We start from the raw sequence: 112566 nt of genomic DNA on the forward strand, positions 1-112566 counted from the left end.
CCCGCGACCGCCTCGACATCGCCTTATTGTTGCCCTTGCTCGATCACGACTCGGCGGCCGACCCGTCGCTGCGCCGTGACTCGCTCGCGCTCGCGCGCGAAGTACCCGACCAGCGCGCCTTGGTCGCCTGGCTCGAAGCCATGACTTGCATCGACAGCAACGGATGCGACTCGCACGCGGCGCTGGCGCGGCTGCAGCAGGTCGAACCGGACAATGCCGCAGTCTGGCTGCTCACCCTGGAGCAGGAGGCGACCGCACAGAGCTCCCCACGCACCGACGAAACGCAATTGGAGCTGCTGAGCCGAGCGGCGCGGGCGAGCCGGTACGACGACCATCTGGCCGACACCAGCCGCGAGACCTTGCGCGCATTACAGCCGGTGCGTTGGCCCCCCCTCGATCGCGATAGCGAAGCGGCGTTGCGTAACATGCTGCACTTGTCCGACAGTGTGCCCGCATCGGCGCTGGGACCGGCGCTCATGGCCACCTATGCCACCGCGATGGAGATTCCGCCGTACAGCGCCACCGCCGGCGCCTGCGAGCCGGATACGGTCCTGCTACCGGGTTCGCATCGACTCGTGCCTTGCCGTACGGTCATGAGCCTTATGGCCGATGGCGACAGCCTGATCGCGCAGGCGCTGGGCACCACGCGCATGGTGCGCTTGTCCCAGGACGGCCCCGAGGCCATGCATTGGCGCGAACGCCTGCGCCAGTCACATTGGCTGCGCGCGCAATGGTCAAAGATCGGGTCGCCTGCGCTGAGCTACGCCATCCGCGAGCATGGCGAGGTCCCGGCCCTTCGCGCCGAACTGGCGCGGCGCGGGCTCGGCATGCCGCCGCCGGGCTGGCTACCCGAACAGCCGCGCGCCCGTTCGTTGATTCTGAGCGGCCGGCTGCCACCGGATTCCTGAGCGCCGTCTCCCAACCCCCACCCCGTGATGGCCCCGGCCACACCCCCGGTGTACGCTGCGGTTTCCATCCGGAGGGAGCTCGCATGAAGACCGTGCTGGTGGCCAGTTCGAAGGGCGGCGTCGGCAAGACCACGATCGCCACCCACCTTGCCGCCCAGGCGGCCCTCGATGGCCTGCGTACGGCCTTGATCGATGCCGATCCCCAGGGTTCCTCGACCCGCTGGGCGCAGCGCCGCTCGGTCCTGGAAAGCGCGGTCCTGCCGCTCGACGGCACCCGCCGCAAGGCCTGGCGCAAGAGCCTGCCCGACGACGCCCAGCGCACGGTGATCGACGCACCGGCCGGCGCGATGGCCGACGATCTGGAAAGTTTCCTGGAGATCGCCGACGCAGTGCTGGTGCCGATCCAGCCCTCGACCCTCGATATCGAAGCAACCGTGCCCTTCCTCGACACCCTGGCCCAGCACCCGCGGGTGCGCCGCGGCCAGCTCCGCGTCGGCCTGGTAGGCAACAAGCTCAAGCCCTGGACCAACGCCTCGCAGCAGGCCATCGAGCTGCTGCGCGAATGGCCCTACCCGGTGGTCGGGCAGATCCGCGACAGCCAGGCCTATGTGGTCATGACCGCGCTCGGCAAGAGCCTGTTCGACTACCACTCCGCACAGATCCGCGAACACCAGGCCGATTGGCAGCCGCTGCTGAAGTGGATTCGCAAGTAAGGCACGCCGCCTCGGCCGCGGTCGGCGCCGACGCTACCCTTATTCCGATCCGACAGGCATCCTCCTACCGTCGCTCTTCGCACGTCGCAACGATTCGTCCAGCCTTCGCGCGCCTGTCGTTTCCGACCCCGCTTTCACCTCCGCCGCCAGAACTGCCCACTCCATGCGCGAATTGATCCTGCTCCGCCACGCCCACGCCGAGCCGGCCGCCCAAGGCCAGGCCGACCTCGACCGCCCCCTGTCCGCCGAAGGCCTGGCCGAAGCCGAAGCCGCCGGCCGCTGGCTCGCCGAGAACAAGCTGGTCCCGGACTGCGTGCTGTGCTCGCCCTCGCGACGAACGCGCGAGACCCTGGAAGCCGTGCTCGGCGCGATCGGCTATGTCGAACAACGCATTGAGCCGTCGGTCTACGACGCGACGCCCGGTACGCTGATCGGCCTGGCCGACACCCACATCGAAGCCGAGCGGCTGATGCTGGTCGGCCACAACCCCGGCCTGGAGCGCCTCGCCGCGCTGCTGCACAGCGGCCAATCGGGCGATTACCGCGGCATGCCGCCGGGCGGGATCGCGGTATTGAGCGTGCCGGTCGGCACCGGACTGGAACCGGGAGTGGCCCAGCTCAGCGCTTTTTGGTGGCCGTGAACCCGGCGCGGCCGGCGCCGTCGCGCTGGCGGCGCCTTCGCAGTCGGGTCGCCGCCGGCGCCGCCTTCGCGGCCGCGTTCGCTTGCCCGGCCTGGGCGCAGTCGACGTTCCAGGTTTTCGACCCCGACCACACCCGTTTCAGCTTCGAGCTGCGCACGCGCTGGGGCCAGAAGGTCGCCGGCGTGTTTCCGCGTTACGACGGCGAGGTCACCACCCTGGCCGACGGCCGCCACCAGGTGCGGATCCGCCTGGCGACCGCCGCGGTGCAGTTGGGCGATTCCGAGCGCTACACCCGCCTCGCCCGCGGCGAGCGTTTCTTCAATGCCCCGCTGTATCCCTACATCGAGTTCCTGTCCGAACCGCACGCGCCCGATCTGGTGCGCACCGGCGGCGCCCTGCGCGGCAAGCTGACTCTGCACGGGGTCAGCCGCATGGAGACCTTCGTGCTCGGCGCGCCGGCCTGCGCCCGTCCCGGCGAGGACTGCGACGCCATCGCCCAGGGCAGCGTCAGCCGCTACGACTACCGCCTCGACGGTTGGCAGTTCGCACTCGGCGACCGGGTTCGTTTCACCATGCAGGTCCGGCTCAAGCCGGGCGTGTTCAAACATCCCGAATCCAAGCCCGCCGAGGCGCGCTCCGGCGAAAGCCACCCGGGCGACCCCGGCCGGGTTCCGGAACGAAAGGAGTCTTTCCGTTGAATGCGGTACCGCGCGGCCTGACGGCCCTGCTCGTCCTGACCTTGTCGGCCTGCGCCACGCTGAGCCCGGCGCAGCGCGACCGCGCCAGCCAGATCGCCGCGCAGGCGCGCTCGACCCAAATCGACTGCGACGCCGCCGACGCCTGCGCGCAGCCTTCGCCGCTGCGCGAGCTGGGCAGCAAAGCCCTGGCCGCGTCGACCCCGGAGCAGCCGCGCCACTACGCGGTGATCCTCGACCGCGGCCCCGATGCCCTGCTCGCACGCATCGACCTGATCCGCAGCACCACCCGCACCCTCGACCTGCAGACCTACATCTACGACGAGGACGACGCCGGCAAGCTGGTGCTCGACGAACTGCTCGCCGCCGCCCGCCGCGGCGTGCGCGTGCGCCTGCTGATGGACCAACTCGCGGCGCTGCGCCACATCGACACCCTGGCCGCGCTGTCCGGCGCCCACGTCAATCTGGAAGTGCGGCTCTACAACCCGGTGCTGCACCGTGCCCGCATCACCTACCCGCAGTACGTGCTGGCCGCGGCCTGCTGCTGGCGCCGGCTCAACCAGCGCATGCACACCAAGCTGCTGCTCGCCGACGGCCGCGTCGGCATCGCCGGCGGCCGCAACTACCAGGACGACTATTACGACTGGGACGACGAATACAACTTCCGCGACCGCGACGTGCTCGTCGCCGGCCCGGTCGCCGACGCGATGGGCACCGACTTCGAGTTGTTCTGGAACGACCGCCGCAGCGTCCCCGTCGAACGCCTCAGCGACGTCGGCCGGCGCCTGATCTCCGACGGCGTGCCGGCCCTGCCGAAGACCGAGTTCGAGCGCCCCAAGCGCGCCCAGGCCATGCTCGACGATGCCGCCAATGCCGAGACCGTGCGCGAGCGCGTCGCCGACCATGCCATCGAAGTCGGGCAGGTGCGCTACATCTCCGATACGCCCGACAAGCATCGCGAGAACAGCGACGCCAGCGCCCTGGCCTCCGACTCGCTGCGCGGCCTGATCGCGAACTCGCGCAAGGAAGTGATGCTGCAGACGCCGTACCTGGTGCTGTCGAAGGCCGCGCAGAAATTATTCAGCGACCTGCACGAACGCCCCGACGCGCCGCGCGTGATCGTCTCCACCAACAGCCTCGCCGCGACCGACGCCTTCATCGCCTACGCCCTGTCGTACAAGTACAAGCGCCGCTACCTGCGCGAGTTCGGCTTCAACATCTACGAATACAAACCGTTCCCGGCCGATGCGCCGATCGACATCGCCGCGACCGGCGCGACCCTGCCCGCGCTCGGTCTGCCGGGTCTGCCCGAACAGCCGCCGCCGGCGCGCTGGCGCCGCCAGGACCGCAGCAGCGTCGCCTACCCCTACCAGTACCGGCGGCCGCTCGAACGCGAATACGTCGCCACGCGCTATGCGCGCCGCCGCAGCAACGAACCGGTGCCGCTCAAGCGCGCCGGCGTACGCATCGGCATGCACGCCAAGTCGATGGTCATCGACGACCGCATCAGCGTGATCGGCACCCACAACTTCGACCCGCGCGGCGACCACTACAACACCGAGAGCGCGGTGGTGATCGAGGACGAAGCCTTCGCCCGCGCGCTCGGCGACAGCATCCGCCGCGACATCGCCCCGGCCAACTCCTGGGTGATCGCGCGCCGCGACAAACCGCCGGTGTTCTCGGGACTGGAGTATTCGATCGCGAAGATCTCCGAACACCTGCCGCTGTTCGACCTGTGGCCGGTGCGTTACGCGACCAGCTACGAATTCGTGCCCGGCCCGAACTGCCCGAGCCCGCTGTACCGCACCGACCCGGGCTTCCGCGCCTGCTACAAACCGGTCGGCGATTTCCCCGAGGTCAACCTCGGCGTGAAAAGCCTCACTACGCGCATGTTCACTGCGTTCGGCGCGGGGCTGGCTCCGATTCTTTGATCGCAACGCGGCAACGTTGCGCCGTAAGTCCTCATGCGTCCCTGCTCATGCAGGGAAGCTTCTTCGCCTTGCACTTCCTGTAACCGACGCAGGCGGAAACAGGAAGAGCGCCTGTCTCTGCGCCCTCTTCCGCTGCGCTCTAAACCTCGGAAAGAGGGTTGAGGTAGGGCGCACTCCCACGACCGATCCGCTCGAAGCCCCTCTCCCGCTTGCGGGAGAGGGGTTGGGGTGAGGGTATGCATGAGCGAAAAAGCTGGGATGGGGCCCGCGTCTTCGGAGAGAAACATCTCCCCTCCGGTTTCAGTCCCCTTCGGTCGGTCACATCCGTCGCCTGGCATAGGTCTTCAGTCATAGGTGCGCGATTGCAACCTCCGCGCCCCTCGCCACATCTCTATCAGCAATCCCGGCGCTTGCATCCAGCCGCCGGGGCCCGGAACCCCCACCGGGCGCCCCGAAACACCGGGGCATGACTTCCAGCACATAGCGAATATTGTTTAGGTGTTGTACTTTACCAACACACCGAGTCACTACAGCCCCCCACGACACAGGAAGCCCGCCATGAACGCCCAGACCGCCCGCACCGTTTCCCCGACCGCCACGACCGCTACGGCCACCGTCCAGACCGCCCCGACCGTCCGCCACCAGCACCGCCAGCGCGATTTCGGCGTCGGCTACGGCAACAGCAGCGGCTACGCCAGCAACCGCAGCTACGCCAGCAACTGGGTCCAGCCGCGCTTCCGCTTCGCCTGATCGCAGACGTTCGTCCATGGGCCGGCCGAACGCGGTGACCTCCCCCTCCTCTTTCCGACCCGGACCGGCGCGCACAGTCCCCACTGTTCAACGCGCGCCGTTCCGGGCTTTTTAGAGGACGCCGGGGCCACCCGACCGCCCCGAGCCAATCGCCCAAGCACTGCCCAAGCGCCGCTCCATCGCCTCACCGCAGCATCCGATGTACGCCCGCAACGCCTGCGAGCCGACGCTCGCGACTGGTCCGACCGCGGCATCGCCGCTATCGTGAGGCGATGAATGCCTCCGACACCGCTCCCTCCGCCGCGCGTTCCCCGTTCCGCGGCCACAACACCGTCGCCGACCTCAACCGGCTCTCTCGCAACACCGCGATGGAACCGCTCGGCATCGTCTTCACCGAAATCGGCCCGGACTACGTCCGCGGCACCATGCCGGTCGACGCCCGCACCCACCAGCCTTACGGCCTGCTCCACGGCGGCGCCTCGGTCCTGCTCGCCGAGACCCTGGGCAGCAGCGCGGCCAACCTGAGCGTGCCCGAAGGCAAGATGTGCGTCGGCATCGAGATCAACGCCAACCACGTCCGCGGCGTGCGCAGCGGCACCGTCACCGGCACCGCGCGTCCCGTGCACGTCGGCGCCAGCACCCAGGTCTGGGAAATCCGCATCGAGGACGAGGCCGGCAAGCTGGCCTGCATCTCGCGCCTGACCCTGGCCGTGGTACCCAAGCCCTGACCCGGCGAGTAGGCTAGGACCTCATCCGGCGCAGCAGCGCCGGTTTTGCGCTGACTCGCGAGAACCCCGTGCGCCGACCCACCATCAAAGACGTCGCCGAACTGGCCCAGGTCTCGCTGAAGACCGTCTCGCGCGTGATCAACGACGAATCCGGCGTCCGCGCCCGTACCCGCGCCCGCGTCCACGAAGCGATCGCCGAACTCGACTACCGCCCCGACCCGTCCGCGCGCAGCCTGCGCAGCGCGCAGCCGTATGCTCTCGGCGTGGTCTACGACAACCCGAACCCGTACTACATCATCAGCGTGCAGAACGGCGTCCTGGCCGCCTGCCGCGAAACCGGCTACGGCCTGCAGATCCATCCCTGCGATTCGTCCTCGCCGCTGCTCGCCGCCGACCTGATCGACCTGGTCCAGGGCGCGCGCCTGGCCGGCCTGGTGCTGGCGCCGCCGATGTCCGAGCGCATGGAATTGGTCAGCGAACTGGTCGCCCACGGCATCCGCCTGGTGCGCATCGTTTCGGCCGCCGAAGACCCGAAGGACGGTTCGCCCTGCGTCTGGGTCGACGACCGCGACGCCGCCTACGACATCACCGAACACCTGATCCAACTCGGCCACCAGCGCATCGGTTTCCTGTGGGGCGGCAAATCGCACCGTTCCAGTTGGGAGCGCTACAAGGGCTATGCCCAGGCGCTCAACGACTATGGCATCGCCGAAGACGAGAACCTGGTGCTGCCGGGCGATTACTCCTTCGACGACGGCTTCCGCGGCGCGCGGCGATTGTTCGCCCTGCCCGACCGCCCGACCGCGATCTTCGGCAGCAACGACGAAATCGCCGCCGGCGTGCTGGCCGCGGCAAAGTCGAGCGGCATGCACGTGCCCTACGACCTGTCGATCGCCGGCTTCGAAGACAGTCCGTTCTCGAAACAGTCGTGGCCTACCCTGACCACCGCGCGCCAGGCCACCGAAGAGATCGCCCGTCATGCGGCGTATCGCCTGATCGCCGAACTGCGCCGCGAAGTGGATCAGCCCCTGGAAGTCCCGCCTAACGAAGGCTTCAGCCCGATCCTGGTGGTGCGTGGTTCGACCGCCCCGCCGCGTCCGCTGCAGACGCCGTAAATCGCCGCACGACCACGACGACGCGCCTTCGCTCTTCCCCCTTTTGGAAAAGGGGGGGGTAGGGGGATTTGCCGTTGCCGTGATTTTGATCTGCTTTGCCGTTTTACCGGCCAAGTGGAGACCCGAAGGGCGGCGCACAGGACGTGCGCCGTTTTTCGATAGGACAAGGATGTCCTATCGAAAAATCCCGGCGACAGCATCGCACTCGTGGCCTGTGCCCTTGCAAGGAGAGCCCTTTTCTTTGGTTACCTTTCTTTTGGGCTTAGCAAAAGAAAGTAACCCGGCCGCTTTAGCGGACGGAAGCTTTGCACTTGCTTGAGGCTTCTAAGGGAACAAAATCAAACGCCAAAAGCTTCCGCCACTAAAGCGGCGGGTAACTTTCTTTTGTCTAAAGCAACAAAAGTCCGTCTGGATTCCCTTCGGTCAAAAGTAACCAAAGAAAAATGCTTTTGCTTTGAATCACAAGCCCGCACGATCGATGCAGACGCAGGGCTTTTTCATACGGGACATCCCTGTCCCGATGAAAAACGGCGCGCGTCCCTGCGCGCCGCCCTTCGGGTCTTCTATCGCCTTCGCGAGTGCGAGGCTGCGCACAGCAACAGCAACAGCAACAGCAACAGTAGAAACATCGCTATCGTCGCGAACCTGTCGCAGAGCGATCGTGGCTTGTAACCGAAGGAAATCCACTAGGACGCCGCTCCTACCCTCACGACGGCACGCCGCTTCGATGGATGACATCGGTGTTGCTGCGTCTGCGCATCCCAAGGTCGCGACTCACGTCGCTCCTACAGCGGAAGGCTTCTCAAGCGGCGGCAGAAAAGTAGCAACAGCAAAACCACGCTATCGCCGGACGATCAGCCGCGTAATGCCACAGCCTCACGCGCCAGCGCCTCCACCTTGCCCCAATCGCCGGCCTTCACCGCCGCCGCGGGCGCCACCCACGAACCGCCTACACAGGGCACGTTCTTCAACGCCAGGTACTCGTGCGCATTGTGCACGCCGATGCCGCCGGTCGCGCAGAACCGCAGTTCCGGCAGCGGGCCGCCGATGGCTTTCAACGCCGTGGCGCCGCCGATCGATTCGGCCGGGAAGAACTTGAGCTGGGTGTAGCCGTGCTCGAACAAGGCCATCGCTTCCGACGCGGTCGCCACGCCCGGCAGCCACGGCAGGTCGATGTCGCGCGCCGCGGCGATCAGGCCCGGCGCGCTGCCCGGCGACACCGCAAAGGTCGCGCCGGCCTTGAGCGCATCGCTGAAGTCGGACGGCTTGCGCACGCTGCCGACACCAACCGCGGCGCCTTCGACTTCGGCGGCGATCGCGCGTACCGCGTCGAGCGCCACCGCGGTGCGCAGGGTCACTTCGATCGCCGGCAAACCACCGGCGACCAGCGCGCGCGCCAACGGCACGGCGTCCTTCAGGTCGTCGATCACCAACACCGGCACCACCGGCGCAAGCGCCAACACGGCGGCGACGCGCGCTTGCAGATCCTGCATCGAACTCATTGCCTCACTCCTGTCGTTCGGCGCGTCGCGCTCAAGCGCGCGCAGCCACTTCGTCGATATGCCTGAGCAGGTCGGCCGGGTCTTCGTAAACACGGAAGGCGCCGGCGCGCTCGAGTTCTTCCTGGCCGTAGCCGCCCGAGAGCAGGCCCACGCCGAGCGAACGCGCGCGACGCGCGGCGAGCAGATCCCAGATGCTGTCGCCGACCACGATCGAATGTTCGATGTCGGCGCCGAGTTTGTCGGCGGCGGCCAGGAACAGATCGGGATCGGGCTTGGCGTGCTTGACCATGTCGCGGGTGATCACCGGGGTGATGTCGGGATCGACACCGAGTGCGACCAGATTATGGCGCGCGGTCTCCATGCGGCCGCTGGTGGCGATCGCCCAGGGAATCCGGTTCTCGGTCAGATAGGCGAGCAACTCGACCGCACCCGGCAGCGGACGGATCTGGGTCGCTTGCCGGCCATAGGCCTCGGCATGCAGACGGTGCAGACGCTCGATGCGTTCGGGGGTGATGTCGATGCCGGTCTCGCGCAGCAGGATGTTGGTGAACAAACCACCGCTCATGCCGATCTTGCGATGGATGCGCCACACCGACAGCGGAATGCCGTCGGCGTCGAGCGCCTGTTTCCAGGCGAGCACGTGCTGGTAAACGCTGTCGACCAGGGTGCCGTCGAGGTCGAACAAGAAGGTGGTGCGTGCGGGAGCGGGCATGAGGGTCCGAAGGTTGGGAATCAGGGATTCGGGTGGACGATCACAGCGGCAGCGCGCCGAACACGCCGGCGCCCCGGTCGGCGGGTGCGGCGTAGTCGCGGAACGCGGCGAACAGCTCGCGGCCAAGGCCGACGTGGTGCGAGGACAGGTCGACGATCGCGTTCTCGCGCTCGCTCCAGTCCACCGGCGCCAGCACACTGAGGGTTCCGGCGATCGCATCGACACGCAGCACGTCGCCGTCGCGCAGCTTCGCCAGCGGGCCGCCGCAAGCGGCTTCGGGGGTGACGTGGATCGCCGCCGGCACTTGGCCGGAGGCGCCCGACATGCGGCCGTCGGTGACCAGAGCGACGCGATGGCCGCGCTTTTGCAGCACGCTCAAGGTCGGGGTGAGCTGGTGCAATTCCGGCATGCCGTTGGCGCGCGGGCCCTGGAAACGTACGACCACGATCACGTCGCGGTCGAGTTCGCCCTGCTCGAAGGCCTGCTTGACCTGATGCTGCTCGGTGAACACGCGGCACGGCGCTTCGACCGTCCAGCGGTCTTCCGGCACCGCCGAGACCTTGATCGCGGCGGTGCCGAGATTGCCGTCGAGCACGCGCAAGCCGCCGTCGACTCGGAACGGTTCGCTGACGGGACGCAACACCGCGGTGTCGGCGCTGGTCGGCGCCGACGGCACGTGCATGACGTGGCCGGCCTCGTCGAGACGCGCCTCGATGCGGTAACGCGCCAGGCCCGGGCCGGCGACGGTTTCGACATCGCCGTGCAGCAGACCGTGGTCGAGCAGTTCGCCGATCAGATAGGCCAGGCCGCCGGCCGCGTGGAAGTGATTCACGTCGGCGCTGCCGTTCGGATAGACCCGCGCCAGCAGCGGGATCGCCGAAGACAATGCGTCGAAATCTTCCAGCCGCAGTTCGATGCCGGCCGCCGCCGCCATCGCGATCAAGTGCAGCAGGTGATTGGTCGAGCCGCCGGTGGCGTGCAGGCCGATCACGCCGTTGACGATCGCGCGTTCGTCGACGATGCGGCCGATCGGCCGGTAGTCGTCGCCGAGCGCGGTGATCTGCGCGGCGCGCTGCGCGGCCTGCGCGGTCAGCGCATCGCGCAACGGCGTGTTGGGATGGACGAAGCTCGAACCCGGCAGGTGCAGGCCCATGAGTTCCATCAGCATCTGGTTGGAATTGGCGGTGCCGTAGAAGGTGCAGGTGCCCGGGCCGTGGTAGCTGCGCGCCTCGGCTTCGAGCAATTCCTCGCGCGAGGCGTCGCCGGTGGCGTAACGCTGGCGCACTCGCGATTTTTCGTCGTTCGGCAGGCCCGAGGTCATCGGCCCGGCCGGCACGAAGATGCCCGGCAGGTGACCGAAGTGCAACGCGCCGATCAGCAGCCCGGGCACGATCTTGTCGCACACGCCCAGGTACAGGGCGGCGTCGAACATGTCGTGCGAGAGCGCGATCGCGGTCGACATGGCGATGACGTCGCGCGAGAACAGCGACAGCTCCATGCCTTCGCGGCCCTGGGTGACGCCGTCGCACATCGCCGGCACACCGCCGGCGACCTGCGCGGTCGCACCGGCCTCGCGCGCGGCAGCCTTGAGCAGATCGGGAAACCGCTCCAACGGCTGATGGGCCGACAGCATGTCGTTGAACGAGGTGACGATGCCCAGGTTGGGCGCATGGCCCGAGCGCAGCGCGCTCTTGTCGCCGGGCGCGCAGGCGGCGAAACCGTGGGCGAGATTGCCGCAGGACAGACGTCGGCGTTGCGGGCCGCTGCTCAAGGCCGCATCGATGCGGGCGAGATAGGCATTGCGGCGCGCGCGGCTGCGTTCCTGGATGCGGTGCGTGACTTGCGCGACAACGGGATGCATTGGGGTATTCACGGGTACTCGATTCGTTCGGGGCGCCTGCGATGGCGCCGGCCAGTGCCCCCCTTCGAAAAAGGGGGGTTAGGGGGATTGGCTCTACCTACACCTTCCGGAGAAGCCGAGGCAAAAGCAAATCCCCCCGCGCCCGCCAAGCGGACGCAGCCCCCTTTCGAGAAGGGGGCGACAGCAAAGGCCTGAGCTTGGGAGGGGAGGGAGCCTGGGCCTGGCTGTCTGCGGAGTCCAAGAGTGCTGCGGACTCCAAGGGTGGAGCGAGAGAGACGGAACGTGGGACGTAAATCGGGAATCGGGAATCGGGAATCGGGAATCGGGAAATCAAATGCCGGAAGCAAACGGCGCGCAACTGGATCAGGGGCTCCAGTACAAGGTCGGCACGACCGGCGCGCCGCTGAGCACCGAACGAATCGGCAACGTGCTGCGCGGATCGCGCTGGACGCCGTCGAGCACTGCGCGTTTTTTCTCGCCTTCGATGTGCAGGTACAAGGCCGGCGAGGTGAAGATCGCGCTGAGAGTCAACGTCATGCGCGGTTCCGGCATCGCCGCGGTGCGGATCGACATCACCGGTGCGCGGCCGCGCGGCTGCAGGCCGATTTCGCGCAAGGCCGGATTGTCGTAACCCAGGTCGGGGAACAACGAGGCCACGTGGCCGTCGTCGCCCATGCCGAGCACGGCGACGTCGAGCGGCAGACCTTCGTTGGCGATCTTGGTCAGCACCGGCATCAGCGCCGCTTCCGGGGTTTCGGTCGGGCGGTACAGCGGCAACAGGCGCGCGACGGCAGCGTTGTGCTGCAACAGGAATTCGCGCAGCAGGCGTTCGTTCGAACGCGGGTGCTCCGGCGGCAGCCAGCGCTCGTCGATCGGCAGCACGGTCACCCGCGCCCAGTCCAGGGTCTGGGTCGACAAGGCCTGGAAGAAGCGCTTCGGCGTATTGCCGCCGGACAACGCGATGCAGGCTTCGCCGTGGCGCGCGAGCGCGCCGCGCAGATCCGCCGCGACCTGTTTCGCCAAGGCTTGCGCGAGCTGCTCGCCGTCGTCGAACAGACGCTCGTGCAACGGCAGGGGCAAGGGTTCGATCACTTTCAGTCGCTCAGCCTGCATCTTCATGCCAGGTCCTCCCATCGCGTTCGATCAAGGCCACTGCGGCGCTCGGGCCCCAGCTGCCGGCGGTATACGGGCGCGGCGCGTCGGCGCTGGCGGCCCAGGCGGCGCGGATCGGGTCGATCCACTTCCAGGCCGCGTCGACTTCGTCGCGACGCATGAACAGCATCGGGTTGCCGCGCACCACGTCCATCAGCAGACGCTCGTAGGCATCGGCCTGACGCCCGCCGAACGCCGCGGCGAAACTCATGTCCAGCGGCACGTGGCGCAGGCGCAGGCCGCCGGGGCCGGGCACCTTGTTCATCAGCCACAGCTTCACGCCTTCGTCGGGCTGCAGGCGCAGCACCAGCTTGTTCGGCGCCAGCCGGCTGGAGGGGTCTTGTTCGGTGAGGTCTTCGAAGATCGAGTGCGGCACCTGGCGGAAGGTCACCACGATCTCGGACGAACGCTCGGCCAGGCGCTTGCCGGTGCGCAGGTAAAACGGCACGCCGGCCCAGCGCCAATTCTTCACTTCGGCCTTGATCGCCACGAAGGTTTCGGTGAGCGACTGCGCGCCGAGCTCCTGCGCATAGCCCGGCACCGCGCGGCCGTCGACCGCGCCGGCCTTGTACTGGCCGCGCACGGTGGATTGCGCGGCATTGCCGTTCTCGATCGGGCGCAAGGCGCGCAGCACTTTCAGTTTCTCGTCGCGGATCGCGTCGGCGGCCAGCGACGACGGCGGCTCCATCGCGACCAGGCACAGCAGCTGCAGCAGATGGTTCTGGACCATGTCGCGCAGCGCGCCGGACTTGTCGTAGTACGGCGCGCGCGATTCCACGCCGACGGTTTCGGCGACGGTGATCTGCACGTGGTCGATGTGTTCGGCCTTCCACAGCGGCTCGAACAAGGCGTTGCCGAAGCGCAACGCGGTCAGGTTCTGCACCGTTTCCTTACCGAGGTAATGGTCGATGCGGAAAATCTGGGTTTCGGCGAACACGCGGCCGAGTGCGTCGTTGATCGCGTCGGCGCTGGCGCCGTCCTTGCCGAGCGGCTTCTCGACCACGACGCGGGTCTTGGGCCCGACCAGGCCGTGCGAGTGCAGCCGGTCGCCGACCACGCCGAACAGGTCCGGGCCGACCGCGAGGTAGAACACGCGGACGCGTTCTTCGTCGGGGAACTCGGCGGCGAACTCGGGCCAGGCGGCGTCGGAGCTGAGGTCGAGGCGGCGGTAGTACAGCAGCGCCAGGAAGCCGTCGAGGGCGTCGCCGTCGCGCGCCTGCTCGCCGGCGAAATTCTGCAGCGCTTCGCGGATCTTGCCGCGGTAGTCCTCGTCGCTGCGCTCGTCGCGGGCGATCGCCACGATGCGGGTGCCGGCGACGATCTGGCCGTCGACATAGCGGTGGAACAAGGCGGGCAGAAGCTTGCGCAGGGCCAGGTCGCCGGTGCCGCCGAAAATCACCAGATCGAACGGGGCCAGCGGCGCCAGATGCGGGGCGTGGGAGGGGGTCGGCACGGAGTAGACACTCATGGGCGGGCTCGGACAGGTCTCGTTAGGAACCATACCAGTAAAGATACCAGTAAGATACCACTTCGACAAATTATCCATTTTTCAATCATTTACGCAGGCGAATCAGACACTTGTTGCTGCCAGTGGTCTGCGACTGGTATCTTTTTGCCATGCAGCCCTACTTGGTCAGCGAATTCCGCCGCCAGAGCGACGCCCGACGCGCGCCGGCTTATCAGCACCTGCGCCGGTCCTTGCAGCACGCGATCGAGAACGGCGAACTGACCGCCGGCCAGGCCCTGCCCGGCGAACGCGAGCTCGGCAAGCTGCTCGACCTGTCGCGGGTGACCGTGCGCAAGGCCATCGCCGGGTTGGTGGCCGATGGGCTGCTGGTGCAGCGCCAGGGTGCCGGCACCTTCGTCGCCGAGCGCATCGTCAAATCGTTCTCGCGCCTGACCAGCTTCACCGACGACCTGCGCGCGCGCGGGCTCGACCCGCGCTCGACCTTTCTCGAACGCGGCCTCGGCGAGGTCACCCCGGAAGAAGCGATGGCGCTGAACCTGTCGCCGGGCGCTGCGGTGATCCGCTATTACCGTCTGCGCACCGCTGACGGCGTGGCGCTCGCGCTCGAACGCACGGTGGTGCCGGCCTCGGTGATCGCCCATCCCGACTTCGTCGAGAACTCGCTCTACGAAGCCTTCGCCAAGCTCGGCATCCAGCCGGCCCGCGCCCTGCAGCGCCTGCGCGCGATCGCCTTCGACGCCGAACAGGCACGCTTGATGAATCTGCCCGAAGGCGCCCCCGGCTTGTTCATCGAGCGCCGTACCTTCCTCGACGACGGCCGCGTCGTCGAGTTCACCCGATCCTTCTATCGCGGCGACGCTTACGACTTCGTCGCCGAACTGCAGAGCGAACCCACGCCGTGACCACAGACACCCTGCTCGACGCCACCAGTACGCGCATGTACGCCGAGGCGCAGGAAGCCGGCGATGCCGTCGCCCGCCAATTCGCCGCCAACGCCGACATCGTCGACGACCTCGCCGAACGCCTGCACAAACACCCGCCGCGCTTCATCGTCACCTGCGCGCGCGGCAGCTCCGATCACGCCGCCACCTACGGCAAGTACTTGTTCGAAACCCAACTCGGCCTGGTCACCGCCTCGGCTTCGCCTTCGGTCGGTTCGGTGTATGCGATCCAGCCCAAGCTCGACGGCGCCCTGTTCGTGACCGTGTCGCAATCGGGCAAGAGCCCGGACCTGGTGCGCAACGCCGAGATCGCCAAGGCCGCCGGCGCCCATGTCGTCGCCCTGGTGAACGTTACCGACTCGCCGCTGGCGCAGATCGCCGACACCGTGCTCGGCCTGCACGCCGGTCCGGAAACCAGCGTCGCGGCGACCAAGAGTTATCTGTGCTCGCTGGCCGCGCTGCTGCAGCTGACCGCGCGCTGGAGCAACGACGCCGCCCTGTTCAACGCCGTGCATGCCCTGCCCGACGGCCTGCGCGAAGCTTGGCGTCAGGACTGGTCGCCGCTGGTCGACGGCCTGGTCGACGCGCACAACCTGTTCGTGGTCGGCCGCGGCCTCGGCCTCGGCGCGGCCCAGGAAGCTGCGCTCAAGTTCAAGGAAACCTGCGGCCTGCACGCCGAGGCCTTCAGCAGCGCGGAAGTGCGGCACGGCCCGATGGCGATCGTCGGCCCCGGCTTCCCGGTGCTCGCCTTCGCCCAGGACGACGGCACCGGCGACGGCACGGTCGCAGTCGCCCGCGAGTTCCGCTCGCGCGGCGCGCCGGTGTGGCTGGCCGCGCCGGGCGTGCCCGGCGGCGACGTGCTGCCGACCGCGCGCTCGGTGCATCCGGCCTTGACCCCACTGCTTACCGTGGCGAGCTTCTACAAGGCGGTCAACGCCTTGTCGGTGGCGCGCGGGCACAACCCGGACCTGCCGCCGCATCTCAATAAAGTCACCGAAACGGTCTGAGGCCCAGCATGTCCGCCACAGCCTTCGTCAACGGCCGCGTGCTCAGCGAGCGCGGTTTCGAGTCCGACCTCAGCGTCATCGTCGAGGGAGGCCACATCGTCGCGGTGGTGCCCGGCCCGGCGCCGAGCGGGGCGCAAACGGTGGACCTGCACGGCCAGTACCTCGTGCCGGGCTTCATCGACACCCAGGTCAACGGTGGCGGCGACGTGCTGCTCAACGATACGCCCACGGTCGACGGCATCCGCCGCATCGCCGAGGCCCATCGCCAGTACGGCACCACCGGCCTGCTGCCGACGCTGATCAGCGACGACGTCGAGGTGATGGTCGCGGCGATCGACGCCGTGCGCAAGGCGATCCAGCAGGGCGTGCCGGGCATCCTCGGTATCCATCTGGAAGGCCCCTACCTCGCCGCAGCGCGCAAGGGCGTGCACAACCCGGACAAATTCCATACTCCGGACGAGGCCGAACTCGACCGCATCGCCTCGCTCGGCATCGGCAAGACCATGCTCACGCTCGCGCCCGAGCGCTTCGCCAACGCCACCTTGCAGGCGTTGGCCGCGCGCGGCGTGCTGGTCTGCGCCGGCCACACCGCCGCCGACTACGAACGCCTGCGCGATGCTTTCGCCCACGGCGTGCGCGGCGTGACCCATCTGTTCAACGCGATGACTCCGCTCGGCAGCCGCGAACCCGGCGGCGTCGGCGCCTGCATCGAAGACCCGCACAGTTGGTGCGGCGTGATCGTCGACGGCGAACACGTCCACGACGCCTCGCTGCGCATCGCCATCGCCGCCAAACCGCGCGGCAAGATCATGCTGGTGACCGACGCGATGCCGCCGGTCGGCGGCACGCAGGAAGATTTCGTCCTCTACGGCGAAACCATGACCTGCCGCGACGGCAAGTGCACCACCGCCGCCGGCACCCTCGCCGGCTCGGCGCTGGACATGGCCAGCGCGGTGCGCAACACCGTGCAGCGCCTGGGCCTGCCGCTCGACGAAGCCTGCCGCATGGCCTCGACTTATCCTGCCGAATTCCTCGGCCTGGGCCACGAGCTGGGGCGCATCGCCCCGGGATATCGCGCCGATTTGGTCGTGTTGGACGACGGCTTGCGGGTGACGGGCAGTTGGATCGGCGGGTTGGCGTAATCCCTGCTCGCCGGCGTCGCCAGGACTGAACCCGGCCGCAGCGACGCCCCATGTCAGCGCCGTATGTAGGCGATGTACTCGACGACGATGACCTTCCTCAATCGCCCTGCTCGATCGGATCGGCGCGCGATGGCTCGGCGAGCGGGCTGCGCGTCGTCGCCAGGAACGAGCCCAGCAGCACCAGCACGAAGCCTGCGCACATGCCGTAAGTGAGCGGCTCGTGCAGCAAGGTCACGCCCAACAGCAAGGCCACCAGCGGATTGACGTAGGTGATGACGGTGGCCCGCGCCGGCCCCGCTTCGGCGATCAGTGCGAAGAACAGCAGGAACGCCAGCGCGGTGCAGACCACCCCCAGTATCGCCACGGCCCCGGCCGCCTCCACCGTGATCTGCGACGGCCATGCGCTGAGCACGAAGGGCACGTAGGCCGTCGCCGCCAGCGCCAGCGAAGCGGCGATGACGCCTAACGGCGGCACATCGGACAAGTAGCGGCTGATGATGATCGGGCCGAGCGCATAACCGAGCGCGGTCGCCAAGGCGGCGGCCATCGCCCAACCGTTGGACACGTCGATGTCCAGGCCGACCAAGGCACCCACGCCGGCCAAGCCGACGCAAAGGCCCAGCAGCCGGCGGCCGTCCAGCTTCTCGTGTCCGCTCAGGGCCATCAGGCCGGCGGTCATCACCGGCACCGTAGCGATCAACAAACCGGCGGTGGAACTGTTGATACGGGTCTCGGCATAGCCCAGCAACCACCACGGGATGCTGATCTCGACCACGGTGAATGCGAGCAACGGCCGCCAGTGAGACAACAGCGGCCGCAACGCGCCGCGTGCCGCTGCGATCGGCAGCAACAGCATCGCGCCGATGAGCGTGCGCCCGAACGCGACCGACACCGGCGAGATGTCGGCGACGGCGACCCGGATCAGCAGATAGGGCACGCCCCAGATCACGCCCAAGGCGAGGAACAGCCACCAGGCGCGCCGGTTCATCGCGTCCTCCGGGCGAGCACGTTGCGCCAGGGGGCTTCCCTGCCGTCGAAGCGCGACGCCCAGTCGACCTCGAAACCCGCAGCTCGCAGACGTTCGTCCAGCCCCGCATCCGACCACAGCACCACTCGGTAATCGCCCGAGTCCCCGTGCTCCCAGAACTCGCCCTCGCCGAGCGGGTACGACAGCAGCAAGGCTCCCTCCGGGACCAGGGCCTGGGCCAGCTTGCGCAACACGCCGTCCACGTCGCCGCGTTCGAAATGCTGCAGCACGCACAACATCAGGACGCCCGCATAACGGCCCTCGACCTCGTCCGCGAGCAGATCGAGCACCTCCGCCCGCCGACCGCGTTGGGCCTGTAATTCGCAGAAGGCCCGGGTCACGTCGGTGCGATGGACCGGCACGGCGAGGGTCTCGAGGAAATCCGCATCCCAACCGGGGCCCGACCCGATCTCGAGCACGCCATCGCCGGACGGCAGCGCATCGGCGAGCCGCCGCAGCGCCTCGGCCCCGGCGACCGACGGTTGCGACGATACCGAGGCCGCATAGTCGCGCGCGCATTTTTCGTAGGCGGCGACGGTACGGCGGTTGTTGGACTGCGGCGATGTCATCGGAATGTCCTCTTGCAGGGTGCACTGTCGTCGACACGCCATATAAACATAGGAGCGGGCGCGATTGATGCGGTCGCTACGGAAAGCCGGATTCGGCGCAAGACCGAAGCGGCGCGATCGCGGCTCGCGCCGCTCCTACCCAGGAGCCGAGCCTCCGACGGCGGCCTTTGCCGTTGCCTTTGCCGTTGCCGTTGCCGTTGCCGTTGCCGAGACTTTGATCTGCTTTGCCGCTTTGCCGGTCAAGTGGAGACCCGGAGGGCGCCGCACAGGACGTGCGGCGTTTTTCGATAGGACAAGGATGTCCTATCGAAAAATCCCGGCGCTAGCTACGAACTCGTGGCCTGTGCCCTTGCAAGGAGAGCCCTTTTCTTTGGTTACTTTTCTTTTGGGCTTAGCAAAAGAAAGTAACCCGGCCGCGTAGCGGGCGGAAGCTTTGCACTTGCTTGAAGGGGTTCGCTTGAGACGCCTGACGTGGTCGCGACTTACGTCGCTCCTACAGTGGTGGAAGCTTTGCACTTGCTTATGGCTTCTCAAGAAACAAGATCAAACGCCTAAAGCTTCCGCCACTAAAGCGGCGGGTTACTTTCTTTTGTCATAAGCAACAAAAGAAAGGTAACCAAAGAAAAATGCTTTTCTTTGAATCACAGGCCCGCACGAGCGGTGCCTCCGCAGGAATTTTTCATACGGGACATCCCTGTCCCGATGAAAAACGGCGCGCGTCCCTGCGCGCCGCCCTCCGGGTCTTCAATTGCATCGCAGGCCGAAGCTGCGCACGGCAACGGCAACGGCAATAGCCAAGGCCAAGGCCAAGGCCAAGGCCAAGGCCAAGCAGCGTAGCGAGACGGAGGCAACACTGGCGCGACTTGCGTCGCTCCTACCCTGGGGTCACATGGAGCGACGGTGCGAACATGAAAAGCGCGATCGCCCCCTACCCCGAAGCCGCCTTGCGACGCTGCGCCTGCCAATCGCTGCGCAACAGCGCATACAAGGCCGTATCCGAAAACACCCCCTGCACGATCCAGCGCTCGCGCAGATAGCCCTCGCGTACGAACCCCTGTCGCTCGATGCTCTTGGTCGAGGCGGTGTTGCGCGGGTCGATGTCGGCTTCGATGCGGTTGAGGTCCATCGCCTCGAAACCGAAATCGATCAGCGCCGGCAGGGCTTCGCGCATGTAGCCGCGCGACCAGGCCGATACGGCCAGGGCATAGCCGATCTCTGCGCGGCGGCACGGCGGGTCGAGATTGAACAGGGTGCAGGTGCCGATCAGCGCGCCGTCGTCGACCCGCTGCAAGCCCAGGCGCAGGAAATGGCCGGCGGCCATCGCCTCGCGGTCGCGGACGATCTGCGCATCGGCTTTCTCGATCGAATCCCAGGGCGGCGAGCTGCCGTAGCGCATCACTTCGGGATCGGCATAGATCGCCATCAGGGCGCCAGCATCGGCGGCGGCGAGCGGTCGCAACAACAGGCGTTGCGTGGTCAGGCTGACTTGGTCGAAGGCGGTCATCGCCCGACTGTAACTGTTCGGCGATGCGGCTCTCAAACGTGGCCCCGCATCTTGGGACTCGGCGATCACCGGCGGCGATCATCGCGATCCGACCATCGAAATCGACGCGGTGGCGACACTCGAACCGATCCGGCACTACTCGGCCGCAGCCTCGGCCCGCATCGCACCGCAGGCGACGCAGTGACTCGCGCGCGGCGTGCGCAGCGGCTTGCCGCAATGCGCGCACGGCGGGCCGTACAGGGACAGGCGATGGTGACGGATGGCGTCGGGCTTGGTTTCGAGCTGCCCGGTCATCCGGTAGTACAGCTTGAGCGCGTCGCGGCCGTGGGGCTGGGCCAAGGCGGCCTGCAGCGAGCTCGCGGTCGAGACGCGGTAGCGCTGCACTTCGGCGACGGCCTCGTCGAGGGCCGGCGCCATCCGCTCCCATTCGGGTTCGGTCAGCATCGGCACGACGCGGTCGCAGCGCCAGCAGTAAAGGTCTTGAGCCACGGGCTCTCCGGATGGGCGCCCGACGACGAGGCTCGAAGCCGCGCGATGCTGCTGAACGGCGCAGCATCCGTCAATCTCCCCGGCAATACGCCCAGGTACGCCGGCACGACGGCCGCGCCGACCGTCACACTCGTTCGGGCTTACCGCCCGGCTCACGGCGCGATTGGGCCTAAAGGCTATAATTCCGAGTCTTTGCTCGGGCCCCGGCGCGCCACCGCCGTCCCGGCCGGGATGCCGTCCCGCCCCGCCAGCCAACCCGCGGCACCGCCGCGAGAGCCCGCCCATGACCAGCACCGCAGAACTCAGCTCGCCTTCGTCGGCGAATACCGACCTGACCAACAGCGTCCTCGATACGGACTATTCGCTCGATCACAAGTACACCCGTCAGGAAGGCCGCATCTACCTGAGCGGCGTGCAGGCGCTGGTGCGCCTGCCGCTGATGCAGCGGCTGCGCGATCAGGCCGCCGGCCTCAATACCGCCGGCTTCATCTCCGGCTACCGCGGCTCGCCGCTGGGCGGTTTCGACCTGGAGCTGTGGCGCGCGCGCAAGTACCTGGAAGCCTCGGGGGTGAAGTTCACCCCGGGCCTCAACGAGGACTTGGGCGCGACCATGGTCTGGGGCACCCAGCAGACCAACCTGTTCCCCGGCGCCAAGGTCGAGGGCGTGTACGGCATGTGGTACGGCAAGGGCCCCGGCGTGGACCGCACCGGCGACGTGTTCAAGCACGCCAATGCCGCCGGCACCAGCAAGTACGGCGGCGTCCTGGCCCTGGCCGCGGACGACCACGCCTGCCGCTCCTCGACCCTGCCGCACGGCTCGGAAGGCGAGTTCACCAGCGCGATGATGCCGATCCTGAACCCGGCCGGCGTGCAGGACATCCTCGACATGGGCCTGATCGGCTGGGCCATGTCGCGCTTCACCGGGCGCTGGGTCGGCTTCAAGACCATCGCCGAAACCGTCGAGTCCTCGGCTTCGGTCGACGTCAATCCGCTGGCGCTGCAGATCGTCACCCCCGACGACTTCGTCATGCCGCCGGGCGGCCTGAGCATCCGCTGGCCGGATCCGCCGATGGACCAGGAGATGCGCCTGCACCAGTACGCGGTGAAGGCCGCGCAGGCTTTCGCCCGCGCTAACGGCATCGACCGCACCGTGATCGATTCGCCGAACGCGCGCCTGGGCATCATCACCACCGGCAAGAGCTACCTCGACGTGCTGCAGGCGCTGGAATACCTCGGCCTGGACGAACGCGCCTGCTCCGACCTCGGCATCCGCGTCTACAAGGTCGGCATGACCTGGCCGCTGGAGCCGGTCGGCCTGCGCGCGTTCGCGCGCGGCCTCGACGACATCCTGGTGGTCGAGGAGAAACACGCCTTCATCGAAAGCCAGATGAAGGAATCGATGTACAACTGGGACGGCGAGCGCCGTCCGTCGATCGTAGGCAAGTACGACGAGAGCGGCGAGTGGATCCTGCCCTCGACCGGCGAGCTGACCCCGGCCCGCATCGCCGGCGTGATCGCGCGCCGCATCCAGCGCTTCCACAACTCCGAGCACATGGAGAACGTGCTGCGCTGGATGGCCGAGAAGGAAAGCGAACTCGCCCTGCCGCGCGCCTCGTTCCCGCGCGTGCCGCATTACTGCTCGGGCTGCCCGCACAACACCTCGACCGTGGTGCCGGAGGGCTCGCGCGCGCTCGGCGGCATCGGCTGCCACTACATGGTCACCTGGATGGACCGCGACACCAACACCTTCACCCACATGGGCGGCGAAGGCGTGACCTGGTCGGGCCAATCGGCATTCACCGACACCGAACACGTGTTCCAGAACCTCGGCGACGGCACCTATTTCCACAGCGGCTCTCTGGCGATCCGCCAGTCGGTCGCCACCGGCGTCAACATCACCTACAAGATCCTCTACAACGACGCGGTCGCGATGACCGGCGGCCAGCCCGTCGACGGCACCCTGTCGGTGCCGCAGATCGCCCACCAGGTGCGTTCGGAAGGCGTGCACACCATCGTCCTGCTGTCGGACGACATCGCCAAGTGGAACAAGCGCGAGATCTTCCCCAGCGACATGGAGTTCCATGACCGCAAGGAACTCGACGCGGTGCAAAAGCGCCTGCGCGAGGTCAAGGGCACCAGCGTGCTGATCTTCGACCAGACCTGCGCGACCGAGAAGCGCCGCCGCCGCAAGCGCGGCAAGATGGTCGACCCGCAGAAGCGCGTGATGGTCAACACCCTGGTCTGCGAAGGCTGCGGCGACTGCGGCAAGAAGTCGTTCTGCGTCTCGGTGCTGCCGAAGGAAACCGAGTTCGGCCGCAAGCGCGAGATCGACCAGTCGAACTGCAACAAGGACTATTCCTGCGTCAACGGCTTCTGCCCGAGCTTCGTCACCGTCGAAGGCGGCGGACTCAAGAAGAAGAAAGGCTCCTCGGCCAAGGACCGCCTGCAGAACCTGCCGGCGCCGCAGTTGCCGGCGCTCGACACGCCCTGGAACATCCTCATCACCGGCGTCGGCGGCACCGGCGTGGTGACGATCGGCGCCCTGCTCGGCATGGCCGGCCATCTGGAAGGCAAGGGCGCGAGCGTGCTCGACCAGACCGGTCTGGCCCAGAAGGGCGGCGCGGTCACCACCCACATCCGCATCGCCAAGACTCCGGCCGACATCCACGCCGTGCGCATCGCCGCGGGCGAAGCCGACCTGGTGCTGGGCTGCGACATGGTCGTGGTCAACGACTACTGGGCGCTGTCGAAGGTGCGCGCCGGCCGCAGCGCGGTCGTGCTCAACACCTACGAAGCGATGCCGGGCACCTTCACCACCCGACCGGACATGCAGTTCCCCGCCGCCGACATCGTCGCCGCGGTGCGCCAGGCGCTGGGCGGCGAAGAGCCGCTGCTGGTCGACGCCACTCAGCTCGCCACCGCGCTGCTCGGCGACGCTATCGCGACTAATCTGTTCATCCTCGGCTACGCCTGGCAGCGCGCGCTGGTGCCGATCTCGTTCGATGCGCTGATGCGCGCGGTCGAGCTCAACGGCGCCGCGATCGAGATGAACAAGACCGCGTTCGCCTGGGGCCGCCTGGCCGCGATCGACCCGAAGGCGGTCGCCGAGGCCGCCGGCTTGGTGCGCAACGCGCCGACCGCCGCCGAAGCGACGCCGCACGCCCTGCCGCACCTGGCGCCGGGCGAATGGGAAGGCAACGAATGGGGCGCGACCTCGGCCCCGCGCGCGACCCGCAACGAAGACGAACTGCGGCATGTGCCTGCGAACGCCGACAGCGACAACGTCGCCTTCCTGCCGCTCGACGACCTGCGCCTGTCGCGTTCGCTCGACGAACTGATCTCGCGCCGCATCGCCTTCCTCACCGAATACCAGGACGCGAACTACGCCAAGCGTTACGCCGACTTCGTCGCCAAGGTGCGCGCAGCCGAGCAGGCCAAGGCGCCGGGCTCGACCGATCTGGCCGAGGCAGTCGCGCGTTATTCGTTCAAGCTGATGGCCTACAAGGACGAGTACGAAGTGGCGCGCCTGTACACCAGCGGCGATTTCCAGCGCAAGCTGGAGCAGCAGTTCGACGGCGACTACAAGCTCAAGTTCCACCTCGCCCCGCCGTTGCTGGCCAAGAAGGACGACCAGGGCCGTCTGATCAAGCAGGAATTCGGCCCCTGGGTGTTCACCGCGTTCAAGTGGATGGCGAAGTTGCGCAAGCTGCGCGGCAGCAAGCTCGACATCTTCGGTTACACCGAAGAGCGCAAGATGGAGCGCCAGCTGATCGCCGACTACGAGCAGACCGTGACCGGCCTGCTGGCGACCCTGGACGGCGGCAACGTCGATCTGGCCGCCGAGATCGCCAGCGTCCCCGAGCACATCCGCGGCTACGGCCACGTCAAGGAAGCGCACCTGCACAAGGCCAAGGAGCGCGAGGCCGAGTTGCTGAAGGAATACCGCAATCCCTTGCGGATCGTGCAAGCGGCCTGAAGCTCGCCGGCATGAAAACAAAAAGCCCCGCATGCGGGGCTTTTTTGTTGCGCGAACCTGCTTGTCGTACGACCTTCATCGCACCGATGAAGACTTATGGCGACGGCTTATGGCGAAGGCTTATGGTTTTTCAGCTGCTGAAGCGGCGATCGATCTCGCTCGCCAGGTCCTGCACCTTCGACGACTCGGTCGGCATTTCCGATTCGTGCTGCGAGGCGCGGACCAGTTCGATCCGCGCCGCTTCCAGAGTGGGATCGTGATAGTGCGCGATCGTGAAGCGGCGCCAGTCCTGCTGCGTCGCCATGCCTTCCGCCAACGAGCGTAGAAACGTTCCGAACGCGTTGCGCGTTTCCTGCATATCCGTAGAGATCATCGTCATGGCCTTTCCTGAGTTCTGTCAGATCGCGCCATCCAGCGCGCGCCTGACGACATCCGCCGATTCCCCGCTGCTCACCATCGCATAGTTGTACCCCCCGCGCGACCAGTACTGTGTGAGCAAGTCGCCGTCGCGGCGGTCGCCGCGCGGCAGCAGGTGGCGGCGCGGGCCCGGCGGCCGGATATAGAAGCTGATTGCGTTACCGCCGGCGTCTTCGTAGACGACCAGGGCGGCCGCGCCCTGTTCAGTCGCAAGCAGGCGTGCGCCAACCTGGCGGAACCCCGCCCCGCTCAGATCGGGCAGGCGCATCGGTTCGCGGAAATTCGTATCGAGCCAGCCTTGCAGGTCGCCGCCGCGCGCCGCCCGATCGGGCCGCAGATCGTGGCGCGAGGCGAACAAACGGTGCGCCTGGATCGCATCGCCCATCGGCGCCATCGCCGCCGCCGCCGGCGCGGTGCCGCGCCAGTCGCGCGCCTGCCATCCGCCGATGCCGCCGACGCCGAGACTCAACAGCACCGCCGCGGCCATCGCGTAGCGCGCGTTGCGCCGACGCGCGAGGCCGGCACGCAGGCGCATGGGGTCCAGGCGCGCCGGATCGGGCCCGGCCGGCGCCGCCACGGTTTCGCCGGCCAGCGCCGCGCGCAGCAGTTGCGCATCGCGCTGCCAGGCCTGGATCTCGGCGGCGCGTTCGGGATGCTGCGCAAGCCAGGCCTCGAACGCGGCGCGGCGCTCGCCGTCGAGCAGGCCGTCGACATAGGCGTGGATTTCGTACTCGCTCGGCGTGGTGATCATGGGGTCGACTTCGTTGCGGCAGGCGTCTTCAACAATCTCAGCGGCGACGCCGGGGCTTCGCCGTCGCTGAGCCGGCGCAGAGCGTCGCGTGCGCGCGACAAACGCGACATGACCGTGCCGATGGGCACCTGCAGAATGTCGGCGACTTCCTGGTAGCTGAGTCCCTCGACCGAAACCCACAACAGCAGGCTGCGTTGTTCGACCGGCAGGCGCTGCATCGCTTCCAGGGTCGAACGCGCGAGAACTTCGCGCTCGGCCGAGGGCTGGCTGTCGTGGGAGATGCCGAGCCGCGACAACAGACCGGCATAACGTTGCGAGCGGCGTTGGCCGTCGAGGAATTGGCGGTACACGATCGCGAACAGCCACGGCCGCAACGCCTGCGCGTCGCGGCGTTTGCTCCAAGCGGAAATCGCCCGTTCCAGCGCGGCCTGGACCAGGTCGTCGGCGGCATGCGGATCGCGGGCGAGCCAGCGCGCGAACCGCCGCAGCGAGGGCAGTTGTTCGCGCAGGGCGCTGTCGAGGTCGCTGGCGGGCATGGGCGGTCCGTGGAGGCAGGTCGGGGAATCTCTAAATGGGACGCCGCTGGCCGCAGTTTATTCCGCGGCCCGGGAATAAACCCCGCCGGCGCGCGTCGTACCCAGAGAACCCCGCCCCGCCTCCCTAATCCGAGTGCCCGAATGTCCTCGCCCACGCCACCGACCGACCCGACCGACCGACCCCGTCGACCGCCCTTCCCGCTCGCACGCTGGGCCCTGATCGCCGCCGCCGTGACCGGCGTCGCCGCCGCGTTCGGCTATGTCGGCGGTTGGCTCGACCCGCACCGGCTCACCCCGCAACGCATCGTCGACCGCCTGCAGGTCAACGGCGGCCTGCATCCGGGCTATCGCCGCAACCACGCCAAGGGCGTCTGCGTGATCGGCCATTTCGACAGCAACGGCAGCGCCGCCCGGTATTCGAAGGCGGCCCTGTTCGCGCCCGGCCGCACACCCCTGGTCGGCCGCTTCGCGATTCCCGGCGGCAACCCGCATGCGCCGGATTTCGGTGTGCCCATCCGCAGCCTCGCCCTGCGCCTGACCCAGGCCGACGGCCAGCAGTGGCGCACCGGCATGAACAGCATGCCGGTGTTTCCAGTCGCCACGCCGCAGGCGTTCTACGAGCAACTGGCGGCGGGCCGGCCCGATCCCGCCACCGGCAAGCCCGACCCGGCCAAGCAGGCCGCGTTCTTCGCCGCGCATCCGGAAACCGCGGCCTTCCGCGCCTGGGCCAAGAACCACAAGCCGTCGGCGAGCTACGCCACCGAAAGCTACTACGGCCTCAACGCGTTCTACTTCATCGATGCCGCCGGCACGCGCCAGGCGGTGCGCTGGCGCGTCGCCGCCGACAACCGCCCTGCGGGCAACGCGCCCGTACCGCCACCGCAGGATTACCTCGACGGCGAGTTGAACCGACGCTTGGCGCAAGGCCCGCTGCGTTGGCGCCTGTTGGTGACCCTGGGCCAGGCCGGCGACCCGACCGCCGATGCGACCCGGATCTGGCCGCAGGATCGTGTCGAGATCGACGCCGGCACGGTGGTGATCGAACGCAGCGAATCGCAAGACCACGGCGCGTGCCGCGACATCAACTTCGATCCGCTGATCCTGCCGGCGGGCATCGCCGCGTCCGACGACCCGCTGCTGCCGGCGCGCTCGTCGGCCTATGCCGAATCCTATCGTCGCCGCACCGCCGAGCAGGCCGGCGGCGCCACCGCTCACGCACAGGAGCAAGCGCCATGAATCGCGATACCGAATTGTTCTGGTGGCCCGCCCGCGTGCTGCATTGGCTGATGGCGGCGATGGTCCTGACCATGTTGTTCGTCGGCGTGGGCATGGTCGCCAGCGTCTCGGCGCGGCACAGTTGGTTGCTGGCGCTGCACAAGCCGCTCGGCGCGGCGATCCTGGTGCTGGCGACGCTGCGTTTGATCCTGCGCCTGTGGCGCGCGCCGCCGCCGTTGCCGGCCGATCTTCCGGCGTTGCAACGCATCGCCGCGCAGACTTCGCATTGGCTGCTGTACGCGCTGATGCTGGCCTTGCCGCTGGTCGGCTGGGCGATGCTCTCGGCCGGCGGTTATCCGGTCATGCTGAGCGACAGCCTGCGCCTGCCGGCGATCGCGCCGTTCGACGCCGACTGGTTCGCCCGCCTGCGCTGGCTGCATCGGGTGCTGGCGTATTCGCTGTTCGGCTTGATCCTGATGCACGGCGCGGCGGCGCTGTACCACGGCCTGATCCGCCGCGACGGCGTGCTGCGCAGCATGCTGTGGCGACGGCGCGCGGCGGCGGAAACGCCGCCACCGTCGCAGGACGCGGCTTGAGCGGCTTCAGCCGCTCCGCAGGCCGTGGCCGCCGACCGGTTCGGTCTCGTGGTATTCGTCGAAACTGGCGATGATCGGTTTCGCCTTCGCGATAGCGGCTTGCACCGACGGCAAGGCCAACGAAGCGCGATGGCTGTCCTGGCTGTCCCAGGCTTCGCTGATCCAGATCGCGTCGGCGTCCTTGGGGTCGCGCGCGACGACGTAGCTGAGGCAGCCGGGCATGGCGTCGATGCCGTCGAGCAGGATAGCGATCAGGGCATCGCGCTGGCCGGCGGCGGCTTTCATCTTGCCGATCAATCCGTACATGGTTTGGGTCTCCTCCTGAACGTCGACGATGCCGAAGTATCGCCCTACTTCGGCGCGTAGATCTTCGACAGACGATCCGTCGTGCCGTCGATGCGTTCCAGCTTCGGGTACTTCAAGCCTTCGCGGTAGTCGATGCGCACGGTCTTGATGGCATCGCCGTTCTTGATCAGCAACTCGATCGGGTGCTGACCGTCCTTGGCCGCGGTGACCGCATCCTTGAGCCGCTCGCCGCTGCTCGCATAACCGTTGACCGCGAGCACGCTGTTGCCCGGGGCGATGCCGGCGTCGAAGGCGGGGCCGTCCCAACGTACGCTGACCACCGAGGAATCGCCGCTCGACACGCTCATGCCGAGCGAATAAGTGAGATCGACGGCCTTGCGTTCGCCCTCGGCGAGTTTCTGGAACTCGCCGGGCGTGTCGGTGAACACCAGCTTCCAACCGCTCGCGGCCAGACCGTCGACCGGCGGCGCGTTACCGTCGACACGCTCGCGCAGGAACGCAGCCCAGTCGAAGGCGGCAACGCCGTTGAGCGCGGCGACCACGTCCTCGAACTCGTAGGGCCTGACCCGATAGTCGCCGTTCTCGCCGGCGAAGAAGGCGCGGGCGAAGTCGTCGAGCGAACGCTTGTCGCCGCTGAGCGCGCGCAGCTTGGCGTCGACCGCCAGCCACACCAGTTGCCCGCCTTGGTAGTAATCCTCGCTGAGCTGATAGCTGGTATACGACTTGGGCCGGCGCTGGGCGATCACCGGGTCGTAGGTCGTGTCCTGCAACGCGCGCCAGGCCAGGCCCGGACGGTCGTGGCTGTAGCGCGCGGCGACCTGCGCCAGCGCTTCGCGCGCGAGTTCCGGCTTCCACAGCCCCGAGCGCGCGGTCAGCACGTAACCCCAGTACTGGGTCTGGCCTTCGTAAACCCAAAGCAGGCTGTCGCTGAGCGGCACGTTGAAGTTGGGCGCGGCGATACCGCCCGGGCGACGGTACTTGCCGTTCCAGGAGTGGGCGAATTCGTGCGCGAGCAGATCGCGGCTGATGGCGCTGCCGCCGTCCCAGCCGGTGAAGTAGTCGACATCGAGGCCGTTCTCGCTGGAGCGGTGATGCTCCAGGCCGATGCCGCTCATCTGGCCCGACAGCGAGAACAGGAAATCGTAGCGGTCGAACGGACGCGAGCCGAACAATTTGAACGCCTGGCTGACCAGCTCGCGATGCAGCTTGATCTGCTCGGGCTTGGCTTCCAGGTACTTGGCCGCATCGGCGACCACGTTCAGGCGCACCGGCGTGTTCGCATCGGGAGCGAGATCGATCTGCTTGAAATGGCGCCCGGCGAAAACCGGCGAATCGAGCAACGTATCGAACGGCACCGCGCGGTAACGCAGACTGTCGCCCTGGCGCGATTCGAGCTCGAGCGCGGTGCCCGCCTGCCAACCGGCCGGCAGTTTCAGGCTCGGCACGATCTGGATGCCGCGCGCGTAATACCCGGCCGGATACAGCGCGACCTGGTTCCATTGCACGTTGAGCATGTCGGCGGTCATCACCACCCGGCCCTGGTTGCCGCCGGTGGGGGTGAGCATGTCGAAGCTCGCCTCCAGCTCGCTCACGCCCTCGGGCACGACCAGCTTGAAGGCATAGACGTCGAGCGGATCGCGCTGCCAGGCGATGGTCTGGCCGTTGCCGCGCAGGCGCAGACCGGCGAGCTTGTCGATCGGTCCGGTCGGCGAGTGGTTGCCCTGGATCCACTGCGGAAACAGCAAGGTCAGCGCGCCCGGCTGCACCGGAATGCGTTGCCGCACGTGCAGCACGCGCCGCGCCAGGTCGGTCGCATCGACGTCGAGTTGCAAGGTGCCCGGATAAGGCAGGTCGCGCGGTGCGGCGGTCTGGGCGCCCGCGTTGGAGAACGGCAGGGCCGTGGCGATCAGCAGGGGCAGGACGGCGTGGATCGGACGAACCATGGAAGACTCCGGCGACGCGAACACGGACAGGATTCCGCATCCTACCCATCGCGTCCGCCCTGCCCCCTGCCATTCGGCATGGCCGGGGCCCGCCGGGCGCGGTCGACCGATTGCGCACATGGCTTGCGCAATCGGGGGATAGGGCACGGCGGCGGGGCGAAACACCGAAGTCTGTGGATCCTGCGTTCGCAGGCTCCGCCTTACTTCGGCGGAACCGAATACCCAGGGCTACATCCAGGCCGAACCATCCGGTCTGCGGGTGCGAATCGCACGAGGACCGGACCGCAGCCGCTTTGCGCGCGCGGCCTCAGGCGCGGCCGAGGCCGGCCATGATGCTCATCGCCACCGCTTCGGCGGTCTTGATGCCGTCCACCGCCGCCGACAGGATGCCGCCGGCATAGCCCGCGCCTTCGCCGGCCGGGAACAGGCCGCGGGTGTTGAGGCTGTGGCCGTCCGGGCCGCGCGTGATGCGCACCGGCGACGACGTGCGCGTCTCCACGCCGGTCAACATCGCATCGGGCATGGCGAAACCCTTGAGCTGCTTGTCGAAGGCCGGCAAGGCTTCGCGGATCGCCGCGATCGCGTAGTCGGGCAACGACGCGCTCAGGTCGCTCAGGCGCACGCCCGGCGTGTACGAGGGCTGCACCGCGCCGAGCGCGGTCGAGGGTCGCCCGGCGAGGAAATCGCCGACCGTCTGGCCCGGCGCTTCGTATTCGCCGCCGCCCAGGGCGAAGGCCTGCGCCTCCCAGTGCCGCTGCAGGGCGATGCCGGCGAGCGGGCTGTCGCTGGCGTCGTAGGCCTTGTAGTCCTCGGGGGTGATGCCGACCACGATCGCGGCATTGGCGTTACGTTCGTTGCGCGAGTACTGGCTCATGCCGTTGGTGACCACGCGCCCGGGTTCGCTCGCCGCCGCGACCACGGTGCCGCCGGGGCACATGCAGAAGCTGTAGACCGAACGGCCGTTGCGGCAGTGATGCACCAGCTTGTAGTCGGCCGCGCCGAGAATCTCGTGGCCGGCCTGCGGCCCGAAACGGGCGCGGTCGATCAGCGATTGCGGGTGCTCGATGCGGAAACCGATCGAGAACGGCTTGGCCTCCATGAACACGCCGCGCTCGTGCAGCATCGCGAAGGTGTCGCGCGCGCTGTGGCCGACCGCGAACACGACATGGTCGGCGCGCAACTCGCCGCCGTCGGCGAGGGTCACGCCGCGCAACTGCCCGTCTTCGATCGACACGTCTTCGACGCGCTGCGAGAAGCGGATCTCGCCGCCGAGCGACTCGATGGTCTCGCGCATGTTCTCGACCATCGAGACCAGGCGGAAAGTGCCGATATGCGGCTTGCTGACGTAGAGGATTTCCTCCGGCGCGCCGGCCTTGACGAACTCGGTCAACACCTTGCGGCCGTGATGCAGCTTGTCGCTGATCTGGCTGTAGAGCTTGCCGTCGGAGAAGGTGCCGGCGCCGCCCTCGCCGAACTGCACGTTCGACTCGGGATTGAGCACGCGCTTGCGCCACAGGCCGAAGGTGTCGACGGTGCGCTCGCGCACCGCCTTGCCGCGTTCCAGGATGATCGGGCGGAAGCCCATCTGCGCCAGGATCAGGCCGGCGAACAGGCCGCAGGGGCCCATGCCGATCACGATCGGCCGCAGCGGCAGCGCGTCCGGCGCGCGGGCGACGAACTTGTAGTCGGTGTCGGGGGTCGGCAGCACCTTGCCGGCGTCGCCCGCGCCCTTCTTCGCATCCTGCGCCAGCGCTGCGGTTTCGGCGGCCTGCAGGCGCTGCAGGATCTCGGCCTCGCGCGGCGTGTCGACGTCGATCGAATAGATCAGCACGATGCCGCCGCGCTTGCGCGCGTCGTAGCTACGCTTGGCGATGGTGTAGGCGGTCAGTTCGTCCGCGGCGATGCCGAGGCGGGCAAGGATGGCGTCGGTGAGCGCGCTGGCCGGGTGGTCCAGCGGCAATCGGAGGTCGGTGAGTCGAAGCATGGCGATATTCTAAGAGGCTTCGGCGGCGGGCGGTTTTCGGCGCGCATGGCCGGGCGACGGAAGCCCTGGCGACGCCGGCGGTGCTGCCCTCTCCGCCCCCTCGCCCCTGGGCGGGAAAGGCAACCGAAAGGCGGCTGGCCTGCCTCCATGGCGATGGGGCCCCTCAACGCCGGCATAACCAACGCCACGCCGCTATTGGCTAGCATGTTCAGTCCTGTTGCCACGACGTCGCCTTCCCCCAATGATCCGACGCCAGTTCCTCAAATCCGCGGCCGGCACCCTGGCCACCCTCGGTTTGCCCTTGCCGGCGCTCGCCTGGGCCGCGCCCGGCGCGACCAAGCTCGGCCCGGCCCAGCCCTTCGATTTCGCCGCGCTCAAGGGCCAGGCCCGCGCGCTCGCCGAACGCGCCTACGCACCGCGCAGCACCACCTTGCCGCCGGCGGTGGAAGCGATGAACTGGGACCAGTACCAGTCGATCCGCTTCCTCCGCGACCACGCCCTGTGGGCGCAGGAAGACACCCGTTTCCTGGGGCAGTTCTTCCATCTCGGGCTGTTTTTCAAATCGGCCGTGCGCATGTACGAAGTCGACGGCGGCCAGGCCCGCGAGATCGTCTACGACCCGGCGATGTTCGACCGCGCCCGCAGCGGCCTGGACGGCAAGCCGCTGCCGGCCGACCTGGGTTTCGCCGGCTTCCGCCTCAACACCCGCAAAGACCCCGAGCGCGACTTCGCCGCCTTCCTCGGCGCGAGCTATTTCCGCGCGGTCGGCGGCGAAGGCCAGTACGGCCAGTCGGCGCGCGGCCTGGCCATCGACACCGGCACCGGCCGCGCCGAGGAGTTCCCGGATTTCACCGCCTACTGGCTGGAACGCCCGAACCCGCAGTCGGACACTTTGGTGGTGTATGCGCTGCTCGATTCGCCGAGCATCGCCGGCGCCTACCGCTTCGCGATCACTCCCGGCGATGTGCTGTTGATGGACATCGATTGCGCGCTGTACCCGCGCAAGACCATCGAACGCATGGGCCTCGGCCCGTGCACGAGCATGTACCAGGTCGGCGAGAACGACCGCCGCATGGACTGGGACTGGCGTCCGGAGATCCACGACACCGACGGCCTGGCGATGTGGACCGGCAGCGGCGAATGGATCTGGCGCCCGCTGTGCAACCCGGCGCAACTGCGTTTCAACATGTTCGCCGACGAAAATCCGCGCGGCTTCGGCCTGCTGCAGCGCGACCGCAACTTCGATCACTACCAGGACGACGGCGTGTTCTACGAGAAGCGTCCCTGCCTGTGGGTCGAACCCAAGCAAGGCTGGGGCGCGGGCTCGGTGCAGTTGGTGGAAATCCCGACCGTCGACGAGTCCTTCGACAACATCGTCGCGTTCTGGAACCCGCGCGCCAAGCCGCAGCGCGGGCAGGAACTGCTGTTCGGCTATCGCCTGTACTGGGGCGCGATGCCGCCGGCGACGCCGAAGCTCGCTCACTGCGTGGCCACCCGCACCGGCCTGGGCGGCCGCATCGGCTTCAAGCGCGATTATTTCTCCTCGCGCTTCGCCGTCGACTTCGCCGGTGGCCCACTGGCCGAACTGGCCAAGCGCAATGCGACCGTCGAACCGGTGTTGCAGATCGGCCGCGGCAAACTCGAAACCGTATCGTGCCGGCCGCTGCACGAGATCGGCGGCTACCGGGTGATGTTCGACGCCGTGCCGCAGGGCGATTCGACCGAACAGATCGATATGCGCCTGTTCTTGAAAGACGCCAGCGGCGCACTCAGCGAAACCTGGTTGTACCAGTGGTCGCCGCCGGCGAAGAGCGAACGCAAGCTGTACTGAGCGGCAGCACGGAAGGCAGAAGCAACGGCAAATCCCCCCTACCCCCCTTTTTCAAAGGGGGGAACGGCAACAGCGAACTTCCGATATCAGGCTCCACCGCGAATCCGGAACCCCGAGTCCCGAGTCCCGAGTCCCGAGTCCCCGACCAAGCGAATCACATCGCCCCCTTCGCAGAAGAAGGCTGGCGCCTACGTCGTTCGGCGGACAACGGCGCTAGCTGCGCCGGGGGATTTACTCGAGCTCGCGAGAACCTCGCGAGCAGCGGACGCATGCGACCCTCTCGCCACTCAAGCTTTTGCCCTGGCGAATCGCAAATCCCCAATCCCTGCTTTCAAGCCACCCGGGCACGCCGCGCGCGCGTCAGGTGCACCAACAGCAGCGAGATCGCCGCGGGGGTCATGCCTGGGATGCGCTGCGCCTGGCCCACAGTCTGCGGGCGCACGCGCTCGAGTTTCTGCTGCGCTTCCGCCGACAGGCCACGCACCGTGGCGTAGTCGAATTCGCCCGGGATCGGCGTGCTCTCGTTGCGCTGCTGGCGCTCGATCTCGTCGCGCTGACGGTCCAGATAACCGGCGTACTTGACCCCGATCTCGACCTGCTCGGCGACCTCGGCCTCGGCCACCGCCGGGCCCAGCGAGGGCACGCTCATGAGTTGGGCGTAGTTGATTTCCGGACGCTTGAGCAGATCGCGCGCGCTGCTTTCGCGGCTGACCTCGATGCCGAGCGTCTGCGCGATCTCGCGGCCGAGCGCGTTGTTCGGCGCCGCCCATACCGAGGCCAGGCGCGCGCTCTCGCGCTCGATCGCCTCGCGCTTGCGCGCGAACGCGGCCCAACGCGATTCGTCGACCAGGCCGAACCCTCGACCGGTCTCGGTCAGGCGCAGGTCGGCGTTGTCCTCGCGCAACTGCAGCCGGTACTCGGCGCGCGAGGTGAACATGCGATAGGGCTCGCTGGTGCCGTGGGTGATCAGGTCGTCGACCAGCACACCGATGTAGGCCTCGTCGCGGCGCGGGCTCCAGCCCTCGTGGCCAGCGACGAAACGCGCGGCGTTGACGCCGGCCAGCAGGCCCTGCGCAGCAGCCTCCTCATAACCGGTGGTGCCGTTGATCTGGCCGGCGAAGAACAGGCCGGCGACCGCCTTGGTCTCCAGGGTCGACTTGAGCCCGCGCGGGTCGAAGAAGTCGTACTCGATCGCATAGCCGGCGCGGGTGATGTGGGCGCGCTCGAAGCCGCGGATGCTGCGCACCAGGTCGAGCTGGACGTCGAACGGCAGCGAGGTCGAGATGCCGTTCGGGTAGATCTCGGCCACGTCCAGGCCTTCGGGCTCGACGAAGATCTGATGGCTGGCCTTCTCGGCGAAGCGCACCACCTTGTCCTCGATCGAGGGGCAATAGCGCGGGCCGATGCCTTCGATCTGGCCGGTGTACAGCGGCGAGCGGTCGAGGGCGCTGCGGATGATCTCGTGGGTGCGCTCGGAGGTGTGGGTGATCCAGCACGACACCTGACGCGGATGGTCGGCCTGCGTGCCCAGGAAGGACATCACCGGACGCGGATCGTCGCCCGGCTGTTCTTCCATGACCGAGTAGTCGAGGCTGCGGCCGTCGATGCGCGGCGGCGTGCCGGTCTTGAGCCGGTCGACCACGAACGGGCCTTCGCGCAGGCGCGCGGCCAGGGCGATCGCCGGCGGGTCGCCGGCGCGGCCGGCGGCGTAAGTCGTCTGCCCGACATGGACCTTGCCGGCGAGGAAGGTGCCGGCGGTCAGCACCACCGCCGGCGCGACGAAGCGCAGGCCGGTCTGGGTGAGCACGCCGGTGACGCGGCCGGCATCGAACTGGATGTCGTCGACCGCGGCCTGGAACAGGGTCAGGTTCGGCTGGGCCTCGACCGCGCGGCGGATGAAGCTGCGATACAGCGAACGGTCGGCCTGGCAGCGCGTGGCCCGCACGGCCGGGCCCTTGCTGGCATTGAGCCGGCGCCACTGGATGCCGGCGGCGTCGGCCGCGCGCGCCATGATCCCGCCGAGGGCATCGATCTCCTTGACCAGATGGCCCTTGCCGATACCGCCGATCGCCGGGTTGCAGCTCATCGCCCCGACCGTTTCGACCGAATGGGTCAACAGCAGGGTGCGCGCGCCGGCGCGCGCCGACGCCAGCGCGGCCTCGGTGCCGGCGTGGCCGCCGCCGACCACGATCACGTCGTATTGGAAGAAGGATTCGTTCATCGGTTCAAGGCACCACGGTCGCACCGTCGTCGGAAGCGACGCTCAGGACGCAGATTTTAGGCCAGACGGCAGGCCGAGCGCCTTCACCCGGGCTTGGCACACTTCATGCTTGGGTACTTAGTGCACCTTGCGGGGCAGGCGCTCGACGCCGGCTGGAATTGGAACAGGGGCTGGCCAAGCGCTCGCGGGGGAAGCTGGGGGGCCGAATGTCGGGGGACATTCGGCCCCTTTTTATTGTCCGTCGTTTGGGCCCTGCATCGGCACCGGCAGGGCCGACCGCCTTCGGACGCGTCGCCGCGGCATTCGCCGGCATGGCGACCAACTCATTGATTGAAAACGAAAAGGCGCGCGTGGATACGCGCGCCTTTCGTGTTTCCCCGGGATCCGGGGGAATGGGCGCCGACGCCTGACAAGGACGGAACAGGGGGGATCCGTGATTCCTCGCCAGGCGCCGACATAGAAGCCTTGCTTACCGAAAACGTCCAAATACGACGTAAGCGGTCAGTAGCGGTAGATTGCTGTCACTTCCGCCTGAACGCAAGTGCTCGCCATTCCAAATCCAGCGTCTTGCCGGGCCGACCTTCACATCGGCTAGATTCCGTTCAGCGTTCGACGTCCTTCCAGGCCCGGCCGCCGTCGCGGCGGGTCGAGGGGGCGGACTGCATGCGCGGCTGCATCGGCTGCTGCTGCATGGCCCGGGGCTGCGGCATGCTGCGCGGCTGCGAGACCGCACCGGGGTTGTTCGGCGCCCAGGCGCCGCCGCCGACCGGATGCGCATCGCGCCACGGAATGCCGCGCGAGGGCTGGTTGGTCTGGGGCGGGCGGTGGCCCGGCGGACGGTGCGGGCGGTGGTTCGGGTAGTAATAGCGCGGGTAGGGCTGCGGGTAGTAGCCCGGGTAGCCATAGCCGTAACCGCCGCCGTAGTAGCCGGGGTAACCGTAGTTGCGATAGCGATAGGCATCGCCGTACGGGTAATAGCCATACCCGTAGTTTTGGCCGTAGTAACCGTAGTCGACGCTGGGGCGGCCGTAGTAATACGAGCCGGCGCCCCCGCCGCCACGATAGGCGTAGTCGGACACGCAACCGGCCAGCAGGCCGGCGGCGATGAGCGGAACGATGAGCTTGCGGATCATGTCAGACCCCCTGGTTTTAGGGTCTCAGCTTCGGCCCGATGCGTTGAACTCGGGCTTAATTCGGCCCGCCCGCTGCTGTACGGTTCAGCCCTTGCTGTCGACCGAGGAATCGCTTTGCGGCGCCGAGACCATGGTCGGATCGAGGCGCGGGGGCAGGCAACCCACCAACAGGACGACGAGCAGACATACCGTTAGTTTGCGGAGCATGTGGATTCCCTGTGGTGGGCGTCGAAGAAGATCGCGCCGTGAGCGGAACCGATCGCGAACGCAGCGACCGGGTGGATATCGGCTTCGACCTTATCCTGGTGGCCCCCATCAGGGAACTCCAGGTCCGAATCGGGTGATGCCGACGCGCGACGACGAGGCCTGGATGACGATCGTGTCGTTAGCGCGCAACGCCCACGCCCTGCGTCCGGCGGTGGCGATGCGCCTAAGCTAGTCTTCGCGCGGGCGGCGTTTACTGCACGGGTTCACAGAAAAACATGCTGCACTGCATCCGGGTGCAATGCTGCACAAGACACATTGTCGCGGCGCCCCCGGGTTAAGGTAGATTGATCGCGATGGTTACGGCCGGGATCGGTCTTCGCCGCGCACGCTGCATGCCTCATCCGATCGGCCCGAAGGCCGCGTCGGGGAACGTTGCCGGCGAGTGCCGGGTCGTTCTCCGTAGCGCGGGCACACGCTCGCGCGGTCGCCGCTGCATCGCCTTCCCCTTCTGGCCTGGCCTGTCCCGATGATCGAACTGGATGCGGTCCATCGTCGCTACGAGATGAATGGACAGGCGGTCAATGCCTTGGCCGGCGTGGATCTGAAAATCGCGGCGGGCGAATTCGTCGCCATCACCGGTGCCTCGGGCTCGGGCAAATCCAGTCTGCTCAACATCCTCGGCTGCCTCGACCGACCCACGCGCGGGCGCTATCTGATCGAAGGCCGCGACGTCGCCGCGCTCGACGACGAGGCCGCCAGCGACATCCGCAACCGCCGCATCGGCTTCGTGTTCCAGAGCTTCCACCTGCTGCCGCGCCTGAGCGTGATGGAGAACGTGTTGCTGCCGCTGCGCTTCAATCGCGAGCCGCCGCCCGGCAGCGTCGAGCGCGCGCGCGAGTTGCTCGCGCGCGTCGGCCTGGGCGAACGCAGCGAGCATCGGCCGAGCGAACTGTCCGGCGGCCAGCAGCAGCGCGCGGCGATCGCGCGTGCGCTGTTGCTGCGCCCGGCCCTGCTGCTCGCCGACGAACCCACCGGCAACCTGGATTCGAAAAGCGCCGCCGACGTGCTCGACCTGATCGAGGAAGTGCACGGCGGCGGCCAGACCGTGGTGCTGGTGACCCACGACCGCGACCTCGCCGCGCGCGCGCCGCGCGAGGTACGCCTGCACGACGGCAAGGTCGACCATGACTCGGCCGCCTGAGATGCGCCCTGCCCTGCACCGCCCACGCTGGCCGCTGATCCTGGCCGGGTTGGCCGTATCGCTGATGGCGCTGCCGGCGACCGCGATAGTGCTGACCGGCGAAGTGCGCTCGGTCGGCGCGCAGCCTATCTACACCCCGCAATCCAATACCGCGCCGGTGGCGATCCGCTACTTCGTCGCCGAGGGCCAGGCGGTCAAGGCCGGCGATGTGGTGCTGCGCATCGATCCGGGCCAGGCCGGCACCCAGATTCCCGACCTCGACGCCAAGATCGAACAAGCCCGCGCCAAGGCCGCCAAGGAACTGGCGGAACTCGAGGTCAAGGCGGTCGACGCCGAAGTCGCGCTCGCCGATGCCGAGGCCGCGTTGGCCACGGCCAAGATCGAGGCGGCGATTCCGCGCGGGCTGATCTCGCAGCTCGACTACGACCGCCATCAGGGCGAACTCGACAAGACCACGCGCGAGCTCACTCTCAAGCGCGAGCAGTTCGCCGCCGCGCGCGCCGCCGTCGCCCGCCGCCACCAGGACGCCAAGCTGGAAGTCGACAAGCTGATCGTGCAGCGCGAGTACTACGCGGCGCTGCTGCGTCAGTCGGAAGTGCGCGCCAAACGCGACGGCATCGTCCTGCACGGTTTCAACAACAACTGGATCGGCGGCCGCATCGACGAAGGCAGCTCGGCCATGCCCGGCAGCAAGGCCGGCGAAGTGGTCGGTCGCGGCGGCGGCATGGAGATCCGCGCCTGGGCGCTGGAACCGGACCGGCGCGGCCTGAGCGTCGGCCAGGCCGTGCAGCTCGCGTTCGACGCACTGCCGCGGCAACGCGTGCAAGGCCGCATCAAGGCCATCGCCGGCGCTCCCGACCGCAAACCCGAATGGGGCGAAGGGCGCTATTTCAGCCTCGACATCGAACTGCCGCGCGGACATGCGCTCAAGCTGCTGCCTGGCATGAGCGTGCGCGTGTCCACGGCCGCCGCGAGCGGAACGGCGCGATGAAGCGGAGCATGCTCATCGTGCTGTTGTCCGCCGCGGCACTGCCGGCGAGCGCGGCGACCCTGCGTGTCGACGGCGAGGTCTATGCCCGCCGCAGCTCGGCGCTGATGCCGCCGAACGTCGAGCGCATGTGGCAGTTCAACATCACCCAACTCGCCAGCGACGGCGCGCCGGTCAAGCAAGGCCAGTCGGTGATCTCCTTCGACAGCAACGACGTGGTCAAGCAACTGGGCGAGAAGCGCAGCCAGCTCAAGGAGAAACAAAGCGAGCTCGACAAGCTCGACCTGGAGCTGGCCGAACGCGAGCGCAGCGAACGCCTGGCCACCGCCGAGGCGCGCGCCGCGCTCGACAAGGCGCAGCGCAAGACCCAGCAGCCGGCCGAGCTGATCGCCGGCATCGAGTACCGCAAGCTGCTGGTCGCCCGCACCCAGATGGAACGCAAGATGGCCCTGGCCCAGCGCCGCGAGAACTTGTCGGCCGAACAACGCCGCCAAGAGCGGCGCCTGCTCGCCGCCGAACGCGCGCAGTTGCAGGCCGACGTCGAACGCCTGCAACGCTCGCTGACGGCACTGGAAGTGACCGCGCCGCGCGACGGCCTGATGATGCACAAGAGCAACTGGGAAGGCGAAAAGTACGACGTCGGCTCGCAGGTCTGGGTCGGCCAGACCGTCGCCGAGATTCCCGACATGAGCACCCTGGCGGTGCGCGCCGAGTTGCCCGAGCGCGACCTGCGCCGGGTCGCGGTCGGCGTGCCGGTACGGATCGTCGTCGAAGGCGGCGCCGGCAGCGTGCTGCGCGGGCGCATCGCCTCGATCGGCAATGCGATCCGCAGCAAATCGCAGGTGCAGCCGGTGCCGGTGCTGGACCTGGACGTGCGCCTCGACGACCCACGCGCGCCCTTGCGTCCGGGCCAGGCGGTGCGGGTGGAGATTCCTTCGGCCAATCCGGCCGCGCCCGCGGCGCCGCGGAGCCCGGCCCGATGACGCGTCGCCCCCCACCTCGCGCGGCGTCGCGCTGCGCCGCGCTCCTCGTCGCCCTGGCCTTGCTCTCGGCCTGCGCGTCCGACACCGCGCCGGCCACCGTCGAGACGGTCGCCGCCGCACCGCTGCGCCTGAGCGTGCGCGGCGAAGGCGAACTCAAGTCGGCCAAGGCCACGCCGCTCAACGTGCCCGGCCGCAATTGGGCCTCGCGCCAACTCGAATGGATGCTGCCGGAAGGCAGCGCGGTCAGGAAAGGCGACCTGATCGCGCGCTTCTCGGCCGCGCAAGGCCAACAGGAACTCAGCCAGACCCTGATCGATCTGCAGCGCAACCTGCTGGCGCGCGCCGCCAAGCAGGGCGAACTGGCGACCGCGCAGAGCAAGGTCGCGGTCGACCTGGCGCAGGTCGCGGTGGAGCTCGGCATCGCCGAGCGCTACGCCAGCGCCGACCTCAGCACCATGGCGCGCAACGAAGTGCTCGATGCGGTGCAGGACGCGAGCTACCTCACCGCCAAGCGCGACACCCTGGAATGGCAGCGCGGCCAGGCCGGCGTGCGCGGCGGCGCCGAACTGGCGGTGCTGGATGCGCAGCGCGCGACCTTCGACCTCACCGCCAAGGCGCGCCAGTCGGATCTGGACGCGCTGGAGCTGCGCGCGCCCAATGACGGCGTGCTGATGCTGTCGAGCAACTGGTCCGGCGACAAACCCAATGTCGGCGCGACCCTGCGCGCCGGCTTCGACTACGGCAGCCTGCCCGACGCCTCGGCGATGGAACTCGAATTGAGCCTGCCGCAGATCGAGGCGCAGGGCCTGCAGGTCGGCAACGCAGTCGAGATGTTCCCGGTCGGACGCCCCGAACAGCGCATCGTCAGCCGGCTGTCGTGGGTCGCCAGCGCCGCCAAGGTGCGCAGCCAGGAAAGTCCGGTGAAATACCTGACCATGAAGGCGCCGATCCCGGCCGAAGCGATCGCGCGTTACCGGCTGGTGCCGGGCCAACGGCTCGAGGCCCGGGTGATCCTGTTCGATTCGCCCAAGGCGCTCAGCGTCGCCAACGTCGCCATCGACAGCGATGCCGGCAAGGACTACGTGCGCGTCCGCGAAGGCGGCGATTTCCTGCGCCGCCCGATCCGGCTGGGCGTACGCGGGCCGGCTCGCTCGCAAGTGCTGTCGGGCCTGCGCGACGGCGACGAGGTGCTGCTGGCCGAGGCCGGTGCCATCGAGGCCGCGGTGAAGGCCGTCGAGTCGTCGGCCGAGACCGACGATCCGGGCCAGGCCGCGTCGGCCGATGGCGGCAAGACCACGGCGGCACCGGCATCCAGCGCTCAGGCGGTGCGTCCTTGAACCGTTTCGCCGGCCTGCTGCCGTCGATCTGGCGCGAGGCGATCGAAGAACTGTGGCGTCGCCGCCTGCGCACCTTGCTGACCTTGCTCGGCCTGATCTTCGGGGTCGGCGCGATCGTCGCGATGCAGGCGGTCGGCGAAGGCAGCCGGCGCGAAGCGCTGCGCCTGGTCGAAAGCCTGGGCCTCAACAATCTGATCGCCGAAGCCAAGCCGCAGGACGAAAACAGCCTGCGCGAAACCCGCGCGCGCAGCCTCGGCCTGAGCCTGGCCGATGCCGACGCCGCGCTCGCGGTGGTGCCCGGCGCGGAACGCTACGCCGCCGAGAAACCGATCCGCACCCATTCGGTGTTCAGCGACAGCGGCCACAGCGATGCCCAGGCCAGCGGCGTGAGCCCGGACTTTTTCGCCCTGTCCTCGCTACGCATCGCCAAGGGCCGCACGCTGAGCGAAGACGACGACCGCGCCCTCGCCGCGGTCGCCGTGCTCGGCCACCAGGCCGCGGCCGATCTGTTCCCCGGCGTCGACCCGGTCGGCCAATACCTGAAGGTCAACCATGTCTGGCTGGAAGTGATCGGCGTGCTCGCCGACCGCGACCTCAGCAAGGATCAGTTCGAAGGCGTGCAGCTCGGCCTGGAAAGCAATCGCGTCTATCTGCCCTTGGCCAGCGCACGCGCACGCTTCCGTTTCCAGCCGCAGGAGGACGAGATCGATCGTTTCCTGCTGCGCCTGCGCGACCCCGCCCAGCTCGCCGCCGGCGCACGGGTGCTGTCGACCGTGCTCGGCCAACGCCACGCCGGCATGGCCGACTTCCGCCTGGTGGTGCCGCAACAGCTGTTCCAGCAGCACCAGAAGACCCAGCGCATCTTCCGTGTGGTGATGGGCGCGATCGCCGGCGTCAGCCTGCTGGTCGGCGGCATCGGCATCATGAACATCATGCTCGCCAACGTGCTCGAACGGCGCCGCGAGATCGGCCTGCTGCGCGCGCTCGGCGCGCGCCGGCGCGACGTGATCGCGCAGTTCCTGCGCGAGGCCCTGGTGATCTGCGTCGCCGGCGCGGTGCTGGGCCTGTTGTTCGGCGTCGCCCTGGCCTATCTGATCGCCGCCTTCGCCGGTTGGCAGGTCGCCTGGGCGCCGATCCCGGTGCTGGGGTCGGCACTGTTCTGCGCCGCGGTGGGCCTGGCCTTCGGCGTGTATCCGGCGCGGCAGGCGGCGCGCCTGGATCCGATCGCGGCGCTGCGCCACGACTGAACGCAGCATTGCGGTACGACTGAACTCATCCTGTCGCCGGCCCCGCATGGCGCGAATCCGCCATCCGGCGCATGTCAGGCCGGCCGGGCCTGGGCTACGCTTGGGGCATGAACAATCTCTCCGCACCGCCCAGCCTGGCCCCCCTGTTCACCGACATCCTGGCCGCCGCCGCGCGCATCGCGCCGCACGCGCACACCACGCCGGTGCTGCGTTCGCGCGCGATCGACGCCCTGGCCGGCTGCGAGCTGCACTTCAAATGCGAAAACCTGCAGCGCGCCGGCGCATTCAAGTTCCGCGGCGCCTGCAACGCGGTGTTCTCGTTGGACGAGGACGAGGTCGCGCGCGGCATCGTCACCCAGAGTTCGGGCAACCACGGCGGAGCGATCGCGCTGGCCGCGAGCCTGCGCGGCGGACGCGCGACCGTGGTCGCCCCGCACAACACCCCCAAGATCAAACTGGCCGCGATCCGCGCCTACGGCGCCGAAATCGTCGCTTGCGAGCCCGACCAGGCCTCGCGCGACGCCATGACCGCCCAGGTCCTGGCCCGGACCGGCGGCGTGCTGGTGCATCCGTTCAACGACCCGCGGGTGATCGCCGGCCAGGGCACCGCCACTCTCGAACTGCTCGGCAGCGCGCCGGACCTGGACGCGGTGATCGCGCCGGTCAGCGGCGGCGGCCTGCTCTCGGGCACGGCGATCGCCGCGCACGGGCTGAACCCGGCGATCGAAGTGTTCGGCGCCGAACCCGAAGGCGCCCGCGACGCCCACGATTCGCTGCGCGCCGGCCAGCGCATCACCGGCCGCAAGGCCGACACCATCTGCGACGGCCTGCGCGCCGAACTCGGCACGCTCACCTTTCCTATCCTGAGCGAACACCTGCGCGACATCCTGCTGGTCGACGACGCCCAGGTCGTCGCCGCGATGCGGCTGATATGGGAACGCATGAAGCTGGTGGTCGAACCCTCCGGCGCGGTGCCGCTGGCGGTGGTGCTGGCGCATCGCGAACGTTTCGCCGGCCGCCGCGTCGGATTGGTCGTCTCCGGCGGCAACGTCGATCTGGATCTGGTCGCCGATCTGTTCGCCTCTAAGCCAGTTTGACCGGTTCTGCAATCGCATTGCGTTTGATATGCGGCACGTTTCTCAACGCTCGCCATTGCCCGCATAAACCCCAGGAAAACTCGCTTTTTCTGTGATCCTGGTTTGTGTTTTTTATGAACACAGCTGCCACGCTGCGCCATCGCGCGCCCGTCCCTGTCATGCCGCGCGATCATTAACAGTGGGGCTCGTCGACGAGCCGGGGACCACGGACCAGCGCAGGCCAGGGAGTACTACATGGTGGATGTCGAGTTTCGCGTGGTGTCCGACCGTCGCGACGGGCTGCTGCTCGCCCTCGGGCAGGTGGTGATCGCCAACGGCTTCACTTTGTTGCGCCAGCGCATGCTCAACAGCGAAGAAGGCGTGGTGCTGAGCATGGTGGTGCGCGGCCCGGCCGAATCGTTGCTGATGCTCGAAGAGCGCCTGGGCACCCATCACCTGGTGCAGAGCTTCGAGGCCTCGCCGTACGAAGGCGCCAGCGCCGCACCGGCGCCCACGCCGGTGCCACGCAACAACGGCTCGGCGACCGCACCCACCTCGGTGCCGCCCTCGGCCGCGCCTGCGCCCACCGCCTCGCCGTCGAGCGCGCCGCCGATCGATACCCAGCGCGTCGAGACCCTGCTGCCGCAGCTGGCCCGCAACTACCCCAACATCCTGTTGCAGTTGGTCGCGCTCGAACGCGAACTGCCGCCGGCCCAGCGCGAGGCGACCTTGCGCTACATCGGCCAGCGCGTCGGCGCCTGGGTCTACAAGCGCGACTTCGCCCTCGGCGGACAACTGCCGCTGGCCGACTCGGTCCGCCGCATCGCCTTGCCGGCGATGCGCCAACTGGTCCAGGCCGAACTGCACGACGACATTCTGAAGATCCGCAACAGCCCCTTCTGCCATCGCGGCGACAGCGGCGAATGCTGCCATTTCCTGCGCGGCATGCTCGGCGGACTGCTCGAAGGCCAACACGGCGCCGATGGCGTCCGGGTGATCGAAAGCCAATGCCGCAATACCGGCGCCGAGGCCTGCCGTTTCGAATTCGAAGCCTGAGCGTCTCCATTCGCCCGGCAGACAGGGAGCCGGCCGGGCTTGCGATGCCGCACCGGGGCGGGGATGGCGCCGGTTCGGCCCTTAGCTAATCCAACCCATCCACAGGGGGTTCGTCATGCCGATCGATCACGCCATTCAGTGCATCCATGACCCGGTGCTCGCCATCTTGTCCTATGTGGTGTCGGTACTGGGGTCGTTCACCGCCCTGCAGTTGGCCATCGCCATCCCGACCGCGGTCGGGGCGGGACAGCGTTGGCGCGCCATCACCGCCGCCGGTATCGCCATGGGCGGCGGCGCGATCTGGGCGATGCATTTCATCGCCATGCTCGCTTGCCGCATGAACGTGGAAGTGACCTACGACTTGCCGATCACCATCGGTTCGGCGGTGGTCGCGGTGGTCTCGTGCATGGCCGGCCTGGGCATCGCCGGCACCGGCATCTTCAATTGGGGCAAGCTGATCATCGCCGGCGTGCTGATGGGGCTCGGCGTCACCGGCATGCACTATGCCGGCATGGCCGCGATGCTGATGCCGGCCGACACGGTCTACAACAGCAACCTGGTCATCGCGTCCGCAGCGATCGCGATCGTCGCCTCGATCGTGGCCCTGTGGCTGGCCTTCAACCTGCGCGGCTGGGGCCAGATGCTCGGCAGCGCCCTGGTCATGGGCGTGGCGGTCTGCGGCATGCACTACACCGGCATGCTCGCGGCCAGCTTCGTGCCGCACGAAGCCGGTGCCGCGGCGGTGGAGCGCGGCGTCAGCGGCGGCTACCTCGGCATCGGCATCTTCGTGGTCACCACGGCGCTGCTCGCCGCGGTGCTGACCTTGAGCCTGGTGCGCCAACGCCAGCGCGCGACGGTGCGGATCTGACGGCAGCCTCTCGATGAAGTCGCGCTGATCCGGGCCACACACCGGCCTCGGGCGCAGCGCGATTTCCGCCTACCGAAAGGCCCGCCCATGCGGGCCTTTCGTTTTAGTGTGCTTTGTTAAGACGAAGCTGCCGAGCGCGAGCCCCGCAGGGCCGGCCGCAGCTGCGACACGAGGCACGAATGAGCGATCATGGCCCGGCCCCGCATTGCCCGCAGGAATTCCGATGAAGATCGACGGCACCCGCATTCACGATCGCGCCACCGAATTGGTCCTGTCCTATTACGCCGCGTTCAATCGCGCCGACTGGAACGCCATGCTGGGCCTGCTCGGCGCCGACGTCGTCCACGATCTCAACCAGGGTGCGCGCGAGGTCGGGCGCGACGCGTTCGCCGCCTTCCTGCAGCGCATGGCGCGGCACTACCGCGAGCAGTTGCGCGACATCGTGGTGATGGCCTCGCCCGACGGCGCGCGCGCCGGCGCCGAGTACGTGGTCCACGGCGAGTACCTGCTCACCGACCCGGGTCTGCCGGAAGCGCGTGGCCAGCGCTACGCCCTGCCCGGCGGCGCCTTCTTCGAAATCCGCGACAACAAGATCCAGCGCGTCACCAACTACTACAACCTCGAACAGTGGATGGCCATGGTCGGCACTTGAGCCGACCTGCTGACCGCATCGGCACTTGAGCCGACCTGCTTGCCGCATCGGCATTCCAGCCGAGCCGGCGAAGATCAACCGCCGCGATCGCTGCGCAGTTGCTTGACCTTACGTTCGTTGCCGGCGGCCGCGCGCGCCGCGACGATGCTGAACAAGACGATGCCGATGCCGACCACGCAGGCGCCGGCCAGAGCGCGGCCCTGCGGCCAGGCTTCGCCGAGCCACAAGGCGCCGATCACGGTCGCGAACAAGATCTCCGCGGCCTGCATCGCCTCGGCCGCGGCGAGCGCGGTCGGGTCGTTGCGGACCATGCCGGTGGCCTGGAAGAACAACACCGTGGCGATCACGCCCGCGCTCAACGCCACGCCGGCGGCCAGCCACACCTGCCCGAGTGGCGGCGCGCCGGCTTCGACCCCGGCATAGACCGCGATCGCCCACCACAAGGGTTGGCTCGCCAGGGTCATGCCGAACACGCGCTGGGTCGCGTTGAGTTCGATGCCGGCCTTTTCCAGGTGCAGCAGCAAGCCGCGGTTGCCGAGCGGATAGGCGAAGGCCGACACCGCCACGCAGATCAGCGCGATCCAACCGGCGCGATCGAGACGACCGCCGCCATGGCCGAACTGCAACAGCAGCACGCCGGCCACGATGATCGTGCCGACCGCCAGCGCCGGCCGCGGAATGCGTGCGCGCGCATCGCGGTACAGGAACGGCGCGCATAACATGCCGGCGATCACGGTGAGCTGGAAGGTGCCGGCGATCAGCCACGACGGGCCGCTGGCCGCAGCAAAGCTCAGGCACACGTAGAACAGCACGAAACCGATTCCGCTCCACCACAGCCAGGGCCCGGGATGGCGGCGGATCGCCCGCCACACCGGCGCCACGCCGCCGAGCATCGGCATCGCGATCAACAGCATCGGCAGGGTGAACAGATAACGCAGCGCCGCGGTCCACGCCCAATGGCCGCCGTCGTTGGCGGCGGCGCGGTTGAGCACATAGGTGCAGGTGAAGAACAGCGCCGACACCAGCGCGATCAGCACCGCCCACAGGGCGTGGCGGCGCGCGCTCACGGGCGCTGCCGTACGCGGATGCTCGACACCGGCACCTGCACCTCGTCGAAGCCGCCGATGCGGATCGGCGCGCCCGGCGGCGGCCCCCAGGCGTGGGCGTAGATCACTTCCCAAGTCGCCGGCAGTCGGCCGTCGCCGCCGCGCAGGGCTTCGTAGGCCTGCGCCGCGCGGGCGAAGCGCGCACGGCCGGTCAAGCTGCGGCGACGGTCGTTCATCGCATTGGTCGCGCCGAGCGTGCGCAACTCGCGCATCAGATGGCCGAGGTCGGGGTGGCCGAGGACGAATTCGTCGCGATCCAGCACCGGGTTCTGGAAACCCGAAGCGATCAGCGCATCGCCGAACTGGGCGATCGACGGGAACAGACTGACGTGCGGCGCGGCGTCGGCTTCGGCGAAGGCGCCGCGCAGTTCGTACAAGGTGTCGGGGCCGAAGGTCGACACCAGCAACAGGCCGCCGGGCTTGAGCACGCGGCGGAACCCGGCGAACACCGCCGGCAGGTCTTCGCACCATTGCAGGCACAGGTTGGAGAACAGCACGTCGACGCTGCCGTCGCGCAAGGGCAAGGCGCGCGCATCGGCGCAGACCGCATCGGGACGGCGCGCGCCTCCGAGCAGGCGCGGCCGCCAGCCGCCTTCGCCGAAATGGGTACGCGCCTCGCGCAACATCGGCAGAGCCAGGTCGAGCGCGATCACCTGCGCGCGCGGCCAGCGCTTCTGCATCGCAGCGCTCAAGTGTCCCGGACCGCAGCCGATGTCGACCACGACCTCGGGGGTGCGCTCGTCGAGGTAGTCCAGGGTTTCCGACAGGCGCGCGCCGACTTCGCGCTGCAGGGCGGCGGCGCCGTCATAACCGTGCGCGGCGCGCGAGAACGAGCGGCGAACCTGGCGGTGGTCGAAAAGATCGTTCATGGGGCGTCAGCAATCCAGTACGGCGGTCGGGGCGGTCGGGGCGGTCGCCGGCGCGACGAAGCCCTCGATGAGTTGCGCGACCTGTGCGGTCGCGCCGAGAAACGGCGCATGGCCGGCGTTGCCGATGACCACGCTGCGGCCCTGCGGCGAGAGCGCGGCCGCGGCCGGCATCGCGCCGGCCGGCACCAGGCGGTCGCGACGGCCCGAGATCCACAGGCTGGGCACCTGCAAGCGCGGCAGTTCGCCGCGCACGTCGAATCCGTCGAGCAGGTCCAGGCCTTCGTGCAGCGCGCGCTCGGCCGGCTCGCCGCGGGAGAAGGCTGCACTCCTCAGGCTGCGCAGTTCTTCCTGGGCGCTGGCCGAACCCAAGGCCTCGAGGGCGAGAAAGCCTTCGAGGGTGCCGCGGAAATCGCGCCGCAAGGCCTCGCCGAAATTACGGAACAGATCCGGCGAGACCCCATGAGGCCAGTCCTCGCCGACGACGAAGCGCGGCGACGACGCGATCATGATCAAGCCGCGCACCTGCCGCGGATGATCGAGCGCGGCGCGCAACGCGACCTGGCCGCCGAGCGACCACCCCAGCCAGTACGCATCGGGAATGCGCGAGACCAGTTCGGCGGCGAGCGCGCGCGGATCGAGCGGTGCCCGGTCGTCTCGCGCATGGCCGTGGCCCGGCAGATCGATCAGATGCAGGGTGAAGTGCGCACCGAGCTGTTCGACCAAGGGCGCAAACAAACCGCCGTGCATGGCCCAGCCGTGGATCAGTGCGATGACCGGGCGGGCCGGGTCTGCCGCGGCGCCGGTGGTTTCGATGTACATGGGAAGCGGGTCCGTACTGCTATAGGTCGTCGGGTGTTGCTCATTGCCGCGCGCTGCGCTCTGGTGGCGCCATGGCCCGCACGCGGCGGCGACCGCCGTTACGGCGCGAACGCAGGCACCGCCGCGATGCACACCGCGCCGATGCGATCGAGCGGCTTGTCCTCAATCGCCGCCGGCGGGGTTCGCGCGGCGCAGCGAATGCAGGGCCGCGATCGCCTCGTCGCGCCGATCCGACGGCACCAGCAAGTGATCGTGATGGAAGCCGGCCAACACGTTGCAGGCGATGCCGCGCTCGGCCAACACCTGCGATACCGCCGCGGTCAGGCCGACCGCCTGCAGCGCCGAATGCACGCTCAGGCTCAGCCAGGCGGCGACGAAGTCGTAGCTCAGGCCGTGCGCGTCGGCGTCTTCGCGGCGCAGCACACAGGTCAGGCCTTCGGCTTCCTCGATCGTCGCCAGCGCCAGGGCGCGCGGCAAACGCTCGGGCTGCACGGCAGTGACGAATACGTACTCGCCGGCACGGGCTTCGACCTCGAGCGTCGCCAGCATGCGGGCCAGATCGGTTTCGGGCGACCGGGTCGGTTGCGGTTCGGCGGCGCGGCTCATCGCGCCACGGTGGCGGGCGCGGCGCGGGCGCCGTCGCTGCCTTCGATCGCCACGCGCTCGGCCGCTCGCGCCAGCGCCTCGATCAGGCCGTCGACCTGTTCGCGCGTGTGCAGCGCCGAGAACGTCACGCGCAGGCGCGCGCGCCCTTCCGGCACGGTCGGCGGGCGGATCGCCGCGACCCAATAACCCTGCTGTTCCAAGGCCTGCGCCATCGCCAGCGCGCGGCGGTCGTCGCCGCACATCACCGGCTGGATCGGCGTGCCCGAGGCCAACAGCTCCAGGCCGAGCTTGCCGGCGCGTTCGCGGAAATGCGCGGTGAGCTCGGCCAACTTCTCGCGCCGCCAATGGTCGTTGCGGGCCAGCTTGAGCGCCGCCCGCGTCGCCGCGGCCTGGGCCGGCGGCAAGGCGGTGGTGTACAGATGGCTGCGCGCGGTCTCGGCCAGATGGCCGATCAGGTCGGCATCGCCGTGCAAGGCTGCGCCGTAGCTGCCGAGCGCCTTGCCGAAGGTCGCCAGTTGCAACGGCACTTCCTGCACCGACAGACGCGCCGCCGCGACGGTGCCGCGCCCGTCCGGGCCGAGCACGCCGACGCCGTGGGCGTCGTCGACGTACAGCACGGCCTTCTGCGCGCGCGCGACCAGAGCGAGGTCGCGCAAGGGCGCGAGATCGCCGTCCATGCTGAATACGCCATCGGTGGCGAGCATCGCCAGGCCATCGGGAACATTGCGCAACTGCCGGATCGCGCCTTCGGGATCGGCGTGCGGATAGCGGCGCAACCGGCAACCGGCCAGGCGCGCGGCGTCGATCAGGCTGGCGTGATTGAGCCGGTCCTGCACGCAGACGTCGTCTTCGCCGAGCAAACCCTGCACCGCGGCGATATTGGCCAGGAAACCGCTGCCGAACAGCAGCGCGCGCGGCGAACCGAGCCAGTCGGCCAGTTCGCGTTCGAGCGCTTCATGCTGGGCGTGGTGGCCGCAGACCAGATGCGAGGCGAGCCCGCCGGTGCCCTCGCGGGCGGCGGCATCCTGGAAGGCGTTGATCACCGCGAAGTGCTGCGACAGGCCGAGGTAATCGTTGCCGCAGAAGTTCACCAGCGAGCGCCCGTCGACCTCGCAGCGCGCGCCGTCGCGGTGGGTGACCGCGCGGTGGATACGGGTACGGGCGGTCGCCACGCGCTCGGCGTGGGCGGTCTGGATCCGGTCGCGCCAAAGGGTTCGCTGGCTGCTCATCGCGGTAGCTCCGCCGCGTCAGGCGGCGCAGGAGTGGGCGGGGTCGGTGGTTGCCTCAACGTGCTCTTCAATACTCGCATGGACGGTGCCCGCGGTCTCGACGATCTGCATCGGGCGCAGGCCGAGACGGGCGAACAGGGCCAGGTCGCGCTCGGTGTCGGGGTTGCCGGTGGTCAGCAACTTCTCGCCGTAGAAGATGGAATTGGCGCCGGCCAGGAAGCACAGGGCCTGCAGCTCGTCGCTCATGGCCTCGCGGCCGGCCGACAGGCGGACCATCGACTTGGGCATCAGCAGGCGCGCCACCGCGATGGTGCGCACGAATTCGAAGGGGTCGAGCTCGGCGGTGCCGGCCAGGGGGGTGCCCTCGACCTGGACCAGACGGTTGATCGGCACCGAATCCGGGTGCGCCGGCAGGTTGGCCAGGGTCTGCAACAGGCCGGCGCGCTGCTCGCGCGACTCGCCCATGCCGACGATGCCGCCGCAGCAGGTCTTCATGCCGACATCGCGCACGTGCGCGAGGGTGTCCAGGCGGTCCTGGTACTCGCGGGTGTGGATGATCTCGTTGTAGAACTCCGGCGCGGTGTCGAGGTTGTGGTTGTAGTAATCCAACCCCGCCGACTTCAGCGCCGTTGCCTGGTCGCCCGAGAGCATGCCCAGGGTCGCGCAGGTCTCCAGGCCCAATGCCTTGACCTCGCGGATCATCGCCGCGACCTTCGGGATGTCGCGGTCCTTCGGCGAACGCCAGGCCGCGCCCATGCAGAAACGCGAGGCGCCGGCAGCCTTGGCCTGGCGGGCCTTCTCGATCACCGCCTCGGTGCTCATCAGCTTGGTCGCGTCGACACCGGTGTGATAGCGCTGCGCCTGCGGGCAATAGGCGCAATCCTCGGGGCAACCGCCGGTCTTGACCGACAACAGGGTGCTGACCTGGACTTCGGCCGGGTCGAAATTCTCCCGGTGCACGCTACCGGCGCGGTGCAGCAACTCGGGAAAGGGCAAATCGAACAGCGCACGGACCTCGGCGCGGGACCAATCGTTGCGAAGAAGGGGCATAGACACTAGAGCTGGCTCCACAGCGGGGATTTCACTGACGGCGGGCAACGGGGGATACCGACAGCGCGGGCCGTTCGGAGCGGGCAGTCTGGGAAGCATGTCGACAACTGTCAACCAGGGCCGGCCGCTCCGGGTTGACAGCATCTGGCGGCGTCTGGGCTGGGCCCTGTGGCCCCCGCGCTGCCTGATCTGCGCCGAGCCGGGCCTGCCCGGACGCGACCTGTGCCGGACCTGCGAAGCCGAATGGCCGCGGCTCGGAGCGGCGTGTCTGCGTTGCGCTCTGCCGTTGGCTGGGGCGGCGGCGGCCGGGGTTTGCTTGGCAACGATCGACCCGCCCGGCCTGCCCCTGGTCTGCGGCCATTGCCTGCGCCGGCCACCGCCGCTGACCCGGGTCCACTCGGCCTGTCTGTACCGCCCACCGCTCGACCGGCTGCTGCCGCGCTTCAAATTCCATCGCGACCTGGCCGCCGGCCGTCTGCTCACGACGATGATGGCGCAGGCCTTCGAGCCGCTACTGACGGAAAGTCCCCCGGCTACGACGCCGGGGCTCGCCGTGCCCGACGCATCGGACGCAGCCACAGGAGCAACCGAGCCGGTTCTGGTTCCGATCCCCTTGCATCGCCGGCGGCTGCGCGAACGCGGCTACGACCAGGCCCTGGAACTGGCGCGGCCCCTGTCGCGGCAACTGCGCCTGCCCCTGCTCGACCACGGCCTGATCCGCCTGCGCGACACCCCGGCGCAGTCCCTGTTGGACGCCAAACAACGCCGCCGCAACCTGCGTGGCGCCTTCGCCTGGCGTCCTGGCCTGCCCCTGCCCGCCCACATCGTCCTGATCGACGACGTCATGACCACTGGAGCCACCCTCCATTCCGCCGCCATCGCCCTACGCCGCGCCGGTGCCCAGCGCGTCGACGCCTGGGTGTGTGCGCGGGTGACGGCGGGGTGAGCCGACCGCGAGACGATCGTTCGAAGCAGCGACGCGAATGGTTGAGGCACGCGGTGCGACGACAAACGTCGACGCGGGTTGGTTCGCTCTCGCCGACGTCTTCGCGGCCGCCCGCGATGTCGCGGTCGCGGCTCGCGCCGCTCCTACCCGGGTGGAACATGGGCCCTTGTAGGAGCGGCGTGAGCCGCGACCGAATTGGCAACGACGGTGCTACGACCAGAGCGTGGCCGCACGCGGTTTCGTGGTCGCGACTCACGTCGCTCCTACAGGGAAGCTCAGGTTAACGAAACAGACGTCTCCGTCGCTGTCTCTGCGGCCGTTCCAAGCGGTACTGGCACCCATCATGCCGTTGCCGGGATTTTGATCTGCTTTACCGCTTTACCGGTCAAGTGGAGACCCGGAGGGCGCCGCACAGGACGTGCGGCGTTTTCCGATAAGACAGGGACGTCTTATCGGAAAATCCCGGCGCAGGCTGCGTGCTCGCAGGGGAGCTTCGTCAAGGAAAGCCCTTTTCTTTGGTTACCTTTGACCGAAGGGAATCCAGACGGACTTTTGGGCCAGCAAAAGAAAGTAACCCGGCCGCGTCAGCGGACGGAAGCTCTGCACTTGCTTGAGAGACACGCAGGAGGTCGCGAGAACGCGGTCGCGACTTGCGTCGCTCCTACAGGAGTGACAGCTCTGCGCTTGCCTGGGGTTTTCAGAAGCAAGATCAAACGATAAGAGCTTCCGCCACTAAAGCGGCGGGTTACTTTCTTTTGTCATAAGCAACAAAAGTCCGTCTGGATTCCCTTCGGTCAAAGGTAACCAAAGAAGTTGCTTTTCTTTGAATCACAGGCCCGCACGTTCGATGCCAACGCAGTGATTTTTCATACGGGACATCCCTGTCCCGATGAAAAACGGCGCACATCATTGCGCGCCGCCCTCCGGGTCTTCTGTTGCCTTCGCTAGTGCGAAACGACGCACAGCAACGGCAACAGCAACAGCAACTGCAACTGCAACTGCAACTGCGGGAGCAGCAGAATTATCTGCAGACGCGACAATGCTCATTAATTGCATGCATCGAGAGTCCCTTCACGACGTGCACTGTTCCGCAAACACCACCTCTACGTCTGCTGGAGAAGTAGCGATAGCCGATTCGCGATGGAGCGAAGACGATCAATCTGCCAACGCCATCACCGGTGCCGCCCCGACCCGAATCGTCCATTTGCGCGAGTGCAGCAACAGGTTGCCGGCCATGCTCGGTTGCACGAACGCGGTCTTGTCGGTCACCCGCAGTTCCAGGGTGCGCGTCGCCGGTGTGGCCGCATCCTGGCGGAAGTCGTAACTGGCCGCGGTCGCGCCCGAAATGGCCACGCCGTCGAGATACCACTGCACCGCGACGGTGCCCATGCTAGGCCTCAGCAAGGTCGCGCTGAAGCGCCGCGTCGTGCCGCGCGCGTAACCCACCGCAGTGGCTGGCGACGGGATCTCGGTGCCCGGCTCGATCAGATCGATGCCCGCCGCCGGCGAGCCGAAGCCGCCGCGATACAGCATGCGCACGTATTCCTGCCGGCACACCGCGCAGAAGCTGGTGCCGAGGCTGCGCATCAGGCAGCTGTTGTCGACCGGCCGGAACATGCCGGTGCTGCGATAGCGCGCGCCTTCGAACAGGCCGGTGCCCGCGGTGCCGTCCGGCGTCGGGATCGGCAGGCCCGGGGTGAACCAGCTGCGCCACTTCACCAGGCTGGCATTGCTCTGATTGGTGACGTTGGCTTCACAGGCCGCGCTGCCGCTGATGTCGCTGCAGGCCGGAAACCCCGGATAGGGGCTCTCGTACTCGTCGGCGAGGCCGTGGAAGCTGTGGCCGAACTCGTGGATCGCGATCAGCGCGGCGCTGCTGTGCGCCGAGATCACCGCATAAGAGCCGCCGGCGCCGCCGTAGACCGGGTCGTTGACGGTGACGATGATCTTGTCCCAGTTCGGGAAGCTGGCCGCGGCCGCCATCACCTTCGAGGACCGCGCGGTCAACAGGTGATGGATCTGGTTGGTGCAGAAGGTGGAATCCAGCGCCGTGGCGACGAACTGGCCGGCGCGCGGATCGGTGCGCGAATCGGCGTCGGCGCAGCAACTCGTTCCGGTGCAGCCGGCCCGGTACGGCGGATGGTCGGCGCCGGACTGCTGCGAGGCGATGAAGCCGGCCTGCCAATTCACGAAGCTCAGGTATTCCTTGTACGGGCTGACGTTGAACATCGCCGTCTTCAAGGACGCGGCCTGGCTCGTGAAAATGCTCTGTTCGGCCGCGGTATAGCCATCGCCGAGCACGAGGATGTCGAGGCGATTGGCCGAGTTCGCCGCCTTGGCGTCCTGGGCCTGCTGCGTACCCACCATTGCGACCGGCTGCTGCAGCATCTGCGCCAGCGGCAGTTGCGAGGAACGGATCGCCAGCTCGCGCAGGTCGATGCGCTGCACCGACTTGGCGTTGCCGAGCAGTTCGATCTCGTCGGCCTCCGCGAGCGGCACCCGCACGACGAAGGCGCGATGCGGGTCCCGCACCAAGGGGTTCAACTGGATCGCGCCATCGCCGTGGTCGGGGTCGCGCGCGAACTCGGCGCGGATGAAATTGGGCACCTGCGCTTCGTACAGCGCCGCGCTCTTGGCGCCGTTGCGCGAGGCCCGATAGGCCACGCGTTCGACCCCGCGCTCGGCCTGGCGCGCACCTTGCCGGTCGCGTTGGCCGTCGGCCAGTTGCACCTGGGTGTAGAACACCGGTTCGGCGCGCCCTTGGGCGTCCCGTTCGAACACGATGTAGTGGGCCGGCACGGCGGCGATGGCGCAGGAACTCGCGAGCAGCCACAGGCTGGCGATGCGCAGGAGCGGAGACAGGGTCATGGGAGCGTTCCGGAAGCACGGCACGACGGGCAGCCGCGCAGCGGGCGCGGCCGATTCTCGCCGGAGCCTGCCCGGACGACGACGCTGGACCGTCTTCGATCGGCACCCGACGACGACCGCACGCTAACGCAGTCGCCGCACCCGGATCACCGTACCGGTCGCACTATTCGGGCGCTTGCGGCCCCTGGATTTGTGACGCGCTTGTGCGAATGCGCACAAGTCATAACGAAGCCGGCGCATCGGCACACGATGCGGGCACACGCACGGCCGGAAAACTGGCCCGCGACCTCCTCCTTTGCGGCCCGGTGGCGGAATCCTTTCCGCCACGCGCGCCATCCCAGGCGCGTCCCCGATTCCGACCGGCCGCCGTTCCTTGGCGGTCGCTTCCCTTCACGCCGCTTCCGGGCGCGCCAGGTCGAATCGAGCGGGTTTTTCGGGCCGGCGCTTCCTTCGCCGTGTCGGTCGGGGCCTCGGTCGGAACGCGATCCGCCGACGAGGACGCGATGCCGCATTCCGTTGCTCGAGCCCCGATCCGACTGCGTGGGAGTCCCTTCCCTTTCGCGTGAGTCATTGTCGCTTTCGGGCGTCGCACAGGCTGAGAAGTGCCGGCCTCCGACGACGTCTTTTTTGCGGGTTTTTCTGCGGTTTTTTACGGTATTTCGCTTGCTTTTTCCTCCGGCTTCCATGCGGTTTTTCGTCGTCGTGGGCGGCTGCGGCATCCGTGCCGTACGACCGGGTTCCGTAACGGCCGCGACGCTTCCCACGGACATAGAATCGCCTGCGCCGCGGCCCGGGTCAGTCGGGCATCGGCGCAGGCGCGGGTAGGATTTTGCCGGGGCGTCGTCGGACGCCCGCACGGCACTCAGGGCATCACGGGCGGGTGATAGGTCAGGGTCGAACCGAGCAGCCACAGCAGGCCCAGCACCAGCGGGATATGCACCAGCAACTGGATGAAGGTGAAGCCGACGATGTCGCGCGCCTTCAGGCCCAACACGCCGAGCAGGGGCAGCATCCAGAACGGATTGATCAGGTTCGGCAAGGCCTCGGCGGCGTTGTAGACCTGCACTGCCCAACCCAGATGCACCTGCAGATCGTTGGCGGCCTGCATCACATACGGCGCCTCGATGATCCACTTGCCGCCGCCGGACGGTACGAAGAAGCCGAGCACCGCCGAGTACACGCCCATGACCAGCGAGAACGTCTCGGTGGTCGCGATTTGCACGAACACGCTCGACAGATGATGCGCAAGCGTCTGGCCGTCGCCGCCCTTCGCCGCGGTCAGCAGGCTGGCGATGCCGCCGTACAGCGGGAACTGGATCAGCACGCCGGTCGTGCTCGGTACCGCGCGCGTGACCGCATTGAGGAAGCTGCGAGGGCGCCAATGCAGCAACAGGCCGGCGGTCAGGAACGCGAAGTTGTAGGTGTTGAGATTGGCGATCGCGGTGACCAGCGGCTTGTGGGCGAACTCGTAGGCGAGCCAGCCCAGGCTCATCGCCGCCAGCAGGATCGTGATCAGCGGGCTGTATTCGAGCCATTCGCCGGGCCGCGAACGCGGCGGCAGCACCGACGCCGCGCGCTCGTCGGCGACGTCGAAGTCGGCCGCGCGCCGCACCGAGCCGCCGCGCGGCGCGGTCACGAAACACACGACCAGCGAGACCGCGATCAACACCGCGGTCAGCGCGATCGACTGCCACAACAGGATGGTTTCGCTGAAAGGGATCACCCCGGTGATCGCCAACAGCGCCGGCGGCATGCTGGCCGGATTGGCCTGCAACTGCGCCGCCGACGAGCTGAGGCCCATCGCCCACACCGCACCGAGGCCGAGATAGGCCGCGGCGCCGGCGGCGCGGTAGTCCATGTCGAGGTCCTCGCGGCGCGCCAGCGCGCGCACCAACAGGCCGCCGAACACCAGCGAGAAGCCCCAGCTCAGCAGCGAGGTCAACATGCTGATCAGGCCGACGTAGCAGATCGCGCCGCGGCCGCTGCGCGGCACCCGCGCCAGTGCATCGATCACCCGCGCCACTGCCGGCGCGGTTGCGACCACGTAGCCGCCGATGACCACGAAGGCCATCTGCATGGTGAAGGGAATCAGGCTCCAGAAGCCGTCGCCGAAGGCGGTGGCGGTCGCCGCCGGGGTGGCGCCGAAGCCGAGCGCGAACACCGCGACGATGACCACGCCGAGCGCCGCGAACACATAGGCATCGGGAAACCAGCGCTCGGCCCAGGCGGCGCTGCGCAGGGCGAAACGAGCGAGCGGCCCGTCGGCGGGTGCGGCGGAAACTGCGGTCATGACGGCTGTCCTTCGACGAGAGCAAGGCATTGTCGAGGCGGTCACGGCCGCGACCACTTGCACTTTAGTCGCAGGGACGGGGTGTGGCGAAGGTCGTCGTCTAAGAGCAAATCCCCCCTCCCCCCTTTTGCAAAGGGGGAATGGACTGGATGTCGATCAGAGACGCTTCTCGAACCCGTCCAGCAAATACGCTAGCAACGGCGTCTATACGAAACCGCATGCAGCCCCCCCCTTTGCAAAAGGGGGGCTAGGGGGGATTTGCTCTTACCCCCAAGCACCGCGTCCTACATCACGGCCCCGCCGGCTTCGCAATCTCCGCCTTGGGCCGGCTGCCCGAGCCGATCACTGCCTCGGCACGCAGCTCGAAGCTCGCGTCCTTCGAGAACAAGCCCGGCGTCGCGACCGCGGTCCAGGCCGGGTAGTGATCCTTGAAGAACTCGCGATGCACTTTCAGCACCGGATCCATGCGACGCCGGAACTCGGCGTGATCGGCCGCGACATGAAAGCTCTGCAGCTCGACCACGTCGGCCAGGCTCGCCCCGGCACTGCGCAGATGCGCTTCGAGCTGCTCGAACACCCAACGCGCCCGGGCTTCGTCGTCCGCGCCTTCCATCGCCGGAATGCCGGAGACGATGACCCGGTCGCCGATCTTCACCACCGGCGAGTAATGCAGCCCGTGATACGACCCCTCCCAGCCCTTCGGCGCGAAATGCTCGCGGCTCGGCGCCGGCGCCGATTGCGCGAACGCCGCGCCGCTGCAACCCACCAGAACGGCCAGGGCCAGGCCCTGCAACCGCAAGCCACGCGACAGATTCAACATGACGGCACTCCACACGGGACGATCCGCCATTGCACGCCAGCGGCGCGCCCCTGTCATTAACCGCGATCACGCACTCGCGGCCCGGTCCGGCCGATTCCCCGCGGCAATCCTCGTCAACGAGCGCCCGCGATCAGGCCGTGACGCTGGTCGCGCGCAAGGCGTAGTCCAGAGCCAGGCCGGCAAAGATCGTCAGCCCGACCCAATGGTTGTGCAGGAAGGCGCGGAAGCACGGCTCGCGCTCGCGATGCCGGGCGATCACGAACTCGTAGGCCACCAAGGCCGCCGCCACCGCCAGGCCGCCGAAGTAATACAGCCCGAGGCCGGCGCGTTGCCCGACTAGGTACAGCGCGACGAACATCAGCGCGTACAGGATGCCGATCGCGACCAGGTCCATCTCGCCGAACAGGATCGCCGTCGATTTGGAGCCCATCTTCAGGTCGTCCTCGCGGTCGACCATCGCGTACCAGGTGTCGTAGGCGGTCGACCACAGGATATTGGCCGCATACAACAGCCAACCCACCGCCGGCACCTCGCCCTGCACCGCCGCGAACGCCATCGGGATGCCCCAGCCGAAGGCCATGCCGAGATAGACCTGCGGCAGATAGGTATAGCGCTTCAGATACGGATAGCTGGCCGCCAACACCACGCCGACGAAACTCATCAGGATGGTCAGCCGGTTCAAGCTCAGCACCAGCGCGAACGCCGCCAGCATCAAGGCCGCGAACACCGCCAGCGCCTCGCGCCCCCGCACCTCGCCGGTCGCCAAGGGCCGGTGCTTGGTGCGCTCGACATGCGGGTCGAGCCAGCGGTCGGCGTAATCGTTGATCACGCAGCCCGCCGCCCGGGTCAGCCAGACCCCGGCACTGAACACGAACCAGGTCCACAGCGGCGGCACGCCCTCGGCGGCGATCCACAGCCCCCACCAGGTCGGCCACAGCAACAGCAACCACCCGATCGGCCGGTCGCCGCGGGTCAGTTTCCAATACAGCGCAAGCTTGCGCCGCCAGGCCGGCGCAGGGGTGTCGGGGGGAGCGTGATCCATGGCGCATAGAGTAACGCGGGCGTCCCGGCGCTTCGCCGCGGGAAGGGCCGGTGGGCTTTGCGGAGGGCGGCGGCGTCGGGCTGGGGAGCTATGGAGTTGGGCCCGCATCGAACGGGTCCAATCGCGGCTGACAAGGACGGCGGATGCCATCGCACCGCCGGGCACCCTGCCCTCACCGCGGCCGGATCGCCGGCCGGTTCGGAGCCACCACCTTCGGCTGCGGTTTCCGCTAGAATGCACGGCCGCACGATCGCTTCGTGCGTGTCTACCACGCGCCTGTAGCTCAGCCGGATAGAGTAGTGGCTTCCGAAGCCATTGGTCGGGGGTTCGAATCCCTCCAGGCGCGCCAAACTCCCCGCTTCGAAAGGTCTCTGCCGACTTCGTCGGCAACGGAAAACCCCTTATTTCCGAGGGTTTCCGCGAGGGGCATTGGACTAAGGTCGGCGCCACATCGGCCACATCCGGCCAAATTCCGTCTCTCCCCCCCCCTTTTTTCTCTGCCAGTTGGTTTTTTAGTCCAATGGCCGATTTCGCGTTTCCTTTGTTTTCAAAGGCTTAGGACTGGGCCAAATAGACCGGTTTGACCGCGTAGATGACCTGCAGAATCAGAGTTCAAACCGAGCGTCGAGGCGATCGTCACCTCGCCGATCGCCAATACCTCTTGAAGCGCAGGATCACGAACAACGCCAGAGCCGAGCCGGGCACCAGGCTAAGCCAGGCCTTCGGGCTCGAGCTTCCGAGCCCGATTAGCATGCCCGGCAACAGGCACCAGTAAGCCGCCAGCGTCGCCCATCAGATGACACCCATCGCCCACCAGCGCTCGTGATCGACGCCTGTGTAATAGAAGTGCTTGGTGAACAGACGCGAGATGAGCCCAGCGGTTACCCACCGGGCCTCGGGCAGAAAGCCTACTCCTCAAGCCAGTCGGCGTACGGCAGTAGGTCCTCAACGTAGGGAATTAAATCGCCCACTTCGCACTCCAGCGCAGCGGCGATCTTGACCAATGTCTTGATATTCGGGGCAGTCTTCCCCGTCTCGATCAATCCCAGGTGGGCACGGTCAAGCGGAATTGCGTAGGCCAGATGGTCCTGGCTCAGTCCGCGTTCCTTGCGGACCTCTCTTATGCGATCCCCCACGAGCTTCAACAACTCGTCGGGTTCCTTGCGCCTCTTTCGCGCAGGAGCCTTCGTCCGCTTTAACGGCGTGCTCTTCTTCGGTGTGAAGGACTTCTTGGACATATCCAAGAAGCTAGAGCTTGGCGGGGACAAATACCTCAGCATCCCTCCCCCGGTGATCCCTCACCCATAAGCATAAGCTATTGATGTTGTTGACATATTTAATGCCATGCGCCCATATCGGCCAACAGGATTGGACCGACGCTGCAGCCAATGCGCTCAAGACACACTACAAAAGTCACACATTCTGCCGACGAAGTCAGTGACGCCGCCCCCCTCGGATTGCGGCTCAAAATCGGGTCAGAAAATTCCTACTCGCGAGGGAAACGTGCCTTGGGTCACAGCGACTCGCATGGGCCCGCATCGCTAGAAATACCTGCATTCAAGCCTTCGAGCGAACTTATCCCCAGCCAGAGGGACTCGGCCTTAGAGCAAAGGCTCAGCCGTCTTGGATTTTTGCCGTATCGACATTCACGCGCACAGGGGGCAACACTACATTCGTCGCACCCCAGGCCGGAGGCCCGAGTTCAAAGAAAAGGAATTTGCGAATGAAGTACATCGTTGCAGACGATCACAGCTCGATGCGCTTAGTAGTCTCTGAGCTCATCAAGTCGCAGTTTGGATCGCCGCCTGAAGACGTCTGGCAGTGCGCCACAAGTGACCAGCTTCTCGAGACAGCTCTCCAAACCGACTTCGCCAGTGCCGTCATTGTGACCGAACTGCTTATGCCCGGAAGTCATAAGCGCTTGCAGCTTGTGAAGGAGCTGCGGCGATGCGCCCCTTTCGCAAAGGTGATTGTCCACACCGGCTATGCGAGCCCCCACCTAGCTCAGGAAGTGATCTTCCACGCTGTGCACGGGTACGTTCTTAAGACGAGCCCAACGATATGGCTCAAGTGGGCAATCACGAACGCTATGCGCGGCGAGCGGTTTATCGATGAATCGCTCGACACGTCAAGCAACCTGAGCAATCCGTGGTGGGACCTGACTACGCGAGAGAGCGATGTGGTCGTTGCACTGAGCAAAGGCTGGCCGAGAGCAAAGATCTGTTCGTTGTACGAGATGAAGAAAAAGACTGTATCGGCGCACAAGCGCGCGGCAATGGTGAAGTTGGGGGTCAGCGAAGAGGCCGCGCTCACGAGCTACCTTTACGCAAATGGACTGGACTACCTAATGGATGAGTGAACCGTCACCGCAAAGCGCCAAGAAGGTGTCGAACAGTAACGCTGCGAGAACGAACCATTCGTTCAACCTATGCATTCTCAAATGGAAGTGGAATCGGCATGAACTACACCAGCAGAGTCAACCGTTGCTCTACCAAACGCGCTGTAGCTGTCGTGTTAGCCCTAACCGCTCTCTTTGTCGGTCAGGCCACCGCTCAGATGGTCGTGAATGACCCGGTCAACTATGGAGCCCAGCTCCAGCAGATCGCGAAGGACGCGGCCGAGTTCGGCAAGAACGCCAAGCGATGGACGGAGACAGCAAACCACTACCAGCAGCAGCTCATCCGGCTTCAGCGCTTGAACTTCGGTCAAGCTCAGATGACCGACACCTTCCCGCCGAGGCCGGCGGACTACGGCATGGAAGACATGTGTCCCGGGGAAGGCGGCATCAAAGAGCAACTGGCTGGAGCGTTCAAGATGGCCATGCCCAAGCTGGACGCCAACGTCATCAATGAACAACTGACCGTCTGCCAGCGAATGGTCTATGCCGAAAATATGAAATACAACGAGTCCGTCCAGATGCTGCGGACGCTGATGCTCCGCAATGTCGAGTTCAAGCAGATTGAGGCGCAACGAGACAGCGCCGGCTCACGCCAAGGCGATCTCGCTGCGAACGACAACGAAGCCCAGCGATTCATGCTTCGCACGTCGATGGAGTTGGACTACTGGCAAGCACGGATGAAGGCATACGACGACTATGTAGAGGCCCTCAAATGGGACCAGAGTCGCCTTGCCAAGCGAGCGCTAAACGGCAACAAGGGCAAGGGGCAGATCCTTGGCAAGGTCATTCAGGCCGGCGTGCTGAAGGCGGCGCTCTCGCGATGAACCCGCGTACTCGTACTGGCAACTGTCCTTCTGCTCTCTTCGACCGGACTTAACTTATGGACATCCTTTCCCTGGACGGAATCTTCTCTTTCCTGACGCCGAAAGCTCAAGGCGGCGTCTTGGACTTTGCCTTCTTCAAGCTCATCAACGACTACTTCAGCGAAGAGATCACCACCTTCGGCTTCAAGCTCATGCAGCGGATGATGACGTGGGTAGGAGGACTCGCACTCACGTTGGCCACACTCTACTTCCTCGTGGCGGGGTACCGCGTTGCAACAGGCCAATCCCGAGAGCCGATGATGGGGCTTGTGACTAATAGCCTTAAGGTGGTGTTGATATTGTTCGTTGCAACCGGGATGACCTTCGGCAATGTAAACATCTACAAGCTACTCACCGCTGGGCTCGACACAGAAATTCACGAAACGATCAGCGGTGAGAAGGGCAAGACTTCTGTTGCAGCCATTGATCAGAACTTGGCCTATATGCAGATCGCCATGAGTGCGATTGATGCCGTCCAAGTTGTCGATGGCGACGACGAGACAAGAGAGCAAAAGGGGCGGGCCTTGCTTATGGCCGGGTTCGGCACCGCAAGCGTCCCGATGACGGTTGGTGCGCTTACGCTCATGTATCGCTTCGGTATCGCATTCTTTGTCGGATTGGCGCCGCTCTTCATCTTGTGCCTCATGTTTGAGCAGACCAAGGAACTGTTCCGAAAGTGGCTTATGTCGGGTATAGCCACCTACTTCGCCATGGCTGCGTTGAGCGTGATGTCGGCCATCGCCTTGAAGTTCATGTCGAAGGTTGCCATGGCCTTTTGGGTATCCAAAGCCGTCAACGGCATCCTCGGCCTGGAGCCTGAAGGCATGACATCCCTATCCATTCAGCAAGGCGGTATTGGGTTGATCGTCACGGTTCTTTTGATTTCTGTGCCGCCGATGGTGGGCTCGTTCTTCAACGGCGCTCTCGGCAACTTCATGCACTTCTCGGCCTTCTCTGGCGGAGCGGCGTCCAGTCAGCCGGGGCCGCAAGGCCAACCACCCGGTTCCTATAGCCCGCCGACGACAAGAACCGAAATGTCCTCCCAGAGTCCGCAGACCACCGGCAGAAGCTACGATTCAGGGTCTCGATATACCGCTGGGGCATCATCCGAGAAACCCGACCCGAACGAGATCAAGAAGAAATGAATATCAAGGTCGTCATAGCAATCGCCGGAACCCTCCTTGTCGTCGCTGGCAGTGCGCATGCAGAAGGTGGCTGCCCGCCTGGAATGATCCCCTATCAAGGCACCAACACGCAGTCCTGCGCTCCAATCCCGAGCTCAGGCGGGCAATCCTCCCCCACCGGTCCCGGGTGGGCGTCACGCTGGGGAGCGATTGCGCAAGACAAAAACAGCGGCGTGCTAGGTGCAGTTGCTAATCGCGAGAGCAAACGAACGGCTCAGAAGGATGCAATCGCCGAGTGCGCTTCTCGCGGCGGAAGCAACTGCAAAGTTGAGCTTGCGTACACCAACCAGTGCGTCGTTACGATTCAGGGAAGCACTGCAATCAACAATTCCCGAGCGCCGACGATCGAACGAGCGACGCAATTGGGAATGGAGGCATGCGAAGGGAGGGGCGACACTGACTGTCATATTTACTACAAGGCATGCAGCCTCCCAGTCAGAGTTCGATGAACTTTCGTATCAAGTTAGCGGTGATGGATAGATTGGCGAACGGATGGTTGCTCACCCTCAATACCGAACCATGGGCCGGTTAACGGAATGACTATTCGACAGTACGTTACCCCAGAAAGCGACCGATTCATGTTGCCGGTTTCAATAGCAGCAATGGCCGCGCTGACATTGATGATGCTCAACACATGGACCCTGCTTCTTTGGGATGAATTGAGCGTCGGTTTGTACTGGCTTCCTCGGTCCATTTCGACGTTGATGGCGGTAAGTTTGATCGTGATCTCCGCCCTAATCTGGAAGCTGTACTTATCGCTTCTTATTCGACTCAATGGCCGCAAGGACGCTAGGACGGCATGGCTCGCTACTGCGGTAACGGCCGCTTGCTTGGCCTCAACGCTTGTTGTCGCATTTACTGTGCCTCTAATCAGTGCCAACCGGCCAGAGACGACGGTAACTATGGCGGCTTGTGCGCAACTGATCACGGTCCTTCCCACGCTCTACTTCGCAGCCAAGGTAACGTTTTCCATCGCTGCTCTGTTCGAAGCCCTGCGCGCCACTGAAAAAGCACGACTGACCGAGCCCCATGAGCCCCGACATGACTGAAAGAAAGCCTTCGGCACGCCACAACATCGTCACCATTGCGTCTCTGTGCTTGCTCGCCTTGATGAGTGGGTGTTCCGACAGATCAGGAGGCAAAGTGCCCTCGTACAAGCAGAATTCCGCCCCCAAAGAACAGTACAACCTCACCGTAGCAGTTGAAAACGCCCCAGGTCCCTTCGATTTGGTGGAAGGGCTCATGCAGTACCGAATCACAAATCCAGAGTGCCTTCCGCCGGCCGAATCATTCTCCGGCGTGCAAATGACGTCCCAGTTCTATGGCGTCCCCATAGATTTCAGTCGCCTGCAGGACGGCACTTATGTGGCTGTCGTTGCAGCAGATGGACTTGAAGATGCGGACTACTTCGGCAGGGGCATCTGTCACTGGGAGCCCATGGGGCCGCTCGTGCAGATGAGGGCTGCCGACAATAAGGTCGATACGAGATTCATTATTAGCCTTTCATCGGTGAAACTCGCATCTGGGGAACCCGAGCGCAAACACTTCAAGAGAGATAATTATCCGCGCATCAAGATCGCAGACTATCCCGACACGGGAAAGTCGGACCCTCAAGAGTTCGATGAAGAGGTACGCGGAAAGGTATTCTCGATCACGCTGAAGTCAAAGGAGTTGACGAAATGAGCTTAACGATGAGCAGTCAGCAGTACGCGAACCTTGCAGCCAACTCGTATCCGCCCAGCGGCGCGCGGAACGGCGTGGAAACAGAAGTTGAGTTCAATGGTGTCGAGTACAACGTGTTGAAGCGCGTCGATCTACCATCTGGCTATCAAGGAACGATCTACCAGCGAAAGGACACTGGCGACATTATCGTCGCTCACCGAGGCACTGAGTTTGGTGACGAGCCAATCAAAGACGGGCTGCTAGCTGACGGCGGAATGGTTGTTAAGCGAGTCAACCGGCAAGCGCAGGATGCAATCGACCTTACAAAGCAGGCGATCGAAATCGCGCAAGAGATCGGCCCAAGGACGAATCCACCTGAAGTGTCTGTTACCGGCCACTCGCTCGGCGGATGCCTTGCGCAGATCACGGCAGCCAAGTTCAACCTAAACGGTGAGACGTTCAATCCCTACGGCGCTGCAAGCCTTGGTTACCGCATACCTGAAGGCGGAAATCAGGTTGTGAATCACGTCATGGCTGGCGATCTTGTCAGTGCAGCTGGTAAGCATTTCGGCCAGGTGCGGATGTATGCGGAACCCGTCGAACTGAATGTCTTGAAAGCAGCGGGCTACGAGGACAATGGCAGCCAGTTCGATATTCGAGATCCGGTAAAGGCCGCAGTTACGGGCAGCGACTCCCATCGAATGCACCACTTTCTCGATGTCGACGGCGAGGGAAGACCCGACCGATCGGCTCTGGGAAACCCTCAGTCGCGCGAGCTAGCCGAGAAGCATCGCCCTGTGATCGAGAAGTATAGAGCAGACATAGAAAATCTCCGCGAGGGGATCTCTATCGGCGCTGCTATCTACCGGGGAAGCAAAGGCATCGCTGAAGAGATCGGGCGTCATCTGCCCCAGAAGCAGCCGGATAGTCCATTCAAGGACGCGCACGGCTCGCTGCCTGCGTCGGAGCAGCGCGCGTTCGATCCGCGCAGTCCGGATCATCCTCACCATTCGATGCACAAAGCTCTCCACAGCGGTATTGAAAGGGCCTTCGCCGAACAAGGTCTACCGATTAATGAAACCGCAGAGCGCACCACCGCGGCACTCCTCGTGAGTTCGCGGCAGGCGGGACTCGAACAGGTCAACCATGTGGTTGCGGGCCGGAGTACGCCTGCCGGAACCGACGTTTTCGCGGTGCAGGGCGAACTGCACGATCCTGCGCACAAGCGTGCCCATGTGAACTCCGAGGTCGCGGCGCAGATCCCCGTTGAGGCTTCATTCCAGCAATTGGCGGCAGCGGAACAGAAGCCGTCGATCGCCCAGGACCAGCAAGTCCACGAGCAAACGCGTACACACGCAGCACGCACCGCGTAAGCCTGCTCCGCCTTCAACCCGACCTATCCGCACCGCCCCGCAAAGGGCGGCCAGGAGCGCTTTGTGTCTCAATTTCACCCCCCGGCGATGCATTGGAAGCTGCCAACTTGGCTACGCCGGCTTTTTTTCGCCCATCGTAGCGGCTCGTCGCAACACGGCGCCGGCCACTACGAAGCTGTCTTGCTTGCGGCTCAGGCGCGCTCGATCCTTTGGGGCCTGCGTCCGTCGTCATTGAATCTGCTACCGGTTCGGTACGCCTCGCCGTCCACCATCGCTGCCATTCGGTGGCAGTTGCACCGTGCGGTTGGCCACTTGAGCGAGGACGTGGTTGCTACACACCGGTTCGGCATCACTGCGGCGGTGCGGACGATGCTAGAAGCGGAGCTTAGGGTACCGCTGGCCTATACGCTCGGATACATCCGGCAGAACGGCCAACGACTGTGTTGCACCCCAATCGCAGGTCTGGAGCAAATGCTCCGCACCGGCATCGCGCCTGGTGCGCGTGTGAGCCTACACGCGTGGCTTACCTTGCCGAGCCTAGAGGTCATCGACGTCAGCTTCTGGGCTTTGTTCCCGGACCTCAGCTGTGCGGATGAGCGCGAGATGCGAAGCCTATTCATGCATCCAGACCAGATGCAGGGGCGAAGCTACCACCCGCAATGGGTAGGCGATGGATTCGTCAGACGGATTGGTGTCCTCAGGGAGTACGAGGGATGGTAAGCACGAGGATTATCCATTTTGACGCCGTTTGTCGTGGATCTCTGAACTGGCGCGTTTCAGTGAACGGTGAAGATGAGCATGTCCCGTTCGCATGCAGAGATGACTGCGTCGCTGCTGCTCGTGTCCGAGCGCGCCAACGTCATATCAATGACGGAATTCCCACAGAAGTCCGAGTGCAAACCATCGGGGGCGGGCTTGAGTCGATCGTCATCTACATGAAGCCACACGAGCTGGATGAGTTCTGCTTGGAGACCGAGAGCATTAGCAGTCGGCAACTTCGAGAGGCCTGCGAATTACTACTGCTTGGCGCTGGTGCGCCGAAGAATCTTGAGAACTGAATCCGATGCTCGTCTTAACTCGCAATCTCGGTCAGGCCCTGATGATTGGCAGTGAAATTGAGGTCCGATTCCTTAAACCCCGGGTAGAGGGTGAAGTTCGCGTGGGCATTACGGCGCCAGACAATGTCCGAATCGTCCGCGAGGAACTTCTTTCTCAAGGTAATGAACGCGACGGCAAACAGCGGCATCGGGGTGGTAATGGCCGTGTCTGACCTGTTCCGCAAGCAGGTCATCGAGGCTCAAGGTGGTGCTTGGCTGGGCACCATACGCCTCGATCAGCCGCCAAGGACCTGGATTCTGGCCATTGTAGCCAGTGGCATCGGCTGCGCGCTCATTCTGCTTCTCATCTTTGGGGAATATACGCAGCGCGCGCGGGTACAAGGGCAGTTGGTTCCTGCTGAAGGGCTCGCGAGCGTGATCGCGCCGGCTACAGGGGTGATGGAGAAGGTTGTTGTCACCGAAGGAGACTCTGTCAAGGAGCGACAGATCCTCGGTCTCATTCGATTACCTCGGTTGACGGTGGACCATGGGGATGTGTCTGCGGCCCAACGGAAGGCCCTTCAGCAGCGCCGTGCTGGTCTCGAAGGCCATCAGGTGGCCCAGCAGGATCGATTGGAAGTCGACGAAGCAAGCCTGCGGGCCCAACTTCGCTCTCTGCATCACGAACTGGCCCAGCTCCAAACGGAGCGACAGATTCGACGCTCGCAAGCTCGCTTAGCCAATGAAGTTCTGGAACGCATGCGCCGGCTGCAGTCTGAGAAGTACGTCAGCGATATCCAGATTAAGCAGCAAGAATCGGCGGCCCTGGATCGGGTATCGGCATCACAGGAGCTTGACCGGCAGGCTCTGGCTATGCAGCGCTCAGCCGCTCAGATTGAGCAAGCGCTAGCCCAGATTCCTGTCGAACGCGCAAGTACTGCCGCCACCTTTCGCGGCGATCTCGCACGGCTGAGCCAAGAGGAAATCGACATCGAAGGCAGCGGTGCGCTAAGTGTAGCTGCACCCGCCTCCGGCGTTGTTTCCAGCCAGATCATCAAGCCGGGACAGGCGGTCCAGGTCGGGCAGCCCCTGTTCACTCTGTTGCCAGAAGGGAGCAGCCTGCAAGCGGAGCTTTTGGTTCCCAGTCGTGCCATCCCGAACCTGCGGCCGGGGGGTGTCGTCCTGCTTCGGTACGAGGCCTTTCCCCATCAGAAGTTCGGCCACCACGTCGGTCATGTAGCCCGTATCAGCCGCAATGCCCTAAGCACCGCCGAGACCAAAGCTCTGGACCTCCCCGATTCCGGTACGCAGCCGCTCTATCGGGTCGTTGTCAAGCTCGACAGGCAGACCGTAGCGGCGCACGGCCGGTTGGAGCCGTTACGGCCCGGCATGACAGTGGACGCCGATTTGCTTGGCGACACACGCCCTATTTTCGAGTGGCTGTTTGAGCCGCTCTATGCGCTTAGAAGCGAAGCCAGAATGAATTCATACCGGCGGTAGTCGCCAGTCCCGCGCAGGGGTTCTGCGCATTTGATGAAGGAGTAGCACCTATGTCCGTGTTTGCTTTGGAGCAGTACGACAAAGACTTCTCGCAGTTCCGTGAACTGCGCGAAGCCGAAATGGCCTCGGTCGGCGGCGGCTATCAGTGCCCCAACGGCAAGGAGTCGACCATCACCGTCCACGTCGACGGGAGCAAGGACGACGGTTGCGATGCGTCGTAAGTAATACCTAGGCGGGGGAAGGGACGCGTACCTCCTCCCGCTTTACTTACAGGAGAGGGAAATATGAATGAAAAGGTGATTGTGGTGCTCGGCACTCGTAGTGACAGCCATGTCGAGCGCGTTACTCAACGGCTCGCAGATCGAGGGTGCAAGGATGTAGTCGTCATCGACTACCACGCCGGCACCACGTTTTCTCTGGAACTCGATCGTCACGCGAATCGCGCCCTTACCGTCGATGGCCGGCGACTTCCGTCGGATTGCATTGTGTGGGACAAAACCAAGATTCTGCCCGGCACACGCTATTACATCCGCGCTGGCGATGAATCCTCGCGGGGATATGCCGCACAGGAGTGGCGGGCCTATTACGCCTTGCTGGCTGCCTTCGCCGGCGACAACGCGGTCAACTCCTCCCGCTCCCGCCTTTGCATGATCAAGCCCTACCAACAATCAACCGCCGCGGCCGTCGGCCTACGGGTTCCGACCACACTGGTCTCGAATCGGAAAGAGGACATTGCGGCGTTCCAGACCCGAAGCGATCACATGATTATCAAGTCGCTGTCCGGGGCAAAGGTCTCGCCCAAGGGGGAAGGCGAGTACGTGCCCTACGTCGTCATGACCATGCGTGTTCCGGCCGAGGATATAGCCGCCGCAGATCCGGACTCGATCTTGATTTGCCCTCACTTCGCGCAAGAGGAGATCGCCAAGGCTTACGAGTTGCGCGTCGTCGTCGCCGGTCCGCGCATCATTCCATTTCGGATCGACTCGCAGAGGCATGAATCTACTCAGGTGGATTGGCGTAAGGCCACAGCGTTGAACGAGTATTCCCGATGTGAGCTGGATACGCATCTGGAAGGCCAGATCCATGCCTTCATGAAGCAAATGGGGCTTACCTTCGGCAGCCTCGACTTCGTGATCGATAAGGAAGGCGACGCCTGGTTCTTGGAATGCAATCAGGATGGCGTATGGGCTTGGCTGGACGACCTCGTCGATGGCGAGATCACCGACGCGTTCGCCGATGAGCTACTGCGGCGCTGGAAAGCACTGGACGCTCAGGCGATGGCCGCCTGAGCCTATGACCCTGATCGGATGAGGTTCATGATGGACTATCGGACATGTTCGATGGCGGGCTTCGGCCTGCTGCTGCTCGCACAACTGGCAACAGCGGCACCACCCGCGCCTTCGCTGCCAGATGCAATCCGTCTGATCACGAAGGACAACCGGCCTATGCCCGCGGTGCAGCTTTTGCGCCAGGGCGTGGACGCGAAGACCTTTCCCGGTGCGGCGGCAGCGCAGTTCTATGCGGTGTCCGGTGACACCCAGGGTACCTATCGCATGATCGACGCCTCTGCCCGAGTGCCCGACGTCTCGAAATCACAGCCTGACTTCACGGGGGCGGTGCTTCGGCCTGCATTGGAAACAGTCGTTCCCGCGGCAAAGGATCGCCGGGTCGTCATGCTCAATGAGGACCATGTCCATCAGTTGCATCGCGGCTTTGCCCTTCAGCTGCTCAAGGACTTGCGCGCCCAGGGATTCACCCATTTCGGCGCAGAGACCTTTGGACGGAAGGCTCGGGAGAGCCTGATCGACGACGCCCCCGATGTGAGCACAGGGGTTTATACATCCGACCCGCTGTATGCGGACTTGGCCCGGCAAGCCAAGGCACTCGGCTTTCAAGTCTTCGACTACGAGCAACGCAAGGACCAGGAGCCAGCAGAGGGCTCGCAGGAGGATCAGCGAATGGCGCGGGAGCGAGCGCAGGCGGCGAACATCGCATCGGTTCTTAACGACGATCCCAAGGCCCGCGCATTCGTATACGCCGGCGCCGGCCACATCTCGGAGTCGCCTGAGGGCGACGGTCGGATATGGATGGCACAGATCCTCCGCGAGGTTTACGGCATTGACCCACTTACGATAAATCAGGTTTACGGCACTCCCCGTAGTCGGCCGGAACTGGATGGCGCGGAGTACCGTGCGACTGAAGCCTTAGGCCCGTTCACGGCTCCGGTGGTCGTGGCCACACCGACAGGTCTGTTCTCCGCGCCGGGATTCGACATCCTTGTATTCCATCCCCGCGAACGCCAGAAGCATGGGCGCCCTGACTGGTTGGAGTTGTCCGGCTACCGACACCCTTGCCGGATTTCTCTGAAGCCGTCCAATGAGGAAACGATGGTGCGGGCATTTGTGGCCTCGGAGGACCCAATGTCCATTCCCATGGATCAGGTGCTTGTGCCGGTACACGCTCGCTCGGTAGTAATGATGCTTCCGCCAGGTGAGTACCGAATGGTGCGTCAGACGGTAGTAGATGACCGGCTTCTGGGATTGGGAAGAGTACGGAAAGCTGTCGCGCCGAAGGCTGCCCTGGGACTATGCCGCCCGGCTGTCCGATGAAGACTCTTGGCCCCGTTCGGCAATCGGAAGCCGCCGAGTGTGGACTCGCCTGTCTAGCCATGGTTGCAAAAGCCCATGGCTGTGGACTCGGCCTGCGTGAACTGCGCAATCGCTTTCCCATTTCAGCCAACGGCACCCATCTTCCGCGGCTCATCGAGATCGCGGGGCAGCTGGGCTTACGTGGGCGCGCGCTGCGGTTGGAGCTGTCGCAGTTGCGGCGCCTCGAACTCCCATGCGTCCTACACTGGGATCAGAACCATTTCGTCGTGTTGTCCCGTCTTAAGTCAGGCCATGCAGTCATTCTTGACCCCGCACAAGGCGAGCGCAGGTTGCCGCTGTCGGTCGTGTCGGAGCACTTTACCGGCGTCGCGCTAGAGTTGAAGCCTACGGCGGACTTCGTTCGTGCGGCGGAAGCGCCAGCAGTATCCCTGCGCCAGCTTACTGGGCCCATCACCGGCCTGACGCGATCGCTTAGCCTAGTGTTCGCACTATCGATAAGTCTTCAGGTCTTCGTGACCGTCGCGCCGTTCTACGTGCAATGGGTCGTGGACCAGGCTTTGGTTTCGGCCGATCGGAGTCTCTTAGTCGTCCTGGCGATAGGCTTTTCGCTTGCTCTACTGATCCAAGTCGGCGTCGGACTGCTCCGCGGTTGGACCGTGGCTCTCCTTTCGACTCGAATTGGGCTGATGTGGATGGGCAACATCCATGCTCACTTGCTGCGCCTGCCCATTAGCTTCTTCGAGAAGCGGCACATCGGCGATGTAGTTTCGCGGATGGGCGCCGCACAGGCCATTCAACGGACCTTGACCACTAGCACTGTAGAGGCGCTGGTGGACGGTCTCATGGCCCTGATGACCTTCGCCTTGATGCTCCTCTACAGCGTGAAGCTGGCGCTGGTGACCACCATCGCGGTAGGCCTCTACCTCGGAGCCCGACTTTGGTCGTACCGCTATTCGCGGGAGCATACTGAGCAGCAACTAATCGCTGCAGCCAAGCAACAAAGTCATCTTCTGGAGTCCATCCGCGGCATCCAAAGTCTCAAGGTCGCCGGTCGCGAGAGCCTGCGCGGCGCCGCTTACGAGAACTTCATGGTGGAAACCACCAACCATGAGATCTGGCTCGCCCGAACCGGCGTCGCGTTCAACAGCGCGAACCAGCTGATCTTCGGTGCCGAACGAATCGTTGTCGTGCTAATCGCAGCGATGCTAGTGATCGACGGTGGGTTCTCCATTGGCATGTTGATTGCCTATCTCGTCTATAGGGAGCAGTTCGCGACCCGAGTTGCAGCACTGATCGACAAGGGCATTGAGTTCCGAATGCTTAGGCTGTTTGGTGAGCGGCTGGCCGACGTTGTCCTCACGGCCCCGGAAGACCCCGGCCAATCTCAGGCGTTGACCCTGAGTCATTCGGCGATAGAAGTCGAGAAGCTGTCGTTCCGGTACACCGATGGCGATCCCTGGGTGATCAGGGACTGTAGCTTCGTGATCGCCACAGGCGAATCGGTCGCCATAACTGGTGCATCAGGGTGCGGTAAGACCACGCTTCTCAAGTTGCTCCTTGGGCTGCTGAAGCCCACCGAGGGAACTATCCGCATTGGCGGCCACGACATACACCGAGTCGGCCCCCGAAGTGTCCGCGCCGTTGTAGGTGCAGTCATGCAGGATGACCAGCTATTCGCAGGCAGTATCGCGGACAACATCAGCTTTTTCGATCCTGGAGCAGACCGCGCGCGCGTTGAGGAGGCTGCCAGTCGCGCCGGCATCCACGACGAAATTCTGGCGATGCCGATGGGTTACTTCAGCATGGTGGGCGACATGGGCAGCTCGCTGTCCGGAGGCCAGAAACAGCGGATCGTGCTCGCGCGTGCGCTTTACCGACAACCCCAAATGCTGTTCTTGGACGAAGCGACGAGCCACCTAGATGTCGATCGCGAGCGGCTGGTGAACGAAGCAGTCCGATCGCTTGCTATCACCAAGGTGATTGTTGCGCATCGTCCTGAGACGGTAGCCAGTGCAGACCGGTCTCTGATCGTCGAGCGAGGCACAGTTACTTCCGCGAGTTCGGACCGCTCTCCGGGCGACGGTTCTCGGGCCACCGATCAGTATTCAAGCCCAGCGCCCTAGCGTCGCCTCCATAGCAAGCCAGAGCCCTTCGGCCAAAACACATCCACCAATAAAAGCGATAACTTATGCTGCGAGGAAGATCCCATTTGGAATGGAGGCCAATATGAGCTTGCAAATGAAGTTTCTCAATGCAGCGATTTCGATCAGCCTTTTTTGTTGCTCTTTTGTCCTAACGACTCCAACCGCCATTGCAGGCAGGGGCATGCCTCCAGAGGAGGTTACCTTGCTGCACCTGAAACCAGACCCGAACGCCGTCTCACTGACAGCCGAGCTGGAGGGCAAGCTACAGGTTCGCAATGGCTGCGTTTATCTGATCTCGAAGAAAAGCAAAGTTCCTGTACTCACGATCTGGCCGCCGACCTATCGCTTGCTCAGCCCAAAAGGCGTGGTGACTGGCGTGACCGACACACTGACGGGGCAATCATTGAAATTCGGTGTTAACGCAGTATTTGGTGGCGGGGAGACTAAGGCCGCGCTGACAAACGTGCTCGAAGCCCCAGCACCTGCTGCTTGCAGCGGGAAAATCGCTTACGTGGAGTTCTCTGACTGATACATAGAGATGCTGCCAAATGGAAATTGCGCACAAAGACGCCTTAAGGAAGACCATTGACGCGTGGAACAAGAACGAAGGAGGCTCAGGAGTGTCGTGCACAACCACCGACGGTGCTTGCTAGTTTTCATCCTCTCATCCGTGTGTTGGGTAACTGCCTGCGTCCACCAGCCAAGCTCTGAAGCATTCAGCGCCTGTGTGGCAGGGACCCAATGCACTCTGAAAGGAAAGCTCAATTTACAGTCTGGCGCTCCAGCATGGGCCGCGCTTCTCGAAGCTGGAGACTCATGCGCGAAGTTGGCTCTGCCGGACGACTTCTATTCCGATGCCAGTAAGTGGAACGGCAAACGAGTAGAAGTTTCCGGCAGGGCATTCCGGCAGCCATCAACCGATACCGACGATGGCTTCATTACTTGGTACACAGAGAAGGAACGAAAGCTAGCCGTCGGCATGTGCGATGGCGGGATGGGGATATACGTTGAATCAATCAAGTCCCGTTCCGGACAACGATGGCCTGTCTCTGTAAATTGAGAAGGCTAATGAAGCCGCGTCCGGTTGGCGTGAGACTTGGTCGGGCATTGCTTGGATAGGTAATACCTGCCGAAGACAGGTGATCATTACCCACCTGATAGAAAGGGCCTCGGAAGGAGGCCCTTTCTGTTAAGTGAACTGCGCTATTACCGCAGGGCGACTTCTTCGCAATCCCCGGAGGCACCCTGGCGGGCATCTGTGCATACCGGCGGCAGCACGACGTTTGGTATCCCGCTCGGATCAAACGTCGATCCTAATCGACGAAGAATCCGATTCCGTCGAGCGAAAGCCAGCCGATGGTGCCTGTGGTTGGTTGAGCGACGGCCACATCGCCATTGCTCCTCACGTCAATGCGCGCGTTTGACGGCGCATCGCAAACGGCTACAAAGATTTGTTGTGCGGGCGGCCGAAATCCAGCCGGCAACGTGCAAACGACGCTGCCACCAGCGCCGCCTTTGACCAGTCCTCGTAGCTGGACGCGATTAGCATCCTTACGATAGGTAGCCGTTGCGAACGCATCCCCATAGTTGGTCCAAGGCGCGTTGAGCACCGGTGCCTGCCATGCGCCCTTGCGCAGATCCACGATGACCGCCGCCGTGCTGCGCCGGGTCTGTCCGCCTTGGACCAGCGGAATGATTTCATCGCCGGTCAGCGCAGTCGCCGCCGGCAACTGCGAGAGTTTCAGATTCGCCATGGTTACTCGATAAGTAAGTAGTCGCCCGCCTCCGAGACCAACTCGTCGCCGGTCTCGGTGCGCAGCAGTCCGTTCTTGAAGTCGAAGGTGTGCGTTGCCTTCTGCCAGCTCGTCAGGCCCTCGCGGGTCGAACCGACCTCAGCCCGCAGCCGGTAGACACCCTTCAACGCGGCGGTGTGGCTGGTACCCGCAATCGCGGCCGGGGTTTCCAGCACGCTGCCGGCGATGTCATCCAGCAACCGCAGCACATACGCTGTGCCGGCCTCGGGGCCGATCGCCCCTTGCCCGTGATCGACCAGTTGGTCGGCTTGCAGGCGTCGGTCACGGTGCGCCCAGGCCACGACCAGGTCGCCTTCGATCGCCGCCGGGTAGCGCTGCCCGTTGAGCTTCAGATCACCCGGCGGATACGGCCGCGCTTGCCGCTGGGCCAGCTTGATCGCGTCCACGGGCGCGAGCGCTGGGTCCAGCAGCGCGCTCGACGTGCGCGTCAGTAATTTGGCCTGCACGGTTTCGCCGACGCTGTAGTCGGTCGGATCGTTTGCCGCGAAGTCATCGAAGAACCAGATGCGCGCTCCGATCGCGTGCGGCACCGGCACCGTGTCCGCGCAGCCGCGCGCGAACGTCGCGGCCTGCGCCTGCGGATCGATGACGACCACGCGCACGATCTCATCCTCGATCAATGCAGCCGTACCGGCCGTGATCTGATCCAGGCCACGCCCCGACGAGAGTTGCACCGCTACTGTCGTCGCAACCATCGCATCCGCCAACACGGCGGTCGGGCACCAATCCCCGACGCCGGCCTCGGTGAACTCGCCGCTGCCGACGCGGGTGGTCAGTACGTAGTTCAACGCGAGCCCCGTTGCCTGCTCGGCGACGGCCAGGACGGCCCCGGCATCGGCGGGCACGGCGGCCAGCGCTGCTGCGTTGAGCGTGGTCGCCAGATCGCGGTAGCTGGCCTCGATCAACCGACGGTTGGGTGGCGGCTGCGGGTTGCGATCCGGGGGCGTCCACACCGGTGGCTGCGGCTCCAGGTAGGCCGTCGCTGGTAGCCCGAACACGTCCTGAACCGCCGCGACGGTAATCGCGCCCTCCGCCAGCTTTCCGTCATCGAACGTGCCGACCCGTAGGACCAGGCTGTCGAGACCACGAAATGGGTCGCGTATGCGGAACACACTGCCCGGCGCCAGCACGCTGCCGCGGCGGTCGAACCGCAGCTTCAGCCGCTTCAATCCGGAACAGGCGATGGTTAGGTCGCGCATGCCGACGCGGCTCGCCAGTTCGGCGGTCGGCAGCCCTTTGTATTCGGTGTTGCTCGACGCGACGCCACCCGTGGCCTGGATGCCGGCCAAGTCCTCAACCCGGATCTGCCGCTCTTCGTCCTTGATCGGGTCGTACCAGGTCACGATCAATTGGTTGATCGCGCCGTCCTGAGCCGCGCCCTCGTCCTCCTCGATTGCCAGCAGGCCCGACTCGTAGTCGAACGTCGGCAGGTCCTCGATGCGGTAGTCGTCTCGGAGTAGCTTTAGCGTGAGCCGGCCGGTGGAGCGGTCGGTGTACTGCGCCGCGCCAATATGGTCGATGACGACCTGCATGAATTCGCTGATGGACGACTGGCGGTTCCAGCGCAGGCACAGTCCAAAGCCCTCGGCATGCAGGGCGTCCGCCGCGCGCCGATAGCTGGCTTCATCCAGGACCCCGCGGTCTAGGCCACGACCCCAATCGCGATTCGTCAGGCACTCGACCAGAATGTGGGCCGGGTTCATGGCCCGGATGGCGTTGTTCGCCAGCCAGATCACCGCCTTCTCGGGATACCACGGTGCACCATCCCACCCCGCCAGCGCGCGCCGGGCCCGCATCTTCCAGGGCTTGGGGTACGGGTTGTTGGCCGCGATCTGGCCGTCAAAATACTGGGTCGTCACGTTGCGAAATGCCGGCGTAGGCACGCCATGCAGCGCGCCCAGCGCAGGCAGCACGGCCTGGGTGGCTTCGCCCATCAGGACATCCAGCCAGCCCTTGATGCCCCCCTCGCCCTTGTCGCCACCGAACAGGTCGGGCTTGTTAATGAAGATGCGGCCGGTCTTGGTGATCGAGCCCTTCCAGGCCTCGCGGTCGCCGACCTGGATTTCGACCAGCTCATCGATCGGCCCGCGGGACAGGCCCATGTGCAAGCCGAACAGATAGCGGTGCCCCACCGTCTGCTTCTTGCTACTGCCCACGCACCGCCTCCGCGCGCGCAAAGGCGACCAGGTGCAGGCCCAGCGCGTCGCCTGTCGCCTCGATGGCATCGGCCTCGATGCCGTGACGCACGAACGCGCTCCAATCCAGTCCGTAATAAGCGAACCATTCGCGTCCGCCTTGGGCGCAATAGCCCGGCCGCGCGCCGAAGCCGGGCGCCCGGCGGAGGTGATCCAGGGTGACGATCACTTCTTGCCGCCCTTTTGCTTGATCGGCTGGGTGCGGTACTGACCCACGCCGAGCACCATCCAGTCGCTGGTCCACACGTCCCCGAAGATCACCGCCTGCGGCGTGCCCTCGGTGCTCTGTGGAAACTGGAAGTCGCCGAACGCCGCCGGCTTGGCCTGCGGCGGTTTCGGCCGTGCGGCCGCCGAGACGAAATAGCTGATGACCCAGATCGCGAGCTGGACCCAAATGTTCATATGTCGATCCAGTGGTCAGAAAAGCGGGGTGCCATCGAACGGCGATTTGCCGGGCAGACCCGGTGCACCGCCGTAGTTCGGGGCGTTGTTGAACTTGCTGTGGCAGATTGCCATCGACCGGCCGCAGCCGGGATAGGCGATGACGGCCTGGCCGACGCGCAGGCCATCGCCGGCGCCGAGCAGCACGAGCCGCTCGCCGACATGGGTGCGGATGCCGCGCCGCTCCAAGCCGGCCTCGCCCAAGTCCCAAGCCAGGAACCCGCCCGCGAACCACCCATCGGGGTATTGGCCGAAGACGCCAGCGGTTACGACGTTGCCGGCGAGCGTCGTAAGTAACGCTGGAACGCGGAACGCCTCCTGGTTGACACCGCAATTGCGGTCGTACAGCGAGTAGGGACAGCCGCGCGTCCAGGCCAGCCGCAAGCCAGGCTGACCCAAGGCGGCGTCGAGTGATTGGCATCGCACCTGGGTGCTTTCGAGCGATGTGCGATTGACGCCGGCAATGCGGCCCATCCAGACCACCGGCGCGTCGCCATCGCCTTCGTGCACATCGCGCACCACGACCGCGACTTCAGACGACGGCGGCAAACCGCGATAGAGCCGCGCCACCGCGAAGTCACCCGGGGCAGTGAGCGTGAGCGTGTCGCTCGCGGTATGCCCAGACTGGCGGATGCCATCGTCGTGGATCGCGATTGCACCGTAGACCTGCGTATCGAGAATGACGTCGCGGTCGCCGCCGGTAAAACGCCAGCGTTGGGCGCCGCGCACGAACTCGTATAGCCGCCGCGGGTTCCCCGCGGCAGTCGATCGTTCCAGTTGTTCGAAGCTCATGCGGGCGCGGGAGTGTCGGTATCGGGGTCGCGCACAGCGCGCAGGACGATGGATGCGTCGGCGGTGCCGTCACTATCGGTGTGGTGTTCGATCTCGGCCTCGTCGCTGTCGCCGCGGCTCAGGACCAAGAAACTCATGCGTTGCACGTCGCGCGGTCGCACGTCGACGCCGAGCGCGGCATCGATCGTCAGTCGCTCGATCTCATCGTCCAGGGCCACGGCTGCGGTGATCCGCCGATGGATCGCTTGGCCGTCGCGCAGTTCGATCCGCAGGTCTCGACGGCCCGGTCGCAGGCCAGCGAACCGAGCCAGCCCGACGTTGGCCACGTCCAGCGCCGTGGCGGTGCCGGCCAAGTTGGCGACCAGGGCCAGGTCGTCGGCGTGGGTGGGGCGCCAAACTGCGCATTGGCGTCCACGCAGCGTGTACAGCCACGACCGGGCGGTCGCCCGCTCTGCCCGGCCATGCATCCGCCAGTGATGGGTTTGAGTCGGCGCGGCCCAATCGGCGGGGTCCAACACGAACGGCCGCCCGAACTCATTGTCCAGGGTCAGCAACGCACGCTGCCAACCATTCGACAATCGCTCGGATTCATCTGGGCGCTGCGCCAGCACCGGATGACCTCGGTACATCGGCGCATCGGGGATTTGCGGCCACTCACACGCTTCGACCACGTCGAAGCGGGCGCTCACCGACGCGACTTGATCCGTCAGTCGTGTGACCTTGGGCGGTTCGGCCAGCCGCGCGGTGCGCACTGGATACAACCGGGTTCCGCGCGGCCAGGCCTTCGTTGTCGGATGGCGCAACGTGATCGAGGCAGTACCGATCGTCTCGACTTCAGCCACTTCGACTTCAAATGCGGTTTTTCCGCGCAGCTGCACCAGGCCGCCTATGCGGAAATCGCGTTGGCTCGGGTCGCATGCTATGACCCGGACCCCGAGTGCATGGTCGTCTGCCAGCCACTGAACATCGGGCCAGATGGGCAAGGCCCATGTGCGCCCGCCCCAACCGAACACAGCCAGGTCGAGCAACACCCGCTCGCGCCCGTCCACGATCAGCGTCGCTTCGAACGATCGTCGCGGCGCAGAGCGCAGGCCGCGCCGCTGTTCGACCTGCGTCGGGCTGGTCAGAACGTCGGTCTTCCACGCCAGCCGCTCCAGGACGCCGCGAGACCAATCCGGCGTGAACGCCCAGGCGACGATTCGCTGGCCAGTGATGACAACGGCGATGCTGTCGAAGCCGTCGAACTGGAACGCTAGGGTGGCCGCGATGACTGGTGGCCCTTCGGTGCCTACCGCGATCTGCCAGGTCCGCTCGGACAACGGCGCGAACGGTAGAGGCGTTGCGCCCGGCGCAGTGAGGACAATGCCCTCGCCGCCCGCCAGCACGGCATCGGTCAAGGTCAGCGCGCTGGCGCGGTGCGCATTCCAAACGCGCACGGCGCGTTGCTGCACGCTGCTGACGTTGCCCAGGTTTAGTACCCGCGGCTCGACGTGGATGCGGTCGAAAAAATCGTCTCCGAACATCGACTGAGGCACACCGCGACGCCGGTCGGCGACATGAGCGGGCACCTCGACGGTGCGTCGGCCCGAAGTCGGCTCAGCGCCGAGCGCGCCCGACGCTCGGCCATCCCAGAACGGTGGCGATTGAAAATAATCGCCCTGACCACTGAAGGTCAGCGGCCACAGGCCATGCCACATAGAGCGAGCTCGTCCTAGTCGGTAATGCGGTAGGCGTAACCGTAGACGCCACTGTTCGGGGTGCCTAGCGGGCCGTTCTTGCGGTGGACGGGAAACACCTTCCAGCGATCGCTGCCCAGCGGTAACTCTTCACCGGGCGCATAGCTGTCCAGACGGATGAAGCGAACATCCGCCGGATGGCCGATATCCGAGAACAGGCCGGCGCCACGCGGCACCGCGCACCACAGCGGCTGGCCCGGTGCGCGACCGGTCAGTGCGCTGTGGCCCATGTCCTTCAACAGATTGATCGGGGCGGCTCGGCCGCGCCAGCCGCACAGCAGGCGTCGCGCATCCGTTTCCGAATCGGAAACGGCATGCCAGCGCGGGGCGACGCCGTCGTAGTCGGCGCGCACCCGTGTCACCGGCGAGTTGTAGTTGTACCAGGTGTCATCGAACGCGACTGCATGGCGATGGTCGTCCGGATTTCCGATGTATGTGGCGTCGTAGTACCACTGGCTACCGTAGACGTACTGCCCGCTGGCGACAGCGCCCGCGCTGATGAGGCGGCCGGTTCCGAAGTGCTTGAACGTGCCGGCCTGGGTCTCAAGCACAACGTGCAGGTAGGGCTGAGGCGCGGTGCGACCGAAGAAGTGAACCGCGCTGTACGGACCCTGCGCGTAATTCGTCCAGGCCGGCAGGCTGGCCTCGTTCTGCACATCGGCGTTTGCATTCGCAGCAAAGCCGGTATGACCGAACGCGCCAATGAACGGAGGCGGCCGATTGCCGTCGCCACCGGTGAGTTCGGTCAGGAACGTGGCGTAAAGAGTGCCGGTGTGCAGGCTAAGCGCTTTGCCTGCCTTCCCCGTCCGATCGCGCAACCCGTCTATCACCCAGCCGTTTCCTTGGGCGAACAGGCGCAGCTTATCGAGCAGTTCGTTCGGATCGTTGGCCGCAGAGGTCGCATACGCCATTAGTCCAGCCTCATGGCGAAGTAGTTGTCGGGCGAAATGCGGAAGGCGTTTTGGAACGCCATCCAAGCGGCGCCGTTGTGATCAATGCGCGACTCAGATGCGGTGCTGAACCCCGTCGTCCAACCGCAACCGTCAAACTCGCCCAGCGAATGGCGTGGATTGGAACTCCCAAGAATGAGCGGCAAGACGGGCGAGGTGCCATCGAGATTCTCGCGAAGGGTGGGCCGGTCCCCCGAGGTCGACATCGCGCTCGGATAGACCTTGCCCGGCGTCTCGGTGTCGCCGTAGTCGTTTGCGCCGGAAGCGTAGCGATTCGCGTGCGATCGCCAGACGTTGTCCGGATAGTTCACGACCAATCCATAGCGACCGGGATCGAAGAAGCAGCGGAAGTTAGCGTCGGTCGCATCGGGCGTCAGCGCTTCCGAGGAGCCGCAGGCACCGATGGCGAGCGGATATTCGTGGATCGACGGCGGCTCGTAAGCGTTGATGAAGCCCAGGTAGGCGCTCACGTACACCGTACCGACGCGCGCCACAATCACCACGCGTTGGCCGTTGATGGCAAGCCAGTAGGCGAACGGGCCGTTGCGCAGCGGCAGTCCGCGCACCCCGCTGACGTTGGTCTGCGTCCGCACGCCGCGCAGCAGGTTGTGCGAGCGGAACCCGTACCAATTCAGGTTGTATGCGGCCCGCGCGGCGTCCTCGTACAGTTCGGCGCCGATGAAGATCGCCTTCTGCCCATCCAGCCCCGGCGCCTTGACAATCCATTGCGCCCGGTCTTCGAGTTCGAAGTCGGCGTTCAGATCGGTGTGGAAACTGACATCGTTGATGTCGAGGGGGTCTCCGCCAGCCGTCGCGTTGATCAGGACGCGCCAGAACCGCGCAGCCGTAGGCGATCCCGAGATCGGATACGTGCGTCGCATCTTCGCCGTCGGCCAGACCTGGCCACTCCAAGCCTGCACCCGCGACCAGGCAGCCCCATCATCGGAGTGCTGCAGTTCGAAGGCGCCCGGACCGCGCGCGCCGCTGTCGCCGATGCCCAACGTGATCGCCCTGACCGCGGCCGGGCCGATCATCTCGATACTGGCGTGCGCCGGCAGACCGGCGACAGGCAAACTGCCCCAGGTGTCAGTTCGGTTGTCGAACACCGAGGCCGGGCTGGTTAGGTTCGTGGTGCGAGCGCTCGCGTTGCGGCAGCCGTAGCGGCGGACCAACGTCCACGGCGGTGAGGTATTCAGGGTAAAGCGGTCGCCGGCAACGAACGGGGCCGATCCCGCGTTGATGCGGAATCGCAGCCGCTCGGACTCAAACGGCTGCCCGCCCTGAGCGATACCCAGATCGCCCGTGATCGCGCCGACTACTTGGAAACGCTCGGCATCGAGCGCGGTCAGGATGAAGCCCTCGGCGACACTGGCGCTGCCGCCTCGGTACCCGCCGATGGCGCCGTCCGGTCCGGTCAGCGTACCGTTGCCGGCGCCAGCATAGAGCAGGCCCCAGGCATGTCCTTCGCCGCAGAGCGCGGACTCCAGACGGCCAAGAAGATCATAGTAATCGGAGGAAACACCGGAACGAATAGTCATAGGCGTGGAACGCGAGCCCGGCCTTTTGAGCATATGCGCGCGTAAGTAGGGTTTTGGTTCAAGACCCGGACCAGGTACGTCCCGGGCCGGAGCAAAATGGCCGGTCCTGTTGCTTGGGCTCGTTAGTGAATCATGAGCTTTGAACGTCCAGAGGACAGGGGAATGTATGCGCTGCTTTTCATTGGCTCTTGTCGCACTGGTTCTGGCCGCGATACCGTCCATCTCCGCGGCCCAACTTTTTGGATACAAGTATCAGCTTCCGCTGGCCACGCTGGGCGGAAAAAGGATCTGCGGGCAAGCTGAGTGCATCCCGTTTTCCCGAAAGGATGGCCGAACCTTCCACTTCACCAGAGCCCCCTACCCGATCAGCAGTAGCGTCTCGGGCGGCCCGAAAGGCGCAGCCGCACGGCTGATCGGGTATGTTCGTCGTGACGACGATCGCACGGGCGACACGCCTTACCAGTGCGGGCCAGTACATCCATTTAGTGATAGCGACATCGAGCTACGGAATGGCAACGGCCTCGCGACTAAATACAGCCATAGCGATAAGTTGCAATTCGACGTTAAAGCCAAAGTCGATGCTGATATCGCATCCATGAAGGCTCTTGGGCTCCCGACACCACAGCTATCGATCGAGGACGCGCACGCCAGGCTAACGACAGCGTACTCGGGTCTGATTGGAAAGAAGGTCGAGTTTACTGGCAGGTACTATGTCTATGGCCTCACCGAGGCGGCCTACAGAAACATTCGAGATCGCGGCATGGCTGGTGGTAGTACGACTTGCCACAAGTATCTGCGAAATCCGTTCTACGACCATACTGGCAGAGCAGTGGAGAAGCTACTGATTACTGATGTCGGCCTAGTTGAATACAGCTCGAAGCTTTCGAATACTAGTGCAACCGAAGCCATCGCTGATCTGGCCGCCGGTCTCAGAGCCTCGGGCGTTCCGTTCGATGTCACAGCGTCAGTTAGACGCACGTTGGATGAATCGCTAGATATGAGCCTAGACACTGCTTACAGCGCGATCGCCGTTACACATCTGCCCGGTTGGCAGTCCAAAATCGAGCCCCAATATGGCCCAGCTCAAGACTAACTAATGTCCTGACGAACTGTCGGAGCGTTGGCTCGGATCGTGGACAAGATGACTTGTCGACCAGCCTGCGTCCCCATCACGTTGACGATCTCCCGCGGGTCCAAATAGAGGACATTCGTGATCTGCGAGGACCGGACCTCGGGCGCGCTGGCTACTGATCGCTCCGAGACAGGCCGATGCGCGGACACAGGCACGGTCGGGGCCGGCGTAACGAAGCCACCGCCCGCAAACCCGCGCAGCCCATCGAGCGCAGCCATGCCGACGCGGTTGAAACGCTCCAAGAACGAGCGCGCTCCTGGTTGGCGGACCACCTCGCGGCGATGCACAAACTCGCCGCGATGCACGACGCCGGCCGGCGCGTATTTCGGGCCGATGCCGGTAAAGCCGCCTACAGCAAACCCAGTCGCGGACTTCGTTGCATTGGCGACCAACAGCGTCGCGGCAGCCGTTTGCATCGCGACCGCCGCATCCTTCACCACCTTGCCCGCCACGCCTAACGCGACCGATGCGCCCGTGATCGGCAGCGCATAGGCCGCACCGGCCTGGCCGGCTTGCACCGGATCGGGCTGCGCCAGATCCGGAGTGCCTTTACCCCCGGCCGCCTTGCCGAGCATCGACACCAACTTCGCCGTCGCGAACGCCGCCAGCTGCTGCGACGCCAACTGCGCCATGGAGCGCGCCATATCCTGAACCAGGCCGGTCAACGCCTGCCGCAGGGTCAACGTGCCCGTGGCCAGTCCTTCCAGGGCATTGCTCAAACCGCTCTCGAAGCCGTTGGTCAACGTGACCACAAGCTCGTTGGACTGCACGTTGAGCGCGGCCACCTGCGCGGTCAGGTCTTTGACCCGCTCGATGGACTCGGGCGCACCGGTCTTGGCCGCAACCGCCTCCAACGTCGGAAGCAGCTGGCCAACTTCGGCCGCGGTTCGGGCATGCAGGTCGATCAGTTCCCGACGCGCCCCAATCTCGGTCAACAACCCGGCCTGTTGCCGTGCCTGGATCGACTGCTCTTGCCGGGACTCCTCGCCGAATACGCGTTCGACTTGCCCCTGCAGATCCTCCAGTTCGACCTTCGCGACCTCGGTATCGATCCGTAGCCGTATCTTCAGCGCATCGGCGGTATTGCCCTTGGCCTGTAGATCGGCGAGCGCCTGCTTGTACTCCAGATCCAGTTCTCTTCGGCGAGCCGCTGAGCCGTCGCCGCGGTTGCGCATCAGCGCGATGTCGGCTTCCTCGACGATGCGGTCAAGCGCTCCGTCGTCTTTAGCCGCCTTCGCCGCGGCCGCTTCCTGCGCCTTCCTGTCGGCCGCCTGCTTGCGTTCGTCGGCCTTGCGTTGGCGCTCAGCCTCGCGCATGGCCTTGGTCTGCGCTCGGCCGGCGTCGGCCGTTGCCTTCGCCGCTTCACGCTCGCGGACTTGGACATCGATGGCCTGACGCATCGCCGCGGTCAGCTGCGACGCGTCCTTGACGCCCGCCGCCTTGACCGCCTGGTATTCGAGCGCGGCGCGCAAGCCCTTCTCGCGTTCGATGCGCTCGACCTTGAGCGATTCGTTCTGGGTGTTGAGCGCCTTCGTGAAGTCGGTCGCATCCTTGGTGACCTGGACGCGGGTTCGCCCACCGGTCGCTTGCGCCTGGCGTAAGTCGCCGACCGAGCTCCTGACTTGATCGAGTGCCGTTTGCGTGGTGGTCAGCTGCGCCTGGACCCTCTTGATCTCGGCGTCCACATCTTTGCCGAAGAGGAAGCGCGTGCTGCTCTGACCCGGACTGTCATGGATGCCGCCATAGAAGGGACCCAAGGGCTGTTTAAGCACCTGGAGACTTTCAAGCTCCTTCTGCAATTGCTGGCGCTGCTCGATCAGCCGCTTACCTAGATCGACGCCGGTGTCCAGGTCCTGCTGCTCGCGAAAGCGCTGAGCGGCTTTAATCGTGGACTCGAACTCGGCCTTCGCCGCCGCGGCATTTGCGCTGGCCGACGCGAAGGCGCTGGCCAGCAGGGTGACGCCCGTGATCGCAAGACCCAGCGGTCCACCCATGAGCGTCAGCACCGACGACAAGCCCCGAATGGCGACCGCCTTCGCTCCCGCGGCTGCCGTCGCGGCCTGTGTGGCTGCCGCGGTTCGGGTCTGCGCCGCAGCCAAACCCGCCTCGGCGGCAGCGACCCGCCCCGCCCCCATGCCAGCCGTAGCCAGTGCACGTGCACGCGCCAGTTCGGCCTGCGCCGCTGCCTCTGCCGCGCGGGCCTGCGCCAATTCCTCCTGCGCCAATTGCCGCGTTTGGCGCATGCCCGTGACCTTGGCCGCACCGGCCATCGTCAGCGTCGCAATGAGCCGGCCCAGCGCGGCGATAGCGACGACACCCACCACGTTCGCCAGACCGTCGAAGTTTTGGGACAAGCCCTGGATCGCACCGGCGACGGCGGTGGATACGCCCATGGTCCGGTCTTGTTGCCCGACGAAGCGCGTAAACGCGTTGTCGAGCTGGACGAGGCTGCGCTCGATGGTGAGGGGCAGCTGCGAGAACTCAGCGGCGATCTTCTTCGCCTGCTCACCGGAGAAGGCGATTCGCAGCTGCTCACTGGTCAGCTTGCCGGCTTCCGCCAGGGCTTTGAGTTCACCAACGGTGACGCCCATGCTCTTCGCGAGTGCCTGCATCAGGCGCGGGCCGGCGTCATTAATCGAGTTGAACTCGTCGCCGCTCAGCCGGCCGGCGGCGAAGGCCTGACTCAGCTGGACAATGACCGATGAGGTTTCCGCCGCCGTGGCACCGGAGACCGCCAGCGCCTTGTTGATCGTCTCGGTCAGGCCCAGCACTTCGCGCTGCGTTCCGCCTTGATCCTTGAGCGCGCTGGTCAGGCGACCGAACAGCGTGGCGGTGGAATCCAGCGCAGTCGAGGTGCGCTGGGAGATCGCGAAGACCGCGTCCTCGGCCAGATTGAACGCAGCCTGCGAAGTGGTGGCCAGCTTGATCTTGGCTGACAGGTTGGCGTAGCCATCGGCCGCGCGCACCAAGCCGCCCATGGCATCGCCGACGCTTTGCAGACCCACGAATGCCAGCAGCTGCGTCTTCGCTAGCGCCAGCTGTTCGCCGATCGCCTTTACGCTGTTGCGGGTGTGATCGAAGCCTTGGCCGGCCCGGCGACCTGCGCTCTGCGCTTCGTTACCAAAGACGCGGGCGCGCACGCCCGCTTGCTCCAGTGCCTGATTCAATTGTGCGGCGTTGGCCCGGATCAGCAGCGTGATCGTGGTGTCGCGGTTCGCCATGAATCAGTGCTGCTCTGCCGCCGCCGGTGGTTTAGGTCCCCAGCCGCACAGTCGGCGACCGGTGTCGTTATGGGCCAGGATTTGGCGTGCCGTCAGATCCGTTAGCTGATCCTGTCGGGACACCAGGATCGGTCGTGTCCAAGCGCAACCCGTGGTCGCTTCCGTCACGGGACCATTCGTCGTACAAGCGGTCAGCAGCGGAATCAGGCACAGCGCTCGCCACCGGCTCCAGAACGCCGGTCGGAAGATGCAAAACATCGGTTTCTACCTCAGCTCGAGTTTCAGAGTCGGCGCGCTCGCGCTCGGCGATGCGTACCTGTCGCTCGCTCTCGGCGATGCGCCCAGCGGTGTCGGCCTGCTCACCCTTCCGGCCTTTCCAGCGACCCCAGCCGAACGCTGCCAGCACTGCGGCGATCGCGGTCAGCACCGTGGTGGCCCAAACTTTCAATGCGATCATGCGACTTGGCCTCCCGCCTTCTGGTACACGGCGAGCAAGGCTTCCAGCGGCACTTCGCGCTGGCCGTAGCCGGCGTCGGGCAACGAGGCCCAAATTTTGCGCGACTTGCGAATGGCGCTGCTGATCCAGCCCTTCTTGATGTCGGCCAGCGCGCCGGTTTCGCGCAGCAGTTCGATCGCGGCGCGATCCTGCGACGCCGGGCCGAAATCGGGCAGCCGCAGCCGGTTACGCAAGCTGTTCCAGGTTTTCCACAGGAACTGATAGCGGCCTGCCGCCGTGGAGTTGATTCGGTATTTAGGCAGCCAGACCAGCTTGCGCGGATGCTCGGTGTAGCCGGTGAACGTCTTGCCGCCCACCAGGACGTCGTAGCCGCCGTGCGAACTGAAGCGTTCAACCCCTTCCGCATGGGCGATCATGTCCAGGAAGGCGATGACGTTCTGCCCGCCGGCTTGCTCAGCGGAGAGTCGTGCCATCGGGCCCCCGCTGCTGGAACAGGCGGCCGATCAGGCCCAGGATCAACAGGCCCGCGGTCACGCTGGCCGCGATTCGGTCGGGCACGTGCACGCGTAGATCCTCGGGCAGATTCAGCCAGACGCCTTGCAGGGCGATGGCGAGCGTCATGGCTTGCACGCTCACGAAGCGCCAGGCTTGGCGCCAGTTCTCGATCAGTTTCATGGGGGTCTCCGAAGTTGTTGGATGAAGGCGGTGACATCGCGACCGCCGGCAAAACCGGCGTTGACGTCCTCGATGCGCTCAGCACGCAGCGCGCGCTCCCGCTGGATCGCGACGCGGTAGAACAGGGCGAGTTGCCGCGCCGTGGCGCGCTCGATCCACGGCCAGTCGTGGCCGTGATCGATCAGGGTGGCGATGACGCTGGGCCAGTCGTTGCCGGCACAGCGCGCCGCAGCTCCAGCGCTGCGATCACGCGCTGCAGAAAAAAATCCGCGTTGACCGCCCAGAACGTTAGGAGCAGCAAATCGCCGTGGCCGGCGCTGAGCGCGCGGACCCACTCGACCGGCTGATCGCTGGCCTGGGCCAGCAGTGCGACCGTGGCGTCGGGGTGCTGAGCGCACACGCGGTGTAACCGGGCCAGATCGACATTGCCGTCGTCGGTTTGCTCGACCAAGTCCGACACCAGCCCGGCGATCTCGGCGTGCAGGCGCAGACTTTCAAAGAAGCCGAGCTCGCGGACCGTGACAGTTCGGCCGCCGATGGGGAGCGATCGGTTGGGTTGCAGCACGGTCAAGACATCCGCCGTGCCATCGGATTGCGGTTCAGGGCGTTTGACCTTGCGCGCCATTACGCCCTCACCATTTCAATGCGGCCGAAGCCACCCAGGTTCGGGTCTAGCGCACGGGTTTCATCGAACAGGGCCGCGCCGGACAACTGCAGGCTGCCCCACTCCTCGGAGATCAGGTCAAGTTGCTCAATAGGATTGAACGCGACCCGGTATAGCGTCACCTTGGCGCGGCGTCCGTTGACCGTGTTGATGCCGTCCAGGAACAGCATTCGCTCGGGCGGCGGCGTGTTGAACAGGGCGATGTTCACGGTCTCGCCGTGCTTGTAGGAGGCCTTGAACGGCTGGATCAGCCCGTCAACCTTGCGCATGCCAATCAAGCCCGCCGATGCCGACTCGGTCCACCAATTCGCGGGAGGGATCGTCACCGGCGGGTTGGCGCTGTCGGTTATGGCAACGTCGCTGACCCAGCCGCGGTCGAGCGCGATCAGGTCGCCGGCCGTCAAGCCAGGCGGCAGCAGTTCATTGTTGACCGCACCGGCCGGCAGCGTCGCCGGCACCGAGTACAGACCTTCGGCGATGTTCTCGGGGGTCGCCTCGTCCAGCGTCAGGTTGACGTTGGCGGTCTTGCTCTGGGCCAGGCGGCCGTACAGCAGGCGATTACCGCTGAACGATTCGGTCTTGTCCGAGTTCTGAACCTCCAGCTGCAACTGCAGCTGCGGGGCATTGCCGACCCATCGCAGCGGGCCGGGCTTGCCATTGGATTGGCGCTGGGCAAGGAAAACCTTGCCTTGAAACGAAAACAGGTCCTGCGCGGCCATGGGTCGCGTTGCTCCTATGTATATGGGGTGGTGCCCGAGGGGGCGGCAGGAAATCAGCGGCGCAGCGAGCGCAGCAGCAGCCGATCGATCTCTGCGGTGATCACGTCCAGCCCGGCTTGGGCCATGCGGTCCGGGCGATCGCCCTTGCGCAACATTTGCGCCAACGAGGGGCCGTAGAGACGGATGATTGGCGTGCGCGGAACGCGCTTATCCCCCGAGACCGGGGTTCGGACGAACGCGATGTCGGCGCCACCGTGACGGCGATGGAAGCCGCTGCGGCGAAAGCCGCGCTTGCCCCGCAGGGCGGTGAAATTCAAACCGCGGTCGTCAGCGCTGCGCTTGGACGCGAAGTTGCGCAGACCGACGCCGCGCGCGACGCCGACTAACTCGACACCCTCGCGTGTGGTCCGCACACTGATCCCGGCCCGGATACGCTGGGCCGACAGGGCGTACTCGGTTTGGATGTCACGGCGGGCGATGACCGGCCAGCGGCGGCGCAGGGTACCCAGTGCGCGCCGCTGCGCTAGCGCGACCTTCGCCGGGATGTCGCTCACGCGTTTAGCCGCGGCGAGCACGGCGTTGGCGTCGATGAACAGGTCCATCAGCGGCGATAGCGGATCGTCAAAGCGACCTGGACAGCGACAACCGGCAGCCCTTCCGGCCGATCCAGGAACACGACGTCCTCAACCTGTACCGGCAAGGCACTCGGCAGCGGAATCCAGTCATCGAGTGCATCCTCGATGTCGGCGGCGATGGCGTGTGATCGCGCGTGGGCATTGGCCAAACTCACCGGGACGGTCGCTTCGGCCAACGCCTGCAATAGCCGATACCGACCGTGGGGTTTACTGGCATCGCGCTGGATACCCAGCGACGCCAGGGTCAGCCCTTCGGCCGCGTCGTCGGGATGTTGCGCAGGTTCCAGGGCGATCGCCGCGCCAATGTCGGTGCGGTAGCCATCACGGATCTGGATTTCAGCCAGACGCTCCGCTATCCGCTCCAGCAATCGCCAAGTCGGTGCGGGCTCAGCCATGCAGCACCGCCTCGTTGACCAGGCCGTCGTCGCGGACAAGCCCTTCAACCGACTGGGCTCGGCCATCGAGGATCACTTCGTCGCCGCGACGGAACATCCACTCGCGGTTACGTGCCAGGACATGCCGGGCTCGGCCGACCACCTGCTGGAACTCGCCGAAACGCTCGACGCCGTCCCGCACCACCACCTGGACTGCCTTCGGCAAACCGGGTGGGCGCTGAACGTGCGCGACGACGCCGAGCGTATCGAAGACTACCTCGTCCATCGTCGCGAACGCGTTCACAGCCTTAAGCCTTCAGCTTAGGCAGCAACGCCGGGCGATGGCACATCGGCAGCGGATTCGATTGGGTGTGCAGATCCGTGCCGCGGTCGAACTTTCGCGGCGCCTGCTTGCTGTAGAGCAGCTGGCCCAGGGTGTTGACGCTCTCGTTGAAGTCGGCCGGAGCAACGTAGGTGGCAAAGGTGTCCAATGTTCCCAACGGGAACGCATGGGCTTCGCCTGCCTCGATGAAGCGGCGGGTGTTGCCCTCGCCATCGCTGGCCTCGCCGGTGTACTCCTCGAATCGGACACCGGCAAAGCGGAAGTCCGAGCGCATGTCTTCGCGCAAGGCCGCACCTTCCTGCCAGCGCTGATAGGCCGCCTGGACCTTCTCGTGCCCGGTCAAGGCATCGAAGAATTCCGACGACACCAGCACGTGAATGCCGCTCATGCGCTCGCCCTGCAACGACTTGCTCATGTAGCGCTTAAGTTCGATGCACTTCTGTCGCACATCGGTCTTGGGGTCGCCAAGCTGGAAATCGAACGTCTTGGGTGCGATGTTGAAGATGTCGAACAGATTCGCCAGTTCACTGCCATCGGCGTCCAGGATCACGCCCTTCAGGGCGCCCATACGCAGGTGCTCCAGGGTGATCGCGTGCTTATTGCGCATGGTCTGCAGGTGATCGGCCATCACCCCCGCCACAGTTTCCAATTCCGACTCCGTGCCGAATGCGCGCACGCCGACGACTTCTTCGGGCAGCACCACGTCGTCGTGCGGGATGTGCGGCACGTTGAATGCACGCAGCGCGCGCTTGCCGCGCTTGCCCACGGTGCCGGGCGAGCCGACCGGCTGGGTCGGGAGCAACGACAAGACGCCATTGCGCTCCTCGACGGTGATCTGCCGTGTCCGCACCGGCTTAACCGGGAACAGGTTCAGCTCATCGAGCCGGCCGTATTGGTTCGGCAGGATGTTGATGGCCGTGGTCAACGCGCTCATCGAGAACGCGGGATTGTGGAACGGGTTGTTCATCGACATGGATCAGACTCCGTGGCGCACGAGGACGCCGAGCGCGTTCAGCTGCGCGGTGGCGGCGGCGCGTTGTTCAGGGGTGACTCGGACCGGCCAGATCAAGGCGTGGCCGGCGACCGTGGCGTGTCGGGCGATGATCAAACCGTCCGGGCTCGGCTCTGTGGTGGTCGTGATCGGGACAATGGCGACTCCGGCCGCCGTCTCCCGGCCATCGGTGGCCGCCGGATCGAGCGCGGCCACCTCGCCGGTCGCGGTAATGCGACCGACGACCTGGCCGACCTGGATAATCTGGCCGGCAGCGATCGTGACGTGGTCGCGCGAGTACAGGTTGTCGGCTTCGAACTTGAGCAAATCGCCCAAGTTCAAGCCTTCGTGGACAGGGGGGTAAGTAGTCAGACGCATCAGCGGTCCCTCCGCTGCGCCGCGGCGCGCGCCTTGACGGCTTGGATCAGCGGGTTGTCGTCGAGCGCCCGCGCGGAGGGCGGCACGGACGCGGTCGGCGACAGATGGCTGGTGATTTCGGTGGACTGGGCGCGCAGGCCCAGCAAGCGCTGTCTGGCCACGGCAGGCGTGACGCCTTCGGAAAGGTAGGCGGCGGTCAGGGCGGGTTGGCCCGCCAGCTCGCACAGCTCAGCGATCGCCAGGGCATCGCTGTGCGCTTGCGCGCGTACGGCGTCGGTATCGACGGTCTGTACCGTCGAGTCGGGGGTAGACATCAGAGGGGACTCCAGAAAAAGGGGACGCGCAGCGGCATCCAGTTCAGTGGTCAGTTGCTGGACGGCGTCGCCGAGCGTGCCGAGCCGGTCGGCCAGGCCGACGTTGATGGCGTCCTGACCGAAGTACAGCGCGGCTTCTGTCTTGCGCACGCTCTCGGCAGACAACCCGCGCTGATCGGCGACGGTCAGGACGAACAGTTCGTAGAGCCGGTCGACTTCTGTCTGAATCGCGCCATGAGCCACTTCGGTCAGCGCGCCATGGGGCGATCCGTCGTTCTTGCGCGCGCCCGCGTGGATCGGCGTGTAGACCAATCCAGCCTTCGCATCCTTCTGCGATTGATCGACATGCAGGGCAATGACGCCGATGGACCCGACGCCCGCCGTGCGGGTGAGATAGACCTTGTCGGCGGCGCTGGCCAGCGCGTAGGCCGCCGAGAAGGCCGCGTCATTGGCGACGGCCCACACAGGCTTGACCGAGCGCGCCGCGTGGATCTTGTCGGCCAGGTCGAAGACACCGGCGGCCTCGCCGCCCGGGCTGTCGATTTCCAGCACGATGCCGCGAACAGCGTCGTCCGCCAAGGCGGCGTCCAGGCGCCGGGCAATCGACAAGTAGCTGGTCAGACCCGATAGCGCGTCCAGTCCGGTGGTCCGCTGTACGAGCGTGCCGTGAATCGGAAGCACGTAGATGCCTTGTTCGTTCGCGAGGGTTGGCGCGGGTGTCGGCGGTCCCATCTGCGGCGGCGGCAGGGTTTGAAGCTCGAACTTGGGCGCCAGCACGCTCAAGATCACATCCAGCTTGGCGCGTTGGATCAGCAGCGGCGTGTTGAACACGCGCGCGGCCAGGTGGGGAATTGGAATCATCAGGCGGCAATCAGTTCAGAAGGCGCCGGCTCAGCCGACGCGGATTGGAGGGCGCCGTTGCGGGCGACCTGGCGGGGATCGGTGTCGAGGACCAAGCCGAGGGCGTCGGCGCGGGCGGCGTCGGCCGCAATCTCGCGGTCGATGGTTTCGGCGTCGTAGCCGGAACTGGCGATGGCCTCCGAGCGCGAGAGCAGCCCGGCGCGGATCGCCAGGATCATGGCGTTGAACTCCTTCTCCGGATCGACCCAGCTCCAGCCTTGCGGCACCCACTTGCAGGTCCGGTACTGCCGCTTGCGACGCCGGTAGCCGGGCAGCTCGATCACACCGGACAGGACGGCGGCGTCTACGAACGCGTGCCAGATCGGCCGGCACAGCTGGTACACCAGCACCGTGTGCTGGACCATCTCGCAACGGCGCCGGAACTCCAGCAAGCCGGCGCGGATGGACGAGTAGTTCACGCCGGTCAAATCACCGGTCAGTTGCTCGTAGGTGATCCCCATCGCCGCAGCGATCGCGCGGAACTGCGAGCGCAGGAAGGCGTCGTAGCTCGCGCCCACATCGGCCGGCTGGGCGAAGGTGACGTTCTCGCCCGCCTCCAGGATTTGCAGGCTGCCCGGCTCCAGGCCGAGCGGCGCATTGCCGTGCTCGTCCGGTGGCCCATCGCCGGGCAGCGGATCTTCGGGGCCATCGCGAGTGATGAAACCGGCGAACATCGCCGCCGTCTTCTTGCGTACCAGCTCGGCGTCGTCGTACTGGTCCAGCTCGTTTAGCTTGACCAGCGCACGCGCCAGCCATGGCTCGCCGCGAATCTGGCCCGGCCGCAGCGGCCGGAAGATGTGCAGGATCTCGGACGCCGGCACTCGGAACGTTTCCATCCCGCCATGCCGCGACATGGGCGCCATGGCGCCGTCCTGGGGATGCGACAGGTAGAGGTGGTACGCCACGCGCCGGCCGAGACGGTCGAACTCGATGCCGGCACGAATCAGATTGCCGTTCGGCTCCTCGCGGTTGAGCGTCAGGGGCAGGTGTTCCGGCTCCAACACCTGCAACTGCAGCGGCACGGCCAGGCCGTCCTCCATGCGGCGCGGGCGCAGCCGAACCAGGCACTCGCCGCCTTCCAGCAACGCGCGGCAGGCCAGCGCCTGCAACCCGTACAGATCGGTCAGTCCTGCCGCGTCGGCCTCGTCGCACCACTCGCGCCAAAGCGCTTGCAGCGCCTCGCGCGGGCCTTGGTCGGTGATCAGCGACTGCGGTTTGATGCCGGTGCCGACCGCATTGGCGACGAACGCCTCGATGGCGGCATTGGCCCAGGCGTTACGGCGCACCAGGTCGCGCGAGCGGACGCGCAGCGCATCACCGGTCGCCAGCAGCGCGGCGACCGCGCCGGGATTGCTCGGTTGCCATGCGGTCGAGCGTCGGCCGTGGCCGGCTACCTCGTGTACCGCCGTGCCGCCGAACATGCCTCTCCGGAGCTTTGACCACCAGCCCATCGACTAGAAGCCTTTGGCAGTGGTGGCCAGCAAGCGCCGTGGTCGCCGAGGCCGTCCTTCGGTGCCCGCGAGGGCGGCTTCGATCTCGCGGATCGCGGCCAGCAGTTCCTCGACACTGCGGTACTCGACCAGGCGGTCGCCGAAGCTGACGCGGCGTTCGCCGCGGGCGAGCGCGTTGCGCAGCGCTTGGAGTTGTTCGTGGGTGTAAGGAAGATCGCTCATCGCATGAAACGGCTCGAAATGACCCGGCGTCCGCGCCGCGGCCCGGAAATGGAAAGGCCGCCCGGTGGGGCGGCCTGTGGGGAGGGATACGGCGAAGGTTGCTGCGGTACCGGTGGCGGGCCGGCGGGCTGCACGCCCAAGCTCCGCTCCAGTTCCCGCCAGTGACGTTCTTCAAAACGATCGACACCGGCCTGCATCGCGGCGGCGCGCGCCATGACGTAGCAGTCCAGCGCCTCGTTGCGGTCGCGGCGCTTCTCCCACACGCGCTGCGGGTAGCCGTGTCGATCCCGGCGGGTGATCAGGTGCTCAGCCGTGAGCTGCTGCAAGAACTCGCCATCGATCTTCGGCAAATGGACATAACCCGCCGGGAAGGCCGGCTGCCCGTCCTGACCGATCTCGATCGACAGGCGCAGCGCGTTGTAGAACTCCAGTTTGGCGATGCCGCCAGCTACCGCGAACAGCTTCAAGCCGCGCCGGATGCGCTTGCCCGGCACGCTCACGTCGACCGCGGTTGGCGTTCCGATCAGTGCGGCGCCGCTACCCACGCCTTTCATCGGCAGCAAGCGCGGATCGCCCGTCGCTCGCGCGAATGCATAGGCTTCCTGCGTCGCGAAGCCGGTGTCCAGGCCCAGACGGACCAGCGGCAGCAGCGCGCCGCTGGCGTGTGTCCACTGTTCCGACAGAACCCCGCCGAGCTCGTTCCAGACCGCAGCGCGGGCGGTATCGCCCATCAACACGCGGTGCTCGACCAGCCAGGTTTCCCGGCCACGGCCGAAGGCCCAGATGGAGACCTCGATACGATCCTTCTGGATGTCGGCGCCGCCGGCCAGCAGCAGGCCGCCCGCCGGTACCGTGCCGATGCGGTAGTCCTCCCGTCGCTCCAGCAGGCGTTCCCAGTCCGGCGCCTCGCCTTCCTCTTCCCAGGTCTCGCCCAGCTCGGTGTTCTTGAACGCCTTAAGCGCCGTCGCCGAGCCCTGCGCGGATTCCCAGGCGGCGGCGATATCGGCCCAGCTGCGCCAGCCGACCGGCGAGTACAACGACGACAGGTGGTAGCCCGCCGTCTTGCCGGCGTTTTGCGGCGCCGTGGAGATCCAGCGACCATCCGCCAGCATTGCAGTCTTGTGGTGCTCGCCGATCGGCTGCTCGCAGGACTCGCAGATGTAGCGCGCCGAGCGCGGGTTGCCCCAGGTCCAGCGCAGCTGCTCAAACCGCAGCCACTGCTCGTGCCGGCAGTGCGGGCACGGCACGAAGTACCGGCGCTGGTCGGACGCGAGGTACTCGCGCTCGATGGTCGACGCCCCCGCGATGGTGGGGGTCGAGACCAAGAGAATCTTGCGGCGGGTGAAGGTACGGGTGCGGGCCTCGGCCAGAGCCACCGCATCGCCTTCACCCTCCACGTCGCGCGGATAGCCGTCCACTTCGTCAAGAAACAGATACCGCACCGGCATCGAGCGCAGGCCGACCGCGCTGTTCGCGCCGGTCAAGACCAGGACGCCGCCGCGGAACTCCTTGGCGAGGATCGTGTTGCCGGCATCGCGCGCGCGCGAGGGCGCGATGCGCTCGCGCAGCGACGGCGATTCTTCGATCAGCGGGTCGATGCGCTGTTTCGAGTTGCGCTTGGCCATCTCGACCGTGGGCGCCACCGCCATCATCGGGCCCGGCGCACAGGCGATGACGTACCCAATCCAGTTGTTGCCGCACTCGGTACCGCCGACCTGCGCGCCCTTCATGAAGACGACGCGTTCGGTCGCCGAGGCCTGCGACAGGTCGTTCATGATGTCGCGCAGATACGGCGTGCGCGCCGTGCGCCACCGGCCTGGCTCCGACGACGAGGTGCTGGACAGCACCCGGTCGCGGTCCGCCCAGTCGGATACGTCGAGAAACGGATCGGGCGTTAATCCGTCGCGCCATGACCGCGCAACGTCATCAAAGCCGTCGTACAAGTGTCAGTCCAATCGGGCGTTGAAATCGCCGAGTTCGGCCAAGTGCTGCCGCACGCCGCGCTCCAGCGCGACGTGCAGAACATGCGGATCGATATCCAGCTCGGCGGCGAGCATCGAACTGATACGCGCCGGCCAGTTCAACCAGGCATCGCGCTCAGCGCGCGCCAGCGCGAAGACCTGCGCCATCACCTGCGACCGGTCGATGAGCTCGCCCTTGAGCTGGGCGATTCGCAACTTATGGTGCTGGGCCTTGAGCACTTCATTGGCGGTGCGCGCCTGGGCATAGCTGTTGCCGGCAGCAGGGCGCCCAGGCGAGGCGAACGACTCTTCTATGGAGACGGCCGGCGCCGACCGTGCTCGCGTCAGGCGCGCTGGCGCAACTGCGTTGCCCGACGTCGTATTGGCAGCCCACTCGGCGTCGGCACGCGCGGGGTCGATGCTGCCGTCCGCCTCAGCAGTGATGCGGCCGGTGGCAATGGCTTTGCGCACCGCCGTGTCCGACACGCCGCGATGGCGGCCGTAGGCGCGGATGGAGATTCCCACGATAGAAGGGTTCGATTCGGTAGAGCCTCCGCGACCGCCGGCCATCGGCGCAGATCGGGCTGTTAGAAGAGGAAACACCCCAGCGCCCATCGGGCGCTGGGGACTTGCCACTCCCGGCCTACTATCCGCCCAGCGACACGTTTACGCTCGCGAGAATGACGTCCCAATCCGGCTCGGTCGGCAAGTCGACACCCGTCGCTCCGCAGAGCATGGCGACGACCGCCCAACAGCTTCGAGTCAGCTTGCCAGCCGCCAGCAAATCTTCGCGCGTCAGCGCGGCGGTGTCGTCGTGCGCCAGCATGTCGTGGATAGTCACTTCGAACTCGGTCATGCGGCGGGTGATGGTGCCGAAATTGCGGTGATACTCGCTCATGGTGGTTCTTCCCGGACAAGCCGCGTTGTTGCGGCGTCGGCATGAACGCTTCATTCCGACACGATAGCAAGCGGCTCGGTGAACACGCTTTCGGGAGAAGGAACACCCCAGCCTTCCCGAAAGGCTGGGGTGTTCACTCTCCCTGATCAGTTACGCGGGGCGCACATCGCCGCCATGATCGCCTGCTCCAAGTGATGAATAGCGGCGCGCAGACTGGTCTGGTATTTGGCGTCCGCTACCTCCCATACCTGCATCAGCCGGGCTTGTTGCACCGCCCGATTGAGCTGATGCACCGGCAAGCCGACAAATTCCGGCTCCAATGCTTCGAAGCAGCGCGTAATCTCGTCATGCAGCCAGCGCAACGTCATCTCGTCCGCGCAGATCTCGCTGGGAACCCAGCGCTTTACGGACCAGCTACCGGTCTGCTCAATAGCACGTTCCACCGGGGCCAGTTCTCTACGGCACTCGGCCACCAATCGCCCAACGATCTTCGGGTCGAGACGACGCGTTCGGATCGTATCCGTGCGCTCGGCTAGTATGCTGGCCAAGGCAAAGCAGGCGAATAGCGTTAAGGCTGCGTCGGGCTGTGAGAACGTGTGGCCGGACCGCAGTATCCGCTCGACGTAGTCGCTGAGGCTTCGAAGCTCAGCGTCGGAAATCATGACCTCTTTGTCCATGGATTAGTTCCTGTAGACCGCGTCGTTGCGGCGTCGTGATGAACGCTTCCTTCTGAAAATACCGCAAGCGAAATCAGAGGCTGGATCGACCACGGACAGCGGGCAGACAGGTCTCTCACCCGCCAAGAAGAGGGAATACCCCAGCGCCCTGCGGGCGCTGGGGTAGGCTCTCTCACTTCCTATCACTCGGCCGCTTCGTTCAACTCCTGGACCACCGTCGCAAGGTCCATGTTCGGCGCGAATTCCAGCGAGCCGCGCTCGGCCAGTAGTTGGACGATGTTGAGGCAACTGGCGACTAATCGCTGGGCCGCGTACAGTTCCTCATCGCTTAGCCGCTTGGGGACGCTGTCGACCATTTCCTCCAGAACGCCTTCGCAATCCTTCAAAGCCAGCTCGGTGTTCTGGAATCGGCAGTAAGACATATTCGTCATCGTTGTTCTCTCAGGTTCGCCGCGTCGTTGCGGCGAGCGCATGAACGCTTCATTTCGGGCTAAAGCCAAGCGCTATCTCGCTAACACGCCGGCTCGGACAGGTGTCGGACAGCTTGGGCATCGGCCGGTGAGTCAGGCCGCCTGAGACTCCGCAGCGGCCATGGCCTGTTCCAAGCCGCTGACCGCATGCGCCAGTCCGTGCTGAAACTCATCATCGCGCGGGTAGCAGCTCATCAGCCGCTCCAGCCGCTCGATGGCTCGCGCGATGGCATGCGCCGGCTCGGTCGGGTGTATGCCGTCGAGATAGCGATCAATCATCGCCATGACTCCGCGAAACGCATGCTCAACCGGTGTCGGCTCGCCCGCCGGCTTGCGCCGCGCCTTGTTGTGGCGAGCCAGGATGTGCCGCTCCCAAGACGACAACTCGGCATCACATCCGTCGATCAGATCCCGTAGCACTTCGGGCTGAATCGGCTGCGATCGATAGCCTTCGCTGTGATGCGCCAGTACCATGCCGAGCGCTACCGACAGTCGCGTCGAAAGCGTCTCGTACTCGTTGTCCGCTAGCAGCCGCGCGCGAGCGTGGTTCGTCAAGAAATCCAAGCGGCTCGCGCACGAGCATAAATCCCCGATCAGTTCGTCTTGGTCAATCGCACCCATGTTGCTGTTCTCGCTGTCCCCGCGTCGTTGCGGCGACAGCATGAACGCTTCCTTCGCGGGGTAAGCAAAGCGGTGTCCGTCGCAGTTCACGCCGCGGTACAGCTGACAGACAAGATGGATGGGGCGCGCTTCCGAGGCTCAAGAAGAAGGAACACCCCAGCGCCCGGCAGGCGCTGGGGTCTGCGCTCTCCTATAGCTCAGCGGGCCCGAAACGGTACGCTCGGCGCGCGCTCATTGACGCGCTGGATCATGCCCGCCAAGTCCGCGCGCAGGGCCAATTCGATCTCATGTGCGTCAAAGAGCGTCTGAATCAGACTCAGGCTGCTCAGCGCTAGTACTTTCGCGGCCTCCAGTTCCGCTCCGTCAAAGCCCGGCGAAAAGCCCGCTGCGACTTCTTCGATTCGCTGCACGCTAGCTTGGTACAGCGTAAGCGTGTTCTGGATCAGGTGGGAATCGGCCAGTTCGATCTTCATGCTTGTCTTCCATGGATGCGCCGCGTCGTTGCGGCATGGAGATGAACGCTTCTATCGCGCCGAAAGCCAAGCAAATGATGCAAGAAGAACGGTCGTTTTCATTGTCTTGTTTAGGTTATGGAAGGCAACTAAGCGAAAGCTGTCTTCCGGCTGTCCGAAATCGAGAGCGAGCGTTCTCTATCGCTGAATACGCTTGGCTTTGTGCGCAAACGAAGCGTTCATGTCCCCACACCAACGACGGCCACGGAGGCCACCATGAACGCAAACGATACCTTCCGATTCCGCGGCGCCTTGGCCTCCCTCAAGGGATGCCGCACCGCGCTCGAAGCGCTCACCAGCCGAGCAGGCATCGCTCTTCACGCCGACGAACTGGAGGCCGCTAGCGAGATTGCGGCCCATAGCATCGCCATTATCGAGATGCTAGCGGAGACGGGCGCACACGCGGTGCATCTGGCGGATCTGGCACGCGATGTGCCTGAGATCCTCAGCCTGCTAAATGCAAGCGCGCCGATGCTCAAGCCCAGTCTTGACGAAATGCTCGAAAGCATCGACGACCACCTGCAAACCACCCCAGGCAACGCGGACTACCGAATCGGCTTGAGCCGCGCGCGCCGAGAACTGCATCTCGCGAAAGAGGCCCTCAGCAGCTGCTGATTCAGCCAAGCGGAAATCAGAAGGCGCCCATCGCGGCGCCTTTTCTGTTCGTGTGCCGACCTGTTGGTCTCGCAGCTGAACACGGTCGAGAACGGCCGTTCTTTATTGCGCGATCCACTTGGCTTCAATGCAAAAGGAAGCGTTCATGTCCCCACACCGTTTAGCGCCCGGAGACTCGGTATGCACGAAGAAAATGACACTAGCTTGGAGCGCCTGAAGATGTGCCTACGTAGCGTCAGGCAAGCAAACGAAGCATCGTTCGCCGAGCTTATCGCCCTAGAGGATTGGCGGGAGGTCGCGATGATGGCGCTGCAACGTCGAGCCGCCCGAGCACTTCGGGCCGTTCCCTCTGACCTGCTGGAAATGATGGCCTTCGACATGATCGATACCCGTAAGGCGATGACCGACGTATTTTCCGAGCCCCGCACCGCACCACGCTAACTACCTGCTTCGGATCAACTGAACGCCCCCGCTGTGCGGGGGCGTTTTCGTCTCTGCACGCCGTTCCTGTCGGACACCTGTCTGCAACCGAGAGCTAGCGTTCTTTCTCGACAAATTCGCTTGGCTTCGTCGGGGAATGAAGCGTTCATGGCCCCACACCAACGACGGCCACGGAGGCCACACATGAGAGACGAAACGCAAGTTCTGAAGGACTACCTCGCCGGCCTGAATACCGGAAACCGCTCGGCGCTGGCGCAACTCACGGTGCTCCAAGACTGGAGCGATATCGCGCAACGCGAAATCGAACGCCGCGCCACATTTTTCTTGCAGAAGCTTCCCGACGACGTGATCCAGGCCATCGCCAGCGGTGACATCGATGTGCGCAGCGTCATCGGCGATGTCCTGATCAGCTGAACACCCCGCGCGCCCGGCAGCAGCAGGGCTGCGCTTACCGAAAACACCCGTCAACTACCAAGGAAACTGCAATGACCAAGCTTACCGACAGCCAGCGCGCCCTGCTCCTTCTCGCAACCGAGACCGCTGGCCGCATCCAGAACTATCCAAAGAACCTCGGCGGAGGTGCGCGCACGGCGGTGGTGCGCGGACTGCTGCGTGAGGATCTGATTGCCGCAGACGGTGCCGGGTACGCGCTAACCGCTGCCGGCTACGAGGCGGTCGGCCACCAGCCCCCGGCAGCAAACACGATTGAGGCCGGCTTTAACGTTCCCGCTGGCAGCGACATGGTTAACAACGACAATGCCGCCGATGCCGATGCCGATGCCGGCGAGGATGCCGACGATGTCGCGGTTGACGCAGGCGACACGGACAACGGTGACGCGGACAGCGACATGCAAGCGCCGAGCGCTGGTGACTCGACAGGCGCTGGTCCGGTCACCGCCGCAGCGCCGTCCAAACGCAAGGAAACCCGCATCGACCAAGTGGTCGCCCTGCTGATGCGTCCCGAAGGCGCGACCATCGCCCAGGTGATGGCAGCAACCGACTGGCAGCAGCATTCGGTGCGCGGATTCTTTGCCGGCACCTTGAAGAAGAAGGGCTACACCGTCATCAACGAGAAGGACGGCAAGCACGACCGCGTCTACCGAATCCGGACCGAGGAAGCCGTCGAAGCCGAGCGCCCGACGACGCCCGCTGCCCGCGACGAAGAGGAGTGATCTATCGCGCGGCCGGGCCAGCCCCGGCCGCATTGCGGCATGCACAACGCGTCATCTTGTCCGTTACCTAAACGAACAATCGGGAATCGAAAATTGCAGGAAATTCCGTTTGGCTTCTCGGGCGAAGGAAGCGTTCATGACGCACCCCAACCACGGAGCGCACCATGACCATCACGCCTTGTCGGGCCTACCCTGCAGCCGTCCGCTTCTCGCGTAAACCCGCCAGCTTGCGTGCCATACTACGCGAGCACAGCGGCTACCACATTGAAGAGGAACGCGTTTGCGTCGTTGCGGTCAACACCATGACCGCCGCCGAGTACGACGCATTTGTATGCGACCTGAGTCGGGCGCAGGACTGGATCGCCAGCTTCAATGGCCGAGGCGATCAATGCATCGCGGTACACGCCCCGGCCCGCCTAACCCTTTACGTCCGTCCCGAGGACTACGACTACCCGCGCTACGTCGGCCTCGCCGACGCCGACTGATTCCGACTGGCGCTGGCGTCGCGCGCCAGCGCGGCGTCAGCCGCGCAGGGCGCGGCGTCAGCCGCGCAGGGCGCGGAGGATTTCGGCGGCGACCTGCGGGACGATCGCATTGCCGGCGGCGCGCAGCTTAGGAATTCGGGCGGATATCCCATCAGCCAGAAGACGAATTCCGGATTCAGGTACCCGGCGACCGGCGAGGGTTTGACCTGTCGCCCAAGCATCCCATTCTCCGGTGCGCTGCCAACGCTCGACGCGTCTTTGTGATCCCGCGTCGTCGGCGTCGCCCAGACCGCCTGTGCCGTCAGCGGTCGGGTCGACCCACTGCCGAACTGCTGATTCGGACCGCCCTTCTCGCCGTCGCTCGCGCGCGGCGTGCTCCAGACTGCCTTCACGACCCCCGGTAGGCCATTGCGTCGCTCGGCCGCAAAGTCGCCGCGCTTCTCCGGATCGTTCGCCGTCGCGGTCGGCCAGACCAATTTTGCCGCCACTTGCAAGCTCGTAATCGTCCGTCGCCGCCCGCCCCGCATCCTCGACTTCATGGCCAGATACGCCTCGGGCGACTTGTTGTCGTCGTTCGCTACTGCAGTCGGCCAAACGGCGCCCGACGATCCAGACGCGCTCGCGTCTATGCGGGGCGTTGACGGCGCAAGCTGGAACAACAATCGCCCGGCTGGCGTAGCCTTCGGCTTCCAGATCAGCAAGAACTCCGTCGAGCCCCAGCGCGATGAGGCCAGCAACGTTTTCGCCCACGAATAGAGCGGGTCGCGCCGATGCAATAAGCCGGCACAGTTCCGGCCAGAGGTGGCGGTCGTCCGCTTGCGCGCGCTGGCGGCCTGCAACGCTGAACGGCTGGCAGGGGAAACCTCCAGTCCAGATCGTCTCATCGTCCGGCCAGCCCGCGAGCCGACAGGCATAGGCGAATCCGCCGATGCCGGCGAAGAAGTGGCATTGGCCGTAGCCGCGCAGATCCTCTGCGCAAACAGATCGGATATCTCGGTCATCCACGTCCCCGGCTGGGATCAATCCCGAGGCCATTAGATTGCGTAGCCATTGGCATAGGTAGGGATCGATCTCGTTGTAGTAAGCCGGCCGGCTCATGCGCCCTCGGGGGCGGTGTCGGCCGCACTAGTGGCCTCATCGAACAGAACACCGTCGCACTGCCGCAGCGCGGCCTGGCCGGTGTGCTCCTGCCAGCGGCGGACAATGACGTCCGCGTACTTCGGGTCCAGTTCAATCAACCGCGCGCGGCGCCCGGTCTTCTCTGCCGCAATCATGGTTGTTCCCGATCCGCCGAACGGATCGAGGATCAGGTCGCGGCTCTTGCTGCTGTTGCGAATGGCGCGTTCGACCAAGGCTACCGGCTTCATCGTCGGGTGCAGGTCGTTCTTGCTAGTACGGTCGATGAACCAGACATCCCCCTGGTCGCGCGCGCCGCACCAGAACCGGTCGCTACCCTCACGCCAGCCATAGAGGATCGGCTCATATTGCCGCTGGTAATCGGCGTGGCCCATCGTGAACTTGTTCTTGGCCCAGATAATGAAGGTGGACCAACGTCCGCCGGCCGCGCGGAATGCGGTCTGCAGGCGATCCAGTTCTGACGATGACATGGCGATGTAGATCGCACCCTTAGTCAGCGACACCATCTGAGTGCAGCAAGCTTCGAGGAATGCGCCGAAATCGCAGCCGAGATTGTCGTTCAGGATGGGGCGATGCTTGCCGCGTAGCTTGTCCTTCGGATTGTTGGCGTAGTCGACGTTGTAGGGCGGATCGGTGAAGGTCATGTCCACCAACTCATCGCCGAGCAGCGCGGAGTAGTCTTCGCCGCTGGTGGCGTCGCCGCACAGCACCTTGTGGTTGCCGCAGATCCAGATGTCACCGCGGCGCGAGACCGGCTGATCTTGCACTTCCGGAACTTCGTCATCGTCGGTCAGACCTGCCTGGTCATCGAGCAACAGGTCGTCCAGTTCTTCGTCCGTAAAACCCAGCAGGTCCAGATCGAACTCGGCGTCGCGCAACTCGGCCAGCTCCAATTTGAGCAGTTCTTCATCCCAGCCTGCGTTCTCAGCCAGTCGGTTGTCGGCGATGACGTAGGCGCGCTTCTGCGCCGGGGTCAGGTGAGCCAGTTCGATCGTCGGCACCACGCCTAACCCCAGCTGACGCGCCGCGAGCAGTCGTCCGTGACCGGCAATGATGCCGCTGTCGCCGTCGACCAGAATCGGATTCGTCCAGCCGAACTCCACGATGCTCGCGGCGATCTGCGCCACCTGCGCGTCGGAGTGGGTTCTCGCGTTCCGCGCAAACGGAATGAGCGCCTCGATCGGGCGCTGTTCGATCTGAAGACTCAAGGGATGTCCGAATGCGAACCGGGTTGCATCGACTGCAAACCCGAATAGAAGGATTGACGCTAGCGGGGTTTTGCGGCCTTGCCCCCCGCTCGGCCAATCGGCGGGGAAGGACCCGCGATTTCAGCCCGAGGGGCGCAGCGTGTGGGCCGAAGTTGGCCCCGGCCGGCTAGGCTGGGGCGGTGTTGCGACGTCTTGGAGGGCCGCACGTGCGGCCTGTGTGGCCGCGCTGGTGCGTCAGGTCTTGCGCTCGACGCAACGTGATCAGCATGCCGGTCAGACTAGGGCAAAAGCCCGATTCTTGGGACATTCGGATTTGTTCCCCGAGCTGCGGTTAGCTCTGCTTAGCTCTGTCTAACTACAACCCCATCGCTCATCGCCCGATCTTCGAGCTCAACCTCAGCGAATCGCGGCAACGAGCCGTTGAGCTGGACGGTCACCAGCACCAACGCATGCTGCCAGTGTCGCCACGCAGTCTTGCGGATCAGGCCAGTCCGCGCGCAGACCTCGCGCCACGGAACCTGCTGGGCGCGCAGCCACACCAGGCGTCGCTGATCCTGGTCCAGCCAGCGCAGCCAACCAACAGTCTCGCCGAAGCGATCGATTGCCGCGGGCGATGCGGCAAAGCGCAGTACGATGCGTTCGTCGGCATAGCCTTCCCACGATTGCCGCTGGATGTCGGGCCAGTACGACGCGTAGCCCTGCACCTTGGCGGCCGGCAGGCGGCGTGCGGTAACCGCGGCTTCGTGGAAGCGGTCGGCTACCTTCTCCATCGTCCAATCAGACACCGGCCTTCTCCCGCTTGCCGTACAGTCGTTCGGCAATCTGGCTCAGCAACTGACGCTCCACCCAATCCAGGCGCGTGTCCTCGGCGGACACGACGAGTAGCCCTTGCTCGCGCCAGCCCCGGCGCTTCAGCCCATCCATATCGAGCGTCTGCGGCACGAACCGACCCAGCGGCGAGCGGTAGCGGAACTCAGGCGGGATCATGCCTTCGTCTCCTGCGCCATCGCCCAATGCAGTAATGCGAGTGCGTCGGCTTCGTTGTCGTCCTCCGGCTTGTGACCCCAGCGCCTGGCCGCCTCGATCATCGCCGCCTTGTCGGCGTTGCCCTTGCCGGTGGCGAATTTCTTGATCGTACCGACCGGGACGCCCTGGTACGGGACCGCATGCCGCTCGCACCACGCGGTTAGCTGCGCCAAGAAGCCGCCGTAGGCGTGCGCAGCGTCGACGCCGCGGTGCCGACGCACCTCCTCGAAGTAGACGGCTTCAAGCGGGCCAGCAAAGCGCCACAGGTCATCGAGCCAGCGCACGAAGCGCAGGTATCGCATACCGCCGCCTTCGAAGCGGCCCAGCTTGAACGGCTCGGTGCCGCTCATGACCTGTCCGGACAGGCGCACGGCCCAGCCCAGGGTCGAGCCAAGATCGAGCGCAACGACCGTAGGCGTTGCCGCATCGATCGGCTGGGTGGCAGATACGGCAGGTCTGCTAGTTAACCTATACGTGTGCGCGCGCACGCACACATAAGGGGGAACCTGCACGTCTGCCGTATCTGCCACCCGCGCATCCAACGTATTGATTTCATTCATGACTCGCCCCTCCAAATTGAGCGAACGATTTGGGCCTCAAGCTCAGACCAAGGAAGTAGCGCGCGCCCTTGCCGCCCTTATGCTTCTGAAACTGTCGAGTCACCAGCAGATCGGAGAATCGCTTCACCGACCCGACGAACTCGCCGCTGGCGTCTGCCCATTCGCGCCAATCCGCGAACAAATCAGCGACCGGCGCCCTGGCATCGGGATGCAAGTAGCAACGCTCCTCGATCCAATGGCCTAGGGCGTCTTCGCCCTCGAAATACTCCTCGGTGGCGTCGATGACACATTGGGGAGCGCCCAATCCAACTCGCTGCCATTGCAGGCAGCCTTGGACCGCCCAGGCCATAATTCCGTCGCGCTCGGCCAGCAGCTTCTCGGTGAGACGCCCATCGCGGCGCTCGGGCGGGATGGTGACCGTGAACGGAACCAAGTGCAGTCGGCGCTTCATCGCCTCATCCACATTTCGGATCGCCGGCTTGTGGTTGCCGGCGATGACCAGCTTGAACTGCGGGATGTACTCGAAGAAGTCCTGGCGCATGAAGCGCGCCGAGACCTTGTCGCCGCCGGTGATGGCCTTGAGCTTGGCCTCGTTCCAGCGCCGTCCCTGCTCGGTCTCGCTAGCGGCCACAAAGCGCGCACCGCGCAACCCAGCCAGGTCGGTCGGGTGCCGATCGCCGCGCGTTTCCATGAACGTCTCCATGGGCGCGTTGGTGGCGTAGTCGCCCAGGATCGTGGCGAGGGTATTTACGAACACGGACTTGCCATTGGCGCCCGTTCCGTACAGGAAAAACAACGCATGCTCGCGGGTGACGCCGGTCAGGCAATAGCCGACGACGCGTTGCAGGTACGACGTCAAGGCCACGTCACCGCCGGTGATGTCGCCCAGAAAGCGGCGCCAGATCGGACAGTCGCCTTGCGGGCTTGCGGTGGTCAGCTTCGTCATGTGCTCACCCCGGGCGTGGCGGCGCACCGCTCCATCCCGCAAATCCACGATGCCAGTGGGCGTGTTGAGGGCCCAGAGATCACGGTCCCAATCTTCAGCCAAGGAGGCGTGGCGCGGATCGCTACGGGCCAGCCGCTCGACACCTCCCACGGTCGAAGCCGACGCCAGCTTGGAACGCTGCGACGGCCTATCGGAATACGGCTGCGCGGCACGACAGACACCGCGGACCAAGTGCTGAAGGACGAGGCCGCGATCCGGGTTCCAGCGCGTTCCGGTCCAGCTCAGCCACTGGCCCCAGGCCGCGCAGTAGCGCCAGTCGTCGGCGTAGTGGCGGGTGAAGGCCAAGCCCAGACCGTCGTCGCTACTCCAGTCCAACCCGTCAAAGTTGATAGACGGCGGCGCGGCGTCGTTGCCTGGCGACAGGAAGGTACGCTCGCCTGCACGCAAGAAGCCATCGATATCGAAGCCATCTTCGGCGGCGTCGGCGGCGTCCCAACCCAGCGGCTGGTCATCGGGCAAGTGCAGCACCGCGCACGAATCGGCCCCCACTTGGAACGCCGCTTGAGCTGCCTGCATGGCGTACTCCCAGCCCGGCTTGTCCTTGTCGGGCCAGATAAGCACGTGCTTGCCGCACAGCGGCGACCAATCGGTCTTGTCGATCGGAGCATTAGCGCCGTTCATCGAAGTGGTGGCGCAGATACCGCGTTCGATCAGTGCGTCGGCCGATTTCTCGCCCTCGACCAGGACCACTTCATTCGATGCCGCCATGCCCGGCTGGTTGTAGAGCGGGCGCGGCGTCGGCGCCTGGTGCTTGCGCCGCTTGGCGTCCCAGGGACGGTATTGTTTGCCCTCGGGCGGGTCATAGCGGTAGACGCACGCGATCAACTCGCCCTCCGCGCTCAGATAGTCCCAGCGCGCGGTATGCGGGCCAAGATCGTCCATTGCCGGCTCGGCACGGCCGCGCTTGACGGCCTTTCCATCGAGCGGCGCCACCACCTGGCCGGCCAGCTCGGCGGCCATCGGCAGGACAACGGCGAAGTCGTCACGCGCATCCAAGCCGGCGTGCGCCGCGATCAGATCGAAAATATCACCGCCCTCACCCGTCGCGTGATCGGTCCACAGCCCGGCCTTGTCACCGGTCAACGCAACCTCCAGGCTGTCCCCGGCAGCGCCGCGGACATCGCCCATGGTGAACCGGCCGCGGCGCACGCGGCCTTCTGGGAATAGCGACTTGAGCACGCCGTCCAAACGCAGCAGCAGCTGCGTTCGGATCTCTTCGCGCGCTGGGCGGTCGGGCGTCCGGCCCTCTTCGAGCGGCCCGGCATCGTTGAAGTCCATCATGCGACTTTCGACCTCCGCTCCAATTCCTGTTGCAGTCGGGCGATGGCCTCGATGCCGTGTTGGGCGTGCTCCAGCCGTCTGATCAACAGCGGCTCATCCCAGTCGAACTCGGCCAGAAAGCGGGTCACGAACGTGTCCGCGGTACCGTCCGCGCCAATGAGCTGGTTGGTGATTTGCTCCAGTCGGTTGAGCGTATCGCGCACGAACGCGGTGCCAGGCACGGTCTCGATGAATTCGACGCGCGGCGCGGCGGCTCGCCCGGCGCTACGGTTGTGCGCGGTCACCATCGCCCGCTTGCGCTCGCGCCGGTCGTCAATCGCCACGATCTTTGCTTGTGCCGGGGCACCCAGCTTGGCGATCTTGCTGGCCTCGTGCAGCGTGATCTCGCCAGCTTCGACCTTCTGCACCAGAGCTGGCACTCCTTCGCGCTGGATGCGCGTGGCGTCAGCGACCGAACTGCGCGACACGCCGAGCATTTTGGCCGCCTCGGTCTGACCGATTGGAAAACTGTCGGAATTCCGACAGTTTTTCGGCGGGCGTCCCTCGCCGAGCACGGCGAGTTTAGACCCCACCATGGCGCGCTGGGACTCGGTCAAGTGGCGTCGAGCTAGATTTTCACTCACCACGAAGGCGGCAGGGTCGGCGCCAGTGAAGGGCACGAACGCGGGTTCGATACCGCATTCAATGCAGGCGCGATATCGGTGCCGCCCATCGAGTATCTGTTCCCCCAGCAGGATGATCGGGTGAAGCAAGCCATTGGC

General features: G+C 65.8%; 110 protein-coding genes, 1 tRNA gene and 1 pseudogene (2 of these 112 running past the window's edge). 46 read left to right on the forward strand and 66 right to left on the reverse strand.

Translation table 11 applies throughout. The annotated features are described in order from the left end of the window. The 8 genes from LC490_RS00225 to LC490_RS00260 all read left to right on the forward strand — a co-directional run. A protein-coding gene (locus tag LC490_RS00225) for a hypothetical protein (protein ID WP_223618831.1) crosses the window boundary here: on the forward strand, positions 1-908 show its 3' portion. The gene continues 148 nt to the left of window position 1, outside the view; 908 of the gene's 1056 nt are visible here — the last part of the coding sequence; its start codon lies off the left edge, out of view; it ends in the stop codon at positions 906-908. 83 nt (positions 909-991) lie between these two features. After that, positions 992-1621: a ParA family protein gene (locus tag LC490_RS00230; protein WP_031373100.1), complete on the forward strand. Its 630-nt coding sequence runs from the start codon at positions 992-994 to the stop codon at positions 1619-1621. A gap of 163 nt (positions 1622-1784) precedes the next feature. After that, the gene (locus tag LC490_RS00235; RefSeq protein WP_031373099.1) at positions 1785-2261 is read left to right on the forward strand and encodes a histidine phosphatase family protein; all 477 of its coding nucleotides are present in this window, start codon (positions 1785-1787) and stop codon (positions 2259-2261) included. Continuing rightward, positions 2252-2959 carry a YceI family protein gene (locus LC490_RS00240; RefSeq protein ID WP_161786138.1) on the forward strand — a complete coding sequence of 236 codons (708 nt, stop codon included), beginning with the start codon at positions 2252-2254 and terminating at the stop codon, positions 2957-2959. The genes LC490_RS00235 and LC490_RS00240 overlap by 10 nt, the downstream gene beginning before the upstream one ends. Then, the gene (locus LC490_RS00245) at positions 2956-4887 is read left to right on the forward strand and encodes a phospholipase D family protein (protein WP_223618832.1); all 1932 of its coding nucleotides are present in this window, start codon (positions 2956-2958) and stop codon (positions 4885-4887) included. The genes LC490_RS00240 and LC490_RS00245 overlap by 4 nt, the downstream gene beginning before the upstream one ends. A gap of 558 nt (positions 4888-5445) precedes the next feature. After that, on the forward strand, positions 5446-5637 hold the full coding sequence (locus tag LC490_RS00250) for a hypothetical protein (protein ID WP_031373096.1): 192 nt from the start codon (positions 5446-5448) through the stop codon (positions 5635-5637). A gap of 272 nt (positions 5638-5909) precedes the next feature. Next, on the forward strand, positions 5910-6365 hold the full coding sequence (locus tag LC490_RS00255) for a hotdog fold thioesterase (protein WP_051885207.1): 456 nt from the start codon (positions 5910-5912) through the stop codon (positions 6363-6365). Positions 6366-6433: 68 nt separating this feature from the next. After that, positions 6434-7480: a LacI family DNA-binding transcriptional regulator gene (locus LC490_RS00260; protein ID WP_031373094.1), complete on the forward strand. Its 1047-nt coding sequence runs from the start codon at positions 6434-6436 to the stop codon at positions 7478-7480. 459 nt (positions 7481-7939) lie between these two features. On the opposite strand, the gene LC490_RS00265 is transcribed toward LC490_RS00260, so the two are convergent. From LC490_RS00265 to zwf, 6 genes are all read right to left on the reverse strand, one after another. Beyond that, entirely contained in the window at positions 7940-8218 is a 279-nt protein-coding gene (locus LC490_RS00265) for a hypothetical protein (protein WP_223618833.1), read from the reverse strand. Positions 8219-8334: 116 nt separating this feature from the next. Next, positions 8335-8982, reverse strand: coding sequence for a bifunctional 4-hydroxy-2-oxoglutarate aldolase/2-dehydro-3-deoxy-phosphogluconate aldolase (eda, locus tag LC490_RS00270; protein WP_305067570.1), 648 nt, complete (start codon positions 8980-8982; stop codon positions 8335-8337). 31 nt (positions 8983-9013) lie between these two features. Next, entirely contained in the window at positions 9014-9694 is a 681-nt protein-coding gene (locus LC490_RS00275; RefSeq protein ID WP_031374111.1) for an HAD family hydrolase, read from the reverse strand. Positions 9695-9734: 40 nt separating this feature from the next. After that, a complete protein-coding gene (gene edd / locus LC490_RS00280; RefSeq protein ID WP_223618834.1) occupies positions 9735-11555 on the reverse strand; it encodes a phosphogluconate dehydratase in 1821 nt (606 codons plus the stop codon). A gap of 363 nt (positions 11556-11918) precedes the next feature. Beyond that, the gene (gene pgl, locus LC490_RS00285; protein ID WP_223618835.1) at positions 11919-12674 is read right to left on the reverse strand and encodes a 6-phosphogluconolactonase; all 756 of its coding nucleotides are present in this window, start codon (positions 12672-12674) and stop codon (positions 11919-11921) included. After that, positions 12658-14175 (reverse strand): glucose-6-phosphate dehydrogenase, encoded by a 1518-nt coding sequence (zwf, locus tag LC490_RS00290; protein WP_223618836.1) that lies wholly within the window; start codon positions 14173-14175, stop codon positions 12658-12660. The genes pgl and zwf overlap by 17 nt, the downstream gene beginning before the upstream one ends. A gap of 149 nt (positions 14176-14324) precedes the next feature. Between zwf and LC490_RS00295 the strand changes: the two genes are divergently transcribed. Genes LC490_RS00295 through nagA form a run of 3 tightly spaced genes read left to right on the forward strand, consistent with a single transcriptional unit; the run spans position 14325 to position 17265 of the window. After that, entirely contained in the window at positions 14325-15077 is a 753-nt protein-coding gene (locus tag LC490_RS00295) for a GntR family transcriptional regulator (protein WP_031374115.1), read from the forward strand. Positions 15078-15112: 35 nt separating this feature from the next. Further along, the gene (locus tag LC490_RS00300) at positions 15113-16123 is read left to right on the forward strand and encodes an SIS domain-containing protein (protein WP_057920262.1); all 1011 of its coding nucleotides are present in this window, start codon (positions 15113-15115) and stop codon (positions 16121-16123) included. An 8-nt stretch (positions 16124-16131) separates the two neighbouring features. After that, on the forward strand, positions 16132-17265 hold the full coding sequence (nagA, locus tag LC490_RS00305; protein WP_223618837.1) for an N-acetylglucosamine-6-phosphate deacetylase: 1134 nt from the start codon (positions 16132-16134) through the stop codon (positions 17263-17265). 97 nt (positions 17266-17362) lie between these two features. Here the strand turns inward: nagA and LC490_RS00310 are convergent, their stop codons facing one another. The 4 genes from LC490_RS00310 to LC490_RS00325 all read right to left on the reverse strand — a co-directional run bounded on the left by LC490_RS00310 (position 17363) and on the right by LC490_RS00325 (position 20854). Then, positions 17363-18253: a DMT family transporter gene (locus LC490_RS00310; RefSeq protein WP_223618838.1), complete on the reverse strand. Its 891-nt coding sequence runs from the start codon at positions 18251-18253 to the stop codon at positions 17363-17365. Then, positions 18250-18861 carry a methyltransferase domain-containing protein gene (locus LC490_RS00315; protein ID WP_223618839.1) on the reverse strand — a complete coding sequence of 204 codons (612 nt, stop codon included), beginning with the start codon at positions 18859-18861 and terminating at the stop codon, positions 18250-18252. Before LC490_RS00315 ends, LC490_RS00310 begins: the two co-directional genes overlap by 4 nt. A 928-nt stretch (positions 18862-19789) precedes the next feature. Continuing rightward, positions 19790-20365, reverse strand: a complete 576-nt coding sequence (locus LC490_RS00320) for a GNAT family protein (RefSeq protein ID WP_223618840.1) — start codon at positions 20363-20365, stop codon at positions 19790-19792. 135 nt (positions 20366-20500) lie between these two features. Next, on the reverse strand, positions 20501-20854 hold the full coding sequence (locus LC490_RS00325; RefSeq protein WP_223618841.1) for a hypothetical protein: 354 nt from the start codon (positions 20852-20854) through the stop codon (positions 20501-20503). A gap of 283 nt (positions 20855-21137) precedes the next feature. Here LC490_RS00325 and LC490_RS00330 point away from each other — a divergent pair, with 283 nt between their 5' ends. Next, a complete protein-coding gene (locus tag LC490_RS00330) occupies positions 21138-24830 on the forward strand; it encodes an indolepyruvate ferredoxin oxidoreductase family protein (protein WP_223618842.1) in 3693 nt (1230 codons plus the stop codon). A 130-nt stretch (positions 24831-24960) separates the two neighbouring features. Here the strand turns inward: LC490_RS00330 and LC490_RS00335 are convergent, their stop codons facing one another. Genes LC490_RS00335 through LC490_RS00345 form a run of 3 tightly spaced genes read right to left on the reverse strand, consistent with a single transcriptional unit; the run spans position 24961 to position 26534 of the window. Further along, positions 24961-25209 (reverse strand): hypothetical protein, encoded by a 249-nt coding sequence (locus LC490_RS00335; protein ID WP_144436312.1) that lies wholly within the window; start codon positions 25207-25209, stop codon positions 24961-24963. Positions 25210-25227: 18 nt separating this feature from the next. Next, positions 25228-25998 (reverse strand): anti-sigma factor, encoded by a 771-nt coding sequence (locus LC490_RS00340; protein ID WP_223618843.1) that lies wholly within the window; start codon positions 25996-25998, stop codon positions 25228-25230. Continuing rightward, positions 25995-26534 (reverse strand): sigma-70 family RNA polymerase sigma factor, encoded by a 540-nt coding sequence (locus LC490_RS00345; RefSeq protein ID WP_223618844.1) that lies wholly within the window; start codon positions 26532-26534, stop codon positions 25995-25997. The genes LC490_RS00340 and LC490_RS00345 overlap by 4 nt, the downstream gene beginning before the upstream one ends. A gap of 141 nt (positions 26535-26675) precedes the next feature. Between LC490_RS00345 and LC490_RS00350 the strand changes: the two genes are divergently transcribed. Together LC490_RS00350 and LC490_RS00355 are read left to right on the forward strand one after the other, a co-directional pair. Further along, positions 26676-27770: a catalase family peroxidase gene (locus LC490_RS00350; RefSeq protein WP_223618845.1), complete on the forward strand. Its 1095-nt coding sequence runs from the start codon at positions 26676-26678 to the stop codon at positions 27768-27770. Then, entirely contained in the window at positions 27767-28345 is a 579-nt protein-coding gene (locus LC490_RS00355; protein ID WP_223618846.1) for a cytochrome b, read from the forward strand. Before LC490_RS00350 ends, LC490_RS00355 begins: the two co-directional genes overlap by 4 nt. Positions 28346-28351: 6 nt before the next feature. Here the strand turns inward: LC490_RS00355 and LC490_RS00360 are convergent, their stop codons facing one another. The 3 genes from LC490_RS00360 to LC490_RS00370 all read right to left on the reverse strand — a co-directional run bounded on the left by LC490_RS00360 (position 28352) and on the right by LC490_RS00370 (position 32578). Then, positions 28352-28651 (reverse strand): putative quinol monooxygenase, encoded by a 300-nt coding sequence (locus LC490_RS00360; protein ID WP_223618847.1) that lies wholly within the window; start codon positions 28649-28651, stop codon positions 28352-28354. A gap of 44 nt (positions 28652-28695) precedes the next feature. Then, positions 28696-30594 carry a hypothetical protein gene (locus LC490_RS00365; RefSeq protein ID WP_223618848.1) on the reverse strand — a complete coding sequence of 633 codons (1899 nt, stop codon included), beginning with the start codon at positions 30592-30594 and terminating at the stop codon, positions 28696-28698. Between the two features lie 307 nt (positions 30595-30901). Continuing rightward, positions 30902-32578, reverse strand: coding sequence for an NAD(P)/FAD-dependent oxidoreductase (locus tag LC490_RS00370; RefSeq protein ID WP_223618849.1), 1677 nt, complete (start codon positions 32576-32578; stop codon positions 30902-30904). A 241-nt stretch (positions 32579-32819) separates the two neighbouring features. Between LC490_RS00370 and LC490_RS00375 the strand changes: the two genes are divergently transcribed. Next, positions 32820-34409: a glucan biosynthesis protein D gene (locus LC490_RS00375; protein WP_223618850.1), complete on the forward strand. Its 1590-nt coding sequence runs from the start codon at positions 32820-32822 to the stop codon at positions 34407-34409. A gap of 331 nt (positions 34410-34740) precedes the next feature. Here LC490_RS00375 and mnmG read toward each other — a convergent pair whose 3' ends face one another. The 3 genes from mnmG to LC490_RS24355 all read right to left on the reverse strand — a co-directional run bounded on the left by mnmG (position 34741) and on the right by LC490_RS24355 (position 37970). Next, the gene (mnmG, locus tag LC490_RS00380; protein ID WP_223618851.1) at positions 34741-36630 is read right to left on the reverse strand and encodes a tRNA uridine-5-carboxymethylaminomethyl(34) synthesis enzyme MnmG; all 1890 of its coding nucleotides are present in this window, start codon (positions 36628-36630) and stop codon (positions 34741-34743) included. A 602-nt stretch (positions 36631-37232) separates the two neighbouring features. Further along, a complete protein-coding gene (locus LC490_RS00385) occupies positions 37233-37763 on the reverse strand; it encodes a hypothetical protein (protein WP_051885331.1) in 531 nt (176 codons plus the stop codon). Between the two features lie 84 nt (positions 37764-37847). Continuing rightward, positions 37848-37970 (reverse strand): hypothetical protein, encoded by a 123-nt coding sequence (locus tag LC490_RS24355; protein ID WP_255610572.1) that lies wholly within the window; start codon positions 37968-37970, stop codon positions 37848-37850. A 526-nt stretch (positions 37971-38496) separates the two neighbouring features. Here LC490_RS24355 and LC490_RS00390 point away from each other — a divergent pair. The 9 genes from LC490_RS00390 (at position 38497) to LC490_RS00430 (ending at position 47378) form a co-directional block, all read left to right on the forward strand. Continuing rightward, positions 38497-39171, forward strand: coding sequence for an ABC transporter ATP-binding protein (locus LC490_RS00390; protein WP_031373636.1), 675 nt, complete (start codon positions 38497-38499; stop codon positions 39169-39171). A 1-nt stretch (position 39172) separates the two neighbouring features. Then, positions 39173-40162, forward strand: a complete 990-nt coding sequence (locus LC490_RS00395; RefSeq protein WP_223618852.1) for an HlyD family efflux transporter periplasmic adaptor subunit — start codon at positions 39173-39175, stop codon at positions 40160-40162. Positions 40163-40170: 8 nt separating this feature from the next. Then, positions 40171-41142, forward strand: a complete 972-nt coding sequence (locus LC490_RS00400) for an HlyD family efflux transporter periplasmic adaptor subunit (RefSeq protein WP_223618853.1) — start codon at positions 40171-40173, stop codon at positions 41140-41142. Beyond that, positions 41139-42479, forward strand: coding sequence for a hypothetical protein (locus tag LC490_RS00405; protein WP_223618854.1), 1341 nt, complete (start codon positions 41139-41141; stop codon positions 42477-42479). Before LC490_RS00400 ends, LC490_RS00405 begins: the two co-directional genes overlap by 4 nt. Further along, positions 42476-43726 (forward strand): ABC transporter permease, encoded by a 1251-nt coding sequence (locus LC490_RS00410; protein ID WP_223618855.1) that lies wholly within the window; start codon positions 42476-42478, stop codon positions 43724-43726. Before LC490_RS00405 ends, LC490_RS00410 begins: the two co-directional genes overlap by 4 nt. Positions 43727-43833: 107 nt before the next feature. Continuing rightward, positions 43834-44823 carry a pyridoxal-phosphate dependent enzyme gene (locus tag LC490_RS00415; RefSeq protein WP_031373632.1) on the forward strand — a complete coding sequence of 330 codons (990 nt, stop codon included), beginning with the start codon at positions 43834-43836 and terminating at the stop codon, positions 44821-44823. Between the two features lie 234 nt (positions 44824-45057). Continuing rightward, positions 45058-45858 carry a 4-vinyl reductase gene (locus tag LC490_RS00420; protein ID WP_223618856.1) on the forward strand — a complete coding sequence of 267 codons (801 nt, stop codon included), beginning with the start codon at positions 45058-45060 and terminating at the stop codon, positions 45856-45858. A 115-nt stretch (positions 45859-45973) separates the two neighbouring features. Further along, positions 45974-46726, forward strand: a complete 753-nt coding sequence (locus LC490_RS00425; protein ID WP_036149516.1) for an MHYT domain-containing protein — start codon at positions 45974-45976, stop codon at positions 46724-46726. Between the two features lie 223 nt (positions 46727-46949). Further along, on the forward strand, positions 46950-47378 hold the full coding sequence (locus tag LC490_RS00430) for a ketosteroid isomerase-related protein (RefSeq protein WP_031373629.1): 429 nt from the start codon (positions 46950-46952) through the stop codon (positions 47376-47378). 74 nt (positions 47379-47452) lie between these two features. Here the strand turns inward: LC490_RS00430 and LC490_RS00435 are convergent, their stop codons facing one another. From LC490_RS00435 to bioB, 6 genes and pseudogenes are all read right to left on the reverse strand, one after another. Beyond that, on the reverse strand, positions 47453-48445 hold the full coding sequence (locus LC490_RS00435; protein ID WP_223618857.1) for a multidrug resistance efflux transporter family protein: 993 nt from the start codon (positions 48443-48445) through the stop codon (positions 47453-47455). After that, positions 48442-49353: a malonyl-ACP O-methyltransferase BioC gene (bioC, locus tag LC490_RS00440; RefSeq protein ID WP_031373627.1), complete on the reverse strand. Its 912-nt coding sequence runs from the start codon at positions 49351-49353 to the stop codon at positions 48442-48444. The genes LC490_RS00435 and bioC overlap by 4 nt, the downstream gene beginning before the upstream one ends. A gap of 6 nt (positions 49354-49359) precedes the next feature. Beyond that, positions 49360-50172, reverse strand: a complete 813-nt coding sequence (gene bioH, locus LC490_RS00445) for a pimeloyl-ACP methyl ester esterase BioH (RefSeq protein ID WP_223618858.1) — start codon at positions 50170-50172, stop codon at positions 49360-49362. A gap of 162 nt (positions 50173-50334) precedes the next feature. Beyond that, positions 50335-50778 carry an ACT domain-containing protein gene (locus LC490_RS00450; protein ID WP_223618859.1) on the reverse strand — a complete coding sequence of 148 codons (444 nt, stop codon included), beginning with the start codon at positions 50776-50778 and terminating at the stop codon, positions 50335-50337. Continuing rightward, on the reverse strand, positions 50775-52007 hold the full coding sequence (gene bioF / locus LC490_RS00455; protein ID WP_223618860.1) for an 8-amino-7-oxononanoate synthase: 1233 nt from the start codon (positions 52005-52007) through the stop codon (positions 50775-50777). Before bioF ends, LC490_RS00450 begins: the two co-directional genes overlap by 4 nt. A gap of 102 nt (positions 52008-52109) precedes the next feature. Beyond that, a pseudogene (gene bioB / locus LC490_RS00460) lies at positions 52110-53057 on the reverse strand (biotin synthase BioB); the annotation flags it as partial. A 97-nt stretch (positions 53058-53154) separates the two neighbouring features. Between bioB and LC490_RS00465 the strand changes: the two are divergent. Further along, positions 53155-54003 carry a ComF family protein gene (locus LC490_RS00465; RefSeq protein WP_223618861.1) on the forward strand — a complete coding sequence of 283 codons (849 nt, stop codon included), beginning with the start codon at positions 53155-53157 and terminating at the stop codon, positions 54001-54003. Positions 54004-55158: 1155 nt separating this feature from the next. Here LC490_RS00465 and LC490_RS00470 read toward each other — a convergent pair. From LC490_RS00470 to ubiA, 4 genes are all read right to left on the reverse strand, one after another. Beyond that, entirely contained in the window at positions 55159-56871 is a 1713-nt protein-coding gene (locus LC490_RS00470; RefSeq protein WP_223618862.1) for a M64 family metallopeptidase, read from the reverse strand. A gap of 862 nt (positions 56872-57733) precedes the next feature. Next, entirely contained in the window at positions 57734-59161 is a 1428-nt protein-coding gene (locus LC490_RS00475; protein WP_223618863.1) for a TIGR00366 family protein, read from the reverse strand. A 289-nt stretch (positions 59162-59450) separates the two neighbouring features. Further along, on the reverse strand, positions 59451-59981 hold the full coding sequence (locus tag LC490_RS00480) for a Rid family hydrolase (RefSeq protein ID WP_223618864.1): 531 nt from the start codon (positions 59979-59981) through the stop codon (positions 59451-59453). A gap of 130 nt (positions 59982-60111) precedes the next feature. Beyond that, complete coding sequence (gene ubiA, locus LC490_RS00485) at positions 60112-61023, reverse strand: 4-hydroxybenzoate octaprenyltransferase (RefSeq protein ID WP_223618865.1); 912 nt, start codon at positions 61021-61023, stop codon at positions 60112-60114. Between the two features lie 272 nt (positions 61024-61295). Here ubiA and LC490_RS00490 point away from each other — a divergent pair. Further along, positions 61296-61372: transfer RNA gene (locus tag LC490_RS00490), tRNA-Arg, on the forward strand. A 559-nt stretch (positions 61373-61931) separates the two neighbouring features. Here the strand turns inward: LC490_RS00490 and LC490_RS00495 are convergent. Then, the gene (locus LC490_RS00495; protein WP_223618866.1) at positions 61932-62261 is read right to left on the reverse strand and encodes a helix-turn-helix transcriptional regulator; all 330 of its coding nucleotides are present in this window, start codon (positions 62259-62261) and stop codon (positions 61932-61934) included. Between the two features lie 485 nt (positions 62262-62746). Here LC490_RS00495 and LC490_RS00500 point away from each other — a divergent pair, with 485 nt between their 5' ends. The 14 genes from LC490_RS00500 (at position 62747) to LC490_RS00570 (ending at position 76322) form a co-directional block, all read left to right on the forward strand. Next, complete coding sequence (locus tag LC490_RS00500; protein WP_223618867.1) at positions 62747-63382, forward strand: response regulator transcription factor; 636 nt, start codon at positions 62747-62749, stop codon at positions 63380-63382. Positions 63383-63480: 98 nt separating this feature from the next. Then, on the forward strand, positions 63481-64245 hold the full coding sequence (locus LC490_RS00505; RefSeq protein WP_223618868.1) for a hypothetical protein: 765 nt from the start codon (positions 63481-63483) through the stop codon (positions 64243-64245). 56 nt (positions 64246-64301) lie between these two features. After that, the gene (locus tag LC490_RS00510) at positions 64302-65429 is read left to right on the forward strand and encodes a type IV secretion system protein (protein WP_223618869.1); all 1128 of its coding nucleotides are present in this window, start codon (positions 64302-64304) and stop codon (positions 65427-65429) included. A gap of 575 nt (positions 65430-66004) precedes the next feature. Further along, entirely contained in the window at positions 66005-66517 is a 513-nt protein-coding gene (locus LC490_RS00520; protein ID WP_223618870.1) for a hypothetical protein, read from the forward strand. After that, entirely contained in the window at positions 66510-67151 is a 642-nt protein-coding gene (locus tag LC490_RS00525; RefSeq protein ID WP_223618871.1) for a hypothetical protein, read from the forward strand. Before LC490_RS00520 ends, LC490_RS00525 begins: the two co-directional genes overlap by 8 nt. 8 nt (positions 67152-67159) lie before the next feature. Further along, positions 67160-68503, forward strand: a complete 1344-nt coding sequence (locus tag LC490_RS00530) for an XVIPCD domain-containing protein (RefSeq protein ID WP_223618872.1) — start codon at positions 67160-67162, stop codon at positions 68501-68503. A 63-nt stretch (positions 68504-68566) separates the two neighbouring features. Beyond that, positions 68567-69223 (forward strand): hypothetical protein, encoded by a 657-nt coding sequence (locus LC490_RS00535; RefSeq protein ID WP_223618873.1) that lies wholly within the window; start codon positions 68567-68569, stop codon positions 69221-69223. Positions 69224-69566: 343 nt separating this feature from the next. Further along, entirely contained in the window at positions 69567-69773 is a 207-nt protein-coding gene (locus LC490_RS00540; RefSeq protein ID WP_223618874.1) for a carbon storage regulator, read from the forward strand. Continuing rightward, a complete protein-coding gene (locus LC490_RS00545; protein WP_223618875.1) occupies positions 69685-71040 on the forward strand; it encodes an HlyD family efflux transporter periplasmic adaptor subunit in 1356 nt (451 codons plus the stop codon). The genes LC490_RS00540 and LC490_RS00545 overlap by 89 nt, the downstream gene beginning before the upstream one ends. A 50-nt stretch (positions 71041-71090) precedes the next feature. Further along, a complete protein-coding gene (locus LC490_RS00550; RefSeq protein ID WP_223618876.1) occupies positions 71091-71261 on the forward strand; it encodes a hypothetical protein in 171 nt (56 codons plus the stop codon). Between the two features lie 63 nt (positions 71262-71324). Beyond that, a complete protein-coding gene (locus tag LC490_RS00555) occupies positions 71325-72329 on the forward strand; it encodes a hypothetical protein (RefSeq protein ID WP_223618877.1) in 1005 nt (334 codons plus the stop codon). A 27-nt stretch (positions 72330-72356) separates the two neighbouring features. Then, positions 72357-73649, forward strand: a complete 1293-nt coding sequence (locus LC490_RS00560; RefSeq protein WP_223618878.1) for a hypothetical protein — start codon at positions 72357-72359, stop codon at positions 73647-73649. After that, positions 73646-75772: a peptidase domain-containing ABC transporter gene (locus tag LC490_RS00565; RefSeq protein WP_223618879.1), complete on the forward strand. Its 2127-nt coding sequence runs from the start codon at positions 73646-73648 to the stop codon at positions 75770-75772. The genes LC490_RS00560 and LC490_RS00565 overlap by 4 nt, the downstream gene beginning before the upstream one ends. Positions 75773-75875: 103 nt before the next feature. Next, on the forward strand, positions 75876-76322 hold the full coding sequence (locus tag LC490_RS00570) for a hypothetical protein (protein WP_223618880.1): 447 nt from the start codon (positions 75876-75878) through the stop codon (positions 76320-76322). 784 nt (positions 76323-77106) lie between these two features. On the opposite strand, the gene LC490_RS00575 is transcribed toward LC490_RS00570, so the two are convergent. From LC490_RS00575 to LC490_RS00610, 8 genes are read right to left on the reverse strand one after another with little or no spacing between them, the layout of a single operon-like run. Then, complete coding sequence (locus tag LC490_RS00575; RefSeq protein WP_223618881.1) at positions 77107-77547, reverse strand: hypothetical protein; 441 nt, start codon at positions 77545-77547, stop codon at positions 77107-77109. 2 nt (positions 77548-77549) lie between these two features. Next, entirely contained in the window at positions 77550-79763 is a 2214-nt protein-coding gene (locus LC490_RS00580) for a phage tail protein (protein WP_223618882.1), read from the reverse strand. After that, entirely contained in the window at positions 79753-79971 is a 219-nt protein-coding gene (locus LC490_RS00585) for a hypothetical protein (protein WP_223618883.1), read from the reverse strand. The genes LC490_RS00580 and LC490_RS00585 overlap by 11 nt, the downstream gene beginning before the upstream one ends. Next, positions 79968-80204: a hypothetical protein gene (locus LC490_RS00590; RefSeq protein ID WP_223618884.1), complete on the reverse strand. Its 237-nt coding sequence runs from the start codon at positions 80202-80204 to the stop codon at positions 79968-79970. Before LC490_RS00590 ends, LC490_RS00585 begins: the two co-directional genes overlap by 4 nt. A 15-nt stretch (positions 80205-80219) precedes the next feature. Next, complete coding sequence (locus tag LC490_RS00595; RefSeq protein ID WP_223618885.1) at positions 80220-81035, reverse strand: phage BR0599 family protein; 816 nt, start codon at positions 81033-81035, stop codon at positions 80220-80222. Then, positions 81032-82732: a hypothetical protein gene (locus LC490_RS00600; RefSeq protein ID WP_223618886.1), complete on the reverse strand. Its 1701-nt coding sequence runs from the start codon at positions 82730-82732 to the stop codon at positions 81032-81034. The genes LC490_RS00595 and LC490_RS00600 overlap by 4 nt, the downstream gene beginning before the upstream one ends. 14 nt (positions 82733-82746) lie before the next feature. Next, the gene (locus LC490_RS00605; RefSeq protein WP_223618887.1) at positions 82747-83682 is read right to left on the reverse strand and encodes a hypothetical protein; all 936 of its coding nucleotides are present in this window, start codon (positions 83680-83682) and stop codon (positions 82747-82749) included. After that, positions 83682-85259 carry a hypothetical protein gene (locus tag LC490_RS00610; RefSeq protein WP_223618888.1) on the reverse strand — a complete coding sequence of 526 codons (1578 nt, stop codon included), beginning with the start codon at positions 85257-85259 and terminating at the stop codon, positions 83682-83684. Before LC490_RS00610 ends, LC490_RS00605 begins: the two co-directional genes overlap by 1 nt. A gap of 166 nt (positions 85260-85425) precedes the next feature. Here LC490_RS00610 and LC490_RS00615 point away from each other — a divergent pair, with 166 nt between their 5' ends. Then, the gene (locus LC490_RS00615) at positions 85426-86352 is read left to right on the forward strand and encodes a hypothetical protein (protein ID WP_223618889.1); all 927 of its coding nucleotides are present in this window, start codon (positions 85426-85428) and stop codon (positions 86350-86352) included. Here the strand turns inward: LC490_RS00615 and LC490_RS00620 are convergent. The 21 genes from LC490_RS00620 to LC490_RS00720 form a co-directional block, all read right to left on the reverse strand. Then, entirely contained in the window at positions 86349-89612 is a 3264-nt protein-coding gene (locus tag LC490_RS00620; RefSeq protein ID WP_223618890.1) for a tape measure protein, read from the reverse strand. The two genes, LC490_RS00615 and LC490_RS00620, sit on opposite strands and share 4 nt — an antisense overlap. Before the next feature lie 67 nt (positions 89613-89679). Next, entirely contained in the window at positions 89680-90069 is a 390-nt protein-coding gene (locus LC490_RS00625; protein WP_223618891.1) for a hypothetical protein, read from the reverse strand. Beyond that, the gene (locus LC490_RS00630; RefSeq protein ID WP_223618892.1) at positions 90066-90485 is read right to left on the reverse strand and encodes a glycoside hydrolase family 104 protein; all 420 of its coding nucleotides are present in this window, start codon (positions 90483-90485) and stop codon (positions 90066-90068) included. Before LC490_RS00630 ends, LC490_RS00625 begins: the two co-directional genes overlap by 4 nt. A 37-nt stretch (positions 90486-90522) precedes the next feature. Beyond that, positions 90523-90744, reverse strand: a complete 222-nt coding sequence (locus LC490_RS00635; RefSeq protein WP_223618893.1) for a hypothetical protein — start codon at positions 90742-90744, stop codon at positions 90523-90525. A gap of 181 nt (positions 90745-90925) precedes the next feature. Then, on the reverse strand, positions 90926-91369 hold the full coding sequence (locus tag LC490_RS00640) for a DUF6631 family protein (protein ID WP_223618894.1): 444 nt from the start codon (positions 91367-91369) through the stop codon (positions 90926-90928). Further along, positions 91369-92127, reverse strand: a complete 759-nt coding sequence (locus LC490_RS00645; RefSeq protein WP_223618895.1) for a hypothetical protein — start codon at positions 92125-92127, stop codon at positions 91369-91371. The genes LC490_RS00640 and LC490_RS00645 overlap by 1 nt, the downstream gene beginning before the upstream one ends. A 53-nt stretch (positions 92128-92180) precedes the next feature. Beyond that, a complete protein-coding gene (locus LC490_RS00650; protein ID WP_223618896.1) occupies positions 92181-92729 on the reverse strand; it encodes a hypothetical protein in 549 nt (182 codons plus the stop codon). After that, complete coding sequence (locus LC490_RS00655) at positions 92729-93157, reverse strand: hypothetical protein (protein ID WP_223618897.1); 429 nt, start codon at positions 93155-93157, stop codon at positions 92729-92731. The genes LC490_RS00650 and LC490_RS00655 overlap by 1 nt, the downstream gene beginning before the upstream one ends. After that, a complete protein-coding gene (locus tag LC490_RS00660; protein WP_223618898.1) occupies positions 93150-93440 on the reverse strand; it encodes a hypothetical protein in 291 nt (96 codons plus the stop codon). Before LC490_RS00660 ends, LC490_RS00655 begins: the two co-directional genes overlap by 8 nt. 4 nt (positions 93441-93444) lie before the next feature. After that, positions 93445-94452, reverse strand: a complete 1008-nt coding sequence (locus LC490_RS00665; protein WP_223618899.1) for a major capsid protein — start codon at positions 94450-94452, stop codon at positions 93445-93447. A 3-nt stretch (positions 94453-94455) separates the two neighbouring features. Further along, positions 94456-94848: a head decoration protein gene (locus LC490_RS00670; RefSeq protein WP_223618900.1), complete on the reverse strand. Its 393-nt coding sequence runs from the start codon at positions 94846-94848 to the stop codon at positions 94456-94458. Beyond that, the gene (locus LC490_RS00675) at positions 94848-96023 is read right to left on the reverse strand and encodes a S49 family peptidase (protein ID WP_223618901.1); all 1176 of its coding nucleotides are present in this window, start codon (positions 96021-96023) and stop codon (positions 94848-94850) included. The genes LC490_RS00670 and LC490_RS00675 overlap by 1 nt, the downstream gene beginning before the upstream one ends. Beyond that, positions 96023-97483, reverse strand: coding sequence for a phage portal protein (locus LC490_RS00680; RefSeq protein WP_223618902.1), 1461 nt, complete (start codon positions 97481-97483; stop codon positions 96023-96025). Before LC490_RS00680 ends, LC490_RS00675 begins: the two co-directional genes overlap by 1 nt. 33 nt (positions 97484-97516) lie before the next feature. Next, the gene (locus tag LC490_RS00685; protein ID WP_223618903.1) at positions 97517-97735 is read right to left on the reverse strand and encodes a hypothetical protein; all 219 of its coding nucleotides are present in this window, start codon (positions 97733-97735) and stop codon (positions 97517-97519) included. Continuing rightward, on the reverse strand, positions 97732-99678 hold the full coding sequence (locus LC490_RS00690; RefSeq protein WP_223618904.1) for a phage terminase large subunit family protein: 1947 nt from the start codon (positions 99676-99678) through the stop codon (positions 97732-97734). Before LC490_RS00690 ends, LC490_RS00685 begins: the two co-directional genes overlap by 4 nt. 3 nt (positions 99679-99681) lie before the next feature. Continuing rightward, entirely contained in the window at positions 99682-100221 is a 540-nt protein-coding gene (locus LC490_RS00695) for an elements of external origin (RefSeq protein WP_223618905.1), read from the reverse strand. Positions 100222-100342: 121 nt separating this feature from the next. Then, positions 100343-100594: a hypothetical protein gene (locus LC490_RS00700; RefSeq protein WP_223618906.1), complete on the reverse strand. Its 252-nt coding sequence runs from the start codon at positions 100592-100594 to the stop codon at positions 100343-100345. Between the two features lie 146 nt (positions 100595-100740). Continuing rightward, positions 100741-101271, reverse strand: coding sequence for a hypothetical protein (locus LC490_RS00705; protein ID WP_223618907.1), 531 nt, complete (start codon positions 101269-101271; stop codon positions 100741-100743). Between the two features lie 182 nt (positions 101272-101453). Next, entirely contained in the window at positions 101454-101693 is a 240-nt protein-coding gene (locus LC490_RS00710; RefSeq protein WP_223618908.1) for a hypothetical protein, read from the reverse strand. A 141-nt stretch (positions 101694-101834) separates the two neighbouring features. Next, the gene (locus tag LC490_RS00715) at positions 101835-102404 is read right to left on the reverse strand and encodes a hypothetical protein (RefSeq protein ID WP_223618909.1); all 570 of its coding nucleotides are present in this window, start codon (positions 102402-102404) and stop codon (positions 101835-101837) included. A gap of 155 nt (positions 102405-102559) precedes the next feature. Next, positions 102560-102835, reverse strand: a complete 276-nt coding sequence (locus tag LC490_RS00720) for a hypothetical protein (protein ID WP_223618910.1) — start codon at positions 102833-102835, stop codon at positions 102560-102562. A 255-nt stretch (positions 102836-103090) separates the two neighbouring features. Here LC490_RS00720 and LC490_RS00725 point away from each other — a divergent pair, with 255 nt between their 5' ends. The 5 genes from LC490_RS00725 to LC490_RS00745 all read left to right on the forward strand — a co-directional run bounded on the left by LC490_RS00725 (position 103091) and on the right by LC490_RS00745 (position 105587). Then, on the forward strand, positions 103091-103489 hold the full coding sequence (locus LC490_RS00725) for a hypothetical protein (protein ID WP_223618911.1): 399 nt from the start codon (positions 103091-103093) through the stop codon (positions 103487-103489). 180 nt (positions 103490-103669) lie between these two features. Next, positions 103670-103930: a hypothetical protein gene (locus LC490_RS00730; protein WP_223618912.1), complete on the forward strand. Its 261-nt coding sequence runs from the start codon at positions 103670-103672 to the stop codon at positions 103928-103930. Between the two features lie 183 nt (positions 103931-104113). Further along, a complete protein-coding gene (locus LC490_RS00735; RefSeq protein WP_223618913.1) occupies positions 104114-104344 on the forward strand; it encodes a hypothetical protein in 231 nt (76 codons plus the stop codon). 71 nt (positions 104345-104415) lie between these two features. Continuing rightward, a complete protein-coding gene (locus tag LC490_RS00740; RefSeq protein ID WP_223618914.1) occupies positions 104416-105102 on the forward strand; it encodes a DUF3489 domain-containing protein in 687 nt (228 codons plus the stop codon). A 164-nt stretch (positions 105103-105266) separates the two neighbouring features. Beyond that, entirely contained in the window at positions 105267-105587 is a 321-nt protein-coding gene (locus LC490_RS00745; protein ID WP_223618915.1) for a hypothetical protein, read from the forward strand. Between the two features lie 57 nt (positions 105588-105644). On the opposite strand, the gene LC490_RS00750 is transcribed toward LC490_RS00745, so the two are convergent. From LC490_RS00750 to LC490_RS00780, 7 genes are all read right to left on the reverse strand, one after another. Then, positions 105645-106685 (reverse strand): DNA cytosine methyltransferase, encoded by a 1041-nt coding sequence (locus LC490_RS00750; RefSeq protein WP_223618916.1) that lies wholly within the window; start codon positions 106683-106685, stop codon positions 105645-105647. Then, positions 106682-107932: a site-specific DNA-methyltransferase gene (locus LC490_RS00755; RefSeq protein ID WP_223618917.1), complete on the reverse strand. Its 1251-nt coding sequence runs from the start codon at positions 107930-107932 to the stop codon at positions 106682-106684. The genes LC490_RS00750 and LC490_RS00755 overlap by 4 nt, the downstream gene beginning before the upstream one ends. Positions 107933-108273: 341 nt before the next feature. Continuing rightward, on the reverse strand, positions 108274-108717 hold the full coding sequence (locus LC490_RS00760) for a DUF6362 family protein (protein WP_223618918.1): 444 nt from the start codon (positions 108715-108717) through the stop codon (positions 108274-108276). After that, a complete protein-coding gene (locus LC490_RS00765; protein WP_223618919.1) occupies positions 108710-108919 on the reverse strand; it encodes a hypothetical protein in 210 nt (69 codons plus the stop codon). The genes LC490_RS00760 and LC490_RS00765 overlap by 8 nt, the downstream gene beginning before the upstream one ends. After that, complete coding sequence (locus LC490_RS00770; RefSeq protein ID WP_223618920.1) at positions 108916-109518, reverse strand: hypothetical protein; 603 nt, start codon at positions 109516-109518, stop codon at positions 108916-108918. The genes LC490_RS00765 and LC490_RS00770 overlap by 4 nt, the downstream gene beginning before the upstream one ends. Next, positions 109511-111805: a phage/plasmid primase, P4 family gene (locus LC490_RS00775; protein WP_223618921.1), complete on the reverse strand. Its 2295-nt coding sequence runs from the start codon at positions 111803-111805 to the stop codon at positions 109511-109513. The genes LC490_RS00770 and LC490_RS00775 overlap by 8 nt, the downstream gene beginning before the upstream one ends. After that, positions 111802-112566 carry the 3' portion of a ParB/RepB/Spo0J family partition protein gene (locus LC490_RS00780; RefSeq protein ID WP_223618922.1) on the reverse strand. The gene runs 84 nt beyond the window's last position, so the window shows 765 of its 849 coding nt (coding positions 85-849); the start codon falls outside the window, past its right edge; its stop codon occupies positions 111802-111804. Before LC490_RS00780 ends, LC490_RS00775 begins: the two co-directional genes overlap by 4 nt.

Origin of the sequence: Lysobacter sp. ESA13C (genome assembly GCF_019970005.1) — a bacterium.
Classification (GTDB): Bacteria; Pseudomonadota; Gammaproteobacteria; order Xanthomonadales; family Xanthomonadaceae; genus Lysobacter; species Lysobacter antibioticus_B.

Excerpts from the sequence above, each read along its gene's own strand:
- LC490_RS00655 (WP_223618897.1), bottom strand. The coding sequence starts at position 93,157 with ATGGCTGAGCCCGCACCGACTTGGCGATTGCTGGAGCGGATAGCGGAG.
- LC490_RS00720 (WP_223618910.1), bottom strand. The coding sequence starts at position 102,835 with ATGAAGATCGAACTGGCCGATTCCCACCTGATCCAGAACACGCTTACG.
- mnmG (WP_223618851.1), bottom strand. The coding sequence starts at position 36,630 with ATGAACGAATCCTTCTTCCAATACGACGTGATCGTGGTCGGCGGCGGC.
- LC490_RS00415 (WP_031373632.1), top strand. The coding sequence starts at position 43,834 with ATGAACAATCTCTCCGCACCGCCCAGCCTGGCCCCCCTGTTCACCGAC.
- LC490_RS00725 (WP_223618911.1), top strand. The coding sequence starts at position 103,091 with ATGAACGCAAACGATACCTTCCGATTCCGCGGCGCCTTGGCCTCCCTC.
- eda (WP_305067570.1), bottom strand. The coding sequence starts at position 8,982 with ATGAGTTCGATGCAGGATCTGCAAGCGCGCGTCGCCGCCGTGTTGGCG.
- LC490_RS00715 (WP_223618909.1), bottom strand. The coding sequence starts at position 102,404 with ATGCTGTCGCCGCAACGACGCGGGGACAGCGAGAACAGCAACATGGGT.
- LC490_RS00700 (WP_223618906.1), bottom strand. The coding sequence starts at position 100,594 with ATGAGCGAGTATCACCGCAATTTCGGCACCATCACCCGCCGCATGACC.
- LC490_RS00620 (WP_223618890.1), bottom strand. The coding sequence starts at position 89,612 with ATGGCGAACCGCGACACCACGATCACGCTGCTGATCCGGGCCAACGCC.
- LC490_RS00265 (WP_223618833.1), bottom strand. The coding sequence starts at position 8,218 with ATGTCATCCATCGAAGCGGCGTGCCGTCGTGAGGGTAGGAGCGGCGTC.
- LC490_RS00310 (WP_223618838.1), bottom strand. The coding sequence starts at position 18,253 with ATGAACCGGCGCGCCTGGTGGCTGTTCCTCGCCTTGGGCGTGATCTGG.
- LC490_RS00480 (WP_223618864.1), bottom strand. The coding sequence starts at position 59,981 with ATGTTGAATCTGTCGCGTGGCTTGCGGTTGCAGGGCCTGGCCCTGGCC.
- LC490_RS00735 (WP_223618913.1), top strand. The coding sequence starts at position 104,114 with ATGAGAGACGAAACGCAAGTTCTGAAGGACTACCTCGCCGGCCTGAAT.
- LC490_RS00675 (WP_223618901.1), bottom strand. The coding sequence starts at position 96,023 with ATGATTCCAATTCCCCACCTGGCCGCGCGCGTGTTCAACACGCCGCTG.
- edd (WP_223618834.1), bottom strand. The coding sequence starts at position 11,555 with ATGCATCCCGTTGTCGCGCAAGTCACGCACCGCATCCAGGAACGCAGC.
- bioC (WP_031373627.1), bottom strand. The coding sequence starts at position 49,353 with ATGAACGATCTTTTCGACCACCGCCAGGTTCGCCGCTCGTTCTCGCGC.
- LC490_RS00625 (WP_223618891.1), bottom strand. The coding sequence starts at position 90,069 with ATGATCGCATTGAAAGTTTGGGCCACCACGGTGCTGACCGCGATCGCC.
- LC490_RS00765 (WP_223618919.1), bottom strand. The coding sequence starts at position 108,919 with ATGATCCCGCCTGAGTTCCGCTACCGCTCGCCGCTGGGTCGGTTCGTG.
- pgl (WP_223618835.1), bottom strand. The coding sequence starts at position 12,674 with ATGAAGATGCAGGCTGAGCGACTGAAAGTGATCGAACCCTTGCCCCTG.
- LC490_RS00685 (WP_223618903.1), bottom strand. The coding sequence starts at position 97,735 with ATGAGCGATCTTCCTTACACCCACGAACAACTCCAAGCGCTGCGCAAC.
- LC490_RS00235 (WP_031373099.1), top strand. The coding sequence starts at position 1,785 with ATGCGCGAATTGATCCTGCTCCGCCACGCCCACGCCGAGCCGGCCGCC.
- LC490_RS00605 (WP_223618887.1), bottom strand. The coding sequence starts at position 83,682 with ATGGCGTATGCGACCTCTGCGGCCAACGATCCGAACGAACTGCTCGAT.
- LC490_RS00250 (WP_031373096.1), top strand. The coding sequence starts at position 5,446 with ATGAACGCCCAGACCGCCCGCACCGTTTCCCCGACCGCCACGACCGCT.
- LC490_RS00230 (WP_031373100.1), top strand. The coding sequence starts at position 992 with ATGAAGACCGTGCTGGTGGCCAGTTCGAAGGGCGGCGTCGGCAAGACC.
- LC490_RS00510 (WP_223618869.1), top strand. The coding sequence starts at position 64,302 with ATGGACATCCTTTCCCTGGACGGAATCTTCTCTTTCCTGACGCCGAAA.
- LC490_RS00275 (WP_031374111.1), bottom strand. The coding sequence starts at position 9,694 with ATGCCCGCTCCCGCACGCACCACCTTCTTGTTCGACCTCGACGGCACC.
- LC490_RS00635 (WP_223618893.1), bottom strand. The coding sequence starts at position 90,744 with ATGAAACTGATCGAGAACTGGCGCCAAGCCTGGCGCTTCGTGAGCGTG.
- LC490_RS00315 (WP_223618839.1), bottom strand. The coding sequence starts at position 18,861 with ATGACATCGCCGCAGTCCAACAACCGCCGTACCGTCGCCGCCTACGAA.
- LC490_RS00470 (WP_223618862.1), bottom strand. The coding sequence starts at position 56,871 with ATGACCCTGTCTCCGCTCCTGCGCATCGCCAGCCTGTGGCTGCTCGCG.
- LC490_RS00360 (WP_223618847.1), bottom strand. The coding sequence starts at position 28,651 with ATGTACGGATTGATCGGCAAGATGAAAGCCGCCGCCGGCCAGCGCGAT.
- LC490_RS00450 (WP_223618859.1), bottom strand. The coding sequence starts at position 50,778 with ATGAGCCGCGCCGCCGAACCGCAACCGACCCGGTCGCCCGAAACCGAT.
- LC490_RS00775 (WP_223618921.1), bottom strand. The coding sequence starts at position 111,805 with ATGATGGACTTCAACGATGCCGGGCCGCTCGAAGAGGGCCGGACGCCC.
- LC490_RS00540 (WP_223618874.1), top strand. The coding sequence starts at position 69,567 with ATGCTCGTCTTAACTCGCAATCTCGGTCAGGCCCTGATGATTGGCAGT.
- LC490_RS00385 (WP_051885331.1), bottom strand. The coding sequence starts at position 37,763 with ATGATCCGCAAGCTCATCGTTCCGCTCATCGCCGCCGGCCTGCTGGCC.
- LC490_RS00390 (WP_031373636.1), top strand. The coding sequence starts at position 38,497 with ATGATCGAACTGGATGCGGTCCATCGTCGCTACGAGATGAATGGACAG.
- LC490_RS00365 (WP_223618848.1), bottom strand. The coding sequence starts at position 30,594 with ATGGTTCGTCCGATCCACGCCGTCCTGCCCCTGCTGATCGCCACGGCC.
- LC490_RS00350 (WP_223618845.1), top strand. The coding sequence starts at position 26,676 with ATGTCCTCGCCCACGCCACCGACCGACCCGACCGACCGACCCCGTCGA.
- zwf (WP_223618836.1), bottom strand. The coding sequence starts at position 14,175 with ATGAGTGTCTACTCCGTGCCGACCCCCTCCCACGCCCCGCATCTGGCG.
- LC490_RS00740 (WP_223618914.1), top strand. The coding sequence starts at position 104,416 with ATGACCAAGCTTACCGACAGCCAGCGCGCCCTGCTCCTTCTCGCAACC.
- LC490_RS00555 (WP_223618877.1), top strand. The coding sequence starts at position 71,325 with ATGAATGAAAAGGTGATTGTGGTGCTCGGCACTCGTAGTGACAGCCAT.
- LC490_RS00545 (WP_223618875.1), top strand. The coding sequence starts at position 69,685 with ATGTCCGAATCGTCCGCGAGGAACTTCTTTCTCAAGGTAATGAACGCG.
- LC490_RS00465 (WP_223618861.1), top strand. The coding sequence starts at position 53,155 with ATGTCGACAACTGTCAACCAGGGCCGGCCGCTCCGGGTTGACAGCATC.
- LC490_RS00320 (WP_223618840.1), bottom strand. The coding sequence starts at position 20,365 with ATGACCGCCTTCGACCAAGTCAGCCTGACCACGCAACGCCTGTTGTTG.
- LC490_RS00340 (WP_223618843.1), bottom strand. The coding sequence starts at position 25,998 with ATGATCACCACGCCGAGCGAGTACGAAATCCACGCCTATGTCGACGGC.
- LC490_RS00665 (WP_223618899.1), bottom strand. The coding sequence starts at position 94,452 with ATGTCGATGAACAACCCGTTCCACAATCCCGCGTTCTCGATGAGCGCG.
- LC490_RS00600 (WP_223618886.1), bottom strand. The coding sequence starts at position 82,732 with ATGTGGCATGGCCTGTGGCCGCTGACCTTCAGTGGTCAGGGCGATTAT.
- LC490_RS00750 (WP_223618916.1), bottom strand. The coding sequence starts at position 106,685 with ATGAGCCGGCCGGCTTACTACAACGAGATCGATCCCTACCTATGCCAA.
- LC490_RS00430 (WP_031373629.1), top strand. The coding sequence starts at position 46,950 with ATGAAGATCGACGGCACCCGCATTCACGATCGCGCCACCGAATTGGTC.
- LC490_RS00650 (WP_223618896.1), bottom strand. The coding sequence starts at position 92,729 with ATGGACCTGTTCATCGACGCCAACGCCGTGCTCGCCGCGGCTAAACGC.
- LC490_RS00630 (WP_223618892.1), bottom strand. The coding sequence starts at position 90,485 with ATGATCGCCCATGCGGAAGGGGTTGAACGCTTCAGTTCGCACGGCGGC.
- LC490_RS00730 (WP_223618912.1), top strand. The coding sequence starts at position 103,670 with ATGCACGAAGAAAATGACACTAGCTTGGAGCGCCTGAAGATGTGCCTA.
- LC490_RS00570 (WP_223618880.1), top strand. The coding sequence starts at position 75,876 with ATGAGCTTGCAAATGAAGTTTCTCAATGCAGCGATTTCGATCAGCCTT.
- nagA (WP_223618837.1), top strand. The coding sequence starts at position 16,132 with ATGTCCGCCACAGCCTTCGTCAACGGCCGCGTGCTCAGCGAGCGCGGT.
- LC490_RS00770 (WP_223618920.1), bottom strand. The coding sequence starts at position 109,518 with ATGAATGAAATCAATACGTTGGATGCGCGGGTGGCAGATACGGCAGAC.
- LC490_RS00405 (WP_223618854.1), top strand. The coding sequence starts at position 41,139 with ATGACGCGTCGCCCCCCACCTCGCGCGGCGTCGCGCTGCGCCGCGCTC.
- LC490_RS00640 (WP_223618894.1), bottom strand. The coding sequence starts at position 91,369 with ATGGCGCGCAAGGTCAAACGCCCTGAACCGCAATCCGATGGCACGGCG.
- LC490_RS00500 (WP_223618867.1), top strand. The coding sequence starts at position 62,747 with ATGAAGTACATCGTTGCAGACGATCACAGCTCGATGCGCTTAGTAGTC.
- LC490_RS24355 (WP_255610572.1), bottom strand. The coding sequence starts at position 37,970 with ATGCTCCGCAAACTAACGGTATGTCTGCTCGTCGTCCTGTTGGTGGGT.
- LC490_RS00525 (WP_223618871.1), top strand. The coding sequence starts at position 66,510 with ATGACTGAAAGAAAGCCTTCGGCACGCCACAACATCGTCACCATTGCG.
- LC490_RS00375 (WP_223618850.1), top strand. The coding sequence starts at position 32,820 with ATGATCCGACGCCAGTTCCTCAAATCCGCGGCCGGCACCCTGGCCACC.
- LC490_RS00710 (WP_223618908.1), bottom strand. The coding sequence starts at position 101,693 with ATGTCTTACTGCCGATTCCAGAACACCGAGCTGGCTTTGAAGGATTGC.
- LC490_RS00475 (WP_223618863.1), bottom strand. The coding sequence starts at position 59,161 with ATGACCGCAGTTTCCGCCGCACCCGCCGACGGGCCGCTCGCTCGTTTC.
- LC490_RS00295 (WP_031374115.1), top strand. The coding sequence starts at position 14,325 with ATGCAGCCCTACTTGGTCAGCGAATTCCGCCGCCAGAGCGACGCCCGA.
- LC490_RS00495 (WP_223618866.1), bottom strand. The coding sequence starts at position 62,261 with ATGTCCAAGAAGTCCTTCACACCGAAGAAGAGCACGCCGTTAAAGCGG.
- LC490_RS00400 (WP_223618853.1), top strand. The coding sequence starts at position 40,171 with ATGCTCATCGTGCTGTTGTCCGCCGCGGCACTGCCGGCGAGCGCGGCG.
- LC490_RS00370 (WP_223618849.1), bottom strand. The coding sequence starts at position 32,578 with ATGCTTCGACTCACCGACCTCCGATTGCCGCTGGACCACCCGGCCAGC.
- LC490_RS00645 (WP_223618895.1), bottom strand. The coding sequence starts at position 92,127 with ATGGCCGCGCAGGACCTGTTTTCGTTTCAAGGCAAGGTTTTCCTTGCC.
- bioF (WP_223618860.1), bottom strand. The coding sequence starts at position 52,007 with ATGAGCAGCCAGCGAACCCTTTGGCGCGACCGGATCCAGACCGCCCAC.
- LC490_RS00670 (WP_223618900.1), bottom strand. The coding sequence starts at position 94,848 with ATGCGTCTGACTACTTACCCCCCTGTCCACGAAGGCTTGAACTTGGGC.
- LC490_RS00610 (WP_223618888.1), bottom strand. The coding sequence starts at position 85,259 with ATGACTATTCGTTCCGGTGTTTCCTCCGATTACTATGATCTTCTTGGC.
- LC490_RS00590 (WP_223618884.1), bottom strand. The coding sequence starts at position 80,204 with ATGAACATTTGGGTCCAGCTCGCGATCTGGGTCATCAGCTATTTCGTC.
- LC490_RS00520 (WP_223618870.1), top strand. The coding sequence starts at position 66,005 with ATGACTATTCGACAGTACGTTACCCCAGAAAGCGACCGATTCATGTTG.
- LC490_RS00745 (WP_223618915.1), top strand. The coding sequence starts at position 105,267 with ATGACCATCACGCCTTGTCGGGCCTACCCTGCAGCCGTCCGCTTCTCG.
- LC490_RS00575 (WP_223618881.1), bottom strand. The coding sequence starts at position 77,547 with ATGGCGAATCTGAAACTCTCGCAGTTGCCGGCGGCGACTGCGCTGACC.
- LC490_RS00560 (WP_223618878.1), top strand. The coding sequence starts at position 72,357 with ATGATGGACTATCGGACATGTTCGATGGCGGGCTTCGGCCTGCTGCTG.
- LC490_RS00505 (WP_223618868.1), top strand. The coding sequence starts at position 63,481 with ATGAACTACACCAGCAGAGTCAACCGTTGCTCTACCAAACGCGCTGTA.
- LC490_RS00255 (WP_051885207.1), top strand. The coding sequence starts at position 5,910 with ATGAATGCCTCCGACACCGCTCCCTCCGCCGCGCGTTCCCCGTTCCGC.
- LC490_RS00355 (WP_223618846.1), top strand. The coding sequence starts at position 27,767 with ATGAATCGCGATACCGAATTGTTCTGGTGGCCCGCCCGCGTGCTGCAT.
- LC490_RS00530 (WP_223618872.1), top strand. The coding sequence starts at position 67,160 with ATGAGCAGTCAGCAGTACGCGAACCTTGCAGCCAACTCGTATCCGCCC.
- LC490_RS00420 (WP_223618856.1), top strand. The coding sequence starts at position 45,058 with ATGGTGGATGTCGAGTTTCGCGTGGTGTCCGACCGTCGCGACGGGCTG.
- LC490_RS00300 (WP_057920262.1), top strand. The coding sequence starts at position 15,113 with ATGTACGCCGAGGCGCAGGAAGCCGGCGATGCCGTCGCCCGCCAATTC.
- LC490_RS00705 (WP_223618907.1), bottom strand. The coding sequence starts at position 101,271 with ATGGACAAAGAGGTCATGATTTCCGACGCTGAGCTTCGAAGCCTCAGC.
- LC490_RS00345 (WP_223618844.1), bottom strand. The coding sequence starts at position 26,534 with ATGCCCGCCAGCGACCTCGACAGCGCCCTGCGCGAACAACTGCCCTCG.
- LC490_RS00395 (WP_223618852.1), top strand. The coding sequence starts at position 39,173 with ATGCGCCCTGCCCTGCACCGCCCACGCTGGCCGCTGATCCTGGCCGGG.
- LC490_RS00550 (WP_223618876.1), top strand. The coding sequence starts at position 71,091 with ATGTCCGTGTTTGCTTTGGAGCAGTACGACAAAGACTTCTCGCAGTTC.
- ubiA (WP_223618865.1), bottom strand. The coding sequence starts at position 61,023 with ATGGATCACGCTCCCCCCGACACCCCTGCGCCGGCCTGGCGGCGCAAG.
- LC490_RS00615 (WP_223618889.1), top strand. The coding sequence starts at position 85,426 with ATGCGCTGCTTTTCATTGGCTCTTGTCGCACTGGTTCTGGCCGCGATA.
- LC490_RS00330 (WP_223618842.1), top strand. The coding sequence starts at position 21,138 with ATGACCAGCACCGCAGAACTCAGCTCGCCTTCGTCGGCGAATACCGAC.
- LC490_RS00595 (WP_223618885.1), bottom strand. The coding sequence starts at position 81,035 with ATGAGCTTCGAACAACTGGAACGATCGACTGCCGCGGGGAACCCGCGG.
- LC490_RS00680 (WP_223618902.1), bottom strand. The coding sequence starts at position 97,483 with ATGTTCGGCGGCACGGCGGTACACGAGGTAGCCGGCCACGGCCGACGC.
- bioH (WP_223618858.1), bottom strand. The coding sequence starts at position 50,172 with ATGTACATCGAAACCACCGGCGCCGCGGCAGACCCGGCCCGCCCGGTC.
- LC490_RS00425 (WP_036149516.1), top strand. The coding sequence starts at position 45,974 with ATGCCGATCGATCACGCCATTCAGTGCATCCATGACCCGGTGCTCGCC.
- LC490_RS00565 (WP_223618879.1), top strand. The coding sequence starts at position 73,646 with ATGAAGACTCTTGGCCCCGTTCGGCAATCGGAAGCCGCCGAGTGTGGA.
- LC490_RS00335 (WP_144436312.1), bottom strand. The coding sequence starts at position 25,209 with ATGACGATGATCTCTACGGATATGCAGGAAACGCGCAACGCGTTCGGA.